Origin of the sequence: Halovivax limisalsi, from assembly GCF_023093535.1 — an archaeon.
Classification (GTDB): domain Archaea; phylum Halobacteriota; class Halobacteria; order Halobacteriales; family Natrialbaceae; genus Halovivax; species Halovivax limisalsi.
The window spans coordinates 1,201,986-1,315,035 of the sequence record NZ_CP095757.1 but is presented as its reverse complement, the minus strand read 5'-3'; the positions used below and the strand labels follow the sequence as shown (position 1 = coordinate 1,315,035).

Genomic DNA, 113,050 nt, shown 5'->3' with positions numbered 1-113,050 from the left:
GCGTGCCGATTCGGTTATTGATGGTTTCATCGAACAACTCGCCGGGCCCGTCATGCTCCGCGAGGAGAGAACTCGGTCCCGCCACAGGAGACACAGCCGCTCCGGCCGCCGATCGGTTTTGACCGTTGTTCGGCAGGTCGACAGCCGCGTAGACCGCCCCGCACTCCTCGCACGTCGCGACGACGCGTCCTTCGTTTGCTATCTCCCTTGAGCTTCCAACGTGCGGAAATGAATAGATAAAGAGTGCAACAGGGGCACGAGCCCCCGCGATCCCGTCGGAACAACAGCGTGGACGCCGAAAACGGTCACGGAGGACGGAGTAGGCGCCGAGGAGTCGCCCGTTCGAGCGGCCGACGAGGATAAATACGAGCCTCGCCTCGACGGTGCTATGGGCTGGGGCCGATACGACGAGTCACTCCACCAGGAGGACGTCGGTGACGAATCCGACGCGGACGATATCGTGGACGTACACGAGAACGACCACGCGGGCACCGTCAGTGACGAGACCGAGAGTTCGACCGACGAGCTGCTCGGCCAGTTGCAGCGCATCAAAGAGACCGGGGAATCCGAATAGTCCGACCCTCAAATCGAGCGCGAATCGCGGTCGGCAGCCCGGCGAAACCGCTCGCTTTGTCGCGATCACCACGGGGGCGCGTGACACATCGTCGACGCACGTCGTCGAGTACTCCCTCAGCGGGTGGTCACCGGGTGAGCCGTCGGTGGGCCGCGATCGTGGCGATCACGCCGGCGAGGAGCCCGGCCGGGAGGCCCACCAGTGCGGACGGCCAGATGTGCGGGTCGAGTGCGGCCGTCACGGCCACGGCGACGGTTGCGAACGCCACGATTCCAACGCTGATAGCCCCGGCGACGTCGAGCAACCGTGGGCGAGACCGTCGCGCCATTCGATGTCCCATACGAGTCGGTGGCGGCGGACGCAGATACCGGTCCGCGTGACTCTTTCGTCGCGGGAATACGCCCACAGTTTATCAGCGGGCGCTGGGCGCACAGCCAGCGCGAATCCAAACACGTCGCCTGTGGGCGTGGACGAGACCGGACGAACGCTCCAGACGCTCGCGAGCGACCCCGCCGACGATCGCGAGGTCGGCGAGCCGGGGTGATCGCCACCCGACGGGGTCGAAGCGGGCGCCCCGTACGCCGACGGCTCACGCGGATTCCGTGACGTTCACGTCGATATCGGATCGCTCGGCCGCCAGGCGGTACGTCGGCACCGTCCGGTACTCCACGTCGACGACGCCCGTCCGTCGCAACCGCTTCAGGCCGGCACGCACGTCCTCGACGTCCGGATCGAAGTCCGTCTCCGCGCGGACGCGCTGGAGGATCGCGACCACGCTCGCCGATCGCTCGTCGGGTCCGGGGACGACCGAAAGGATCGCCGACTGCAACTCGTCGACGCTGATCTTCGAGGGGATCGATCCGCCCTCGGGGTCGCTCTCGACGCCCGGCTCGACGTCGACCAGGTCCGCCGCCTCCGGGGTGGCCCTGATGAGGCTGTCGTCGTCGCGGAAGTAGTACTCGGACAGTTCCGACTCGAGGTACTGGTGGACGTCGCTGCCGCTGTCGAGTTCCCACCGGTCCTGGAGCTCGCTGTTCTTCGTCGGTTGGAGCTCCACCACGTCCGCGAGTCGATCCAGCGCCTCCTCGGAGAGGGTCATCGTCACCCGTTACGCCGATTCCCCACTTCTACATTGCGAACTTTTTGCGGTTCGGGTGCGCGAAGCGCACCGCTCACCGCAAAAACTTCGATGAAAAAAAGGCCGGCTCAACGGGCTCCGCCCGTTTCGCCGGTGAACCTCGCTCGCGACGCTCGCTCGGATACGGCCGACATGGGAGCCCGGTCACCGTTCCACACTAGGCTCAGCCGTCTATATCGACCGACCTGTCCCCGTCGTCGAGCGTCTCCTCGACCTGCGTGGCGACGAGGACCGCGCCGAGCGCCGCCAGTCCGGCGGCGAAGGCGAACGGGACGACGAAGCCGAGCCCGACGAGGAAGCCCGAGACCAGGGGGCCGATGGCGATGCCGAAGCCGAAGGCCATCGTGAGCACCGACAGCGTCGTCCCGGATTCGCCCTCGGGCGCGAGGTCGCCGGCGAGCGCGAGCCCCGGGGCGAAGACCATCGCGCCAGCGATCCCCTGGCCCAGTCGGGCGAGGAGCATCGCACCGGAGGTGGTGACGACGCCCTGGGCGAGCGTCGCGGGGACGAGCAGGACCATCCCCCAGAGGATGAACGGCCGACGGCCGACCCGATCGCTCGCGCTCCCGATCGGCGTCTGGAGGACGATCTGGGCGAGGACGAACGCCGAGAACTGCAGGCCGAACCAGGTCGAGCCCTGGCCGAGGCGAGCGTTGACCTCGTTCTGGATCGGCGCGAAGACGGCGATCCCGATCGTCATGAACAGCGTCGCCAGGCCGAGCGTGATGACGGGGTTCAGCAGGTGCTCGCCCCGGGGATCGCGCCATCGGATCGACGGCGAGCCGCCCGCCGCGGCCCGGGTGCGTTCCGGGTCGGTGATGAGGACGCCCACCATCGCGAAACTCACCAGCGCCGCCGCGGTGGCGATCAGGAACGTAAGTTCGAACCCCGAGAGCACCAGCCCCGCGTCGCCGAGCGAAACGTCGTACGGACCGGCCGAGACGATCGCGCCGGCCACGACGGGGCCAGCCCCGAACCCGACCAGCCGGAAGGTGTTGTAGACGCCCATGCTCCCGCCGCGCCGGCCGGTCGCGGCGAGTTCGTTCACCAGCGCGACCGACGTCGGGACGATGAACGCCACGCTGACGCCCTGCAACGCTCGGATACCGACGAGGGCGACGTAGGAATCGGCGAACAGGTAACTGAAATTCGTCGCCGCCAGCCCGCCCAGCCCCACCAGAATGTAGCGCTTTCTCGCCCCGTGGCGATCGGAGAGCCGGCCGGAAAACGGCTGTGCGAGACTGTTGAGCAGGCCGTACAGCGAGAGGATGATCCCGATGATCATCGCCGGCGCGAGGCCGTACGTCGCCCCGGTGACGACGTCGCTCGCGACGTACAGCGGGATCACGATCACCAGAAACGAGTTCCCGACCCCGTCGGCGAGTCGCGCGAACGCCAGGGCGAACACCCGCGGATCGACGTCGAACATCGACCGAACGCCCTGCCGGACCGACCGTCGCATTCACCGACGCTTCGAAGCCCACCGCCATGATGGTTCTGAAGGCGACGATGCGTCGTTCCGGCGACCGGACTGCCCGCCTGACTGTCCACCTCGATACGAATTCCGTTCTTGGCGCTGGCGCGCGGAGCGGTACGCATGGTCACGATCCAGCTGAACGAATTGACGGACCGACTGGAGACCCTCTCGTACCCCGCGTCGAAGCGGCGCGTCTCGGACGAGATCGGCGAGACGACGCTGCAACTGGCCGACGGCGAGACGACGATCGACGAGACGCTCGAGCTGGTCGGCACGGACCGATTCGACAGCGAGAACGAACTCGAGTCGGAGCTCCTCGGCTCGCTCCCGCGCTCCGCCGTCGGCGAACCGTACCAGTCCGAAGGCGAGGGCTAACCCACCGCGGTGAGCGGACCCGCCGCCGACCGTCGCCGGCGGCCAAACACGCCGCTTAAGTCACTCGCCGGGCCAGGTACTCGCAAGGATGGAGTTTTGCGACGACTGCGGCTCGATGATGAAAGCCGACGACGGCCTGTGGGTCTGTGGCAACTGCGACTACACGAAACCAAAAGGCGACACCGACGCCTACGTGGTCACCGACGACCAGGAGGCGAGCGAAGTCATCGAATCCTCCGACGAGACGTCGCTGCCCGAAACGGACGAACGGTGCCCCGAGTGCGGCAACGACCGCGCCCGCTGGTACCTCCAGCAGATCCGCTCGGCCGACGAATCCGAGACCCGATTCTTCATCTGCACCGAGTGCGAGCACAAGTGGCGCGAGGACGACCACTAACGAACTTTTTCTGCGTCGGGTTCGCACTACGCGCGAACCACTCCTTGAAAAACTTCGATGAAAAAGGGCCGCGAGCGCGGCCGCGCTCGCGGTGAAACGGCGCGCGAAGCGCGCCGTATGCAACCGACCACACCGAATGGTTGCACGGCTATAGAAAGCCGTCGAGCCGTCGGTATCGACCAGAACCGTAGAACACCGAAGCGAGGGAATATTGCGTCGATTCTCTCCAATCGAGGGAATTCGTTCCGTAACGGTCGAGACGTCAGTCGTTGCGCGCGATCGTGAGATAGCCCGTGTGCCCGACCGGGGCGGTCGAGGGCCGCGAGCCGCGGTCGTCGAAGTCCATCTCGCGCTGGATGGTCTCGCGGGTCCGAACGTCGGCGAGACCGGCCTCGGTAGCCGCCTTGACTACCTCGCGGGTCGTCTCGACGAAGGGGCTGTAGACGGCGAGGAAGCCGCCCTCCACGAGGAGGTCGGGAGCGCGTTCGACGATCGTCGGGGCGTCGCCGGTGTCGAGCGTGAGAACGTCGAAGGGGTCGGCGTCGGCGACGGCGTCGAGTTCCGCGGTCAGGTCGCCCGTCCTGACGTCGACCGAGTCGGAGACGTCGCCCAGTTCCATGTTCTCGCGGGCGACGTCGGCGAAGTCGGGGTCGCGCTCGTAGGTACAGACCGACGCGCCGACGCGGGCCATCGCGGCCGCGAGGACGCCCGTCCCGGTGCCCGCGTCGAGGACGCGATCGCCGGTGCAGACGCCCGTCTCGCCGATGATCAGGCCGACGTCGCGCGGGACCATCGGGGCGCCCGTCCGCTCGAAGTGATGAAAGAGGTCGGGACCGCGAAGGCGTCGGACGCGGAACTCGGTGCCGAGGTGCGTCTCGATCGTCTGGCCCGGTTCGACGTCCGCGGGGACCTCGAGCACGCCGAGGTCGGTGCCGAACTCCTCGCCCGGTTCGACGAGGTACTCGCGGTCCTCGTAGACGACGAGGACCGTCACGACCGGCTCACTCCAGCCGGGCGACGGCCGCCGCCAGGTCGCCGTCGGTCGCTTCCAGCGCCTCGCGCGCCGCGTCTTCGCCGGCGCCGGTCCGCGTCGCGACGAGTTCGACGTCCTCCTCGTCGAAGCCGCCGGCGCTCGCGCCGCCCGCTTCGTCGCCGCCGGCGCCGCGCTCGCGCTCGTTCGGCGAGCCGATGACCTGGTAGGTCTCCTGGCCGCGGGCGTCCATCTTGGTGACGTCCGGCGACTCGAAGACGAGTTCGCGGTCGGCCGTCCGGATGATCACCTCCTCGGCATCGAGTTCGTCCATGTCGATGCCCATCTGGTCCATCATCTGTTCCATCTTCCGCGGGTCGAGTCCGCCGCCTCCCCCGAACATACTCGTTGGGTTGCCACGCGCGGGCAAAAGGCTGACGACAGCGATCGAGTCCCTGACCGACGATCGGACCGAATCCTCGACCGCCGGGCGATCGCCTCCCCGCGGCGGTCGACCGCGCGACGGGTCAGGCGTCGGCCGCGCCGACGCTCTCGCGCACCTTCACCGCCATCCCCGTCTCGAAGTCGCGGACGGATTCGGCGTCGAGTTCCGCCCGCCCGACGGCCAGCAGCGTGTCGTCCTCGTGTGCGACGACGACTTCGTCGCCCGTCCGGATCGCCGGATCGACGTCGCAGACGAACTTCGCGAAGACGTTCTTGCCGTCGCGGACGAACGGTTCGCTCTCGTCGTCGACGATCACGCGCGCCCGCGGCGCGTCGAACGTCGATGCGAGTCGTCGCCCGCCCTCGATGCCGAGCGTGAAGCGGCCGTCGGTGCCGTAGGAAACCACGCGGTCGCCGTCGACGTGGACCTGCTGGGGGCGCCCGCTGCCGGTTCGCGTGATCGTCCGCGATTCGCCCGGCGCGAAGAGGGCGCGTCCGGCGCCCGCGCCGAACTGGTAGTCGGCGACGACGCCGAGCGAGTCCACCGCAGTGGCGTCACTCATCGTTGCTCCCTTCGTCGTCAGTTCCGAAAGTCTATCGACTCGTCCGTTCACATTTTGCCACCGGCCGGTGGATCGAGCCGAATCGATGAGGTTATTGCCGGTCTCGACGTACGACCGGTAGTCAATGGACGAGACACAGGTAGGGCTCGGGGTCCTCCTCCTGGGGGCGGCGTGGCTACTGGTCCTCGGCCGCTCTCAGCCGATCTCGGAAGCCGTCCTCTACGGACTGTCGGGACTCGCGATCGCGCTCACCGTCGGCGCCGTCGCGATCGCCGCGATCCGGAATCGAGAGTCACACGTCGCCTGACTCGGCCGGCACGAACACTTCGGTAGCCGTGAGCGGGGCGGACGGCTGCCGTATCGACGTTCGGGAGCGTGCCGCTATCGTCGAGCGTGTGCTGGCACCCGGGACCGGCGCCTCAGAGGAGGAATCGGTCGCTATCCGTCTCGAGATCGAGAAAGCTGTCCGCGGCGTCGACCAACTCCTCCGCGGTCGAGGACTCGAAGGCCATCACCTCCGGCCGGACGCCCTCGTGCCTGAGGTGCGAACACAGCCGCGAGAAGTCGCCGTCGCCGGTACAGAGGACCATAGTGTCGACGTGATTGGCCAGGGTGACGGCGTCGAGGCTCATCCCGACGTCCCAGTCGGCCTTCTTCGAGCCGTCGGGAAACCGCTTGATGTCCTTGATCCGCGTCTCGAACCCGATGTCGACGAGGGCCTCGAAGAAGCTCTCCTCTTCCGGTGAGTCCGCCCGGATGACGTAAGCGATCGCGCGCGTGAGCTGTCGGTCGGCGACGGCGGCTTCGAGCAGTGCGGCGTAATCGATGTTGCGACTGTGGAGACTCTGGGCGGTGTGATAGAGATTCTGCGCGTCGACCAGCACGGCGACCCGCTGGCCGGGGTGCGAGACCGTCATACCCTAGGGTTTTCGGGTGACGGTAAAGGCGTTGCGACGCAGCGACCCCGGGCGGGCCCGCCGCGGGCGTCGACGATCCCGTTGCGACGCGAGCGGTGACCGGCGGCGGCACTCGCGGACGTCACGGTGCGGCGATGGACTCGACCCGCAGGATTCGGACACGCGGGCGAACGCGATACGAACACCCTCGGCGGACCGATCGTCGCTCGACGGGCCTCAGCTTCGGAGCTTCGCGATGCGCTTTTCGGTCGGTGGGTGCGTCGAGAAGATCGACTGCAGCAGGCTGCGATCGGCGTTGAAGATACACAGCGCGGCGACCGTGTCGTTGGTCTGCTGTTCGCGACCCTCGGCGCCGGCGGAGATCTTCTCGAGCGCACGGGCCAGCGGGTCGCCGCTGCCGATCACCTGGCGGGCGTCTTCGTCGGCGGCGTACTCGCGGTACCGGGAGATGGCCATGACGAAGATCATCACCAGCAGGTTCGCGATCTGGGAGGCGACCATCGCGAGGATCCAGGAGCCCATGTTTCGCTCGCCGCCGAAGAGGACGGCGAAGTAGGCGACGTAGCCGACCATCATCCCGATCGACTGGCCGACGACCATGGTGATGACGTCGCGGTTTTTGATGTGGGCGAGTTCGTGCGCGATCACGCCCTCGAGCTCGTCGTCGTCCAGGATCGCCATGAGTTCGTCCGAGACGACCACGACGCCCGCGCCCTTGCGCCCGACGGCGAAGGCGTTGGGGACGCCCATCTGCTGGCGCATGAGCCGGGGCTCCGGGACGCCCATGTCGCGTGCCAGCGACTCCGTCATGCGGTGGACGTGCTGGTACTTGCGGTTCTCCGGCATGTCCTCTGCGCCCCTGGTCGCCATCCACTTGCCGAGTTTGTACTGGATCGGCGGGACGATCAAGACGCCGGCGAGCAGGACCGGCAGCAGTCCGATGCCCGTCATCGCCGAGATGAACGTGGCGGCCAGGAGGTAGAATCCGAACAGGATCGCGCCGACGACCACCATTCGAATCTTCAGGCCGAAGTCTGTCATGGGTGCGAATAGGTCAGCGAACGGCATAAGTTACGCGATTCGGTGTGTGATCAAATGCCACGCAGAAGAACGGGGCGTCACAAATCACGGGGCGGAACGAAGTAGGTGGCAGACGTGCGCGACCGTCGTCAGCAGCAGCTGCACTCGGTCCGTCTTCAGGATCCCGTTGCGGGGAGATCCAGCGGATTCGAGGATCGAATCCCGCCGGCGGCCAGCGAGACGAACCTACCGGGAGTCGACCGTCCGAACGGTCTGGCGCTCGACGGACGCGCCGGTTTCGAGCAGCGTTTCGAGGGCCGATTGCATCCGTCGGAACGCGGCCGTCGGCCGGACTCGCTCCCGATCGCGGTCGAACCGCACCAGTCCCGCGGCGGCGAGGCGCGGAAGGTGATTGTGAACGAGCGAGACGGTCGCTGACCGAAGTGCACCCGCCGAAACGGTCGCTTCCGACGGTGGCGTATCGGCGTCGCCGGCGAGCGACCCGTCGAACGACGCCGGTGAAACCGCGTCGTCCCGGCGAACGAGTTCGGCCGCGAGCGGCTCGACCCTGAGGTCGTCGCCCGTCGCACAGAGCGCCGACAGGACGACGCGACGGTCGGGGTGGGCGAGTACCTCGAACAGGTCGGTGGTGCGGACCGAGGACGGTTCGGCGGCCGTCCCGTCCGCGCGAGCGTCGCCGTCCGACCGACTGGGGGTCCGGGGGTGGCCGGTATCGTGATCGGTCATCGCTAAGGAATTGGACCGTGGCGGGAAGCCCGTCGTGCGGTGAGTTCGAGGCCATTTAAGTGGCCGCGGAAGTTCCCACGGGCGAACGATGTTCGTGACAGGGCCACGGCACGAATCGCCGGAGAGCATCGCGCTCCGTGAGCGGCGCGCGTGCGAACGGCGCGCGACAGCCCGGGCCGATCGCGTCGAACGGGGCTCACGCGGCACGCAGTCGGCGGGTTCGAGCGATCCGTCGGACGCGAAACGGGACGTCGGCCATCACGTCGAGCCGCGATCGATGCCGGCGGTGGCGATCGTGTTACTCGTCAGCGCCTTCGTCGCTCTGCGCAGTCGCTCGGAGACGGAGTTGGTCGAGATGTCAAGCGCCGCGGCGAGGTCGTCGATCTGGGCCTCCCGCGGGACGTCGAAGTAGCCCAGTTCGAGCGCGGTTTCGAGGACTTCGCGCTGGGCCGGCGTCAACCCGTACACCCGGTCGAGAGCGGCCGATGCCTCGGAGAGGCGGCGGAGTTCGACGTCGAGATCGTGGTCGTCGGCGTAGGCCTGGAAGTCGGCCAGGGCCTCTCGCGCGGTGAATTTGAGGGTCAGTTCCCAGGCGGCCGCCGTCGCGCTCGCCGTTTTGAGCACGCCGTGGCGATCGATGATCGCGTCGACGAAGGCCGTCACCCGCTCGCCCCAGTGAATCGTCGCGTAGGCGGTCTCGTCGGCGACGTCGATCAGCGAAACCGACTCGACTGCTGGGTCGGCCCGCATCGTCTCGGCGGCCGCGACGGGATCAGGCGCCACCAGCCAGACGGCCGGCATCACCCACTCGCGACTGTGACTCGCCAGGCGCTCGACCTCGATCGACGCGGTCGGATGCGCAGCGAACAGTCCCGCGAGCGCGAACGACTCCGCCGGGACCGATACCGTGGCGATTACGCTCATACGGATCCTCCCACGCCGAACCGGGTAATACGGCGGGACCCGAGCCGCCTGAACGGCCCGCTCGGTTACTCCGCATCCGACGGGGTCGTGATCGCGATCGTGTTCGTCGTCAGCGCCGCGGTCGCGCGACGCAGGCGCTCGGAGACCGCGTTCGTCGAGACGCCGAGCGCGCCCGCGAGGTCGTCGATCTGGGCCTCCCGCGGAACGGCGAAGTAACCCAGTTCGAGGGCCGTCAGGAGGGTTTCGCGCTGGTTCGTCGTCAGCCCGTACTCGCGGTCGATCGGGACGGACGCGTTCGTAACCCGTCGCATCGTGTACGAGTAGCCCCACTCCTCGAAGTGCGTCTGGAAGTCGGCGAGGGCGGATCGCTCGACGAACTTCAGCGTGAAGTACCAGATCGCGTCGGCCGCTCGGGCCTCCTGGATCAACCCCTGTCCGTCGATGATCGCGTCGACGAATCGCGTGACGGTCTCGCTCCAGACCACCGCGACGTAACTAACGTCCTCCTCCCCGTCGATCAGGTCGAGGTCGGCGACGGCGGAATCGCTCCCCAGGGTCGACTCGACCGCCGCGGATTCGAGCCCGCTGACCCAGACGAACGGCATCACCCACTCGCGGCTGTGACTCGCCAGGCGATCGACCTCGAGGACGAGGTCGGGTGCGGTCTCGAACGCGTCCGCGAACGCGAACTCGCTCGCCGGTATCGTAAACTCGATCGTCACGCTCATACCGGGAGAGACGGGCCGCGCAGCGATAACGGGGTCGGGCGGGTTTTTGTCGCTGGGCGGTGGAGGATCGGGCAATGGCGTCGGCGGTCGACCGACTCCGGGATCCGGCCCACACCGGCGCGAACCGGTGTCTCCCCTGTACCGCGGTGAACATCGGGCTCGCGGCCGTGGCCGCCCTCGCCGTGGCCACGGTCTCGGTCCCGCTGGCACTCCTTGGGTTCGCCCTCGCGATCGCGACGATCGCGCTTCGGGGGTATCTCGTTCCGGGGACCCCGCAGCTCACCGCGCGCTACCTGCCGGATCGCGTACTGGCGTGGGTCCACGACGCGGACGGATCGGGGCCGTCAGCGGCAGGAACCCCGCAGGCCGGAGCGAGCGCCGTCGACTCGCCCGAGTCCGACCGCGACGCTCGCGTCGACGGCACCACGTTCCTCGTCGGTGCGGGGGTCCTGACGACCGAGTCGCGGGATCAGGAGTCACGGCCCGGTGAACGGGGTGCGCCGGACGAGGAGGGTGAGGCGGGCTCGAAGGGGACGGCCCGCAAGCTGACGGGCGAATTTCGCGCTCGCGTCGCGCGGGAACTCGATCGCCTCCCGCGTGCGGACACACTCTCGGGGGCGGACGGCGGGAGCGAGGGCATCGGGTCGCGCCGACGCCGCCCGCTCGCCGACCTGTTCGACGCGGCGCCGGGCGACGTGGCCCCGGCGGATCGGCCCTATCCGGCCGTCCGCGTCGGCCACCGGGTTCGGGGCTGGCCGTCACCGGCCGCGCTCCGGTCGGACCTGGCGAGTCACGCGGTCCTCGACGCGCGGACCGATCGCTGGCGGGAGATCCCCGTCGACCAGCGCGTCGAACTGCTCGAGACGATCCGGTCGCACTTCGAGCGCTGTCCGGACTGCGACGGGGCGATCACGGTCGACGAGACGCCGGTCGAGTCCTGCTGCGTCGATTCGACGGTCGCGACCCACCGGTGTTCGTCGTGTGGCGCCCGGCTCCTCGAGTTCGACCCCGACAGGGCGGACGTCGATACCGACCGCCCCAGCGGGCTGAAGTGAGCGTCGCGATCCCCCGCGACGCAGTCGACGTCGACCGCGGGACGCGTTTGGGCGGAGTCCCCGTCCGCGATCGGTCCGCCGACCCATCCGCGGCGGAGTCGCCAGCCGACGCCGCCGCTCAACGATTCTCCAGTGCGGCCCCGATCGCGACGCCGAGGCCTATCCCGACGGCGAGTCCGACCGCCAGCTGGTCCGTCGCCACGCCGATCGAGACGCCGAGCGCCGATCCGATCGCGATGCCCAGGGCCAGGTACTCGCCCTCGCCGTCGGAATCGTCGGTCCGATCCGTCATGCGGAGACGTTCGCTCGCGCCGATATAAAGACGGTGTCGAGTACCGAACCGACCCCGACGGTGGGTGGACGCCGGGGGCCGGCGAGACCGGGATGGACGGTTCCGTTCTGCGACCCGGGACACGCCGAGAGCGGGCCTACCGGTCGGCCTCGATCTCGAACTCCGCGGGGCTGGCCGCGTCGCCGCCGACGGACGCGGAGACGACGTCCGGATCCGGCCCGTCGGGATCGTACGAGAGTCGCAGAAGCAGGTTGACGGGGGTCATCGCGTCGCCGCAGGCCCGACTCTCCGGGGCGGTGCGTTCGACGGCGAACTCGACCTGGGTCAGGCCGTTCCCGCCCACGCGCGGGTCCGCGCCGAGTTGCAATTCGTAACACGTCTGGGGGCCCCAGGCCTGGACGAACAGCAGCCGTTCGCCGTCGTCGAACGCCGTCTCCTCGACGAACGTGGCGACCGCGTCCGGCGTGTCCTCACCGTCGGGTTCGAAGTAGCTGGTCGCGACGTCGCGACTGGCGACGAAGACCCCCCAGGGATCCATGTCGCTCTCGCGCTCGGCGTCGGGGACCGTCGCCTCCTCGCAGACCGCGAACGACTCGAGGACGGGAACGCCATCTTCCTCGGATCCGGCCGGCGATCCCTGCGGGTCGCCGGAGTGACCGGGGTCCGTGCCGTTCGCGTCCGTCTCGTTGGGGGAGGTCGAGTTCCCGTCAGCGGGGTCGGAGTCGCCGAAGGTACCGAGACAGCCCGCGACCGCCGCGGTCAGGGCCGTTCCGGCACCGGCGAGCACGTTTCGTCGATTCATGGTCGGCTACGTTCGGCTACGACCGTCCGCGATAAACCCCTTCGGCAAGCTCAAAGGACCCTTTCAGTTGATCGGGGGAGCGCCGCGGTGGATCCGCGGGGAACAGAAGTGAATCGGGAGAGCCCTGCGGTTCCAGACGCGCCCGAACCGGCGCGAGCGGATGGTTCGACGGGAGCCAGCCAACCGGTTCGATTCCGGACACGTTCGTCGGCTATTTGTCGGTGGGCACGAAAGGGCCGGTCGAATGCAGGGCGACTCGCCTCGACCCGATCGCCGGACGCGTCGACGGGTGCTCGCGGCGGGGGCCGGCGCCGTTTGCGGCGGCCTGGCCGGGTGCACCCGGGCGAGCGAGTGGCTCGTCGATCGCGTGGTCGGCGACGTCAACGTGTTCAACACGACCGGGGCCCGCGTTACGGGCGCACTCACGCTCGTGGATCCGGCGGGCGAGACGGTGCTCGACGAATCGCTCGCTCTGCCGGCCGACGACGGTGGCGAGTCAGACCCAGCGGCGATCTACGAGGAGACACTGACCGATCCGGGATCGTACGACCTCGCGGTCTCGTTCGGGTCGGCCGACGGAACCGAGAGCGGCTCGGTCGAGACCGCGATCGAGGTCCGCGACCCTGCGACCGAGCACGTGGTGGTCTTCCTGGGCGAGCGCTTTACGGATACGCCGGTCACGGTCAGGGTGGTCGAGGACTTCGCCGAACTCGAGTCGACGATCGAGGGGTGAGCGTGGACCGGCGACCGCGGTCAGGACGCGGGCACGGCGTCACGACAGGCGCGGACGCCAGCGTCTCGGCGCGGCGAGACAGGCAGCAGGCCGGTTGACGGCGGACGGGTCAGGAGTTTCGGACGTGGCGGTCGGGGACCGACGCGGCGTCCGGATCGTAGAGCCAGTAAAACGCCGGCACGTACGCGAGCCAGGCGAGGACGTACCCGACGCCGATCGCGACGATACCCGTATCGATCGCCTGGATCGCCCCGTCGACGAGGCCGATCGCGAGTACGAGCCCGACGAGGACGGGGACCGGCGGCTCGTCGAGCCAGTCGTAGACGACGCCGACGAGCGAGCCGACGACGTAACAGAGTCCGTAGCGGGCGAGGACGGCGCCGGCCGCGTAGAGCCAGAAGTAAAGCGCCGCGGTGCGACCGGGGTCGAGTCCGAGGAGGCTCGGGCCGACGCCGAGCAGTTCCACCATCGTCAGCAAGCGGCCGACGAACGCCTCGCGCACGGCGAGCAGGCTCGCGACGGCGAGGATCGCCGTCAGGAGTCCCACGACGCGACCCGCTTTGACGCCGGTGCGGGCCGGATCGACGCGTTCGATCGAGACGTCACTCATCGGATCGTCGGAGACGCCTCGCCGGACGGTTCGGCGCGGCTCACCGCAGGGTGACGGCCGTGCCGTACGCGATGACCTCCGAGCTCCCGCCGGCGATCTCCGAGGTCTCGATGCGAACGTTGACGATCGCGTCGGCGCCCATTTTCTCGGCGTCGTCGGTCATCCGGGCGATCGCCTCGTCGCGGGCGTCGGTCAGGAGTTCGGAGTAGGCTTTGAGTTCGCCGCCGGTGATGTTGCGGATGCTCTGGGTGATGTCGCGCCCGACGTTGCGCGCCTTGACCGTGTTGCCACGAGCGATGCCGAGCGCCTCGTCGATCTCTTCGTCCGGAATCGTCTCGGTGGTAACGACGTCCATGTGCGACCGTCGCTGCCGCGTACAGTTCAACCTTTCTATACTTGTCCAGCCGCTCGACCGCGTCGCACCCTGAGAGATCGGTCGGCGACGGGCGATCAGCGACCGACACCCCTCACCCCCGTACGCTCGTGGTTTTACGGCATTTCCCGTGTGAGTTGATGACATGGGCGAAACCTCGGGTCGGCGATCGGACGGCGAACGGGCGACTGACGGGCGGCGATTTCCCGCGATCGTCGACTGGATTCTGGGCGGGTTGATCGTCCTCGCCGGGTTGTTCGCGGTCGCAGGCGGGATCGCGCTGGCCGCGTTCGTCGATCGTGCGGCCATCGTCGACGGCGTCGAATCGGGGGAGGTGACGGTGATGCTGGGGACGGAGGAGCTCTCGCCGGCCGACTCGGTCGCGGTGACCGAGGCCGTGGTTCGGTGGACGGAACTCGGACTCGTCGTCACCGGCGCTGCACTCGTCGTCGCCGGCGTGGCGTTCGTCGTGCTGCGGCGGCGCGCTCACAACCGGGCGACGGGAGCGGATCCAGCGGATTCCGACGCCACGGCGGCCGTCATCGGCGCGGTCGCGACCGCCCTGTTCTCCTTTGCGGCTCCGGTGGCACCGGTGATCGGCGGCGCGGTCGCCGGTCACCTGGTACACGACGACTCCGGCCGGTCGATCGGCGTCGGCGCCCTCGCCGGCCTCCTCCCGGCGCTCGCGATCGCGATTCCGTCGGGATTCGTCCTGGCGGGCCTCGTCGACGGCTTGCTCGCCGTCGGCGAAGGCGGCTGGGCCTCGCTGCTCGCCGTCGTGCTGGTGCTGACGGTGCTGTTCGTGGCCGTGGTGAGCGCCGCCCTGGGCGCCGTCGGCGGCTACGTCGGCGGTCGACTGGCGGCGTGACATCGCTCTCCGGTCGACGCCGTGTGAACGCCGCCCGACCCGATCGACCGCAGCGCGACGGCGTGCGGAGATGTTCGGCCCGGCCTATTCCCCGCCGTGAGTCGAACGGTGGAGCGATGCTCGAATCAGGAGACGTTGCGCCGACGTTCGACGCGACGCGCGGCACGAGCGAGCACGAATCGTTCGCCCTCGAGGACCGACTCGGTGACGGGCCGGTCGTCCTGGCGTTCTTCCCGGGCGCGTTCACGCCTCCGTGCACGAACGAGATGGTCGCCCTGCAAGAGCGCCTGGCCGACTTCCGCGGCGCCGGAGCGACCGTCCTCGGGGTCAGCGCCGACTCGCCGTTCTGCCAGGGCGCGTTCCGCGAGGAGCACGGGATCGAGTTCGACCTCGTCAGCGACACGGCCGGCGAGGCCATCCGGGCGTACGGCCTCGAAATCGACATCGCTGACCTCGGCCTCCACGGCGTCGCGAACCGGGCGGTGTTCGTCCTGGAGGGTGACGGAACGGTCGCCTACACCTGGGTCGCCGACGACCCGACGACCGAACCGCCCTACGAGGACGTCCTCGAGGCGGTCAGGGGCGCGTAGGACCACCGGCGAAAACACCACGGCGGGCGGAAGAAACCAGTCGTCCGCGAACCCTCCTTCTACAGCGCCGACGGCCGCGTCCGAACGGCGAACAGCGACCGGTACCAGACCCCGACCGGGGCGTTCGAGGCCAGTGACCGCCTCGTCGGAGGCGAACCGATTCGGGAGGAGGGGTTTCACGGCCGCGCTCGGATGGGAGGCCATGGAAGCCGATACGCGCGCACCCGGGAGGACGGATCGGCCGGCCGCGATCGACTCGGTCGGGCGGCGCGAGGCGCGATACCTCTACGCCATCGCGGACGAATCGACGGGGCGAGACGGCCGGGTCACGACCGGCGACCTCCGGGCCGCGGTCGGGGTGACGCCGGCCAGCGCGTCACAGATGCTGTCGAAGCTGGGCGAGCGCGGCCTCCTCGACCGCGAGAAGTACCGGGGCGTCCGGCTGACCGAGCGGGGCGAGGCCGTCGCCGCGCGGGTCGCGTGGCGCGTCTGCGTCGTCTCGTCGTACTTCGAGTCGGCGCTCGAGGACGACCTCGACGACGAGCGGACCTTCGACCTCGCGGTCGCGCTGCCGCCCGCGGGACTCGATACCCTCCGCGACCGGGTCGAGACGGATTGTCCCGGCGTCTGTCCGGAGGCCGATACGGACGGCGGCGAGGCGTGTCCGGCCTGTTGAGGGCCCGTCCCCGGACCGATCATGATGCCCCGGCCCACTGCGTCGCCCGCGAGGGTGTCAGACCAGTCGAGCGGAGCGCGAGGCGAATATCTCCGGGAGTAGCCGTATCCCGGGTGAGAGCGAACCCGGAGACATGTCACGCTTCCCGTCTCCCTTCGGCGGCGGTTCCGACGGCCTGTTCGACCCCTTCGACGCGTTCGTCGCCGACCACGTCCCCTCGCCCGGTCCCTTCCTCGCGGAGCACGACGTCCTGTCCGGGATGGACCACGTCGCGTTCCACCGGGTGACCAGGGACGTCTTCGAGGCCCGCAAGGTCTACGACATGACGTTCAACTACAACCTGGCGGAGCTGAACCTCGACACCCGCCACGAGAACGCGGGCTATCGCTACGCGGTCGAACGGCCCGACGCAGCGGACGCCGTCGAGCGCGATCGGACGATCGACGGCGACGGCGTCGAACGCGTCCTCCGCGCGGAGTTCACCCCGACGACGCCGTTCTGCCCGCAGACCCACACCCTCACCATCGGCTCGTTCAGGGCCTGGAACGCGCTTTCCGACCGCCACGAGTACGACCTCGTGCGGGTCCGACCGGCGCCGATGCACCACCAGAGCGAGGCGATCCGCGACCAGCTCGAAGAACTCGAGGAGACGTACCTCGAGACCGGCGACGTGACGGCGGAGCCCGAAGACAGCGCCCCCGTCGGCTCGAACCCGATGGAGCGGGCCAGGGAGTCCGAACGGCCGAGCCGCGGATCGCCCGACGCCCCGTTCTGATCGGTACAGTCGGACGGTCGAACGAAACCCGACCGTCGGCGACATCCGTCGGAGGGACCGTTTTGTGACGCCCCGCCGCACGAAGATGTGCGGGTACAGGTTTCTACCCGCGCCGTCCCACCGTTAAGCCGGTGATACGCGAATGATCGTCGTCTCGAACCGCGTGCAGGTTCCGGCCGACCGCGTCGACGCGTTCGTCGATCGACTACGGACGAATCACGGCATCGAAGAGCGAGCCGGGTTTCGCGAGTTGCGGCTCCTCGCACCCGTCGACGCCGAGGGGTACGTCACCCAGACGGTCTGGGAGTCGCGCGAAGCGTACGAATCCTGGCGCGACAGCGTCGACTTCGATCGCGCCCACGGCGACGCGGACGCCGAGAGCGCGTTCGAGGCGCCCAACGAGGTCGAGATTCACGAGGTCGTCGCGGAGCGCGGGCCGGCCGAGCCCGCAAACGCGTCGACCGACGGCTGAGACGACTGCGAGGCGAGTCGAGCATCACGGTCGACTGCGAGGCGAGCGACACGAGGCCGGAACGGACGAGTGGGAACCAGGACCGGCCGGCGGTTCCAGGTCGCCGGTTCGGGCCACGCCACGACGTCGACGCCCGGGTCGACTCACCCCACGATCTCGACGCCCGTCACGTCGAACCTGGCGCCGCCGTCCTCGCTCTCGCCGACCTCGACCGACCAGCCGTGGGCCTCGGCGACTCGCGTCACGATTCCCAGGCCGAAGCCGGTGCCGTCGTCGGCCGTCGTGTAGCCGGTCTCGAAGATCGTCGCTCGCTCGTCGGGCGGGATGCCCGGTCCGTCGTCGGCGACGTAGAAGCCGCCCGGGCGAGCGCCGACGGTCACCGTGACGTCCGGACCGCCGTGGACGACCGCGTTCGCGAGCAAGTTCTCGAGGAGCTGTCGAAGCCGTCTCCGGTCCGCCATGACCGCGCGCTCGCTCTCGCGGCGCAGCGTCGCCGCCGCCGCGTCGATCGTGCGCCAGCACTGCAGGGCGAGGTGATCGAGGACGACCGGTTCGCGGTCGCCGATCGACTCCCCCTGCCGGGAGAGCGTCAGCAGATCGTCCACCAAGGCGTCCATGTGGTCGAGCGCCTCGGTCGCCTGCTCGAGGGCGTCGGCGCGGTCCGCCGACGCCGAAATGCGATCGAGGTGGCCGCGAGCCACCTGGAGCGGGTTCCGGAGGTCGTGAGAGACGACCGACGCGAACTCCTCGAGGCGCTCGTTGCGGTCGGCCAGCTCCCGCTCGCGCGCGGCCAGTTCCGCGGTCCGATCGACGGCGTCGAACGCCGCCTCGATCGAGCCGGCGAGGATCTCCCCGAGAACGACGTCCTCGTCGTCGAACGCGCGGGGCGTCTCCGAGGCGGCGATGAGCACGCCGTGGTCGCCGAGCGGCAGGATGACCTCGCTCTCGATCGGCGTCTCGGGGTTGGCCGCGTCCGGATCGGCGCTGACGTCGCCGGTGGCGTAGGGCTCGCCCGACGCGTAGACGCGCCAGGCGATGCTCTCGCCCGCTTCGAGCGTCGGCGGGTCCGCGAGGATGCTCGCACCCGGGTCGGTCTGGGCCACCGGGACGAGGCCGTCGGCCGCCTCGTCGTACCGGTGAATCGCCGTCGCCGCCAGCCCCACCACCTCCTGTGCGGCCCTGACGCCGCGATCGGCGACGGCCTGCTCCGTCTCGGCGCCCATCAACTCCTGGGACGTCTCGTTGAGCGCCCGCAGCGTTCGCTCGCGCTCGCGGTGCGAGGAGATGTCGCGGCCGACCCCGACGATCGCGGCGGGGTCGCCGCCATCGGTGACCAGGTCGCCGGTGAGTTCGTACGGCACGCACTCGCCGTCTGCGGTCCGTATCTCGGTCTCGATCACCTCGCTGCCGGTCGAACGAACCGTCTCGATCGCCGTCCGAACGCGATCGCGCTCGGTCGGCGGGAACAGTTCGACGGCCGACATCGCATCGAGTTCCGCGGGCGCATACCCGGTCGCGTCGGGCAGGCGGTCGTTGTACCACGATAGCGTCCCGTCGGGGTCGAGGACGTAGACGATGTCGGGCAGGAGGTCGAGCGCGCGATCGAGCAGGAGTCGCTCCTCGACCGCGGCCCCCTCGGCGCGGCGGGCGTCGACGTCCCGGACGGTGCAGACGAGCGTGTCGTCGGCGGTCACCGCGAGGTCGTGATCCTCGACGAACGTCGAACCGTCGGCCCGGAGGCCGGTCGTGTAGCCGCTCCAGCGCCCCGTCTCGTAGACCGTCGGCAGGATCTCCTCGCGAACCCGCGAGGCGTCCTCGGGCCGGTAGAGGCGCTCCCAGGACTCGCCGACGAGCTCGTCCGGCTCGTAGCCGTAGAGGCGGGCGTAGGCCTCGTTGACGTACCGAAATCGGCCGTCCGCGTCGAGGATGCTGATCCCCTCCGCGGCGGTCTCGATCGCGGTGAGGTGACGCTCGCGCTCGCGTTCGGCCCGGCGACGGTCGATCGCGTTCTCGACGCTGGAGCGGAGCGTGCGGGCGCCTTCGGCGGTCCCGCGTTTCGGTACGTAATCGTCGACGCCCGCGGAGATGGCCTCGCTCGCCACCGCCTCCGAGCCGTCGGCCGCGACGAGGACGACCGGTAGCCCCGGCTCGATAGCGCGCACGCGTTCGAGCAGCTCGATGCCGGTCACCCCCGGCAGATCGTACTCGGTGACGACGCAGTCGACGCCGTCCGGATCGGCCCGAACCGCGTCGACGGCCGCCTCCGGGTCGGCCGGTCGTTCGACGTGCAGGTCGTCGGTTTCGGCCAGCGCATCGGTGAGCGCCGAGGCGGCGCCGACGTACAGTACCGAGCAGCTCGCGTCCGCTCGCGACGCCGCGTCCGGCGCGATCCCCGCGTCGTCGTGCATATCGTCGGGGCGAGAGCGCCGAGTTGAAAACCTTGCGGTTTGCCCTCATCAATCAGTACCAATACGGGAAGCTGACGGCCGCTACCGCCCGGTAACGGCCTCGACCGTCCGCGATTGCGAGGGGTTACGGGACCCGGTCGGCGCGGGCGGTCGAACCGACGGGACCGCCGGATGGGGTGCCCCCGACGGCGCGGGAACCGACCGGCGAGGTGCTCACCGCTCGACGCCGAGTTCGTCGAGCAGGGTCTCGGCCGCGGCGCGGGAGGACTCCGGGCCGCGGCCGGTGACGAGGTCGCCGTCGACCTGGACGGAGGTCTCGGCGTCGAGTTCGGCGTCCCACTCCGCCCCGACCGCGCGGACCTCGTCCTCGACCCAGTAGGGTAACTTTCGGCCGTCGGGCAGCAGGTCGCGCTCGTCGACGATCCCTTCCTCCCAGGCGTTCGGAAACCCCGTGACGGTCCGGCCCGCGGCGAGGAACGCGCCGTCTTCGTCGCGGGTGAACGCCAGCAGGCCGACGGCGTGACAGACGACGAGGGCGGTGCCGTCCTCGCCCTCGACGGCCGTCCGCAGGAGATCGCGGGCGTGGTGGTCGTGCGTGATGTCCCACTCGGTGCCGTGCCCGCCCGGGAAGAACACCGCGTCGTAGTCGTCGGCGTCCGCGTCGGCCAGCGGAACGGGATCGTTCAATCGGTCGTCGTGCTTTGCGACGTCGCGGACGCGCTCGGCCAGGTCCTCCCCGACCTCGTCCGGGTCGACCGATCGCTCGTCGACCTTCGGCTGCCCGCCGGTCGGCGTGGCGACCGCGATTTCGACGCCCGCGTCCGAGAGTGCGGTGAGCGGTTCGACGCACTCCTCTCCCCAGTAGCCGTGCTCGCTGACGACGAACAGTGCTGACGGCATGTCGAGGGTCGTACACCGACCGCGTGGATATAGCCGCGGGGTGAAGCCGCGAGGGATCGCCGTGTACGTCGGGACTCGGCCCGCTCACTCGGTTCTGCTCGCTCCGACCCTCTCGCTCGGGCCGCCTCACTGGGACCGGCGCGCGATCCCGAGAACGATCAGCGCGGCCCCGAGGAGGCCGGCGTTCTTGAGGAAGTTGAGCCGTTCCTGCTGGGCCTGCTCGGGGTCGTCGAGAGTCCAGAAGTCGTGCATCATCGGCGTGACGCCGAGGAAGAAGGCGACGACCGCTGTCGCGGCGGCGCGCGGCGAGCGCCACAGCGCGATTCCGACGGCCCCCGTCAGGAGCAAAAGGTGCGCGTAGACGTTCGCCAGCCAGGGCACCGGGACGCCCTTCGCGTCGGCGTACTCGGCTCGCGCGTCCGCGTTTCGGAGGCCGTCGACCGCCATCGTCCCGAGGACGCCGCCGTAGAGCAGGCGGCCGAGTCGGACGGCCGGCGATTTCTCGATCCGGTCCGGCTCCGGCTGCTCGTCGGTATCTTCGAGGAGATTCGAGACTTGCGGTCGATTGGTGATCGACTGCTGGCGAGTGGTGGGACGCATGTGACTGGCCACATCCGAGAGGGACTTAGTGGCGGTTGGCGATCGGGCGTACCGTCTCCGAACCTGACGGGTCGTGCGTGGTCGGTATCGGGAGGCAACGATCGTGCGGACCGGGCGAACCGAACGCGGTCGGTTCGGTTTCGGCCGGGTGAGTCGAGCACGTGCGACGGACGAATCGGTGGAGAGACCGGGGGATATCGTCGCTGCAATCGGTTACTCCGCGAGGATCGGGATCACCCAGAATCCCTCACTCGTCCTCGAGCGCCGCATAAATGTCCGCGTTTCGGCGGCCATCGAGCTTCCCCATCTCCAGGGCGATTTCGCGACGTTCCGCGTCGCTCTCGGCCGACCGGTACCGTTCGTAGAGTTGCCGAACGGCTTCGTCGATCGGCGTCGCGGAATCGGTGCTCGAGGCCATTTCGTATCGGGGTTCGCGGCGCTCAGGTTTAGCCGTTACGGCGGGCACAGGCTCGGACGTAGATTACCGCCGTTTCCGTGTCCACGGCGGACTCGTCCGTCGCAAATCGATGTAACAGTGCGCGCATTTCGTCACCGTACTCGAACGTGTATCCGTTCATCAGGTAGAAAACGACGACAGTCCGTAATGCCGTTCGTTTGTTTCCGTCTACGAACGGGTGATCGGCAACGAGCAGTCGCATCAGGTGAATAGCCTTTTCGTGGATGGTCCCCGGTCTCTTACCGAAGAACCCTTCGGAAACGTACTGGAGCGCGGATTCGATCGCTTCCACCGATCGAACGCCCGGTTCCGTTTCGTCCCCTTCCTCGACGATCTGCTCGTGGATATCGAGAACGAGGTCGGCGGACGGATAGTCGAGATCGGCGGTCACTGTCCGGCGCTTCTCACCCGATGCGCAAATTAGTTCCGTAGTGGACGGTCCCTTGCAGCCCCGCACCAGTCGAGTGATGACCGAGTTTGCCGTCGGATCGCCTGATCGCGTCCGTTTCCTCGAGGAAAGTCACGATCGCGACCGAAGCGCGCCCTCGTACCGCCCCCGTCTCCGGCGGCCAGTGCCCGAACGCCCTCCGGCCCGGGGAGCAGCGGCGTCCGCCGCTCGCCGTTCGTCTCGAGGGCCGCCAGCAGTTCGGACGCGATATCGCCGACGCCGGGACGCGTCGATACGGGTCGGGAAACGGGCGGATGTTTTAGTGCTGGCGCGGTGCACCCTGCACGGTGGCCCACGACGACGCGGGACCCGGCGGCCGACGGAACGCCGTCCTCGGCTGGGCGCTGACCGGGGCGATCGGGCTGGCAGCCGTCGCGAGTGTTCGATCTGGCGCGCTCCTCTGGGGCGGGTTCGCGATCGTTCTCGGTGCGGTGGCATCGACGCCGGCCGTGATCCGGCGCGACTGGACCGCGATGGCCCCGTGGCCCCTCCTCGCCACCGCCGCGATCGCCGTCGGCGCGCGGGCGATCGAGCTCTACCCCGACGTCGCGGGCTTTCTCGCCATCGCGGCGCTCGCGCTCGTGCTCGTCGTCGAACTCGACGCGTTCACGCCGGTCGAACTCGGGCCGCGCTTCGCCGTGGTCTTCGGCGTCCTGACGACGCTGGCGATCGAGTCGCTCTGGATCGTCGCGCAGTACTACTCGGACGGCTGGTTCGGAACCGATTTCCTGCGGACGCAGTCCGAACTCCAGCGGGATATCGCGACCGTCACCGTCGTAGGATTCCTCGCGGGCGGCCTCTTCTACTGGTACTTCACGCGGGGCGAGGCCGCCGGCTCCGCCTATCAATCGACGCGAACGAACGATGACTCTCGGTGACCGACTCGGACTGACGGACGCCCAGGAGCGCACCGTCGCGCGAGCGCTGCAGTTGCTCCTCGCGGTCCTGTTCGTCGTCGGCGTCGCGACGTTGAACGCGGAGCTGGCCGTCTCGGCCGGCCTGGCCCTCTGCGTCACGCTCCTTCCGGCACTCCTGCGCCGGGAGTACGGCTACTCGATGGACGCCGGCCTCGTCTGCTGGATCGCCGTCGCCATGGTCCTGCACACCGCGGGTGCGCTGACCCTCTACGAGTGGTTCCAGTGGTACGACGAAGTGACCCACACCGTCTCCGCGACGCTCGTCGCCGGGATCGGCTACGCCGCCTTTCGGGCCCTGGAACTGCACTCCGACGAGATCGACGTGCCGCCGACGTTTCGAGCGGCGTTCATCGTCGTGTTCGTCCTCGCGGCCGGGCTCCTCTGGGAGGTCCTCGAGTTCACGTTCGGCGGCCTCGTCACCGTCTACGGGATCGACGACATCGTCACCGACCTCGTCTTCAACGCCGTCGGCGCGGCGATCGTCGCGATCTGGGGGACCGGCTACGTCACCGACCTCGTCGGGTTCTTCCGGGGTCGGCTGCGGTCGCGCGACGGCTGATCTCGTCGACGATCGGCGACCGGTCGGCGGAACGGATCGGGTCGACTCGAGACCGGCTACGGACTCCGTACGCGGCTCACAGGACAGTCGTACACGTTCCTATTGCAAGCTTACGGCTTACCCCGCTGGCTGTGGGAGCGAGTGACCGGAGGGGCGATGATATGACTGACGAGACGACGAAGACGACCCGCGGAGCGACAGACGATTCGAGACGCACCGGCACGCAAACCGGCGATTCGCGCCGTTCGTTCGTGAAGAAGGGGGCGCTCGCGTCGACCGCCCTCGCCCTCGGCGCGTCCGGAACCGCGGCGGCACAGGACGACGATGACGACGACCTGATCCTGGACGACAACTGGGAGGGGCTCATCCACATCACCAACTTCTACCCCGACGCCAGGTTCACGTTCGTCTCGGGCGTCGTCGAGTGGGTACCGAACTACGGCGACGTCACCGACAGCTGGTTCGAGGACTACAACACCCACCAGATCCGGTGGCTCAACACCGGCGAGGTCGTCCCGCTGTTCGTCGCCCACGACGCCGAGATCGGCGAGTACGACGAAGACCTCGGCTACGTCTCCGACACCGGCGACGACCAGAACCAGCCGCAGCTGTACCAGATGAGCCGGGACTGGAGCCCCTTCGGCGACAACCAGGAGTTCATCGCCATCCAGGCCAGTCCCGTCGAAGAAGAGGAGGAAGACTCCATCCTCGAGCACGAAGACTGGTGGCAGACGGACGGCAACGGCGGCGGGAACGGCAACGGCGCTGGAACCGAAAACGGCAACGAAACCACCACCGGGAACGTAACCGGAAACGGCAACGAGACAACCACCGGGAACGTAACCGGAAACGGTAACGAAACCACCACCGGGAACGAAACCGGGTAGTGGACGAAACCGGCTCGTAAACGAGCGCGGACCGGGACGACCGACGGTCCAACGACGCGGGCAGGCGGTGGAGAAACCGGTCGACGGTGAAAAACCGCCCCGGGCGAGTGGCCGGACGGCGTCGCCGACCGAGCTAGGTACCCCGTAGGCCGCTTTCAGAGCCTTCGTTCGCCGCTTCGACTGCAAGCTTACGCCTTACCCGGCTGGCCGTGGGAGCGGGGAACCGGAGTGACTATTATATGACGGACAACTCGATCAGCGCGACCAACGGAGCGGGGGACGATTCACGAAGCACCGCCGCGCGTACTGGCGATTCGCGCCGCTCGTTGAAGAAGGGCGCACTCGCATCGGCCGCCCTCGCCGTCGGCGCGTCGGGAACCGCGGCGGCGCAGGACGACGGCGACGGGCTCCTGGACGACGATTGGGACGCCCTCATCCACATCACCAACTTCAACCCGGACGCAAGATTCGCGTTCGTCTCGGGCGTCGTCGACTGGAAGCCGAACTACGGCGCCGTCACCGACAGCTGGTTCGCGGACTACAACACCCACCAGATCCGGTGGCTCAACACCGGCGAAGTCGTCCCGCTGTTCGTCGCCCACGACACCGAGATCGGCGAGTACGACGAAGATATCGGCTTCGTCCCCGACACCGACGATGGGAACCAGCCGCAACTCTTCCAGATGAACAAGGACTGGAGCCCCTTCGGCGACAACCAGGAGTTCATCGCCGTCGAGGGCACTCCGGTCGAAGAGGAGGACGAGGACTCGATACTCGAGCACGAAGACTGGTGGCAGACGAACGGAAACGGCGGCGGGAACGAGAACGGAGGCGGTAACGGGGGCGGCAACGAAACTGGAACCGGGAACGAAACCGGGTAGCGGACGAACAGCGGACGAGTAGCGGACGCGGGTAGCAGGCAGCGATCATCCGGCGAAGGCCGTCCGCTCGAAGGAGTCGCTTCAATTTTCGATGGACGATCGGCCGTTCGACGAGCGTGCAACCGAGCCGTTCGATCGAGATCTGAACCGTTCGGTGGGCCAGGTTACACTGACTTACGCTGACAGTAGGCGGTAGTTTCGAGAATCCGCCCAAAATGGCGTATAGCTTACGATCAACCGCATACTTGTTCTATTCGTCGAATTAGAGGTAGATATAAGTCACTGTGCTACGCACTGAGGGGTGGAAGCGATCGGCTCCAGAAGACCAGGGGGCAGGTACGTGAAATGTCCCGGGTGGTGGAGCACCCGAGACGATTGCTTCCCAAACCCGAGAGGGTTCCAGAAGCATGACCCGATACAGTTCACATCGACATAAGCGTCCCGGGAGCAACGTGTACACGAACGGCCGTCAAGCGGCTTCAGACGGCGGAATTAGCGATGAGCCTGAGCAGTCGGACGGCGACGAAGAGGCAGACAACCCCACACCCGGCGCGGACGATTCTGACGACGATTGCGATCCCGATCCGCCAGCGACGGGCGGGGACGTTGCGGGAGATGACGACGAGGTTCCGGCGTGGAAGGAGTCCGGGTATCCGCGGAGGCCCGAATGGGCGCCCGACTGTCCCGGCTGTGGTGGTCCAGTTATCGGTATCGCGATCTCCGGGCCGGGAGTGGGTCAGGTGACGCCCTGTGGGTGTAATGTGGCTCCGTCTGCTGTTGATAGTCTCTGACACAAGGACGGATGCTGGAGGCCATGTATCGAGGCCTCATTGAAAGTGTTTTGAGAAATACGGGGTTCGGGCCGCGTAACCGCTGCGAACATGGAGAAAGCCCCTGGCACTCTCGAGTCGGTGCGGTCGCTCACGGTTCGCTCCGCTCCCCGTTCGCGGATCCGAGGCCTCCCTGCGGTCGGCCTCGCTCTCGCTGCGCTCCTCGTCGCTATCGCTCCTGCGGTGCTTGCTTCCCGCGCCTTCCCCGAGAGTGCCAGCCCCTTTCATTCCCACCCGCGTGGATTGGTCGGCCGGTTTCCCCAACGTAACGTGAAAACGGCTCGTGTGGTACAATGTCCATCAATCTTGATCGATTTAGATCGGCTGGCAGATCAAACACGTTCCCGAAGCGCCCAGACGTCGGCCGTCGGATCCAGTTTGTTCGGCTCCTTCCCGCGGTCGGTCACGATTCCGGCGTGATAGAGCATCGCCTTCAACTGAAACACCGTCGGCGAGTGAAAGACGTTCCCGTCGGCTAATTCGTCGACCTGCAGCTCACCGTCCTCGTCCAGCACGCGACTTCGCACGTCATCGTCGCCTTTGATGAACAGCTCGATGGTGAACGTCGGGTGGTGCTCGTGGAGGTGTGAAACCAGTTCGACGAGTGTCGGTCGCGATATCCCGATCTCGTAGAGTTCCTGTAACTCCGAAACCAGCAGCGTCGTCGCCCTGTAATCGTAGACGATCCGACGGGCGAGTTGCCCCCAGAGCGGTTCGGCGTCGATAAATCGTTTCCGGCTCCCTTGCCAGTTCTCGAACTCCCGAAGGGCTTTCTCGACCGTGCCGTAATTCGACTTCGCGAATCGAACGACCTCCTGTCCGAGCGTGGTAAGTTCGGGGCGGCCGCGTCGCTCGTGTACGAGTCCGAGAAACTTCGCCCCTTGCTTCGAGCCGTCGACTTCGCCCACGACGTAGTTCTCCTGTAGCGTCGCCGTCTCGCCGTCGGCGTAGCACGATAGCGCGTATCCGAGGTAGTTCTTCGGATGGTTCAGCGAGAACGATTTGTCGGCCACACCCTGCGCGCTGGCCTGGAAGCGGATCGCCTTCGCCTCCGTGGTGGTTCGATTACCCACGACCCGCGGACGCTCCATCGGCGTGACGTCTCCCGACTCCGTCACGCCGAGCACGCCGACGTTCAGTTCTCTGGCGAGCGTCCGATCCGTTTTCGTGATGATGGCCGCCGGAGCGGCGAGGTAGGCCGCGTTCGCCTCCGCGAGGCGAGCGTAGGCCTGCGTGATCCCCGTCTCGGTGTCGACGTCGCCGCCGGCGTAGCCCTTCGCCTCGATTACGATCAACGGGGGTTCGTCCCCGAATCGATCCACGGCGAGAAAGTCGTTCTCCAGCTTGCGGACGCCGACCAGATCCGGGTAGCCGTTGCCGACGCGGACGTGATTGAACGGGGAGAGTAACTCGCGCGTCTCCGGGTCGACGGGGTGACCGGAGAGCCACTCATCCATCGCGAATTGGGTGTCCACGACGGCGTAGGCCGGATCCGGATCGTCCTCGGGAAAGAGCGCCCGCTTGGTTTGGGCGAGGACGTCCGGCTCGGAAAGCGAACCCGTCGAGGTACTCATAGGCGGACATCGAAGTCGGACGACAAGTAGGTTTGCACTCGATTCTGGTGAAAACGCCGTGAACAGCAGCGGGAATCCCCACGAACGCGGTTTCATCACCACTGTTTCTGGCCCAGATGTCGATATGATCTAATTTACCTCGGTTGGTTGGCCGTCTAGTTTTACATTGTGGAGAGTTTTGGTCCGCTGACTCACGATGGGGCGACGTGACGATCTCGATCGACTGTATCACCTGCTAGATCGGTTCGACGAACGCGTCGGCGGCGCGAAAACGCTCGACGACTGTACCGGCTACACGGACTGGCCGGAGCGCGGGATATACGTGTTCTTCGCGGCCGACGAATCCCGCGAGGGTTCCGACCAGCCGCGGATCACCCGAATCGGAACGCACGCGGTATCCTCGGGAAGTGGAACCACGCTCTGGAATCGCCTCAGAACGCACCGCGGCGCCAACAGGGGCACCTACGAAGGTGGCGGCAACCACCGCGGATCCGTCTTCCGCAAACGGGTCGGCGAAGCCCTCCTCGCCAGAGCCGATCTCGAAGATGACTATCCCGAGTGGGGAGTCGGCTCGAGCGCCGGTAGGGACCGCCGCCTTTCCGAACTCGATCACGAGGTCCGCGTCAGCGAGTACATCAGGAACCTTCCGTTCCTCTGGATCGACGTCGACGACGAACCGGGACCGGACAGCGAACGCGCGTACCTCGAATCGAACCTGATCGCGCTCGTCAGTAATTATGGGGCCGAACCGATCGATCCGAGAGCGAGCGACTGGCTCGGCAGGCACTGCCCCTCGGAAGCGATTCGGAAGTCGGGCCTCTGGAACGTCAACCACGTCGACGAGGAGTTCGATCCGAACTTCCTCACCCGGCTCGAAACCCGTATCGAGGAAACTGAACCGGTGGACTAACCGGAGCCGACAGTCCACGGGGCTACTCCACGCCGATCAACCGCTGGGTGAGACTGAAAGGGGCTTGCGGTCTCGAGGTGCGAAACGACGCAAGTGACGCGGGAAGCGAAGCCCCGCTACTCTGAGACTCCCGTCTCAGAAACCGCAAGGAACGAGCGAAGTAGTGACTGAGGATCGCAGCTAGTTCAGCCCTCGAGACCGCCAAGGGTTTTCTCCGCCTGCGTCGTCCACCCCACCCATCCATAATATACAAGTGCTCTCTCGATAATATCCCCTATGCCGCTCGAATCGATCCCACAATACAGTCTCCCGCCCCAATCCCTCGACGCAACCCCCCGAACCCTCCACATCGGCTGCGATTCCCCGATCCGAATCAGCGCGGGCCACCGCATACTCCACCACGAGGGCAAGTGCTCGCGTCCGCACGGGCACAACTACGAAATCACGGCCGAAATCACCGGCCACCTCACCGAGGAGGGCTGGATCGTCGACAAAGGAGATATTACTGGAATAATCTCCGAGTGGGATCACCGGTTCCTCGTCGAGGAGGACGACCCCCTCGTCGACGCCTTCGAGGCGTCCGGCGACGCGGACGCGCTCGTCGTCCTCCCGCACCCGCCCACGGCGGAGGTCATGAGCGTCCTGCTCGAAGACCGCCTCGAGTCCGAACTCCCCGATACGGTTACAGAAATCTCCGTCCAGGTGCGCGAGACGGGCGAACTCTGCGCGGGAGGGATCTGATGCCGGTCGAATTGACGCCATCCGAATCCACGGAATCGGATACCCGCGCTCGGTCCGAGTCCCTCCCGATCAACGAGCTGTTCTACTCCCTCCAGGGCGAGGGGCGACTGGCGGGCGTCCCCTCGGTCTTCGTCCGGACCAGCGGCTGTAACCTGCGCTGCTGGTTCTGCGACTCCTATCACACCTCGTGGGAGCCGACGGGCGACTGGCGGTCCGTCGACGCTATCCTCGAGGACATCGCGTCCCACGACGCGGATCACGTCGTCCTGACGGGTGGCGAGCCGCTGCTCCACGACGCGGCGGTCCCACTCCTCGAGCGCCTCGACGACTGCGGCTATCACGTCACCGTCGAGACCAACGGGACGATCTACCGCGATGCGCCGATCGACCTGGCGAGCGTCAGCCCGAAACTCGCGAGCAGCACGCCGACGCCCGACCGTCCGCCCGCCGGCACCGACGATGCGGAGCGCGACGACGACGCGGATCCGGACGCCGTCGAACCGTGGACCGACCGCCACGAAGAGAGGCGAATCAATCTCGAGGCCCTCGCCGACCTTATCGACTCCTACGACGCGCAGCTGAAGTTCGTCGTCACCGGCGAGGCCGACCTCCCCGAGATCACCGCCCTCCTCGATCGGCTGCGTTCGCGAACCGACACCCCCATTCCGAATAGCGACGTCCTCCTGATGCCCGAGGGCACGACCCGAGAGCAACTCGACGAGCGGCGAAACGCGGTCGCCGAACTCGCGATGGACCGGGGTTTCCGGTACACGCCGCGCTTGCACGTCGACCTCTGGGACGACGCCGCGGGGCGATGACGATGGCGGGATCCAGTACTCCCACCGACCGTGATGCCGCCGATTCACCCTCCAGGTCGGCCGTCGTCCTCGCCTCCGGCGGGATGGACAGCGCCACCGCCGCCTACGAGGCCCGCGACCGCGGCTACGACCTGCACTTCCTGCACACGTCCTACGGCCAGCGCACCGAGTCGAAAGAGTACGAGTGCGCCCGCGCGCAGGCGGACGAACTCGACGCGACGTTCCACCGCGTCGAGACGGACCACCTCGCCCGGATCGGCGGGTCGAGCCTCATCGAAGGGACGGGAGCGGGTCCCGACGCGACCGATGCGGGGGACGTGCCCGACGCGAGCGATACCGGTGACGCCGTGCCCTCGACCTACGTCCCGTTCCGCAACGCCAACCTCCTCTCGATGGCGGTCGCCTACGCCGAAGCCACCGACTGCGATGAGGTGTTCGTCGGCGCCCACTCGGAAGACCACGGCGGCTATCCGGACTGCCGCCCCGAGTTCTTCGCGGCCTTCCAGCGCGTCGTCGAGGCGGGCACGGCCGACGACACCGAGATCGCGATCGAAGCGCCGTTCGTCGAGGCCAGCAAGACCGACATCGCGACCCGCGGCCTCGACCTCGGCGTCCCCTACGAACGGACCTGGAGTTGTTATCGCGACGAGTCACCTGCCTGCGGAACGTGCGATTCGTGCGCTCGACGGCTCGAAGCCTTCCAGCGAGTCGGCGAACGCGATCCGATTTCGTATCGGGAGCGCCCCGAATACGCGTGAGCGATCTCGACAATAACGTACCGAACGTATATAACGCCCCTCACGCTACTTTCAGTGTACCCATGTCCATCGATCGAGAGACGTTCGAGCGATCGGACGAGGCGGAACTGGCGGACGTCTCCGCGACCGAGCAGGTCCTTGGCTTTCTGGCGGTGAACGACGACCGCGCGTTCAAGGCGAGCGAAATCGCGGCGCGTACGGAACTCGACGACGGGACGGTGAGTACCAGCCTCACGCGACTCAAGCGTCGAGAGCTGGTCGAACACAAGGGAACCTACTGGGCGATCACGAGCGACGACGATCGCCTCGCCCGCTACGACGGCTACGAGCGCGCCACCGCCCTGTTCAACGACCAGCTCGGCCCGGAGGACCGATCTGAGTGGGCCGAGCACGCGCCCGACGAACCGCACCCGAGTCTCGAGGTTGAGGACCGTGACCGATAACGCGCCCATCTACGAACCCGGGGACGTGGTCTACGGCGTCGATCCGTACAAGCGTGCGGATGCAGCGAGACCGTGGCTCGTGATTTCGAACCACACGGGAGACCGTTCCACGGAGAGCAGTACGTCGTCCTCGCGCTCACGACGAGAACGTGGGTCGACGACCTGATCGATATCGAGCCCGATGCGTGGCGCCAGGGAGGAACGCCGAGGCAAAGCCGCATCGCCCCGTGGAGCGTGCAATCGATCGACGCTGGTGACATCGACTACTGGCAAGGGCGGATTACACCAGCACTCGTCGACGAGGCCATCGACGGACTCGTCGCATCGCTTCGATAACAACTGAAACCGGACTACGCTCCGAAGTACCGTCAGAACCGAGTGCTGTCTCAACGATGTACGGCCAAGGCTCACCTGAAGCTGCTACCGCGATAACGAACCCGCATGCGGAACGTGCGACTCATCCACCCGACGGCTCGAAGCCTTTCAGCGAGTCGGCGAGCGCGATCCGATTCCGTACCGGGAGCGTCCACGATACGAGTGACTGATACCCTTCGGACTGCGGTCCAGAGAGGCTACCGCCTCTCGTCGGAGCGAGAATCCCTAGTCAGTCCGAGTCGAGACGATATCTTCCATCCGCGTGAGGAACGCCTCCACGTCGGTGAGTAATTGGGCGGGATCGACGGGCGGGGTCCCGACACCGTAGTCGGCCTGCTGGCGATAATCGTACAACTCGCCGAGCAATCGCCCGTCCGCTCGCGTTGCATCGCCGTTCAGAACTAATTCCTGTCCGAACGCTTGCCGAACGTGGCCGTGGGAGGTTGGCGTCGTCCGTTCGCAAACAACGCTGCCTGTGCGGCATGAAATGCGGCGTATTACAGACGGTTCACGACGCCGGCGTCGGTTCCATCGCCGGTCTCGAGGATCCGAGGGTCGGCGAGCGCGTCGCGTGCCATCGCCAGTTCGGCACCCGGATCGGCGTCGTTACCCATACAACGTTTGTCCGGTCCGGGTTACCGTCCGGACGAACGGACGATTCCGATCGCAGTCGAGTTCCGACTGCGTCCGGACGACAAGCGAGATGACGACGCCGTATTCGAGTTCGATCTCGTACGCGTGATCGCGAATCGCGTCCGTTACGCGTGAGTTGTCCGTCTCGTCCGATAGCACGACGAGTAAATCGACATCCGAGTCGGCGCCTCGTTCCTCGCCCCGGGCGACGCTCCCGAAGAGGTGGATCGCTTCGATCTCCTCGTCGAAGCGTTCACGCGTCGCCTGCACAAAGGCCTCAGCAGCCCGCCTGTGTGCCGATTCGGCTGGCGAGTCCATACGTATCAGTTCGTTCCTACCGACATAAAGCCTCGCGACGAGGCCGCAACCGCGTCGAACAGCTCCAGCGACCCGAGCGAATCGGCTTCGTCGAGTTGGACGAGCGGGGCGATATCGGCCACGACCAATTCAGCCATTTCGATCCCGGTCGCGTCGCCCCCTGGCGACGTCCTCCTCGACGGCCGATTTGGCCCGTTCGACCTCGACGACGGTATCACGTCCAAGCGCTTCGATCGCCGCTGGTCGAGACATCGAGCCGTCCAGATATCGCTCGATAACGAGGTCGCGCCAGAGCGATTCGACGCCGGATTCGACGGCCTGCTGGATGATCTCCGATTCGCCGACATCGCGCTCTCTGGCCAACTTTCGGATACGCTCCGTCATCGCTGCGGCCATATCGGTATATTTCGGTCACCTCACTATACAAACTGACCGTCGATCCGTCCACGACCGACGCCGCGGACGGGCCATCGCGTCGCCGTAACGGCACCACTACTGATACGCGTCGCGCCCGGACGGGTTCCCATGTCGATCACCGGGCTCGAACTCCTCGTCGTGCTGGTCGTCCTCGCGTTCGCGTTCGGCGCCTACCAGATCATCCGGACCGTGCGACCGTTCATCGTCAACGCGGTGATCGGCCTGCTCGTCATCTTGGCGCTCTCGTGGTTCGGCTACGGCGTCGAGATCACGCCGCTGGTCGTGCTGGTCGTCGCCATCGGCGGGGTCCCCGGCGCCGTCCTCGTCGTCCTGCTCGCCTACGCCGGCCTCGTCTTCGAACCCGGAACCGTCGCGCAGCTCGTGATCGTATCGTAGGCCGTGATCGTCCCGTAGGGCACCGACTGGCGAGGACGGATACTGATCCCGACGGGCGGCGGCGCGACGTGAACGGACCGTGCGGTGGCGGCCCTACCCCATCCGATCGACGACCTCGCCCGCCACGTGTTCACCGAAGGGGAGCGACGACGTCAGCCCCGGCGAGACGGCGTTCAGGACGTGCGTCGAGCGCGGGCCGTGGGCGACCATCGGGTCGGCGACGAGATCGCCGTCCCGACTGACCAGCTGGGCGCGGATCCCCGCGTAGCTCTTGCGGAAGTCGTCGGCCTCAGCGGCGGGCAGCAACCGATTCGCGGCGGCGACGAAGGCCGCCTTGCGGTAGGACTTTCGCAGTTCGGCGAGCCCGACGCCGAGCATCTTTCGCGAGGCGAACAGCTTCCAGACGCCCGGGAAGCCGAGCGTCTCGGCCAGTTCCCGGAGGTCGAACTGGGTGTTGCGGTAGGCCTCCCGGCCGAACGCCGGGACCGCGTTCGGGCCGACGATGACCGAGCCGTCGGTCCGGCGGGTGTAGTGGACGCCGAGGAACGGCAATTCGGGATCCGGCGTCGGGTAGAGCATCGATCGCACGAGGTCGCGTTTCGCGGGGACGAGCTCGTAGTACTCCCCGCGGAAGGGGACGACCCGGTAGCCCTCGCCGACGCCCAGCTGGTGGGCCAGTTTGTCGGCGTACAGCCCGGCCGCGTTGACGAGGTACGAACACCGGATCGGGCCGATCGAGGTCTCGAGGTGGTGGGTTTCGCCGCGCTGACGGACGTCCCGGACCTCGGCGTCGGTGAAGACGTCGACGCCGGCGTCGGCCGCGTCCGCGGCGAGCGCGTAGACGTACTGCTGGGAATCGACCGACGCAGCGGCCGGGCAGTACAGTGCCGCCTCGCCGGCGGCGTGGGGCTCGTACTCGGCGATCGCCCCGGGGCTCTCGAGGAGTTCCGTTGGAACGCCGTTCTCCGTCGCCTGGGCCCGAATCGTTTCGAGACGCGCGCGTTCTCGCTCGTCCGTCGCGAGTACGAGCACGCCGAGTTCGTCGAGCGGAACGCCGGTTCGCTCGCAGTAGTCTTTCATCCGGCGGGTACCCTCGGTGGCGAACCTGGCTTTCAGCGACCCCGGCGGGTAGTTGAAGCCCGGGTGGAGCACGCCGGAGTTGCGCCCGCTCTGGTGGGCGGCGAGGTGGTGTTCCTTCTCGACGATGCAGACGTCGAGGCTCGTCTCTGCGGCCAGGTGGTAGCCGATCGAACAGCCGATGCAGCCACCGCCGACGATCCCGACGTCGTACGTCGTCATGACCGAGGCATCCGCGGGGTGGATAAAGAACGTTGTGACGGCGACGGCGAAGGCGATGGTGAGCCTCCGCTCCCTGACCGTCCGATTGTTCGGGCGCGCACCCGCTCACAAACCCGGCCCGGTGGGTGTCGAGGGGCGTACGACAGTGATCGAGTCCATTCGAGACGGACGAGCGAGCGTCACACAACCGAGCGGTCGGATGCGGACGATTGAGCCGGATGGTATCGTCGAAGCCAGCGATCGTGGCCGGACGGTCGGTGAGGAAGGCCTATCCCGCTCGCCCTGTTCAGTTCGGTCAATGGCCGCAGGCGACCGTGACGGGGACCGCGTGCCGCCGGAGGATCGCGTCTACTACGTCATCAGCGACCTCCACATCGGCGGCGACGAGCAGCTCGAGGAGGTCGAGTTCATCGACGAGCTGATCGCGTTCCTCGAACGCATCGAGCGGGCCGACGAGCCGATCGAACTCGTCATCAACGGGGACGCGTTCGGGCTCTGGGAGTTCACCGACACCCGCGGCGTCGAGAAGTTCGATCGGCTCGAAGCCACCTACCCCGACCTCTTCGCGCAGTTGCGCGCGACCGGCGAGACCGCGCCGATCACGCTCGTCCCCGGCAATCACGACCACGAACTGGCGGCCCACGACGAGTACGTCGATCGCTTCGCCGCGTACAACGTCGACGTCGTCCAGGAGCCCTCGATCACCCGCTCCGTCGGCGAGGCGGCGATCCACTTCGAACACGGCCACCAGCGCGATCCGAACAACCGCATCGAAGACTGGGGCAACCCGCACGCCTCGCCGCTGGGCTATCACTACAACACCCGCGTCGTCAGCCGCGCCGGCGCCCTCTCGGATCGCGGCCGGTTCAACTGGCTCAAGGACGTCCAGGCGGTGACCCCCACGGAGTGGCTCCCGCTGTGGATCCTCTCGAAGTACGTCTACCGGGAGATGAACCCGGTGCTTCGCTACGCCATCGTGCCGTTTCTCCTGCTGTTCAACGTCAGCGCGCTCCTGGCGATCCTCGTCGGCCTCGACCGCCTCGGCGTCGAATCGCTGCCGATCGAGGCGGCCCGGGCCTTCCTCGGAAACTTCGGCATGGCCGGCTCGGCGGCCTACGCATTTCTGGCCGCGAATATCGCGGCCGCCGGCCTGCTGCTGTTGCTCGCGGTGCCGCTCTATCTGGTCCAGTACGACGTCAAACGGACGATCGATCGCTTCGGCGTCTTCGACGCCGACCTCACCGTCGACGCCGAGAAACCGTACGAGGCGGCCGCTCGGGAGATCTTCGACGAACGGCCGGAGACGGCCGTCTTCTGTTACGGCCACACGCACCGGCCTTCGCTCCGGCGCGTCGGCGACGGCCTGCTGGTCAACACCGGAACGTGGCTCAAGCGGCTCCACCGCCTCGACGGCGTCACCGGGCTCCTGCCGCCGGTGTTCTACCCGACGTACCAGCTGGCCGCGGTGCGCATCGCCGCCGAGGCCGGCGGGATCGCCGTCTCCTTCGAGGCCATCGAGAAACCGACGCCCGCCCCCGAAGAGCTCACGCTGACCGAGCGGCTGCTCACGATCGGGCGGAAACCCGACCCGACCCTCCCGGACCGGCGCGTGCTCGCGCTCGACCGACAGCGCGAGCCGACGCCGACCCCGGCCCGGGAACCGTGACTCGCGATCGCCGTGACACGGCCGTCGCGGCGCGCACGACGACGGCCGAATGCCGCGCCCGACCGCCGCTCGGGACGGTCAGCGCGCTCGACCGTCCGACGAAACGACTAATTGGTTCGGCCCGAGAGTGCTCCGGGAATGCTGGGCCCGCTATCGACGGAATCCGCGCTCGACCCGCAACGGTACGTATCGATGGTCGTCGAGGCGGCCATTACGGCCGCGTTGTTCGTCGTCTCGTTTCTCGTCCTGTACGGCGTCGGTAAACTGTTCGTCAGGCGCTTCGTCCGCGAGGGGCTCCGCCGGCGGGGTTACGAGCCGGCGATCGTGAACACGGCCGTCCGGGTGAGCGTCATCGTGACGCTCGTCGTGGCGATCGCGCTGGCGGCGACGGTCGCCGGGTTCGGCGTCGTGCTCTCGTCGTTCGCGGTCCTCGGCGGCGCGCTCGCGCTCGCCGTCGGCTTTGCGACCCAGGACCTCATCGCCAACTTCGTCGCCGGGATCTTCATCTTACAGGACAAGCCGTTCCGGATCGGCGACTGGATCAAGTGGGACGACGAGAGCGGCCGCGTCCGTGACATCCAGTTGCGCGTCACCAAGGTCGAGACGTTCGACAACGAGGTAGTTACGGTCCCCAACAGCGATCTCGCGAACGCGGCGGTCACCAACCCCGTCGCGAACGAGACGGTGCGCGTCACTTACGGCTTCGGCATCGGTTACGACGACGACATCGACCACGCGCGCGAGGTCATCCTCGACGAGGCGTCGAAGATCGACGCCACGCTCGACGAACCGGCTCCGAGCGCGCCGGTCGTCGAGCTCGGCGACTCGGCGGTCGTCCTCTCGGGACGCCTCTGGATCGACCCCTCGAGGTCCGGCTACAAGCCCACCCAGTTTACCTTCGTCGAGGCCGTCAAGAAACGCTTCGACGCCGAGGGCATCGACATGCCGTATCACAACACGACGCTCTCGGGCGACGTGACGGTCCGCGACGCCGAAGCGTAACGGTTGCCGAGCGCTCGTCGCGACGCGCCGACGGTCTTCGCCGGGCCGTGCAGTCGGCGTTGCGGGGCTCACTCCGGACCCGGCACCGTCAACACCGGCACGATCGAGTGTTCGAGGATGTCCTCCGCGACGCTGTGATCGAGGACGCGATCGAGGCCCGTCCGATTCTCGGTCCCCACGACGATCAGGTCGAACTCGTACTGGGCCATGTGGTCGCGGATCTCCTCGGCCGGCGGCCCCTCCCGGACCGTCGTGGTACACTCCAGTCCGGCACCGGCGGCCGCCTCCTCGACGACGTCGACGGCCGCCCGCGCTTCGTCCTCGAGATCCGCCCGCAGCTGGTCGCGCTGGCTCGTCCCCGTGCTCTCGACGACGGAGAGGCCGTGAACCGTCGCGCCGAACTCGCTCGCGAGGGAGACGGCGTGGTCGACGGCTCGCCGAGAGGTCTCGCTGTCGTCGGTCGGGACCAGGACGTGATCGTACATACGCCCACAAAGGAGTGAGTCCCGGGAATACACCGAGCCTGCACTGGCAACGTCGGTGAACGCGGGCATCGAGGCAAGCGGCGGGCGAGAGGACCGAGCACGGAACGGTTCGATCGGGGCGAGAGAGAGACGCAAGTGGACCGGACCGCGAGCGAAACGGTGTGGTCGAACCGGCGGCTCGAGTCGCGATCGAACTGCAGCGGCGAGCGATCGGGGTGGCGACGAGCGATCGGTGCGGTTTATTGGACGGCCGACGAACGGTGGCGCATGAGCGACGACGAGCCGACAGTCCCGATACTCTGTGAAGCGTGCGACACGGAATCGCGGGTCGCCCTTCCGGACGTCGCCGACGCGGTAACGCGCCACAACGAACACCACCACGACGGCGAGTCGATCGCCGAAGTCGATCCCGCCCTGAAAGACGAGCTCGCGGACCTCGTCGTCGAGGATCTCGGCCTCCTCGAAGACGAGTAGTCCGCTCGGGCCGCGCCGGTGACGATCCCTCGTCGACCGCAGTGACGGCGGGGCCTCCCAGGGCGACGCGAGGCGCCTCCCGGTGCGACGGTGCGGTGCTTACCCCGGCGGCCGGACGTCGTCGATCGAGCGGATCGTCAGGTCGTACGATTGGGGTATCGAGGCGAGGTCGACCCGGATGACGAGCACGTCGAGCTTCGCGTCGCGCGCGGCGAGGCGCTCCATGCCAGCTCGCTGGTTGCGCTCGAAGCTGGTCGAGCCGTGTTTCACCTCGGCGACGTAGCGTTTCAGCGTGGATCCGTCGACGCTCTCCCCGTCGGTCCGCTCGCGGACGGTAAACGCCACGTCGGGGTGCCAGCCGCCGTCGACCTCCGGGTCGAGCCCGCCCACGCGATCCGGATCGTCCTCGACGGCGACGCGGATGTCGACCGGCGCGAGGCCGAGATCCCGGGCGGCGTAGGCGACGATCGGCGGCGGATCGAATCGGTAGGCCGAAAAGAGCGCTTCCGCGAGCGCGCCCACCTGCTGGGCGCGGGTGCCGAACGTCCAGCCGGCCGCCGGATCCCCGCGATCGTCGGGACCCGGTCGGGGCTCTCTGACCGACACCAGGTAGGCGTCGACGTCGGCCGGATCGTTCGGCGCGGGCTGTTGCAGCCGGAGCCCCGGCCCCTCGACCGCGTGGACGAGTTTCGAGACGGCGTCGGCCCGGCTCTCGTACTCGAGGACGTCGCCGGCGCGCTCGCGAAGCGTCTCGATCTCCGGGGCGGCCTCGCAGGCCGATCGCTTCAGCGCCACGCGAAACGGCGAGGCGTCGGGGATTCGACCGGTCTCCTCGATCCGGTAGGGTTCGCCCGGCCACTGGTCCTCCCAGCTCATCGTGGAATCCAGCGTGGGCCATCACCATGAGTGTCCCGCTCGACGACGGGACTGCCGAACGCTGCGTCGGTGCGCGGTCACCGGGCACCACGAGCGGAGATTCGATCGCAGGAGTGGCGAGCGGATTCAGTCGTCGCCGTCGATGATCTCGCCGCCGTCGGCCGTCGCGTCGGACGTCTCGACGGAGACCGTCAGGACGCCGTTGTTGTAGACGGCCTCGTGATCCTCGCCGAACGTCCAGTCGGCCGTCGGCGTCCGGAACGCTCGTTCGTCGACGCCCTCGTCCGCGTCGATGTGGACCTCGAGTCGCTCCTCGCCGACGAGCACCGTCAGGTCCTCGCGGTGGGCCGGCGAGACGTCGAGGACGACGTCGACGCGGTCGGTCGCCGAGTCGTAGTAGTACTGCGTCGGGCGATCGCGCTGGGCGGGCGAAACGGTTGACACGCGTGGCACTCACGAGCGCGTGACCATGACTGCTGGCCTGTACGTGTGAAGGTGGACCCGAGTCTGGGTGCCGACCCGCTCGGATTCCTACCCGTAGTACCGCCGGTACTTCCCGACGCGCGGATCGTCGGGGGCGCCGTCGGCGCGGAGTTCGCCGTCCAGCAGGATCGTCACGCGGTCGTACAGTCCCTCGAAGGCCGCGGCGTTGTGCGAGGAGACCACGATCGTCCGGTCGTCGTCGGCGTAGTCGGCGAAGAAGTCGAGGATCTTGCGCCTGGAGAACTCGTCGACGTCGGCCAGCGGTTCGTCGAGCAGGAGGACCGACGGTCGCGAGAGCAGCGCCAGCGCGAGATCGAGCTTCTTGCGAAAGCCGCCGGAGACGTCGCCGGCGCGGCGGTGGACCGCGGGCTCGAGGCGGAGTTCGGCACAGAGGGTCTCCACCCACGACCGGGGTTCGGGATCGTCGTCGAGCGAGCGAAAGACCGCCAGGTTCTCGCGGACCGTGAGTTCGGGGTAAAAGCGCGGTTCCTGGAAGCTGTAGCCGACCGCCGCGGGGCGGTCGATGCGGCCGCTCGTCGGGTTCGAGAGCCCGGCGATCAGGCGAAAGAGCGTCGTCTTGCCCGATCCGTTTGGTCCGATCAGACCGTGAATCCCGGGTTCGGTCGACAGCGTCACGTCCGCGAGCGCCACCGTCGTCCCGTAGCGCTTTGTCACACCCTCGAGGACGATCGCGTCCCCGTCGGCGGCGTCGGCGGTCGCCTCGATCGGGTCGTCCGCTTCGAATCCCGGCGGTTTCGGTCCGGCACGCTCGCGGTCGCCGATCCGGCGATCGGATTCGCGTGCCGAGTCGCGATCGTCGATCGGGGGGTCGGGATCAGCGGGCCCGTCCGCGGTGGAATCGTTCGACATCGATTAGCGCCTCCGTTTGTAGACCGCGATCGAACCGGCCAGGGCGACGAGGCCGACGACCGCCGCACCCACCAGGAACGCCAGGTAGTCGGCGTAGAGGGCGGCCGGCGCGTCGCGCAACATGCCGCTCCGGGTCGTGATCGTCGCGTAATGGGTCGGCAGCGAGCGGGAGATCGCCTTACGCGTCGACGAGAAAAACCCGACGGGGTAGACCAGACTCGACAGCCCCGCGAGCGCGAAGACGAATCCGACGTCAACGAACAGCGCCGACCGGCGCATGCCCATCGCGAAGAGAACCGCCAGCCCGACGCTGCCCAGAAACAGGAAGGTCAGGAACACGCTCGCGAGCGACAGCGGCGACAGGACCGCCATGTCGAAGCCCATCCAGCGGCCGACGAGCCCGACGGTGAGCGTCGGGACGACCGCCAGCGCGCCGTAGAACAGCAGCTTGCTGGCGATCACGGTCTCGAGCCGCGAGGTCGTCTGGAGCCGGTCGAGCACCAGCCGCTCGTTGCGAAGCTGGTACGGCAGGAACACCATCGCGTAGACGAAGACGAAGAGCACGAGCGCGGCCGCCATCATGTACTCCGTCAGGACGCGCTGCTCGTTGAGTCGCTCGTGGTGGACCTCGACGTCGGCGGCCAGCTGGCCGTCGAGATTCGAGTTCATGATCGAGACCGAGACGTTCGCCGGCTCGGCAAAGGGGACGATCGTCCGATCGGAGACGACCGTGAAGTTCGCCGACTCGCCTTCGACGACGAGGTCGGGCGGCACCTCGATCAGCAGGTACACCTCCTCGCGCTGGAGCGCCTCGCGCGCGGCCGCCGGCGAGTCGTACGTCACCGGCGACGCGAAGTATCGAACGCCCAGGCTCGCCGCGTCGAGTTCGTCGTCGGTCGTCTCCGCGCTCGCCGGGGCGACGCCGACCGGGATGTCCTCCGGGATCGTCTGCTGATAGACGCCGGTGACGCCCGAGAGCATCGCCGGAATCAGGAGTAACAGGACGACGAACAGCCCGAGATTGCGACGGACGGAAAGCGCCTCTTTCCGCAGGAGCGTCAGCAGGTCCACGTGCGCTTAGATCGACTCGAGGTCGGCGAGTTCGTCGATGGGACTCTCCCAGGTCACGACGACCGTGTCGCCGTCCGCACTGATCGAGAGCTTCTCGATGAGCTGTTGTTGCTGGGACGGCGCGTTGGCCGCCGCCTCCTCGAGCGCGAGGCTGGCCGCGCCCTCGGCGTTGTCCGCGGTGTCCGCGTTCGAGAAGTGGACGTGGGCTTCGAAGCCGGCCGTCCCGTCGTCGGTGTAGAACGTTCCCGCGACGGCGGTCATGTCCTCCATGAACGCGGAGGAGCTGCCCTGGCCAGCCATGCCACCGATTCCCATGCCCTGGTCGAAGGCCTCGCCTTCGGTCGTCATCGCAAAGCGGACGTGGCCCTCCGGAGCGTCCTCGAACGCGTCGAGCATCGGACCGGACAGCGCGGCGGCGTCGCCGTACGTGACGTCGAGCGACGACTTGACCGCCGCGGACGTCCCGATCATGAGCTGGCCGTCTTCGTGTTCGGCGACGTAGGTCGGCGAACTGGTCTGGGTGTCGTCAGCGGGGGCCCACAGTACCGATTCACCCTGATACTCGGTGCGTTCGAGCGTGACGTCTTCTTCCGTCTCGATCGACTCGACGAGCGTCTCCGCGTCCCAACTGGAATCGAGGAGGATACCCATCTCTCCCTGCCCGGAAACGGACGGAGCGGTGGACATCGACGGCATGAAGATGGTCGCGCCATCGACTCCGTCGGGATCGAGACCGGTCTGGTTTTCGAACGCTGCGAGGCCCTCCTCCATGCTATCGACCCCCTCGGGGTCAGACTGGGCCATCAGATCGCGAACGTCCTGATCGTTCACCACGCTCGCGTCGACGTGCATGACCATCTCCGCGGAATCGGGGACCTTCTCCATCTGCGCCTGGCTACTGCCCTCGTCGTCCGAGAGGATGCCCACGCAACCCGCCGTCAGCGCCAGTGCAGCCACGAGTACGGCCGCAAGGACGAGACGGCTCGGGACGGGCATACCGAACCATCGTCGTGACGTCTCTTGACTCATCGTTTCACTAAACCGACCGGTATCTCTTAAGCGTTTGGAAAATTCAACAGCCTCGACCGGTCGTATCAGCGGCCGATTGCGGACCGTCGGTGATTCGAGCCGGTCGTCCGCGTCCGCAGCCGACACGGCGCGACGCGACGTCGCCACCGAGTCGCGTCGTTATCGGCCCTCGAACGCCGGCTCGCGGTCCTCGAGGAACGCGGCCATCCCCTCCGACGAGTCGGCGGTGTGGTAGGCCTCGAGCTGGGCGCGGGCCTCGGCTTCGAGCTGTTCTTCGAGGGTGTTCGAGGACGCGCGACGCACCAGGCGACGGATCGACGAAATGGCCCGCGTCGGCCCGTTCGCCAGGTCCGTCACGCGGTCGTCGACCACCGCGTCGAGGTCCGTCGTCGTCTCCGTCACGAGGCCGAGGTCGGCCGCCTCCGGCGCATCCAGGATCCGCCCGGAGGCCAGCAGTTCGAACGCGGTCTGGGTGTCGACGAGTCGGGGGAGTAACCACGTCGCGCCGGTGTCGGCCGTCAGCCCGATCCGAACGAACGAGAAGCCGATTCGCGCGTCCGCGTCGGCGTAGACCAGGTCGCAGGCGACGGCGAGCGAAGCGCCGGCGCCGACGGCCGGTCCGTCGAGTCGCGCGACGACGGGGACCGAGCAGGTGGCGATCTCGCGGACGGCCGCGTGGAAGCTGCGATCGATCAGGTCCGCCGTCGGTTCGCCCTCGACGGACGTGACGTCGATGCCGGCACAGAAGGCGTCGCCCTCGCCCGTCAGGACGGCCGCACGCACCGAGTCGTCGGCATCGATCTCGCGGAACGCGTCCGCGAGCGCCTGCGCGTCCTCGCGGGAGATGGCGTTTCGTCGCTCCGGGTTCGAGATGACGACCGTCGCGATCGGGTCCTCCTCGTGGTGCTCGACGCGAATGGTGCCCATACACGCCGAGACAGACGGCCCGGCCATAACGCTGTTCGTTAGCGGACGCCGGCGGGTGGACGCAAATCCGTCGAGCGTCGCGGCCGTCGGCCCGGAACGCGGTGGACCGACGCGAGATCGGTACCCGGTTCCAGCGAGCCGGGTCCGAGCGCAAGAGGGATAACCGCGAGCGACCGAAGCGACGACAATGAGCGCGATCGCGGCGGTCGCCGACGGGACGGGCGGGACGCTGCTGCAGGCCGGCCCCACCGCGACGATCACCGAGAACGCGGACCTGGCGGTCTTCCTCGTGATCGGGCTGCTCGCGGGGGCCCACTGCCTGGGCATGTGCGGGCCGCTGGTGACCGCCTACGGCGACCGGATGTCGGCCGCGAAATCGGGTCGCCGGCAGGACGACCTCTCGCTCTTCGAGGTGCGCCAGCACCTGCTGTTCAACCTGGGTCGGGCGACGAGTTACGCCCTCGTCGGCGCGCTGGCCGCCCTGCTCGGCGCCCTCGCGTTCGCCTCGACGGACGCGACGATCGCCATGGGCGACCGCGTGCGCGGCGTCGTCGGCGTCCTCGTCGGCGTCGCGATCCTGGCCAGCGGCCTCTACTACGTGCGCGGGCAGGCGGGCGTCCCGGGTCACGACCTCCCGCTGATCGGGACGGTCTTCGCGCGCGTCTCCGGCGCCCTGACGAGCCGGATCGACCGCCTCGCCGCCGGCCCCGGGATCGTCCTCCTCGGCGGCCTGCACGGCTTCCTGCCGTGTCCGATCATCTATCCAGCCTACCTCTACGCCTTCGCCCTCGGCGACCCGCTTCGCGGCGGCCTCTCGCTGTTCGTCCTCGGACTCGGGACGATCCCGACGCTCTTCGTCTACGGCACCCTCCTGAGTTCGATCGGCTCGCGCACTCGGGTCAGACTCCACCGCGCGCTCGGCGCGGCGTTTCTCGTCCTCGGCTACGTCCCCCTCCAGCACGGCCTGATGAGCTTCGGCATCCACCTTCCCCACGTCCCGCTGCCGTTCTACCAGCCGCTGTGAGGGGAAGCCGTGTTCGAAGCGGTCGTCACGGCGGCCGGAGCGCGGGACCGCGACCGAACGACCGCCACCTCACCGCGACCGAAACCAGGAGTAGCCGACGATCGCGGACGCCGTCGCGCCGACCGCGAGCGCGGCGACGAGCGGGTTCATCGCGCCGACGAGCGCGGCCGGGATCGCGATCGCGTTGTAGCCCGCGGCGAGGACCAGATTGCCGCGTCGGCGCGTCCGGTCGCGCTCGGCCAGGGCGAACGCGCGTTCGACGCCGGCGAGGTCGTCGCGGGCCAGCGCCAGGTCCGCGGCGTCGGCCGCGAGCGCCGTGCCGCCGCCGAGCGAGACGCCGAGGTCCGCGGCGGCGAGCGCGGGCGCGTCGTTCGTGCCGTCGCCCACCATCGCGACCCGGCCCTCGCGACCCAGTCGGCGGATCGTCTCCGTCTTGGCCGCGGGGGAGACGCCGGCGAAGACGCGCGCGACACCGTCGTGCGCCGCGAGGAACGCGGTCCCCGACTCGTCGTCGCCGGTGAGCACGATCACCTCGCGGTCGCCGAGCGCGTCGACGGTTTCCGTCCATCCCTCCCGCTCGCGGTCGCCGACGACGACCAGTCCCGCGGCGCGACCGTCGCGGCCGACGACGACCGGCAATCGACCGGCCTCGCGCGCCGTCTCCACGCTCGCCTCGATCGACTCGGGCACCGACCAGCCCTGCGAGGCGAACAATCGGGGGTGGCCGACCAGGACCGACTCGCCGTCGACGACGCCGCCGACGCCCGTGGGGTGGGTTTCGAAGTCCTCGACCCGCGGGGCGTCGTCCGCCGCGACGCGTCCGCCGTCCGTGCGGGATCGCCCGTCGGACGCGCCCCTGCTGTCGGCGTCCCCGGCCTCCGGATCCTCGCCGGCCCCGCCCCGCCCGAACGCGTCGACGATCGCCGCGCCGGCGGGGTGGGCGGCCCGGCGTTCGAGCGCTGCAGCGGCTTCGAGCGCGTCGGTCGGCCCCTCCGCGTCGTGGACAACCATCTCGCCGGTCGTCAGCGTCCCCGTCTTGTCGAAGACGACGGTGTCGACGGCGCGCAGGCGCTCGAAGACCGTCTCGTCGAAGACGACGATGCCCGCGTCTGCGGCCTCGCGAATCGTCGAGGCGACGGAGATCGGCGTCGCGAACGCGAGCGCCCAGGGCGTCGCGACCACGACGGCGAGCGAGAGCCACCTGAGCGCCGTCGTCGCGTCGCCACCGAGGACGAGCGCGGCCGCGCCGGCGAGGGCGGCGACGGCGACGACGGCCGGGAGGAGCCGGGCGGCGAGCGAATCGGCCGCGACGGCCGCCCCGTGTCGGGCGCTCTGGAGGTCCCAGACCGTCCGCGTCAGGCGCTCGAAGCGGCTGGTCGTCGACTCGCCGACGTCGACGACGGCGGCGCCGCTCGTGACCGCCGAACCGCCGATCACCGCGTCGCCGGCGCGCTTGACCCGGGGGAGCGACTCGCCCGTGACGACGGCCTCCTCGACGGTGCACTCGCCCTCGGCGAGCGTGCCGTCGACCGGGATCCGCTCGCCCCGGCGGACGAGGATGCGATCGCCGGGATCGAGCGCGTCGGTCGAGACGACGGCCGTCGACCCGTCGTCGCCGTAGCGCCTGGCGTGCGAGACCGAAGAGCGCGTGAGGTCGCTCAGGTGGGCGAAGGCGTCGCGCTTGACGCCCGCCTCCCAGTAGATCGCGCCCATGACCAGCGCCGCGACCAGGATCGGAAAGTCGAAGTAGAGGTCGTAGCGCCCGTCGAAGATCGCGATCGTGCTGTAGCCGATCGCCGCGAGGATCGGCAGCGTCGCGAGCAGGTGGGCGTTGGGCTTCCGGAGGCGGATCGCGACGACGGCCCCGCGGAGCAGCGGCGCTCCGGTCAGGACGACGACGGCGCCGGTCAGGGCGAGGAAGAACGCGAGCCCGTTGGTGTTCAGTTCCGGCGCCGCGTCGGCGAAGAGCGAGATCGGCCCCCAGGTGACGAAGTCGGCGAGGTACGTCGGGTAAAACAGCGTCAGGTAGGGTAACAGCAGGAACGATCCGAAGACGACCCCCACGACGTAGCGCACCTCGAGCATGTCCTCGTGGCGACGGCCGCGCAGCCCGCTCCGCTCCCGGTCCCGGTAGGATCGCCCGGTCGCGTCCGCCGGCGCGACGCGCCCGGTGTCGGTATCGCGGTTCGAGGGGCCGGTCTCGACAGCGCCGTCCGACGGGCCGCCGGTCGACGAATCGGCTGCGCGTGAATGGCCGGCGCCGGCGGGGGTGCGAGCCGGGTCGCTCCCCGCCGGGATCCGGTTCGCCTGCGACGGCCTCCCGGCTCGCCCGCCCGTCGCCTCCCCGTCCTCGCCGCGCTGGTATGCGGTGTAGCCCAGCCGGGTGAGGCGATCCGCGAGGGCGTCGGCGTCGATCCGCTCGGGGTCGCACTCGACGCGGACGGTCTCGGTGACGTAGCTGGCGCTGGCGTCGACGACCGCGTCGTGACTCGTCGCGACGGCTTCGAGGTAGTCCTCGCAGTGGGGCGAGTGCATCCCGTCGACGCGAAGGTAGGTCAGTTCGCGGCTCGACGCCGGTTCGGATCCGGTCGGGGCACCGCCGTCCCCGTCCGTCGAACCGTCGGTCGGCGTCTCGGTCCCGCCGATCGAATCCGAAGGGGCCGATTTCGGCGATCGACCGCAGTCGGCCGGCAGTCGTTCGTCGAGGCGGCTGCAGCCGGGCGAACAGAAGCGGTCGCCTTCGCGGTCGCCTGCGCCGGCGGTCTCGCCAGTCCCGGACTCGATCGGTCGGCCGCAGTACGCGCACGACGGGTCCGGCGTGTCCCCTTCCACGGCGGGCGCTACGGCCTCGGTCGGGATAACGCTGGCCGATTCGACTCGGCGTCGGGCGGCGCCTGCCCGCTCGCAGAACGGGATGCCTACCCCCGACGCTCGACGCATCGCGGGCCGCGTATCGTCGGCCGAACCCCGTCTGCGCTGGTGTTCGGCGGCGAGCCCGCCCGATCGATTCGATTCGGGAGTAGGCGGCCCCTCACGGCGGTCAGGCCGAGCGAACGCGCCGGCGCCGTGCGCGAATCGGTCCCGCGACGCCGACCGCGCAGGCGGCTCGATTCCGTACCGATCGCATACTCCCGTCCGGCCTCGCGGTGGGCCGACCGGCCCGCGGAGAAAGACGTCCGTTACTATCGGCCCGGTTGCCGGATCAATAGAACGGTAACACAGCATGTACGATGGCCAGACTGTCGGCGTCGTGATTCCCGCGTACAACGAAGCGGGATTCGTCGGGCGGGTGATCGAGACCCTGCCCGAGATCGTCGATCGGGCGTACGTCGTCGACGACTGCTCGACCGACGACACCTGGTCCGAGATCGAGGCCGCGGCCGCCGCGGTCAACGATCGGTCGGCGGCGAGCGGAACCCCCCGCCCGTTCCCCGCCGCGGTCGGGGGGACGTCGCTCGGGACGCGGGGAGCATCCGACGGCGACGGGAGTTCGGACGGGGAGATCAGCTGTGCCGAGCTCGTCGCACCCTCGTCGAACCCCGCTCTCCACACGGACGGCGGGCGCGTCCGCGCCGACGACGAACAGGGTTCGCAGACGGAGTCACCGCTGTCCCGGACCGACCAGCGCCGAACGGACGGAGCGTCATCCGACCAGCGGGCGGACGCGGCGATCGACGGCGATCGGAACGAAACGCCGGACGACGAGCGAGCGGACGGTCCCTTTCACCCGCGCGTCGTCGCGGTCCGCCACGAGCGAAATCGGGGCGTCGGCGGCGCGGTCAAGTCCGGGTATCGGCTCGCGCGGGTCGACGACGTCGACGTCGTCGGGGTGATGAACGGCGACGGACAGATGGACCCGGCCATCTTCGAGCGGATCGTCGAACCGGTGGCCGCCGGGCGCGCGGGCTACGCCAAGGGGGATCGCCTCTCGAACCCCGACCACCGCGCGCCGATGCCGCGCTGGCGCCTGTTCGGCAACGCCGTCCTGACGCTCCTGACGAAGTGCGTCAGCGGCTACTGGGGGATGAACGACCCGCAGAACGGCTACACGGCGATCTCGAGCGAGGCGCTCGCGTCGATCGACGTCGACCGGCTCTACGACGGATACGGCTTCTGCAACGACGTGCTGGTCCACCTGAACGTCGCCAATGTCCGCATCGAAGACGTCCCGATGGCGGCCAAGTACGGCGACGAGCAGAGTCACATCAGCCTCGCGAGCTTCGTCCCGACGCTCTCGTGGCTGCTCGCGAAACGGGCGAGCTGGCGCTACGCGAACCAGTACGTCCTCGGCGGGCCGCACCCGCTCGCGGCCGTCATCGGCCTCGGCGTGCTGGCGAGCATCATCGGGATCGCTGGACTCGGCGTCGAAGTCGCGACCGGCGGTCCGGGCATCGACGGCCTCGTGACGGCCGCGTCGTTCCTCGCGATCGGCGCCCTCTGTCTCGCCCTCCTCGTCGCGGGGGATCGCCTCGTCAGCGACCCGCTCGGCCCCGACGGGCCGCGCGCGCTCGGAGGGGAGCAATCGTGAGCCGATCGAGCGGCGACGAGGAGTCCTCGACGGCGGACGGCCAGGAAGCGCCGTCAAGCGATCGATCGATGAACGGCGAGGGAGCGACGAGGGCAGATCGCTCGATGGGTGGCGAGGGAGCGACGAGGACCGAGCGGCCGGCGAGCGCGGACGAGCGGCCGCACGTGCTCACCGTGGTCGGGGCGCGACCGCAGTTCGTCAAGGCGGCCGCCGTCTCCCGGGCGTTCGCGGGGCGGTTCAGGGAAACGGTGGTCCACACCGGCCAGCACTACGACGAGGAACTGTCGGCGATCTTCTTCGACGAGCTCGGCCTGGCGGACCCCGACCACGACCTCGGCGTCGGGTCGGGGACGCACGCGACCCAGACCGCCGACGTCGCTGTCGAGGTCGAGCGGGTGATCGACGACGTCGAGCCCGACGCCGTCCTCGTCTACGGCGATACGAACTCGACGCTGGCGGCCGCGATCGCGGCGTCGAAGCGGCCGCCGACGCTGGTCCACGTCGAGGCGGGCCTGCGGTCCGGCGACCGGTCGATGCCCGAGGAGATCAACCGCGTCGCGACGGACCACCTCTCGGACGTCCTCTACGCCCCGAGCGAGGCGGCCGTCGCGACGCTCGAACGCGAGGGCATCACCGAGACCGTCGCCGCGCCAGGCGACGTCATGTACGACACGCTCCTTGCCGTCCACGACCGCCTGTCGTCGGGACTGATCGACCCCGCCGACGAGCTCGCCGGACCGTCGGGCCCGATCGATCCGCGCGAGTTACCCGATTCGTTCGTCCTCGCGACCGTCCACCGCGCGGCCAACACCGACGATCCGGACCGTCTGGAATCGATCGTCGACGGGCTCGCGGCCGTGGACCGACCGGTCGTCCTGCCCGCGCACCCGCGAACGGTGGAGGCCCTCGAACGCGACGGAGCGTTCGAACGCGCGGCGGACGCCCTCGAGCTGGTCGACCCGGTCGGCTACCGGACGTTCCTCTGGCTGCTGGAGCGGGCCGACTGCGTCGCGACCGACTCGGGCGGCGTCCAGAAGGAGGCGTTCTACCTCGATACGCCCTGCGTGACCCTCCGCGAGACGACCGAGTGGGACGAGACCGTCGAGGCGGGCTGGAACGAACTCGTCGGCGCGGACGCGGCCGCGATCGCGACCGCGGTCGACGCCGCGTCGACGCCGCCCGAGAAGCCCGCCCTCTACGGCGACGGCGTGGCCGCCGAACGCATCGCGGACGACCTCGAGCGGCGGCTGGGACCGACGGATGAGTGACCGCGAACGAGCCGTGGACGGACTTCCGAGTCAGACCGGCGGTGAGCCGGGCGATGCCGTCACCCTCGACCTGTCTCTCCCGCCCGAGGCCCGCCGGGATCGGTCGGCGGTGCCGGAGAACGCCTCGTTCGCCCTCTGTCTCACCCACGACGTCGACCGGCCGTACAAGGGGATTCGGTCGCTGTACTACGGGCTGACCGAACGCTCGACGTACCACCTCCGAACGGCCGTCTCCGGGGAGAACCCCTACTGGCAGTTCGAGGAGATCGCCGAACTCGAGGACGAGCTGGGGGTTCGGTCGGCCTTCTACTTCCTCAACGAGCAGCACCTGCTGGCCGAGCGGCCGGTGCGCGACTGGCTCTGGCCGACCAGCTGGGTCCAGCACGTCGGCCGGTACGACCCGACGAGCCCGCCGATCAGCGACGTCGTCGAGCGCCTCGCCGCGGGCGGCTGGGAGGTCGGCCTCCACGGCTCCTTCCACTCGCCCGACGATCGCGAGCGCCTCCGCGAGGAGGTCGACGCGCTCCGAACCGTGCTGGCGAGGGTCGGGACGCCGGAGACGGAGGCGGAGTCGACGGAGACGCCGAAGGGACCGACAGGCGCGCCGACCGTCACCGGCGGCCGGCAACACTACCTCCGGCTGTCGATTCCCGACACCTGGCGCCACCACCGGGCGATCGGGCTGCGCTACGACGCCAGCCTCGGCTCCGGGACCCGCTGTGGCTTCCACCACGGCTACCACCCGATCCGCCCGTTCGGCGACGACTTCCGGGTCTTCCCGCTGACGATCATGGAACAGGCGCTGCCCGATCCGGCCGACGACCCCGACGGGGCGCGAGCCCGCTGCGAGGCGCTCCTGCGCGAGGCGGCGCGAAACGAGGCGGTGATGACCGTCCTCTGGCACCCGCGCTACTTCAACGAGCGCGAGTTCCCCGGCTACCGGTCGCTCTACCGGTGGCTCGTCCGCCGAGCGCAGGAACTGGACGCCTGGGTCGGGCCGCCGCGCGACCTGCTCGAGACCAGGGCGATCGAACAGACCGCCGAGAGCCCGCAGGCGGTTTCGGCGGCGCGAAATCCCGTCCGAACCGACTGATCCGCGCGGCCGATGGGCCGTCCGGACGCCGTGACCCCGTCCCCGGCCCCGAATCTCGGGCGACGGAACCCGCCACCGATCGAGACGGACCGCGAGCGTTCCGTCGCTTCGAATCGGCACCGTCTCCAGGATCGCGTTCGCCCAGCGGCCGCGCACCGTCCGCGGTCGAGCGCCGGTCCGAACGAGATCCACGGTTCGAGCGGAATCGGTGTCGCGACGTCCGAGCCGACCGTTCACTCCGATCGAGTGAGTTCCACGGTTCGATCGGGTTCGCTCACTTCGTTGGAATCGCCGGCCTCGTAGGGGCGCAGGCCGTCGACGGCCGAGGCGTCGCCCAGCGCGGTCGCGACGTCGACGATGACGTCCGTCAGGGCACACCGGTCCGCGAGGAACGCGTCGCGCCGGCGTCGCCACGTGGCGTCGGTCCCCTCCGTCGCGAGGAGGGTTTCGGCGCGGTCGATCGCCGCGTCGACCGTCGCCTCGTTGTATATCAGTCCGTGGCGCTCCAGTTCGCGGAAGTTACCCATGTCGTCCTCGCCGACGAAGGAGTTCGAGCGGACGGCGGGCGTCCCGATGAGGGCGGCTTCGGTCACCATCGTCTGCGTGTCGGCGACCAGGAGGTCCGCCTCGGCGAGCGCGTCGTGCAGGAGCGCGGGGTGGACCGAGAACGGCCGGGCCGGGAGCCCCTCGTAGACCATGTCGCCGCCTTCGTCCGAGACGAGGACGGTGGCGTGCGCGGCGAGGCGCTCGATCAACTCGCGGCGGCGGTCGGGGGTGAATCCGCCGCGGCCGACGTCGTGGTGGGAGCCGAAGGCGTTGAGCCGGACGATGACGAACGGTTCCTCGGGCGCCAGGTCCAGCCGCTCCCGGACGTCCGCCCGGGCGTCGCTCGCCGGCGAGAATTCGTCGGGATGCAGATAGGCGCACTCCTTCAGTCCGGAGAACACGTGGTGGTCGTCGCAGAGTTTCGTCCCGAAGGTATCCGGCGTCAGGACGCTGCGGGCGAAGGGCGTCGAGATCGCGTGATCGAGGCCGGTCACCTCGGAGTCGATGAGCAGCGTCACGGGCGTCCGGAGGAGCGCCCCCGTGTGGGCGGCGTAGGCGCCCATGCCGAAGATGTGATCCGGATCGAACCGCCTGGCCCGACGGATGGCACGGACGTAGTGGGCTGGCAGCCTGGCGAGCAACGACCACTTCGACGTGTCGCAGTAGCCGTACACCTCGTGGGGCAGGTCGTACCACTCGAGGAGGTCGACCGTGCAGCCGTAATCGCGTCCCAGAACGAGGACGTCGTGTCCGGCGGCCCGGAGTCGAGACACGGCGTTCCGGTAGAGGTGGACGTGCGCCGGCGTGTTCGTGAATATCAGATACCGCATTCGATGGCGACGAGGGGCTCGAACGCCGTTGTTACAGTGAGCGTAGGGACGATCCCTGCGATCGCGGGCGGCGCCGGTTCGGCGTCACGGCCGCCTACCGAATCGGTACCGAGCGGCTTCCCCGGCGAAACGGGCCGGAAGCGCCAGCGTAACGGGGTCGCGCCACCCGAGTGGCGGCGGTGACCGCTCGGCGACGCGGTCAGGCGACGGCGTCGACGATGCGCTCGACGTCGAGGAGGCCGCTCGCCGTCGCGAGCACCGCCCAGACGGCCACCCCGACCCCGACGACCCCCGCGAGCGTGAGGAGGTCGGTGATGTACGGCGAGAGGAAGACGACGAAGCCGCCCATCACCAGCGAGATCGCGCTCGCGCCGGCCGCGACCCGTGAGAGGCGACGCCAGCCGACCGCGAGTTCGCGGTGCATGATGACCACGTTGGACAGCGAGTAGGCGCCGTAGGTGACGACCGTCGCGAGCGCGGCGCCGGCGACGCCCATCGTCGGGATGAGCAGGACGTTCAGCCCGAAGTTAGCCGCCGAGGTGATCCCCTTCACGACCGCGCGCTGGCGGGCCCGGCCGAGGTAGTCGAGCGCCTGGGTCGTGACGCTGTTGATCGCCTTGAACAGGACGAACAGGCTGAGCAGCTGGAGCACCGGGATCGCTGGCGCGTACGCGTCGCCGAAGACGAGCAGGATCGCGGGTTCGGCGACGACCGCCAGCCCGACGACCGCGGGGACGTAACAGAGCAGGACGTACTCGACCGACAGCTCGTACAGGCCCGCCGCGCGGTCGGTGGCGTCGTTGGCCTTCTCCTCGCCGTAGACCGGCGAGAGGGCGAAGCCGACGGAGCCGGCCGGCGCCTCGACGAACTCGGAGATCTGCTTGCCGAGGGTGTAGAAGCCGACGGCGGCGGGGTTCAGGAAGAACCCGACGAGGATGATGTCGACGCGCCGGTCGATGACGTTCGCGCTCCGCGAGGCCGTCAGCGGCACGCTGTACTCGAGGATTCGTCGGCGCAGTCCGGCTTCCGGCCGCTCGGCTCGGTCGTGCCCGCGATAGAAGCGAAGGTAGAGTAGTACGAGGCCGACCGCCGCCGACAGGACCGACGCGACGACGTAGCCGAGCAGCGCGCCGGCGACGCCCCAGCCGAGCGCGACGAACCCGACGACGAGGGCGATCCGGCCGACGTTGTCGACGATCGAGACGACGGCGCTGTAGTCGACGCGGGAAAAGCCCTGGAACAGCGTGACGTGATAGACCTTGATCGACTGGAACGCGAGGAACGCCGCGCCGAGGACGAGCAAGCCCGCGAGCGCGGGTTCGTCGAGAACGTCGGCGAAGAGGGACCGACCCAGTAGCAACGCCGCGCAGACGATCGCGACGAGGGCGACGCGGTAGCGCAGCGACGAGGCGACGATGTGGGGCACCTGCGAGGCGTCCGTCTCCTTGTACTCGGAGACGTACCGGGCCGCCGAGCGGGCGATGCCCAGGTCGGCGAAGAGCCGGGCGATGCCGACGATCGAGACGACCAGAAACAGGCGGCCGTACTCGTCGGGAGCGAGGAGGGTACCGGCCAGCAGGACGACGAGCAGTCCGTTCGTCGTGATGTGTACGACTCGGGAGACGAACGACACCGTGATGCCCCGAAGGACGTCGGCCGAGAGAGCCGTCATTCGTGGGGTGTTGGTGTGGAGGCCGTCGTATTGCGACCGTCCGCCGGAACCATCGTTCCGAGACGACCATCGTTCGGGCCGTCACTGGGGAGCGTGGCCGATGGCGACGGGCCGCCACGGCTCGGTTGACCGGGATCGCGCCGTCGGTGCTGGCCGCTTCGGGGACAGTGGTGGCGACGAATCATCTACTGTCGGAGAGAGGAGTCGCCGATCGCTTTGTTAGGGAGGCAGTGAACGGCGGCGGAACGCTGTGGCCGGCCCGCCGCGGTCTCCGTACCGGGAGCGATCGGACACCGTCGAACCGTCGGTAGCCGGGGGAACAACCGCGTCACGTTCCGCTCGCATCCGACGCGTCGTAGCCCGCGCGTACCGAGGAACTCGCGGCAGCCGGCGGTCCTGAACGGAACTCCGTGGCGGACCGATCTCGCCCGACGGCGATGGTATCGTGACCGTACTGATGCCGTGTGGTGGCAGACGCCGGCGCACTGACGCCGTCTTCCCCGCCAGCGGGGCTCGCGGCTTCGACGGCGCCCGCCGGCGAACGTCACCGACGACCGCCGGCGATCGTCAGTTCGTCCATCGCGTCGAAGAGGATCCGCACGCGGCGCACCTGCTCCTCGGAGCGGGTGGTGACCGCGCTGACCGACTCGTGCTCGTAATCGATCGCGAGCTGGTGTAAGTACGCCGTCGGCAGGTAGACCTCGAAGGTCCGGGACGGCAAGCCGACCGCGTCGCAGTACGTTCGAACGAGGTCGCGTGCGCGCCGGGCGTACTCGTTGTCCCCGCACAGGATCGTCCGGACGCGCTCCTCGAAATCGCGCTCGATCCAGGCGGCCGTGTTCAAGAGCAGGTAGCCGGCGTCGACGACCGGCGACGCGGCCCGGGCGCCGTACTCCCAGTCGATGACGGAGGTAACCGCGCCGTCCTCGTAGTAGATGTTCCCGGCCATGAAATCGCCGTGGACGGGCGTCAGGCGCGTCTCGAGTGTCTCGTCGATCGCCGGCGGTTCGACGTCCGCCGGCTCCAGGCGCAGGTCCTCCCGGACGGCCGCCGGCGATCGGCGGATCGGATCGCCGGCGGTCGACCGGTGGAAGTCGGCCAGCCACTCGAGGCCGATCCGGAGCACGCGCTCGAACGAGTCCGCGTTCCGGTCGACAGCCGACTCGAGCGGCCGTCCGGCGACCGGATCGACCCGCCTCGCGGACCCGAACGCGGTGTCGAGGGTCGTCCCGGCCGGGATCGACGCGGCGATCGGCGCCGGCGTCGCGCGCAACGTCGACGTGATGCGGTGTTCACGCTCCGTGAACGGCGCGTGGTCGGCGCTGTTGGGTATCTTGTAGATCTCGTCGACGCCGTCGGACCCGAAGTCGAGGACCACCGAGCGCGTCCGCCCCGCGACGACGAGCGGGTTCGAGAACGCGTACGCCGGCGGTTTCGGCTCGTTCGAGCACGCGAGGAGGTAGGACGGATAACATCGCTTCAGGAGGCCGGTCCGCGAGAGGAGGCCCATCGCGGTCTCGACGCACCGACCGGCGACGCCGGCGTCACGAGCGTACGACTCGAAGATGGCGGGGATCGCGTCCCGACACGTGACGTCGAACGCGTACAGCGGACGGGAGACGCTCGGTACCAGCGCGTAGGCGGTCACGTCGTCGAAGCCCAGCGACCGCAGCAGCGATCGGTAGCCGCCGGCGGTTCCGGGCCGCAGGTCGCCGCCGGCAGCCGATCGGTCGCCCTCGAGGCCGAGCAGGTCGGTGAGGCCGGCGGTACGCGTCCACCCGTCGGCGACGACGAGCAACGAGCCGTCCGCGGCGAGGTACTCCGTCAGTCGGTCGAGCGTCGAACGGACGTCCGCGCCGCCGGAGAGGTCGGCGACGATCGTGTCGAACGATCCCGTCCGGAAGGGCAGTCGGTCGACGGTCGTGTGCACCGGGAGGACGCGGTCCGCGCCGTCGAAATCGTCCCGCGCGGCGGCGACCCGCAGGTTCGCCAGCGAGGGATCGACCGCGTACACCGACTCGGCCCGGTCGGCCAGCACCATCGATCGGCGGCCGAAGCCCGCGTGCAGATCGAGGCACCGGCCGCCGACGTGCTCGGCGACGAGGGGCTGCCACAGTTCGCGGCGCACGTCGAAGACGTCGGCGAGAAACGCCGCCCGACGCTCGTCGTCCGCGTCGACCTCGCGGGCCGCTCGTCGAACCGACCCGTCCGCGACCGACCGCGCGAACGCCTCGACGTCGCGCTCGCCGAGCCACCGGGGTGGATCGTCGGCGTCCGGTCGGAAGGAGACGACGCCGTCGTGCTCGAGGGTGCCGGTCTCGCAGTCTCGACACCGCAGGTCGCCCGGCCCGAGCCGCGTCGAGCAGTCGGGACAGACCAGGGTGCCGGCGAGGTCCGGACGGTCGGTGGTGTGGTGGAGCTGTTGGCTCATGGTGCGGGTCGAAATCGGGCGACGGGGCATCGGGCGGGCCGACCGACGGACCGTCGACCAGCGAAGCCGGCGGCCCGTCGATCCGCGCAACTGCTGAAGCGTCGGCGGGCTACGTCGACCCCTCGATCGCCACGGCCGCTGGCGCATCGGTCGGCGCGGTCGACACGACGTCGACCCCTCGCTCCGCGTCCGTTCCCGCAGCGCGAACGCCGCTCCGTCGGTCCCATACCGTTGTAGACCGATCAAAACCCGTGACGTTGGTTAATTACCGACTACGAAGCGGCCCTGACGGTCGTCGTTCGGTTTGCATACCGTCGCCGTCCACGCTCGGAGCGTGCGTGGGTCCGCGCGAGCGGCCCTCTCGGTGATCGACCGGCGGTACGCCCTCGTTTCTCAGCGCGCGGCGGCCCCGCCTCGCCGACACACGACGGTTCAGCACCCGATACAGTCGGGTCGAACCGACCGTAGTTCCCTCCGATACGTCTCGTCGTTTCGTCTACGCGAGCTCGATCACGTAAATACGTAACTCATGTGAACGTGAACGTTCAGGGAGGGGACCGCACACCTATCGGGTGCAATGACTGAGAAGACGGAGAGACGGTCACGAAATCCGTTACTCGACCGACGATCCTACATGAAGGCGGCCAGCGGCGTGGCGGGCCTCGCCGCGTTCAGCTCCGCCGCGTCGGCGTCCGAATCCACTGCGGACGACACCACCGCTGACGGCGCCGACGCGACCGGCCTTCCCCAGGTCGAGGCGTTCGACGAACCGTTCGACGACCTCACCGCGTTCAGCGGCGACGTGAGCGCGTTCGAGATCGTCACCGCGGGGGGTGAGGACGCGTGAGCCGCCAGTACGACGGCGCGGTCGACTACGATCGATCCGACGACCCGGCGGACGTCTACGATATCGTCTCGCGCAGTCGGTATCACTCGCTCTCGTCGAGCGAGCCGACGCAGGAGGGCGCGTCGGCGTACCGCATCGACATCCCTCGCGGGACCGTCAACGTCGGGAACGCGTGGGCGTCCGTGGCGAACGATCGGTACGGGCTGGAGCCCAACGAGCACGGCCGCGTCGACGAACTCTGGCAGGAGTTCTGGCTCTACATCCCGGAGGACTTCGTCCTCGACGGCACGGACCACCGGTTCTGGGTGAGCGCGATCAGCTACTCCTCGGGAAGCGGTCACTCCGGCGGCGGCCAGCCCGACGGGACCAACGGCTGGTCCGTTCGCCTGCAGCTCGCGAATCGGGGCGAGCCGGGGTTCAACCTCGTCGAGTACACGTACAACATGGATGAGAGGATCTACGACATCCACGACGCCCCGATCGACCACGGCTGGAACCACTTCGAGACGCACGTCAAGTGTAACACCTACGAAAACGGGCAGGCGAACGCCGACGGCCTGAGCGAGTGCTGGGTCGACGGCGAACTCGTCTACTCGAACGACGGCATCCGCTTCACGACGGACCCCGCAAACGAGATCGAGTACGGCGGCGTCGCCGGCTACTACGGCGGTGGCGGGGCGCCCCAGGACGTCTCCCTCGTCTACGACGCCCACAAACTCGACGCGGATCCCAACGAGGAGACTGCGACGAGCCAGCCGTCGGTGCCGTTCGACTCGGCGCTCGCCGCGTCGGCCGAGTCCGCGGCCGACCGGATCCTCGTCCACGACTCCCACGAGATGGCGGCGGGCAACCGGTACGAGGCGACGGTCGCGTTCGACTCGACCGAGGAGGCCGACATGGGACTGCTGTTCGGCGCCCAGTCGGCGGGCGGCTTCGACTCGTACACGGGTTACCTCGCGCTCTGCGACCTGGACGACGGCGAGATCCGCCTCGACCGGTGGACCGACGGGAGCCTGGCCACCTCGGAGGCGGCGAGCGCGTCGATCCCGGCGGGCGAGCAGCTGACGCTGGGGATCGACTGGCGATCGACGGACGCCTCGGAGACGCGCTTCAGCATCCGTGACGATGGCGGAACGGAGCTCGCCGTCGTCAGCACGTCCGACACGACCCACGATCGTGGCCGGATGGGGATCTATCGATACCACGCCGACCGAAAGTGGTACCTCGACGAGTTCGGCCAGGTCGGCGTCGACGACGGGTCGGACGACGGATCCGAGGAGGAATCGGGTGGCGGCTCGGACGACGGCGAATCGCCGGGGGTCGACCACCTCGTGGCGTTCGTGACCGAGCCCGGCTCCAGCCTCTGCGCGCACGAGTTCCTGGCAGAGGGTGCCGTCGCGTTCGCCGAGGCGCCGTACGACAGTCCGTCGGGTCGCGCCATCGAAGGCGGGACCTACACCGCCGAGGACTTCGTCGAGGAACGAGACGGCGTCTGGCACGCCGGCGGCGTCACCGGCAACGGCTACGGCGACGCCTACCGCGTCGAGGGCCCGATCACCGACGTCACCGTCGAACAGCCGGACGGGATGTGGATCGAACTCGACGGTCAGCGCGTCACCGGAGCCGAACTGATCGAACGCACCGGCGGCGCCGACGACGAGGGCAGGTCCGACGACGGGAACGAGTCGGACGACGGCTCCGAGGACGCGGAGCCGACGTCTCACACGCTCGAAGTGGCCGGCCAGTTCGCCTACCGCGTCGAGGTCTCCGGCGAGATCCAGCCCGCGGAGGCCCACGCGAAGTGGCTCACCGAGGGCGAGGCGTACGGGGACGACTGGGCGGAGTGGTGGCTCTCGGGCTCCGACGAGGCCTACACCGTCTGGGAGTTCACCGGCGAGATCACCACTCTCGACGTCTCCGACCACGACGGCGTCACGGAGATCCGCACGCTCGCGGTCGACGGCGAACCGATCGAGGAGGTCTGAGTCGGTATCGGCCCATCGTTCGACGGAGTCGGGGAGCCGCCCAAGCGGCTCCCTGCCGGATTAGCACCGATCGGACGAGTGGAGGCGAGCGGCCCTGCCGACGGGTAATATACCATTAACACCTGAAGGTCAACCGGTTAGCGTTGTCCGCCGGTCCGGATAGACGAATGAGCGATACTGACTCGACGACGAGACGGTCACGCGGACGCGACACGACACGACGATCGTATCTCCTCGGCGCCGGCTCGATCCTCGGCTCGCTCGGGATCCTCGCCGGTGCCAGTGGACGCGGCGCCGCCGCTTCGAAGTACGAGACGATCGCGGTCGGTGCCGGCGAGACGTTCACCGAGCGGATCGGATCGGGCGAGACGTGGGAGAACGTCCTCCTCGACATCTCGGCCGACGGCGCGACCTACGATATCCAGGCCGACGGCGCGGACTGGACGATCCGAAACATCGGCGTAACGGGACATTACGAGGGCGGGCACACCGAACCCTTCCGCGCTCGCGTCACCGATCCGAACGGAACGGGAACCATCGAGAACGTCTGTCTCGACGTGACCGTCGGCGATCCGAAGGCGACCGGCCTCTACGTCTACTGGAATCACGCCGGCCACATCGACATCGACCGGTTCAACGTCCAGAACTGGACCGACAACGGCGTCTACGCGTCCGGTCCCGGCAACCCCGGCGAGCACCCGATTCCCGGCGCCGGCGGATCGGTCGCGATCCGCAACGCCTACGCGAAGAACAACGACCGCGCGAACTTCCGACTGGGCACGCGCGGCTCGCGCCTCGAGAACTGCTGTGCGACCGGCGGCTCCCACCGCGGCCACTGGCAGTTCTACGAGCACGCCGAGATCGTCGACTGCGACATCCAGAGCGACGGTTCGGACCTCGCCCTGGGCGACGCCGTCTGGGCGAAGTCCAACCGCGCCTCGCTGACGATGCGAAACTCGCGGTGGGGGAGCGAGGCCGGCCACGGCGGAGCGAGTACCGCGAACATCGACGGAACCTCGCAGGGTGCGCCCCGGGATCGGATCCCCGAGGGCTGTCCGACCAGCGCCGAGCAAGCGGCGAGCGGCGCCGGATCCGGCGGAGCGGACGAGGACAGCGAGCCACGCCGACTCGAGGTGGCGGGGCAGTTCGCCTACCGCGTCGAGGTCTCCGGCGAGATCCAGCCCGCGGAAGCCCACGCGGAGTGGCTCGCCGAGGGCGACGCCTACGGCGAGGACTGGGCGGAGTGGTGGCTCTCCGGGTCGGACGAGGCGTACACCGTCTGGACGTTCACGGGCGAGATAACCAGTCTCGACGTGCGCGACCACGACGGCGCGACGGAGGTTCGTACGCTCGCCGTCGACGGCGAACCGATCGAGGAGGTCTAGTCGGCCCCGTACGGCGCCGTCGACGGCGAGTCGGTCGCGGCGTACCGAACCGCGCTTCGGACGGGCGAGCGGGCGACCGACGGCTGCCCGCCCGAGGGTCAACTGCCGGGTAACCCGCCGCTTCGCCGGGGCCAGCCGTCGATTACCGCCCGCATCCGCGGTTCGCACGCGATACTGCCCGCGGATTCGGTCGCGGGATCGCGTAGCACCGGCTGGCGCTATCCGGGGCGTAATATACGGTTAACAGTTGAACAGCAGGGGATTACCCTGGCAGGGTCTCCGCAACTGTTGATGAGTGAGCCACAGACGGCTGCACACGCTTCGGACGAGACGACCACCAGTCGACGCGGCTACCTCTTCGGCGTCGGCGCGGCGCTGAGCTCGGTCGGCCTGCTGAACGCCGCGGGCGGGGCGGCCGCCGCCGACGGCGACGTCGAGACGATTACGGTCGGTGCGGGCGAAACGTTCACCAAGAACGTCGGGTCGGGCGAGACGTGGGAGAACGTGCTCCTCGACATCTCGGCCGACGGCGCGACCTACGAGATCCAGGCCGACGGCGCGGACTGGACGATCCGGAACATCGGGGTCACGGGCCACTTCGAGGGCGGACACACGGAGCCGTTCCGCGCTCGCGTCACCGACCCCGAGGGGACTGGAACCATCGAGAACGTCTCCCTCGACGTGACCGTCGGCGATCCGAAGGCGACCGGCATCTACGTCTACTGGGACCACGCGGGCCACCTGGATATCGACCGGCTCAACGTCCAGAATTGGACGGACAACGGCGTCTACGCATCCGGACCGGGCAATTCGGACGCCCACTCGATCCCCGGCGCCGGCGGGACCGTCGCGATCCGAAACTCCTACGCGAAGAACAACGGACGCGCGAACTTCCGCCTGGGCACCGACGGCTCAAAGCTCGAAAACTGCTGTGCGGCGGGCGGCCCGGACCGCGGCCTCTGGCAGTTCTACGAGGAAGGGGAGGTCGTCGACTCCGACCTCGGCGGGCACAGCTCCGACATCGCCCTGGGCGACGCCGTCTGGGAGAAGTCCAATCACGCGGCCGTCGCGTGTACCGACACGTGCTGGGAGACCGCGACCGCCCACGGCGGCGCGGATACGGCGAACATCGACGAGAGCGCCGGAGATGACCCCGTCGACCGCGTCCCCGAGGGGTGCCCGAAAAGCGCCGACGACGCGGTCGCGAACGACTGAGTACGCGCCGCTCCGGTTCCGCGATCGCCGACCGACCGGTGACGAATTCGTGCGCTCGCGGACGGCGGTGCGTCGAGCGACGGAGGCGGGACCGCCTCGGATCAGCGACCTCGGACGGCAGCCGACACCGCCGATGACGAGTCGGACCGGCGACGCTCGACTGTCGGGCCGTCTGTCTACGCTTCCGGCGCCCCGCCGGAGAGGTAATAGACGGTTACCTCGCCGCTCGACTGAATCCGATCGACGCCGGGCTGGGTCGGGATCGACTCGAGCTGGGCCGCCGTGTACCGTAGCTCACGGTAGACCTCGACCTCGCGCTCGTAATCCGCGTCCCTGACGACGAGGTACCGATCCGACTCCAGGTCGGCGAACCCGGACTCGATCTCCTCGCCGCTGACGCCCCGGTAGCCGGAGGTCCGATCGAGCGGCGCGTAGTAGGCGTCGGCGTACCGATTCGGGCCGCTTCTGATCCCGACGAAGCCGACGTCCTCGTCGGCGGCGTCGAACGCGTTCGCGTGGGCGGTCATCGACTGTTCGGTGACGTGGGCCGTCGGGCTGTAGATGTAGGGGGAGGCGAAGACGCCGGCCAACGACGCCGCGAGGAGGACCGCGAACGCGACGCTGACGGCGACGTGGGCGACGCCGCGAGCGGGGGCGACGGAGATCGACTCCATCGACGCGGCCAGCGCCAGCGCCCCCAGGACGGTGATGAAGAGCATCATGAACCCGAAGACGCGGAAGTACATCATTCCGGACGAGCCGAAGAAGTAGAGGAAGAAGAGGACGGACAGGCCCGCCAGCCCCGCGGTGAGGTAGGCGATGGTAGCCCGGGTCTGGTGGCGCCGGCGGAGGGCGACGCCGAGGAGGGTCCCCAGGATCAGGAGTCCGCTCAGGAGCCCGAATACGACGTTCGGACCGAGGAGTTTCAGGACCACGAGGGCGAGGCTCCCGCCGACCGCGCTCAGCGAGTCGGCCTGCGCGCCGACCGAGTCCCCGGCCGCGTCGTTCGCCCCGAGGAGGAACTCGATCGTGCTCTCGACGTGGAACTGGACCACCGACTGGATGAGTTCGTGATTCGCGCTCCAGACGAGGAAGGCGGCGACCAGGACGAGCGTCAACCCGTACAGCGGCGCGTGGGATGCGATCGTCGGGGGTCGTTCGTACCGACGGGCGACCCACTGGAGCGCGCAGGTCGTGCCCAGCACGACGAGTACGTGGGCCGCGTGCTGTGGATGATAGAGGACTAGCGCGACGAGTAACAGCGCGGCGAGGAGCCAGTACGTCCGGCCGGACGAGCCGACGGCCCCGCGGCGGGCGTAGGCGAAGAGGACGAAGACCACCGCCGTCGAGAACAGGATCGCCTGCGACATCGCGTGCGGCGAGAGGAACGTGCTGAGCGTCGTGATCGGCAACAGGCAAAACGCCGAGAACGCCCCGAAGACCGCGCTGTAGCGGCTCTCGAAGAAGAGCGACGTCGTCAGCGTGACGAAGCAGAAGAAGATCGCGCACAGGGCGACGATCACCAGCAACATCGCGTGGGCGAGGTCGATCCCGAGCGTCCGGCCGACGAAGATCGTCGAGGTGTGCAGCCCCGGATACCGCAGGTCCGCGGGATGGTACGCCCCCGCGGCGATCCCGCGCGCCCAGCCGAGGTGGGTGTGCCCGTCGCCGCCCGAGAGGAACCAGTAGCCGCGCAACACGGGCAGCGCCACGACCGCGAGCGTCGCACCGCCGCCGAGGACCAGCGCGAACCGCCGTGTCACGCGCGACCGGGTTACCAGCGCGACGACGAGCGAGAGCCCGAGCGCCGCCGCGAGCAGGGCCCACACCGCGACCGGCGTCGCCGCGTAGAGCGAGCGTTCGTAGCCGGTCGCTGGCGAGCCGTGCGCGCCGGCGAGCGCGCCGGTCAACGCGAGAAAGCCGACGGCGAGCAGCGCTCGCTCGCCGGTACTCGCCGTCGGCGTGGGAGGTCCAGACATTCGTCGTCCGACGAATACCGCCGCGCCGTCGTTGTAATGGCGCCGGTGGAGCAGCGTAATCAGTGATTACCGGGCGTGATCGGCGTCCACGGCGATGGCCCGGCGGCCGTCCGCTCGGCCCGTCCGACGCCGTTCGGACCGCAGTTCGTCCGATCGATCCGCTCGTCGACCGCTCGATTCAGCGCCGCAGACGGATCACGACCAGCGCGAGCGCACCGACGGCGGTCGCCGCGCCGACGACACCGAGCCAGCGGGCGTCGAACGGTTCGTCGGTCGCCGGTTCGGCCGCCTCGAACTCGGTCGCCACCTCGCCCGCGGCGACGCCGGTCACGCCCGCCGTCTCTGCGGTGACCGTCGTCTCGACGGTCGCCGTCTCGCCCGCCTCGAGCGTCAGCGTCCGCTCGTCGACGGTCGTCCCGTTCACGACGAACGGGACGGTCACGGTCTCCGACCGCTCGCCGTCGTTACGCACGGTCGCCTCGATCGTCACGTCGTCGCCGACCGTCACCGGCGACGTGAGAGTGACGTCGGTCACGGCCGAACAGCCCGCCGACCGCACGACGATCGATTCGCCCGGGTCGAGCGACGTTCGGTCCGGGTCGCGTTCCTCGCCCGAGAGGACCTGCCAGTCCGTTATCTGCCCGTCGTACCCGTCATCGGTGTACCGGAAATCCGCCGCCTCGTTGAACGCGGGCGCGATCGTCACCGCGAACTCGTCGCCGAGCCCGGAAAACGCCGCGCCGTCGGTCCGACCCTCGGACCAGACCCACGTGATGCGACTCGCGTCGCCGTCGTGGGCGAATTCGTCGTCCCGGCCGTCGTAGTCGTCGTCCTCGACGGCCCACTCGCCGTCGGCCGGCAGGTCTTCGAACCCCATGGTGATCGAGCCGCCGGCCGTCTCGCCGTCGAGGCGATCGTGGATCAGGACGAGGCTCAGCCCGTCGGCTCCCTCGTACAGGAAGAGGGAGCTGGTGTCGTCGGCCTGGAGATGGGTGGTACCGTAGGAGCTGTACGCGTAGGCCGACGGCTCGGTCTCGGGCGTGCGATAGTCGTAGAACGCCTCCACCGTCTCGGAGCCGTCGCCGAGCGCTTCGATCGGAGCGCAGCGGTCCCCCTGGACGACGGCGTAGCCTCGCGATTCGACCGCGGCGCTCGATGCCCGTTCGTCGCGGTCGTCCTGGGCGCCGGCGCCGAGACCGACCGGCGGGCCGGCGATCAGCGCGAGGAGGAGAATCGTCGTCGCGAGGAGCGCGAGCGCCGTGCGTCGACGATACGGGGCGATCGACGAGGTGCGATGGATCTGCCGCCGGGCTCGGCGGGGAACGGGTCCGAACATGTGACTGTTGGTCGGATCGATAGGCACGCGGGGAATAGTTATCCCGCCCGTTCGAGGGGGTAGCGAGCCGGTACTTTTCGTGGTAACGGTGGTGGGACGGGACAGTAGACGCCCACGAATGATCGATGTGACGCGACTCTCCGACGACGACCAGTGGAACACGTACGTCGACAGATCGGACCAGACGACGGCCTTTCACCGGCACGAGTTCCTCGAGGCCATCGCCGACGCGACGGAGACGCGGCTCTCGCTGCTCGTCGGGAAGAACGGCGAGCACCCGATCGGCATCTTGCCAGTCTTCGAGGCGACGAAGGGGCCGCTCAGGCTGGTGGTCTCCCCGCCGCCCCACGCCGGCATTCCGCACCTGGGACCGGCGATGATGCTCGACCCGAACATCAAGTACCGGAAGGCCACCCTCCGGACGAAGGAGTTCCTCGAGGCCTGCACCGAGTGGATCGACGACGAGTGCGATCCCCACTACGTCCGGATCGTCACGAACCCGCGCTACGACGAGGTTCGGCCGTTCAGGTGGGACGGCTTCGAGGTCACGCCGCGATTCACCTACGAACTGGACATCGACCGGGCGGAGTCCGAACTGCTCAGTTCGTTCTCGCGGGACGCCCGGACCTCGATCCGGGACGACTACGATCCCGCCCTCGAGGTCGCGGACGGCGGCGAAGTCGTCCGCGCCGACGCAGTGGACGGGGAATCGGGGCGGGCGGGTGGGGCCGGTCGAGACGGGGCCGGCGAGCGATCGGGCCGGGCGAACGAAGCCGAACGGGACCCCGAGTACGCGATCGAGCGCGGCGGCGAGGCGGCGGTCGAACGGCTCGCCGCCCAGCTCGAGCGCCGATTCGCCGAACAGGGCGAGTCGTTCCCGCTCTCGGCGGCGTTCCTGACGCGGATCTACCGCGATCTCCCCGACGAGACGGTGACCGCCTACGAGCTGACCGTCGACGGCCGGCCCGTCTCCGGCCGGCTCTCGCTGACCTTCGACGACCGGCTCACGTTCTGGCAGGGCGTGCCGAAACCGGCCCGGTCCGTCGACCTGCCGATCAACGACCTGCTGAACTGGCACTCCATCCGCGAGGCGCGCGCCGCGGGCTGTTCGGTCGCCGAACTCTCGGGCGCCAACGTCGAGCGCCTCTGGGACTACAAGGCGAAGTTCAACCCGTCGCTCGCGACGTACTACACCGTCGAGCGAACCGCGACCGGCGTGGGGCCGCTGCTGTCGCTGTACAAGCGGTGGCGGGCGTGAGGGCCCTCCCGGCGATCGCGTCGCGAACGGCGGCCCGACGGCGGACACGATAGTCACACCCCCATGCGCGTCCTCCAGCTCACGACGAACGCGGACGCGACGTACGTGACGAACCAGATCGAGGCGCTCGCCTCACTGGGCGTCGAGAGCGACGTCCTCGAGGTGCCCCGATCGGGATCGGACGGGCGATCCGCCGCGGACTACGTCCGGTTCTGTCCGACCGTTCGCGCCCGTGACTTCTCGGCCTACGACCTGGTGCACGCGAACTTCGGGCTGACGATCCCGGCGGCCCTGTCCCAGCGTCGCGTCCCGGTCGTGACGAGCCTGGTCGGCACCGACCTGATGGGGCGGTACGGCCCGCTGACGAAGGGGTTCGTCCGGTTCTGTGACGACGTCATCGTCGTCAATCCGTCCATGGCCGACCGGCTCTCGCGGGACGTACACGTCATCCCGCACGGGATCGACCTCGAACAGTTTCGCCCGATCGAGACCGACCACGCGCGGGCGGTCGTCGACTGGCCGAGCGAGGGCTACCACGTGCTCTTCCCGTACCACCCGAGTCGATCGGTGAAGAACTACCCGCTGGCCGAACGCGTCGTCGCGACGACCGACGACCGCGTGGCGGGCGACGTCGAGTTACACACCATCTCGGGCGTCGACTACGACCTGATCCCCTACTACATGAACGCCGCCGACGCGCTCGTGCTGACTTCTCACCGCGAGGGATCGCCGAGCACCGTCAAGGAAGCCCTCGCCTGTAACACGCCGGTCGTCGCGACGCCCGTCGGCGACGTCCCCGAGCGTCTCGCCGGCGTCGAGCCCGGCGGCGTCGCCGACTCCGTCGACGCGCTCGCCGCGACGCTCCGCGAGACCCTGGCCGCGACCGAGCCGCCGAACGGCCGCGACGCCGTCCGATCGCTCGGCCTCGAGCGGATGGGCGAGCGCATCCTGTCCGTCTACCGGCGCGTCGTCGAGTGAGCCGAGACGACAGTCGGCAGTAGTGATCGCGAGTTCCGTCCCAGCGAGCCGTTCCGATTCGAGAGCTCTTGCACCCTGATCGCGAGCGGTCCGGGCGCCGGCCGGGATCGGTCGGCCCGGTTCGGAATCGCCGATACGAGTTCGGCGATCGCTATCACCCTGCGGAGCGACAGTTCGATCCCGCGATCGACACCGAGCGCCATAATATCGACGCCGCACCGGCGACGCCCGCCGAATTCGGAGACTCGATGCCACGCCGACGATCGTCCAGGTGCCGGACGTCGATGGCACCAGTGGGTGCCGCCGAGGTCGACGCGAGAGACGGCATCGTTCCGGTCGAATCGACGCCGATAGGATCCAAAAGTCTCGTTCGTGCGCGCGAACCCGCGAATACAGACCTACCCGCGTCGTCGGACGAATCCGGCGGCGGCGATGAGCGCGACGAGCGCCACACCGACGCCGAAGCCGGGCATATCGTCGCCCTCGGGCTCCTGAGCGTGAATGGTCACCGACTCCGCCCCGACGGACGCCGCGTATCGCTTCGCTTCGTCGAGGACGACCGAGGTGGTGAGCGTCTCGGAGCCGTTGGCCGCGACGGTTACCTCTTCTTCCTCGATAACCTCACCGTCGACGGCGATGGGGACCGTCACCGTCTCCTCGCGAGCGCCGTTATTGGTGATCGTCGCCTCGACGTCGACCGGCTCGCCGACCGTCGCCGTCTGGTTCGCGCTGACGGACGTGGTCTCGACGCAGCTTCCGGTCCGGATAGTGACGGGTTCGTTCATATTGAGCGACGTGCGGTTCGGATCGTGATCCTCGCCCGAGAGGAGCTGCCAGTCGGTGATCTGGCCCGGCCCGTCGCGGTAGTCGGCCAGATCGTTGAAGTAGGGCGTGATTTCGACCGCGAACGGGCCCTCGAGGCCGTTGAACGCGCCGCCGTCGGTCCGCCCCTCGGCCCAGACCGAGGTGATTCGACTCGACGTCTCCGCGTGGTCCCACGTCGATTCGGAGCCGTCGTAGTTGTCGTCCTCGACGACCCACTCGCCGTCTTCGGGCAGGTTCTTGAAGAGCAGCGTCGCCGCGCCGCCTTCGGTGTCACCCTCGTAACGGTCGTGGACGAACACCAGACTGAGCCCGTCGCTCCCCTCGTGGAGGAAGAGGAGACTGGTGTCGTCCTCCTGGAGATGGGTCGTGCCGTGGGAGCTGTACGTGTAGGACGAGGGATCGGTCCCGGGGTTGCGATAGTCGTAGTACTCTTCGACCGTGCGGTGGCCGTCGCCGAGCGGATCGATTTGCACGCATCGATCGCCCTGCACCGCCACGTAGCGGTCGGTGTCGCCGTTGTACTCTGAGATGGCCAGTCCGTCGCCGTCCTGCGCGAGCGCGCCACCCGCCGCACCGAACGCGAGGGCCGTCACGACCATCAGCGCGAGGAGGGAGACGGTCGCGACGGTACCGGCCGTTCGTCTGTTGGAGATCATACCGTGCCCGCGATACCACCGTCTTCGGAAGATTTGTTATGCCGCGACTGTCCGCTCGGTACGGTGATTCTACGTGCCGCGAAAGCCCCGGACGGCACCGAGATAGCGCCGCGCCGCTGGCGAAATTGCCCGCAGCAACCGCCAGCGTCGACGATCGGCCGTCTCGTCACGAGTTCGGAGGTCCCGGCCCGCAGGAGACCGCCGGTCAGGTCCGTCGGAGCCCGAGTCGCTGCATCGTCGGAAGACTCCAGCCGAACGTGACCGCCGCCAGGCGCGTCCCGACGGTCACGATCGCGCACGCGGCGGCCGCAGCGGGCCCGGCGGCGCCCGCGCTCGTCGCGACCCAGTAGGCGCTCCCGCCGAGCACCGCGCAGCTGGCGTAGAAGTCCTCGAAGAGGATGAACGGCGAGCGATCGAGCAGCACGTCCGCCACGGCGCCGCCGCCCGCCGCGTTGATCGTCGCGACGGCGACGACGCCGACCGCCGGGAGGCTCGCCCCGGTCGCGACGATCGCGCCGGTCGTCGCGAACGCGGCGAGGCCGATCGCGTCCGCGACGAGCGTGATCGGGTGGGTCTCGGGAGCCCGGAGGACGGCGCTCAACGCGATCGCGAGGCCGACGCCGCACAGGCCCAGCCCGATCTCGATCGGCGATTGCAGCGCGAGCGGGACCCGGTTCACGAGGAGGTCGCGCGTCGTCCCGCCGGCGAAGGCCATCGCCAGTCCGACGACGGCGATGCCGAACAGGTCGAACTCCTCGCGGATGGCCTTCGCCGAACCGACCAGGGCGAACGCGACGAGCCCGATCGTGTTCATCACGGCGAACGGGTCGCCGAACAGGACGGCGCCGAGCCCTCGAGTCACTGTTCGTACGTCCGTGGCGAAACGGTTTGAGCCCTGCGTTTGCAGGTGGTGAGATGGGATTCGACAGTAACAGGACAACAAGCGAGTCCCCTCTTCGGTGAACTTCGACCGAAACACGATACGCCTCTCAATGTCATTAACGCTTTGGGTGGGGAGATATCGCGATGAGAATGACCGATGTTGTGACGGTATTCGTGGAACGGTGATGAATTATAACTGATCGGTCTATCGTGAAATGCAGTACGTTATCCGATTCGTGTTTTCAATACCCCAACACGGACTGCCAGACGTTATCTGGGTCTGAAACAGTAAAGCGAAAGATTCGAAATACATAATAGATCGAGAGGAAAAATTTCCGAAGGGGAACCCGGACCGATCGTCATATTTCGCGAAGTGAATATCGATCTTCAAATCGACGCTTCGGCCGGCATCCGCTCGAACAGGTCCTTGTGGCCCTGCTCCGATTCCAGCGTCAGGCTCGCCCGCGTTTGATCGACGTCGGCTGGTCCCTGTAGCGCGCCGGGATCCCATCCCCGTTCAGGAGCATGAACACGAAAAGCCCGTGGAGCGACCCATTCACCCCGTGATCTCGCGGAGTGAACCGCCGGCGAATTCGAACGAGAGGTGGCGAGGGAAGCGAGGTGACGGCGCAGTTACGAATTCGACGAGGCCGAGTGGACCCGCGAGATCCGACGTGGAGAGAGGCGATACCAGTTCTGAACGCATCGCGCTGGTACGCGGCCTGTCCAAGTCCACGGCACGAGTAACGTGACCGACCAGACACCGAATCGTTAGCCGAGCCAGTTCTCGCCCCACTCGTCGACCGCGTCGAAGACGGGACAGAGCGCGCTTCCCTTCTCGGTCAGTGCGTAGTAACTCGCGACCGGCGATTCGAGCTCCTTGCGATTCTCGACGAACCCGTCCGCCTCCAGATCGTCGAGCACGCGCGAGAGGGTGTAGGAGCTCGCGCCCGTCGATCGTTTGAGTTCGTTAAAGCGCTTCTCGCCGTCTCGCAGGTCGTTGAGGACGATGAGTTTCCACTTCGACCCGATCTCCTCGATCGACTCGACGACGGTGCAGACGTCCTCGTTCAGCCGTTCGACCTCGGTGTCGTCGGCCGTCTCAGGCTCCTCGGTCGTCTCACGCTCCTCGGTCGTCTCGGCCGTCGGCGGTTGGGTCGTCATTACCTACTCATACGCTTGTTGCCTGAGGTATATACGGGTTTGGTTCCAAATCAAGTCTACGATGAAACCACACTCATCGATCGACGCGACGAATCGAAACGACCGCCCCGGCCAGAACGAGGCGGTGTCGCGATGACGATCGAGACCGTCGCAGACGGCATCCCGTTCCTGGTGGGTCGGATCAGCTTCGGCGTCGTGCTCGCCCTGATGGGGCTGAATCACTTCACGGGGCTCGGCGGGATGAGCGGCTACGCCGCGGCCAAGGGCGTCCCGGCGCCGCGCCTCGCCGTGGCGGCCTCCGGCGTCGCCCTCGCGGGCGGCGGCCTCTCCATCGCGTTCGGGATCTACCCGCTCGTCGGCGCCGCCGTGCTCGCGCTGTTCTTCCTCGCGGTGACGCCGGTCATGCACGACTTCTGGACGGTCGAGGATCCCGAACGGCGCCAGTCCGAGCTGACCGATTTCATGAAAAACGTCACGCTCTTCGGGGCCGCGCTCGTATTCCTGGCCGTCGCCGACACCGCCTGGCCCTACGCGCTCGGCGTCGGGCTCTGACCCCATGACACGGACACCACCGACCGCGCTGCCGCCGGAGACCCGGATCGGCCGAACCGCCCTCGCCGTGGCCGACCGCGAGGAGATGACCGCGTTCTACCGGGACGTCGTCGGCCTCGACGTGCTCGACCGCGCCGACGACAGCGCCACGCTCGGCACCGCGAACGCACCGCTGCTCGTCCTCGACGCCACCGACGCGCCCGACCGCCGCCCCGAGACCGCCGGGCTCTTTCACACCGCCTTCCGCGTTCCGACGCGGGCCGCGCTGGGCGACGCTCTCGGTCGCCTCCGGGCCGACCGGCACCTGAGCGGTGCCTCTGACCACGGCGTCAGCGAGGCGCTGTACACGACCGATCCCGAAGGCAACGGCGTCGAGATCTACCGCGACTTCCCGCGCGAGGCGTGGCCCCGCACCGACGACGGCCGGGTCGGCATCTACACGAAGCCCCTCGATCTCGACCCGATCGTCGCCGCGAGCACGGGGGAGGCGGGCGCACCCCCCGAGACGGACGTCGGCCACGTGCACCTCGAGGTGACCTCGCTGGAGCGGTTCAGGGAGTTCTACGTGGACCTCCTCGGCTTCGAGGTCCAGACGGACCTGCCGGCCGCGCTGTTCGTCTCCGCCGGCGGCTACCATCACCACCTCGGCGCGAACACGTGGAACGGGCGCACGGAGCCGGCCGGCGAGCGCGGCCTCGCCTGGTTCGAGGTCGTGCTGCCGGATGGGGAGTCCCTCGACGCGCTTCGTGAGCGGATCGCGGAGAGCGAGTACGAGGAGACTGACTCGGACGCCGGCTTCGCCGTCTCCGGACCGGACGAGATCGAAGCGCGGTTTCGGACCGAGGCGTAGGGCCAGGGCGAATCGTAGCGTGTACCGAATACGCCTCGTAACCACGATTGAGTTACCGGAGATTACTCTTTTGTAATACCCCGACGTAATACGTAGTAGTATGACCACGACAGTCTCCGCAAAGATTCCCGACGAGTTGAAGCGGGATCTCGAAGATGAGGACATCAACGTGAGCGAGGTAGTCCGAAATGCGCTCGAGGAAGAGTTGCGCGAGCGGCGACGCGAACGGCTCCGCACGGACGTCAACGCGCTTCGAAACGAAGTCGGAGAGGGCGTCGAAACGGACGCGATCGTCTCGGCTGTCAGAGAGACGCGAGCAGAACGATAACGAATGTCGGCTTCATATTTGTTCGATGCGAGTTCGGTTGTCGAGGTCATTCTCGGAAACGGTGATGCAGAAGTCGAAATCGACGTATCGTTTGACGAATGCTGGTTAGACCTAACGCGGTACGAGGCGGCGAATGCGATCTGGAAGATCGGACTCGCTCGGGACGAATTGTCCGATTCGACGGTTTCCGACGCGATCGATATCCTCGATCGGTTGGAAGACGAGATGAACGAGATGCGGACGACTGGATCGACGACGATGGACATCGCTCGGGAAACTGGTCTGACATTTTACGACGCGTCCTATCTCGCCGTTGCGCGACGAGCGGACCTCACGTTGGTCACCGAGAATGGCGCCCTCCGGGGTGCGGCTGGGGACATCGACGTATCGGCCGGGGGACTCCGGACGGTCGGGTGAACCACCCTCCAGGACCGACTGGTCGGGACGCAGCAGTACCGCGTGTCGAAGACGGAGGACGTGTTCCGCGAGCGGGAGATAGTGCAGGGGTGACGCAAACGGAGCCGGGGCCACGCTCACGAACGTGTCGGTGCCCCGGCACTTGGGATCGAGCGCGTGATACGACGGAACCGTACCGCGGTTCGATTCCGGTATTACAACGCCCAGTCGACGAGCCACGCGATCACGCCGATGGACAGGAGCAAGATTCCGAGCGCCGAGGTTGCCGGCTCGGGGAACAGGAAGAGAACGACGCCGGCGACGATCAGCAGCGTGATCAGGCCCTCGTCCCAGAGGCTTCCGTCGGCGTCCTCGTCGGCATTCTCGTACGCCGCTTCCTCGGAATACGCCTCCCCCTTTCTGCGAACGGGCAACGGCACGCCCCACGCGCCGCCCCACCCCCACGACGGGTAGAAGGGCAGCCAGCCGCGGTTCTCGTCTTCCGCGTACGGATCGTCGCCGTAGCGATCGTCAGCCTCGCGGTACGACTCGTCGCCGAGTTCGTCACGACGGGAGGTCACACCCGACCGAAGCGGTGCCGGCCGATTCGGACTTGGGGCTGCGGCTGCAAGGGTGCTTTTTCCCGACGACGCGCTCACGTTCCGCCTCGGACGTCCGTCGAGTGGCGGATTTCGCGGACGAGAAGCAACAAATCGTGTCCCCATCTCGTGTGAGACACCTCCTACGCATTCACCCGGGGTCGACGAACCTGCGAGCGATACGACCGACTCGCTGGCGGTGCGGTAGAAACCCCCAACGGTCTCGATCGAACCGCTCGAGATCACGTCTTGCGGTGCGTTCCCCCAGTGAGACAGACACCTCGAATCACCCCCCGATCGTCCATACCGGTTCGAGTCGCTCCGCGATCGAGCCGCCCGACTGCTCGACCTCCGCGAACGCGAGCAACCCGAGCGCCGCGACGCAGTCGCCGCAGACGTGTTTCTCCACGTCTCGATAGCGATCCGCGTGCGCGCCTTCGTGGACCGCGACCAGCCGAACGCTGTGTGCGTCCGTGAGTTCCTGCCCGCAGCGCTCGCAGGCGCGACCCGGCGACGGTCGATCGTACTCGTAGCGTCCCATCAGACGACCCCCAATGAAAGGTGGGTACCGTCACCGCTCAGTTTCGAATCCGAATCCAGAACGGGACGGAGCATTGGCTGGCGATACCGCAGGCGTGCGAGACCTTTTTGTCTCGGAGGTTGGTAGCGTAACATGGCTGCTGAAAACCGTACTGGGTTTTCGGAAGCCACGTCTCGGGTGTTGGCCCACCCGGGACATTCTATCGCGCATGCCCCCGCGTCGAAGTGGAGCGTGCCTTCCGTTCAATCAGTCGTCACGACCAGTTATATAACTATCGGAGATGTCTGAATCGAACGGCGACAGGGCTGGCGAGGAGGCTTCGGTATTCGACGACCGATCGATTCACCGAGTCGTTGCCGGTGGAGCGGGCCGGCGTTCGAGGGGCTTCATACTGGCAATTTCACTGTGCCGGAAATCCGCGACAGTTCGACACGGCTACAGCTGAAAGCGCCCGCTGCGGTTTTCTGTAACTCGGTTCCTCACATCTACCACATACAATAGTCTCCCACGCAATATGCCATTTGGTATCATGGCGCCATCCCATCACGAAAACGGTGAACGGGTGAGCGAGCGATGGAACGCCGTTTTCGAAGCGCTCTCGTCGGAGCCGCGCCGTCAACTGATCGTCTCGCTGTTGGATGCCGAAGCGAACGAACCGGTCCCCTTACCCGAAAGTGCCGTCATGTCCAACGTTCCGCCCGACCCGGAGACGCTTCGCCTGGAATTACACCACGTCCACCTGCCAATGTTAGCGGAGCTGGGATTCATCACCTGGGAAACGGACCCGCTCGTCGCCGCCCGTGGTCCACAGTTCGATGAAGTAGCGGTGGTTTTCGAAGCCTTCCACGAGGTAGCGTCCAGTATTCCCGAGTCATTGGTCGTTGGCTGTCGACGACTCGAAGAAGAGATGGAGACCAGCGCCGATCTCTGCTAGCCGACTCGTGCGGGAGTCCGCAGAGAGCGAATGTCGAGCCGACGATCCCGCAGACTACCGTGGGCGTCGCCTCCCGGTCGTCGTCATCGGTTCCCCAGCCTTACTCGTCGCCGTCGCCGTCAGCCTCACCATCATCGTCCCCGAAGAAGTCGTCGAAGAACCCCCCATCGTCGTCCTCGTCGCCGTCCTCACCGGCATCGTCCGCTTCCTCGTCGGCATCGTCGCCGTCCTCCCCGTCATCGCCACCCGACTCCTCCGGCGGACCGTCACCGGAATCGTCCGGCGGACCCTCGCCCTCGCCGGGGCCCTCACTATCGTCAGGTTCGCCGTCCTCGCCGTCCGGTTCGGCCCCCTCGTCGGCTGCATCGTCCTCGCCATCGGTTTCCGCGCCGTCGCCACCGGCGTCAGTCCCCGCCACGCCGCCGACGTCGACCCAGAGGTGCGTGTAGCGGTAGGCGTTCTCGACCGTCGGCTCCGCGGGGACGTCGTCGGCGGGGTACAGCAGGAAGACCAATCGGACCCGGCCCGACTCGACGGTCGGCGAGACCGTCAGGTCGCCGTAGCCTGTCGTGCCGTCGTCGAGTTCGTAGGCGACGCGGTCCAGCGTCGTGTGATCGACGACCGAGCCGTTCGCGTACGTCTCCTGGCGGACGAGCACGGTGTAGGAGGTATCCTGGTCCTCCTGGTTTTCGACGGCGACGGTCACCGGGACCGAGGCGCCCGATTCGATCGCGTCCGGAAAGCCGCCCGCGACGTACTCGCCCGATTCGTCCGTCGTGAGCAACTGCATATCGGTGTAGGTTTCGCCGTCCTGCGGGGCCAGCAGGGCGTAGCCGCCGGTCGCGAGGGCGAGGACGACCGCGCCGACGAGGGCGAGGTTGGCGAGCGTGAACGCGGGCGAACCGACGAGCATCGCTCGCGTGTCCGGGACACTCCCTGCGACGTCGAGTCGGTACCGATCCGACGGCGCCACACGGTACCGGCGAATCGCCGCGAGCGCCGTCCCCCCGAGGACGAACGCGACGAGCGAGGCGACCACCGACGCCGCGGCGAAGGTGTCGACGGTGGCGACGACGAATGCGATCATGGGCAGCAGGGCCAGGCTCGTCCCGAACGAGAGGGCCAGGCGCTCGATCGTCGACGGCGGACCGTCGCGAACCGACTCGAGGGCGCCCGGCGGAGCGATCCGTCGGTTCGCGGACCCAGATCCGCCGGCGGCACCCGCCCCGCCGTGCCCATCGGTGGCGCCGCTCGATCGCGGGAACAGCGCCGCGACGACGGCGTAGCCGGGCGCCAGGAACACCAGCGGGAGGCCGACCAGCGCCCGGATCGGCGGCGATGCGGGGTTCCAGACGAGCAGCACGGCCGCGGCGAGGGCGGCGACGCTCGCCAGCGCCGCGAGGTCGATCGCCACCTCCGCGAAGCGACTCTCGCCGGTATCGTACGCGTTCGACTGCGAGAACGACGGCTTCATCCCTTATCGGGGCCACGGCCGGTCGGCGGTTTGTTACGACTCGACTACCGATCGATCCCCCGGTCGCGACGGGTCAGACCGCGGGTGAGTGCGGCCGGACGCATCCGCGCCCGAGGCGACCGAACGCCGCGGGAACGGACCGCCTACTCGCGACCGCCCGACGACGACCCCCGAGGGCACGCGGGACGCGAACCGCGTCCGACGGCCGCTCGGGGGCACTGACGGCTGTCCGACGCCGATCGCCCGACGCTGGCGCCCGGCCAGCGATCGCTCGCTTCGCCCATCGCCCTCGCAGCGCCACTGGTCGGACCGCACCGGGGCGATAAGCGCGCGATTACAAAACGAATTCACCGCCATCACTGACCTATGCGCACTCGACCGCCATCCGACCGACCAGCCGCGTCGGCGACGACGGAGCCGCCGATCCGTCGACTGTCAGCCGACCGCGATACTCGCGCCTTCGAACCATGGTGAGCGTCAGCCTCGCGACCGACGACGAGCTCGACGCGTGGAACCGCATCGTCGCCCGGTCCCCCCAGGTAACGTATTTTCACGAGTACGAGGCCCTCGAGGTCCTCGCCGAGCACGCTGGCGCACGGCTGTACCCGCTGATCGGCTACAAGGGTCGGGAACCCGTCGGCGTCTTCCCCCTCTTCACGCTCCGCAAGGGGCCCGTGACGGCGGCGTTCTCGCCGCCGCCCCACCTGCGGGTCCCCGCGCTCGGCCCCGCGTTCACCAACCTCGACAAGCTCAAACAGCGAAAGCGCGAGAAGCGTCGCGAGCGCTTCCTCGAGGGCTGTTTCGAGTGGCTCGACGAGGAGCGCTCGCCCCGGTACGTCCACGTCCGGACCGCACCCGGCTTCCCCGACGCGCGGCCGTTCGTCTGGCAGGACTACGACGTCTCGCCGATCTACACCTACCACGTCGACGTCACGCCCGACCCCGACGACCTCCTCGATCGATTCTCGAGCGACGCCAGACGAAACGTGACGAACACGCCCGAAGACGCTTACACCGTGGAGGAAGGCGGCCGCGAAGCGATCGACGACATCGTCGAGCAGGTCGCCGCCCGCTACGCCGCCCAGGGCGTCTCGTTCGACGTCCCCGCCGCATTCGTCCGCGATCTCTACGACCGCGTCGAGGGCGGCGCGATCCGTCCGTACGTCCTGCGCGTCGACGACGAATTCGTCGGCGGCATCCTCGCCGTCGAGTACGGCGACACCGTCGGCCGGTGGATGGGCGGCGTCCGAACCGACCGCGATATCGACGTCCCGACGAACGACCTCCTCGACTGGACCATCATGCGCGAAGCCCACGAGCGCGGCCTCGAAACCTACGACCTCGTCGGGGCCGAAACCCAGCGCATCAACCGCTACAAGGCGAAGTTCAACCCCGCCCTCGAGACCTACCACGAGATCGAACGCGGCAGCTGGGGCATGCAAACCCTCGCGCACCTCTACAACACAGTTAAGTAAACCGAACTTTTTCGGGTCGATCGGGACCTCCGGTCCCGCTGACCATGCGAACGGGCGCTGCGCGCCCGTGAGCAGAGGGGGTTCGCGCTCCGCGCGAACCCGACGAAGAAAAAGTTCGGTGCTGACGATCAAGATTGCTCTGTAACCGATCAATCGGTGTTAGTGGTCTGGGGAGCGGCCTGATCGGCATTCTCGTGGTGTCCGATACCGGTCAATCCCGTCGTTCTCTCTCGCCGAGCGGCCACACTAGGAACGCTCGTCGATTCGACCCGAGCGGTGAGCGTGAACGAAAATGTCGATCCCTCATTGGAATCTGAATCGACCCAGATCGATCCGCCGTGGCGTTCGACGATCCGTTTGCACAGGGCCAGCCCGATTCCAGAGCCGGCGTGATCCTCGATCGAGTGGAGCCGCTGGAAGATATCGAAAATACGGTCGGAATCGTCGATGTCGATCCCGATTCCCTCGTCTCGAACTGAAACCGTCCACTCGTCCTCGCCCTGTGCTGCCGAGACGTGGATCTGTGGCGGGTCGTCGCCGCTGTACTCGATCGCGTTGCTCAGCAGATTCTGGAACAGCTGGTGGAGCTGTCTGTCGTCGCCTTCGATCGTGGGTAGCGGCTCTCGCGTGACCGTCGCGTCGCTCTCTTCGATCTTGAACGTGAGGTCGGCGAGAACGTCGTCGAGAACGGCGTCCAGATCGACGTCATCGAACGAGTCACCTTGCGTGTCGACCTGTGAATATTCGAGAAGGCCATCGATCACGTCACTCATCCGCTCGGCGCCGTCGACAGCGAAATCGATGAACTCCTGGCAATCCTCGGAGAAATCGTCCCCGTACCGACGCTCGGCGAGTTCCAGGTAGCGCGTCACCATCCGGAGCGGTTCCTGTAAGTCGTGTGAGGCCGCGTACGCGAACTGCTCCAACCGTTCGTTGGAGTCCTGTAGTTGGCCGACCGCCTCTTCGAGTCGCTGTTCGGTTCGTTGTAGCGTGTCGTTTCGCTCCTCGAGCGTTTTGGCGTGGGTGAGCGCCTGCGCGTTGTTTACGCCGATCCCCAGCCCCGCGATCGAGCCGATCGACAACAGGACTGCCTGGGTTCCAAACGTGAAATTGACCTCGACGCCGGGATGGAGGACGCGCAACCCGAGGACGATCCCCATGACGACGACCCCACCACAGGTCCACGTCACGATCCGCGGATAGAACCCGGGTTTGATAGACGACGTCGGTAACCAGAGCCCGATATACAGCATCACGACTCCCGGCGCGCTAAGCAGGATCAAATCGAGCCCAGCTTCTACCGGACCGCCGCTGCTAGTCAGCTCGTTGATCGATCTGCCGATCGCTGCGACGACGAGCAGGAGACCGACCGCAGGAATAACCCGGCGCCAGACGCTCAGACCGTCCAGTGAGGATTCGGTAGGAGTACTGCCCATTACGCGTACAAAATCCCCCGTCCGGATCAGTGCCGCTTTTGTATTCCCAACGCGCTTTTAAGTTGCCTACCGGGTCTGCGGTTCGACATCGGAGAGCGTACTCCCGAGGATGTGCTTTACTCCGCGCCGGAGTCGAGAGGCGACGGCCTGCTGTGAGATGCCCAACTCACCCCCGAGGTCCGCCATCGTTACGTCACGCGGTGAGTTGAAGTATCCCCGATCGTAGGCGAGCACCAACGCCTCCTGCTGGGCCTCGGTCAACGCCGCCTCGGTGGCCGTCTCGATAGGCGTGAGCGCGTGCAACTCGGTCAACGTGATGGTGATATCTAACTCCCGACAGCGTGACTGAAAGGCCGCGATGTCGCTTCGAGCGTCCCCGCGGATCTCGAACGTCCACTGCTGATCCGTGCCGGTGGCTCTGATGAGTGCGATTTTCGTCTCCGTCAACGTCGTGAGGACGTCGTCGTGATCCAGCGCCCACTCCACGCGGAGCAGATATTCGTCCGCGACGGAATCGACGAGTTCGATGCGATTGACGCCCGGGTGCTCCCGAAACGTGCCCTCGATATCGGCGACTGACGTTCCCCGAACCCAGAAGTACGGGATCACGACGTCGCGGGCGGGGATGATCCGTTCCAGTTCGACCGTCACGTCCGGGAGCTGTTCGAACACCGTCCCCAGGGGGAACTGGTCGGACGGAACCGTGAAGGTAGCCTCAGTAGCCATCGTCAGAGCTGTCGCGTCTCGGGCGTAAATACTCGTCACGGGAGTGTGCTACGGGGTCACGAGTGGGTAGTCGGCGAATACCCCGTCGAAGCGTTCTCATAACCAAGGCCAAATCGGTGGCCCTCCAGCACAATGACAGGAAGTGCTGGGCTCCGGACCCTGCTGGTGGGGATCGACGCGGCCTGCGAGCGCGTGCTGGACCCGCTGTTCGCAGACGACGAATTGCCGACGCTCTCGAGGCTGTTCGGGCGCGGGGCGAGCGGGCCGCTGGAATCGCAGGTGCCGCCGTGGACGGCGAGCGCGTGGCCGTCGCTGTACACCGGGATGAATCCCGGCAAGCACGGCGTCTACAGCTTCCTCTCCTTCGAGGGCTACGACTGGGACGTCGTCAACGCCACGGACGTGCGCGAGCGAACGCTCTGGGAGTTGCTGGATCGACACGGGAAGACGAGCGTGGTGGTGAACGCGCCGGTGACGCACCCGCCGCGGGCGTTCGACGGCGCGCTCATCCCCGGGTACACGGCGCCGGAGGATCCCGACAGTCACCCGTCGGGCGTGCTCGACGAGGTGCGCGCGGAGCTCGGCGACTATCGGGTCTACCCGACCGACGACTCCACGGGGGCGTACTGCGACGCCATCCGCTCGCGCGGCGAGGCGTTCCGGTACCTGGCTCGCCGGTTCGAGCCCGAGTTCGGCTTCCTCCAGTTCCAGGTGACCGACACGATCTTCCACCGCCGGCCCGAGGACGACGCGGCGATTCGGTCGATCTACCGCGAGGTGGATCGCCAGGTGGGCGACGCGATCGACGAGTGCGATCCGGACGTGGTCGTCGTGGCGAGCGATCACGGAATGGGGCCCTACGAGGGCCGCGAGTTCCGGGTCAACACATTCCTCGAGGAACTGGGGCTCGTCGAGACGACCCGCGGCGGGCGCGGCATGCCGACCTGGTCGCAGGCCAGAGAGAACGGGTTCAAAGCCGGTTCGGCGCGGAAACCGACCGCGGGCGAGCCCGACGTCCTCACGAGGTCGATGGCCGCGCTGGCCGCGGTCGGGTTGACCAGTCAGCGGATCGAGGCCGCCCTCGAACGGGTGGGTCTGGCCGACGCGGTGGCCGAGCGCGTGCCGGATTCGGTCGCGAGCGCCGCCAGCGAGCAGGTGGATTTCCCCGCCTCGGCGGCGTACGTGCGCTCGCGGATCGAACTCGGCATCCGAATCAACCTGCAGGGCCGCGAACCGAACGGCGCGGTGCCGCCGTCGGCCTACGACGACGTCCGCCGGTCACTGATGAACGAACTCCGGGCGCTGACGACGCCCGACGGCGACGCGGTGTTCGAGACCGTCGCGCCGCGCGAGGCGTTCTTCCACGGCCCGGAGACAGACCGTGCAGTGGACGTCGTCACCATCCCGGCTGACTACGAGCACTTCCTCTCGGCGACCCTTCGCCCGGAGCTGTTCGGCGAGCCCGCCGAACCGTGGAACCACAAGCCGGCGGGGATCGTCGCGGTCGCCGGCGACGACGTCGACGCCCGGGCGGGCATCGGCGCCGCCCACCTCTGCGACGTCGCCCCGACGGTCCTCGCGACGCTCGGCGTCCCCGCCGACGATCGCATGGACGGCACCGTCCTGCCCTGCGTCCACCCGATCGCGACGACGTCGTATCCCCGACTCGAGATGGAGACCGGGTCCGATGTCGAGACGGCCGACGACCGGGTGGAGGAGCGGCTGGCGGATCTCGGCTACATCGAGTGAGGGCGCGGCCGAGGACGGCATTCGGTCGTCGCCCCGTCGCCGGCGACTCGCGGACGAAGTCGTCCATTCAGTCGGGACGCACTATCGCTGTCTTCCACGCAGTCGACGGCGACGCGGTATCGCCGTCCTCTCGTACAGTCAGTGATCCGACGGGGCGAAGAATCCGTGTAGTCGCCAGCCCCGCCCGGTCGGTCCACCGTAGTCGGTCGACCGACCGGTTCCGGCCGCCGCGTCGGCCGTTTCGTGAACCCTACGCGTCGGTTGCCGGCCCCTACGCCTCACTTTCCGGCCCCTACGCGTCGGTTGTCGCCCGCTACGCATCGCTTGTCGATCCCTTACTTCGGGCTGTCGAGCGCCTACCAGTCGGTACGCGGTACATGGCAAAATTCCGCACGTCCATCGGTTCGGACTGGTTCGACAACCATGACGTCAGGAAACGATACGGATCGGAATCGGTACCCCAGAGCGGTCGGCCTCGCCGTCGCCGGCGCGCTCGTCGGCACACTGCTACTCGCGATCGTCGGGGCGCCCGGCGCGCTGGCCCAGGCGGACGAGAACGTTTCGGAACCCGCCGCCGAGATACCGGTACCCGAACCGGGTGACCCGTACTTCGAGGCGGAGGACCCGGACGGCGAGTGGATCAGTTATCGCAACCCGCGCGACGAGTATCGGAACCCGTACCTCGGCGATGGGTCGGGCAAGCTCTGCGTGACGCTGCTCAACGAGGCGGGCGAGCCGATCACCGGCCGGACCATCCCGGAGACGCGCGTGACGATGCCGACCGGCGAGACGATCGAGTGGCACACCCGGGCCGATCCCTTCGTCGTCGAGTACCCGCTGACCGAGCACTACGACCGGCCGTTCGACTCGGACCAGTTCGGCGCGGCCGACGACCTCCCCCAGGGCGACGGCTACCTCGACAGTCACTGCATCGAGTTCCACGGGCCCACCGAGACCGCGACGATCTCCTACGGTAACGTGACGATCGCGGGCGAACACGCCGATCGGGTCGAACTCGTCGGCTTCGTCCAGCAGGCCAACGAGGCCTGGGAGACCGACGTCGACCCGATCGAGGCTGCCGTCCCGTACGAGGAGGTCGGGAGCTTCACCTACGAGCCTGGCGGCTCGCACGGCCAGGCGGTCGCCGTCCTCCAGTTGCAGCCGCCCCGCGACGATGACGGGGATGAAGCGAACGACGGCCCGGGAGGCGGCACCGAGTCGGACGGCGACGAGTCGACTGACGGATCGGACGGCGACGGGCGCACGGCGGACGACCCGGCGACGAGCGATCCGGACGGTGTCGACGAAACCGACGGTAACGGAACCGGAGACGACGAGAACGGATCGACGGTCGTCCGCAACGAGGGTGCCGAACGCGACGAGGACGCCTCCGACGAGTTGTCGGGCTTCGGCCCGCTCGCGGCGGTGCTCGCGCTATCGATCGGCGGGTTCTTCCTCCACCGTCGACGCTGAGCGCGACCGTCCGGCGAGCCGCGAGAACCGCGCAAGGATTTTCCCCCTGCTCCATCAGTCTCAGAGCGAACGCTGCGCTGGCCGGAGCGAGGGAGCCGCGACGTCGATCCAGGCAGCCGTGACGACCATGCAACGCGATCGCGACTTTCGGCGCACGCGCAGGCCGTTTTCGAGTGGCCACCTCGAGGGCCCGTTCCGCGAGTCGCCGGCCTGGACCGACCTCGACGACGCGAGCCAGCGAGCGGCCGTCGACGCCGTCCGGGAGATCTGGGAGCGAGAGCGGGCGACCGCCGCCGACCGGTCGGCGAGGGAGCTCGAAGCGACGTTCGTTCGACCGATCCTCCGCGCCCTCGAGCGGCACCTCGGCGAGCCGGTCGACGGGAGGGGAGACGACGGGGTCGATCCGGGTGGGACGAGCGAGGGCGGCCCCGATCGAACGGCCGCGACGGAGTGGACCGACGATTCGTCGGCGAGCGCGTCGACGGTTCGGCGGTTTGCGCCGACGCGAACCGTCCGAACGTCGGAGGGCGATGACGACCGAGGGGGTGAGTACGCACACACTGCCGGCGACGGATCGGACGGCGGGAAAGAATCGATCGGCGACGCGGTCGCCCTGCTCGACGTCAGGGTGTGGGACCGGCCGCTCGACGCCGTCGGGGAGTCCGCACCGAATTCCGACGAGTCGTCCGCGACGGACGCCGGCGTCCCGAGTTACCAGGTTCACGCGGCGCTCCAGGCCGCACCGGTTCGCTGGGCGATCTGTACGAACGGCCGGACGTGGCGCCTCTACGACGCGTCGTCCAGTCACCGGCTCGACGCACCCTACGAGATCGACCTGCCGGCGCTCCTCCGGTCGGGAACGCTCGAAGACTGGCGGTACTTCACGCAGCTCTTCGGGCCGACGGCCGTCGAGCCCGACGACGAGGGACGCTGTTTGCTCGATACCGTCGCCGCCGAGAGCGAGACGTACCTCGAGTCGATGGAAGCGGACCTCCAGCGAAACGCCCGTCGGGCCGTCGAAGCGCTCGCGAACGGGTTCCGACGCGGTCGGGAGGACGCACACTCTCGCTCACCGACGGCACGCGCGGACGCACCCGATCCGACCGGCGGTCCAGCCCCCGACGACCGCCTTCTTCAGGCCTCGATCCGCGTCCTCGTTCGGCTGCTCGTTCTGGGGACCGCGTCGCGTCGCGAAATCGTATCGGTCGAGACCGGTCCGACGGATCGAAGCGACGCGCACGTTCTCGATCGACTCCGCCGAGTTGCCGTCGATAACGGCGGCGATGACGACGGACGCCACCACCGGTCGAGCGGTGCGTGCTGGGACAGGCTGACGACGCTGTTCGATTCGCTGGCGGACGCGACCGGACGGTCGGTCGACGATCGAGCGGCCCCCGGAGCACGATCCGATGACGGCCGGGACGGGGTCGGATCTCGCAGGCGCGAGGACCGGGTCGAGCAATTCCTCGCGAACGCACACCTGGGCGACGCCACTCTCGGTCGCGTCCTCGACCTGCTCAGCTATCGCGACGGGAACGCGGACGGCGACGCCCGTCGATTCGCGTACGACGACCTCGACGGGCGCTCGCTTGGCCGTCAGTACGAGGCACTGCTCGAGTTCGAGCTGGCGGTCGCGACGGAGCCGCTTCGGCGATCCGACGGCGAGTGGGTTCCGCAGGCTGACGCGGAGGGTCCGGCTGGGGCGACCGACGAGCGGCAGCAACCGTCCGGCGGGTCCAGCGACTCTGACGCGAACGTGCCGACGGACGCGGCCGGCGACGCGAGCGAGCGAACCGGGGAGCCCGCGGTCGTCGAAGCGGGCGCGATGTACCTGCGCCGCGAATCGGACGAGCGGGCGGTGACCGGGTCGTTCTACACGCCACAGTGGGTCGTCGACGGCGTCGTCGACGACGCGCTGGGCCAGCTCGTCGAGGCCATTCGGACGGGCGACCGCGGCGGCGCGGCGTCGACCCGCGGTCGCGACGATGGGATCCCGTTCCTCGATCGGCTCCGGGAGCGTCGCGTCCTCGACCCGGCGATGGGGACCGGGCACTTCCTCCTCGGGGCGCTCGATCGGGTGACGCTGGCCGCGGTCCGCGCCGCGGATCGAGCGGCGACGGCAGACGACGCATCGCCGCTCGATCGATCTCCAGACGTCGACCGAATGCGACGGATCGTCGCGGCAAACTGCCTCTACGGCGTCGACACGGACCCGGTGGCCGTCGAACTCGCCCGCGCGTCGCTGTGGCTTCGAGCGGGACCCGAGCGCGACGAGCTTCGAGCGGGGACCGACGACGACGCTCTCACACGCCTGGGCGAGCACCTCCGGACCGGCAACGCGCTGCTCGGGTGCGCGGGCGATCCGATCGAGGCGATCGCGAGCGAAGCGACCGAGGGAGACGATGAGGTGGCCGACGGCCGGACCCCGAATCGATCCGACCGACTACGGACCGTCCTCGACGCCCGGACGGCCGTCGCCTGCGGATTCGAGGACGTCCCGGCGGACGCGCCAGAGCGATTGGCGAACGCGCTCTCGTCCGACGACGCGTGGGAGCGGGCGTGCGACGCCGAGTGGGTCGACGACGTCGACCGACTGGCGAGCGAGCACGCGTTCTTCCACTGGCACCTGGCGTTTCCGGCGGTCTTCGCACGACGCGAACCGCCGGCCGAACGCGGAATCGAAGGGACGGGCGGCCCAGCGAACCGCCGAGACGACGAAGGGGGAGCTCGGTTCGAGCGAGACGGGGGCGAGACAGGAACTCGATCGGACGCGGCGACCGGGTTCGACGCCGTCGTCGGCAATCCGCCGTGGGTGATCACCGGCGAGGAGCCGGTCCGTGCGTCCGTCGAGTCGACCTACCGGTACCAGTCCGGCCAGCCCGACCTCTATCGCTGTTTCGTCGAACGGTCGGTCGACCTGGCGCGCGAGACGGTGTCGCTGGTGACGCCCCAGTCCTGGCTCTCGATGCCGGCGGCGAGCGAGCTCAGGCGGGCCACCGTCGGAACGGGGATGCTGCGTCGCGTGAGCCTCCTCCCGCGATCGACCTTCCCGGCGGTTGGAGCGAACGCGACGACGTTCGTCCTCGACGTCGCGGGCGGACACGAGCGGATCGAGGTCTTCGAGCGCCGCCCGGACGGGGCTCCGATCCGCATTCGCGACGTGGCCGTCGAGTCGATCGCGGCCGAGAACTACCGCCTGGAACTGCGGGCGAGCGAGCGCGAGCGCGCCCTCGTCTCGCGACTCGAAGCCGACGCGACGCCGCTCGGCGACCTCGTCGACCGGACCGTCGGCTACCAGCTCTACCACGCGGACCTGCACGACCCGGACGTCATCGAGGCCGAAGCCCACCACGCGAGCGAGGCGGTCAGCGACGGCCACGTCCCGGAGATTCGCGCGTCGTCGCTCTCGCCCTACCACGTCGATCCGACGCCCGACGGCTACGTCGACCGCGAGGCCGAGTTCTTCCGCCTGCCGCCGGCTCGGTTCCGGGACGGCGACCGCGTCCTGGTCCGGGAGGTCACCGGCGACGACGGCATCACCGCTGCGCGGGTGCGACGGGAGGCGCTGGTTCCGAAATCGATCATCACGATCGTGCCGACCGACGACCGCCTCGACGCCGGAACGCTCACCGCGCTGTTGAACAGTCGACTCCTCTCGTTCGTCCACCTCGTCTCCGGCGAGAAGGGCAGCCAGCAGCTCTTTCCGCGCCTCTCGCTGTCCTCGCTGGATCGATTGCCGATCCGCCTGCCGCCCGCGGACCCGGACTGGACGGACCTGATCGACGAGACGGTGACCGGGGCCGAGGCGGAAGTGGGGAACGAGGCGGTGGCCGGAAGCGAGGCGGAAGTGGGAGACGAGACGGACGCGCAGGCGATCCGCACGGCGTACGACCGTGCGGCGGATGGGGCGGCGTTTTGCTCCTGGCTCGCCGACGATATCTCGCGCCTGTCCGAGCGCCGGGCGGCGCTCGAGACCGACCTCGACGCCTACCTCGACTCGTACCGCTGGGGGCCGTCGCTCGGCGACCTGCCGGGCTGCGATCCGATTCCGGGCGCGGCCGAGAGCGTGCTCGCGGAGACGACCGCGACGCGACGGAAGCTCCGGCTCGCGGCGGCGGTCGAGATTCGCGAGGACGACGGCGCCATCGTCATCGCAGTGCGAGCCCGCTACAAGCCAGCGGGCGCGTCCGAGCGTGACGCGGACGACCCGACGAGCGAGACCGACGACCAAACGTTCGAGACCGACACTCACGGCTACGTGACGACCGACGCGATCCCGGCGTTCAGGATCGACGGCCCCGGGCCGGAGGTCCGACCGGTCCTCTCGGCGTTCGTGCCGTACGCCGTCTCGCGCGCGGACGGCTTCGCGGACGTCCGGACGAACGCGACGAAGACGATCTCGCTCCTCGACCGGCTCGCGGCCCTCAGGCTCCCGAAACCCGACGACATCGCGGACGACCTCGCCCGCTACGCAGCGACGGTCGAACGGGCGCGAGCGCTCGACGAGGCGATCGAGGCGCGGCGCGAACTCGTCGACGAACTCGTCTTCGAGCTGTACGACTGCACCGAGGCGGAGCGTCGACTCGTCCGCGAGCGGCTCTAGCGGTCGGATCCGAACGCGCAAGCCCTGCTGGCACCCCAAATATTACCCGAAACGGACATATCCGACTAACTGTATATGACGAAGGTTCTCAAGGCGAGCGGCTTCCTCGGACTGACCGTCATGATGGCCGTCGGCATGCACCAGCTCGCGATCGTCGCCGGTGGGGACGCCGTCCCGGCGTGGATGATGGGCGGACACGCCCACCTCGGCGTCATCTCGATCCTCGCGATCGTGATGGGCTTTGCCGTCCCCGCACTCGGCGTGACGGGCACCCTCCGGACCGCGGTGACGGGCCTGTTCGTCGCCGGTCAGTGGGGCATCCCCGGCGTCGTCTGGCTCGGCGAAGGCTTCGGCCTGACGTTCCTCATGCCGACCGGCTTCCTCTGGGGCGCCGCGCTCATCCTCTCGATGCTGATCATGCTCTACGCGACAGTGACGGGCGACGATGACGCGAGCGGCGCCGACTCCGGGCTCGGCGCACCCGCGGACGACTAGGTCGAACGCGGCCGATCGAGAGGGCGTCGTGTACGGGACAATCCTCGAGTCGCGTCGATCACGAGACGCGATCGTCGAGGAAGGATTCGACGACATCGACGACCCGGCGCGGTGATCGCGCCGGACCGCCGTGGCCGAGGCCGTCGAACTCGACGAAGCGACTGTTGGGCAGTGCGTCGTGGACGCTCCGGGCACTTTCGCGAAGGAAGTCCGGCCCGGCCGTCCCGGTCAGCACCAGTACCGGCGCGTCGACGTCCAGCCGATCGGGGAGCCGATACCGTTCGACGGCGCGATTCATCCTGGTCACCTCCTCGGCGAGGTCGACGCAGTCGGGCCAGACCGGCCACTCGGCCAGCCACGCGTCGAGGTCGTCGATCCCGTCCGGGTGGAGGACCAGCTCGACGTAGCGCTGGATCGCCTCGCGACGACGGCCGTCCTCGAGCAGTCGCTCCATCTGGGCGGCGAGATCGGCCTCGGTCCGGAAGGGCTCGGGGAGGATCGCAGGTTCGTACGCGACGACCGCGTCCACCGTCGCCGCCCGCGCGGCTTCGATGGCCGCGAGCGCGCCGTAAGAGTGTCCGAACAAGATCGGCTCGCCGTCGACCGTGTCGACGAGTTCGCGGACGTACCGAACCTCGCGGTCGAGGACGTCCTCCGGCCCCGTCTCCGCCGGGTCGTCGAGGCACGTCCCGAAGCCCGGCCGCTGCGGGACGATCGTGGCGTAGTTCTCCAGCTCGGGACGGACTGGCGTCCAGTACTCCGGGGGCGCCATGCCGCCGTGAAGCAGGCAAAGCGGCTGACCCGTTCCGTCTCGGTCGTAGGTGAACTGCGTTCCGTCTGTATCGTGATTCGGCTGCATGCACTCTCCGTTCGGCTGTCCGGACGGTAGACCCGTCTCTCAGTGATGCGGCCCTTTATGGCGGCGCCGGTCGCGTCGGTGGGTACCTGGAAGCGTCGATCACGCACGACGGGGTAAACACACGCTCCGCCGATCGGCGCAGTCGGCCGGGTGATTCCGTCACCCCCTTGGGAGCGTGCGCGGACGACGACGTATGGGATTGGTAGCGGAATTCGACATCGAGTGTCCCGCGTTACCGCTCGCGGGTGCCGCGTCGGCCGTCCCCGAGGCGACGATCGTCCTCGACCTCCAGTACAACCACGGCGATCGGCCGCCGTTCGTCGTCACCGTGACGGACGGCTCCCGGCGCGCGTTCGAGCGGGCGCTGACAGCGGCCGACGACGTCGCGGGGTGGACGCTGATCGGCGAAGCCGGGACCGCCCGCCGGTACCGCGCTCGACCCGCCTACAGCTTCGCCGGTCAGCTCGGCGACGCCGTCGACGACCTCGAGGGGCTCACCGACCTCGCGACCGAGGACGCCATCATCGAACGAATCGAAGTGTTACCCGAGGGCTGGCGACAGACGGGCTGGTTCCTCGACCGGACGACGTTCGACGCGTTCGCCTCGTTCTGGCAGGACAACGCCGGCTTCCGGCTCCGCCGGCTCACCCGCGACGGCGACGCCGAACCGCCGGGCGACGGCCTCACGGACGAGCAACGCGAAGCGCTCCGGATCGCCTACGAACGCGGCTACTTCGAGATCCCCCGCCGGACCTCGCTCGAGGGGCTCGCCGACGAGCTGGGAATCACCGCCTCGTCGGTCTCCGAACGGCTCCGTCGGGCCCAGACGCAGCTCGTCCAGGAGACCGTGGCGCCCGCGTGGCCGCCACTCGCCACCTGAAGCAGGTGGCCAGCTGGGGAGTCAGACCTGCGACGGCCGAGCGGTGATCCCGACGATTGGCCGTTCCGTCGCGCGCTCGACCTCGATCTCGTCGGTCGCTCGATTTCGACCGCGGTGGCCGCTCGCCCCGGTCACTCACTCGATCTCGACCGGACGGCGGACGACCAGGACGCTCAGGTCCGAAAACGGCGTCCCGTCGCGGCCGTCACCACCGGCGTGGGTGGCCAGTTCGGCCAGCGTGAACCGGTGAATCGCCTCGTCGTCGTGCGTCAGTTTCTCGCACACCAGCGCGTCGAGTGCCGGATCCGCCCCCTCGTCGAGCAGGAAGTCGGCGATATCGCCGGGCATCCAGTCGAACGGTCGCGGCAGCACCAGGAGGTGTCGCTCGCCCACGGCCCTGGCGAGGCGCGCCAGGTCGCCTTCGAGGTCGCCGCGCTTGTGGAGCGTGACGAACTCGCTGTCCTCCATCGGCGTCCGGGCGCGGCTGGCGGCGACCTGGAGCGACGAGATGCCGGGAATCACCCGGATCGGTCGCGCGGGCGCGGCCGCCTCGACGGCCCGCTGGACCCGGCCGATAAACTGGTACCCGGAGTGGTTCGGATCGCCCATCAGGACGGCGGTCCCCGCCACGCCGTCGGCGACCCGGTCGGCGAACGCCGCGAGCGTCTCCCCCTCGTCGTCGTACCCGCAGGTGAGCAGCTCGGTACCCGGCGGCGCCAGCTCGGCGACGTACGCGACGACGGAGTCGAAGCCGACGACGACGTCGGCGTCGCGGATTGCGCGCTCGCCGCGCGGCGTGAGGTAGTCGGGATTTCCGGGCCCGATCCCGACCGCGTAGACCGGGTCACCGTTCGCGCCGTCGGTGGCCCCAGCGCCGTCCGCGTCGCCGCTCGTTCCACCCTCCCTCACACCCGCGTCGCCGACGGTTCGTTCCGCCGACGCCGCGGCGATCGTCGCCGGATCGGGGGCCAGGTCGTCGCTCATCGGCTCGCGATCCCGTCGATATCGATCGCGCCGTCGCGGACGTCCGAGGCGACGTGGATCAGTTCGTTCGTCAGCGCCGCGGCGAGCCCGCTTCCGCCCCGCCGCCCGACGTGGGTGATCGCGGGGACGTCGTGCTCGCGGCTCACCTCGCGGATCCGCTCGCGGCTCTCCTCGGCCTTGACGAACCCGACCGGGTGCGCCAGGACGACCGCCGGTCGCGTTCCGTTCTCGATGCAATCCGCGAGGGCGAACGCCGCGGTCGGCGCGTTGCCGATCGTGACGATCGCGTCCTCGAACCGACCGTCCTTGTCGAGTTCGAGCATCGCCGCGGCGGTTCGTGTCATGCCCGTCTTCTCGGCGAGTTCCGTCCCGTGGCCGATCGCCTTCGAAACCTCGCAGTCGTGTCCCCGTCCGGTCACGCCGGCTTTCACCATCGTGATGTCCGTGACGATGGGGGCCTCGTCGAGGACGGCCCGCGCGCCCGCCCGGACCGGAGCGTCCTCGTCCGCGCCCACGCCGTCCGCGCCGGTGAACTCGATCAGGTGCTGGAACTCGATGTCGCCCATCGAGTGGACCGACTTCTGTCGAATCCGGTCGGCCAGCGTCTCGTCCGGGACGAACTGGCGAACGATGTCCATGCTCGTCTCGGCGATCTCCATCGCGTTCTCCGTCGTCGCGCCGAGGTCGGCGTACGCCTCGTCGGGGTCACCCGCCGTCTCGGCGGTCGACTCGTCCACCCCGTCCGTCTCGGCGGTCGATCCGCCCGCCCTGTCCGTCTCGGCTGTCGATCCGCCCGCCCCGTCGGCCGCTGGCGTCGGCTCGCCCTCAGTCATCGGTCGACACCTCCGGATCGGCGGCCTCGGCGGTCGTCCGCGCCTCCAGATCGCCCTCCACGGAGAGGTTCAGATCGCGCAACCGATCGCGAGTCTCGTCGTCGGCGTCCCAGAGGTCGCGCTCGATCGCCTCCAGGAGGGTGTCGGTGATCGACTCGAGCGCCCACGGGTTCACCTCCCGCAGCCAGTCCTGTCGGTCCGCGTCGAAGGCGTAGGCCTCGGCGACGGCCTCCCAGAGCGCGTCGCTGACGACGCCGGTGGTGGCGTCCCAGCCGAGCGTCACGTCGACCGTCGTCGAGAGGTCGCCCGCGCCCTTGTAGCCGTGGTCCTCCATGGAGTCGAGCCAGTCGGGGTTGAGCACGCGTGCGCGCATCGCCTTCCGGACCTTCTCCTCGTTGGTGTAGACGTCCACGTTATCCGGATCCGACGAGTCGCCAACGTAGGAGGCCGGTTCAGTCCCCGAAATTTCGCTCACCGCGGAGATGAAGCCGCCGTGGAAGGCGTACCAGTCGGAGGAGTCGAACTCGTCTTGCTCCATCGTATCTTCGATCTTGACCGTCGCGTCGACGCTCGAGAGGCGCCGTTCGAAGGCGTCGTGGGCGCCGGAGACCCGACCGCGCGAGCCCATCGCGTAGCCGCCCCACTGGACGTAGACCTCGGCGAGGTCCGCGCGGTCGTCCCAGTTGCCCTCGTCGACGGCCTTGTTCGTCCCCGCGCCGTAGCCGCCGGGCTTCGTCGTGAAGACGCGATGTTTGGCGGCCTCGCGGGCGTCGGCCGCGTCGAGATTCTCGCCATCCGCACCTTCGCGCTGTTCCTCGACCGCCTCGCGCAGTTCCGCAGCCTCCTCTTCGACGTGTTTCTTGACGTAGTTCCGCTCGTGGGGTTCGTCGCGGTCGACGACGGCGTCGACGGCGTCGTGGATGACGCCCGCCGCGGCGGGGAAGGCGTCGCGGAACAGGCCCGAGACGCGGGTCGTCACGTCGATTCTGGGACGGTCTAGCTCGTCGAGCGGGATCGGCTCGACGTCGTCGATTCGCCCGGCGTCGGTCCACTGTGGCTCGACCCCCATCATGGCCAGTACCTGCGCGATGGTCTCCCCGCGGGTGCGGACGGTCGGGGTGCCCCAGGCGACCACGCCGATCTCCTCGGGATACTCGCCGCGCTCGTCCCGGTGACGTTCGAGCACGCCCTCGGCAACTTCACGACCGACCTTCCAGGCCGGTTTGGCGGGCACCTTCCGCGGATCAAGCGTGTAGAAGTTCCGCGCCGTCGGGAGCAGGTCGACGCCGCCGCGGGTCGGCGCGCCCGAGCCGCCGGGCGGGACGTACTCGCCCGCGAGCGCGTCCGCCGTTCTCGGGATCTCGTCCTCGGACGCCTTCACGCGGGGCCGGGCCTCCTCGCAGATGTACGCGAGGACTTCGCGCAGATCGTCGTGGGCGCCCGATTTCGCTCGGGCATCGCCGATCGGCTCGAGGTCGACGACGAGCAGGTTGGTGTTCACTTCGTCCCCCGGAGCCGCGTCGCGTTCGGACTCGGGCACGTCGAAGTCGTGGTCGGCGAGCGTCTCGATCAGGTCGACGCTGGTCTCGTAGACCTCGTCCGCGGCTTCGGCGTAGGTCATCCCGAGGGTCTCCTCGTACGCGCCCGGCGAGTCGAGCATCGTCTCGTAGTCGACGCCGAGGACGCCCGCCACGCTCTCGCGCAGGCTTGGCGCGCCGGGGTTCTCGAGCCGGGTGAGCGCGACGAGGTACTCGACCAGCCGCTCTCCCGCGGGCGGTTCGCCCATCGTGTGCAGTCCCATCCGGATCTGGGTGGTCTTGACGTCGGTGAGGTACGCGTGGATGCGCCCGACGAGTTCTTCGATCTCGACCCGGTCGCCAGCCACGTCGCCCTCGGCGAGCGTCGAGCCGGCCTCGGCCGGTCCGCGAACGTCGGCCTGTTCGTCTATCGTCCCCTCGATACCCAATTCGACCGCGAGGTCCAGTTCCGCCACTTGCTCCCGAATCAGCGTCTCGAGGTGCTCGCCGTCGTCCGCGCGGGCGTCCTCCATCCCGGCCTCGCGGTACTGATTCGCGAGTTCCTCGAGTTCGGCGAGGTCGTCGTACGTGCCGGCCGATCGCATGACGGGCGTGAGGTAATCGACGATCGCGGCGTAGGAGCGGCGCTTGGCCTGGGTCCCCTCGCCGGGGTTGTTGACGATGTAGGGGTAGACGTTCGGCAGGTCGGCGATGAGGGCGTCGGGCGCGCTCGCGGCGTCGAGGCCGACGGTCTTGCCGGGGAGCCACTCGAGGCTGCCGTGAGTGCCCAGGTGGACGACCGCGTCGGCGTCGAACTCCTCGCGCAGCCAGGCGTAGAAGGCGTAGTAGTCGTGGGGCGGCTGGAGGTCCGAGTCGTGGTAGACTTTCGAGGGATCCATGCCGAACCCGCGCGGGGGCTGGACCGTCACGAGGACGTTCCCGCACTCGACGCCAGGGATCGCGAACGGCCGCTCCGGCGGGTCGCCCCACTCCTCGAGGACGTGCTCGCGGAAGTCCGCGTCGGCTGCCTCGAACCACTCGGCGTAGCGTTCGGGAGAGACGGTGTCGACGCTCAGCCGACGGACGTCCTCGGGCGCGACCCAGCGGTCGTCGAGGGTGAGCTGGGCGGTCAGCGAATCGATCAGTTCCCGCCCGTCCGCGGGGCGATCCCCGACGTCGTAGCCGCGGGCGTCGAGTTCCGCGAGGAGGTTGCTCGCGCTCGCGGGCGTGTCGAGGCCGAAGGCGGTGCCGATGCCGTCGTCGCTCGGCGGGTAGTTGTGCAACACGACGGCGACCCGCTTCGCGTCGTTGGGCGTGTGGCGAAGCTGCGCCCAGTTGACCGCGAGGCTCGCGACGTGGTCGATCCGATCCTCGATCGGGAAGTGCTGCTTCGGAGCGGTGCCGATCCCGGCCGCGTCCTCGGTGCGTTCTTTCCCGCTTATGGGGTGGGTGATCACGGCGCCGTCGAACTCCGGCAGCGCGACCGAGAGCGCGAGTTCGAAGCCCATCACGCCGGTGTCGCTGTTGGCGTAGCGCGAGCGCGAGCGCATCGTCGTGATCGCCTGCAGGACGGGGACGCCGAGTTCGCGGAGGAAGATCTCCTCGGTCCCGCCCTCGTCGCTCGCCGATCGGCCGCGCTCGCTCATCCCGAGCGAGAACATGAAGGAACTCACCACGGCGTCGACGACCGGCCCGTCCGCATCGCTGAACCAGTTGCGGGCAACCCACTCGGCGTTCTCCTGGCCCGCCTCGTCGGTCGCCGGGTTGCAAAAGGCCGGCAGGACGTTCACGCCCCACGCTTCGAGCGCCCGGACGAGCGCGTCGACGTAGCGCGTGTTGGCGTGGGTCCAGTGGGACTCGTAGAACCAGACGCCGACGGTCGGCCGGTCCGGGTCGTGCGTCTCGCGCAGCGCCTCGTACCCGATTCCCGGGTGGTCGGGGTGGTAGACGCCCTCCGTCGGCAGTTCGACCGGCGCCTGGGCGTTCAGGTCCGCTCCCGCGTACTCGTTCGCGAGGAATCGACAGCAGTGCTCGACGTTGACCGTGCCGCCCTTCTCGAGGTAGTCGTAGACGGTCTCGCGGTGGTCCGTCCTCACGGTGGTGTCCTCGATGGCGAAGGCGTCACCCGTCGACTTGACGAGCAGCGGGACTCGCTCGTCGGCGAGTTCGCCGACCGCGTAGTCGTAGCCGGGCATGCTCTCTTCGGCCCCGTGGAGCCAGAAGACCGCCGCCGTCGCCCCGCGCACCTCGTCGACGAACGCCTCGACGTCGGCCTCGTCTTCGAGGTCCGACGCCGAGCGCACGACGAGGTCGACGTCGTCCCCGAGCCGCTCGGCCGCACGCTGGATCGCCCCGAGTTCGTTCTCCGTCGCCGTGTAGATCCCGATCCGTGCAGACATGTTGTAAACTGCTATTGGATTAGCTAAAGTGTATTTGTAATACCCCGCGACAAAAAGGTATCGAAGGGGAACGGACGCCCGGCGGCGTGCGACCGCGCGAGCGGGTCCGGTCGTCGCGCCAACCCAATCGGCGGACAGCTCCCACCGGCGGTTCGGTTGCGCGGGTCGCTACCGAACTCGACCGTCGCGAGCGCCTAGCAGCAACCCGTCACCTCGACGCACGGGAGCCCGCCGGTGGATTCGACCCAGCAGACCTCCATCCTCCCGCCGCCGCGATCGTTGCAGGGAAAGTTCGGGTAACACGTACACCCCGGGCACGAACTCGAGGTCCCGGCGGACACTCGTTCGGGAGCCTGGCCCGGCGCATACAGTAGCGTATCGTCGCCCTCCTCCGGTTCAAGCGTGGCGTACGAGAGGTCGCGTTCGGGCTGGACGTAGAGTGTCAGGACGCCCCCGTCGGTCGGTGTCTTCGTCGCGAGCAGGCTCCGTTCACCGACGGCGTCGTCGATGTACAGGCCGAACGTGCCCCGACCCGCTCGCCCGCCGCGGACGGCCGCGACGTCCGTGTCGAGGGCGGATGCGGACGCGGCGTCGATCAACCCTGCGTCGAACAGCTCCGTCAGTAACTGCCCGGCAACCGCCTCGTAGATCCGTTCGACGTCGAGACGCTCGACGGGCAGCGGTCGAACACTGCCCCGCGTCGCAGGGGCCGCGGCGCTCGATGCGCTGGCCGCCCCGAGGGCCGTCGCGGCCGTTCCCGTCGCGCCGAGCCGTTTCAGCACCGATCGCCTGTCGATTGCTGTGTTGTTTCGCGACATCCAGTTCCGATTGTCAATAGATATCATATATTAGTATTTTGGTCGGGGAGGGCGTGGCGTTCGGTCCGAATCCGACCGACATGCCCCGAACAACGGGCGCGGGGTTCCGCTTCGATGGCCGCGGCCCGAGCCGTCCGCGCTGTCCCGCACGACGGTCGCGATCCGAGCCGACCACGGGGTCGTGCATCGCGGCTCGCAGCGTCGGGTCAGCACTTTCATAAACCCGTGTTGTATTACCGAAAATATGGTTTCATATTCCGCCGATCGGGACGCGTCTGCGACCACCCCGTTCCCGGCGATCGTCGGGCAGGCGGAGCTGAAACGGGCGTTGCAGGCCGTCGCGGTGAACGACGCGCTCGACGGGCTGCTCGTCCGGGGCGAGAAGGGAACCGCGAAGTCGACGGCCGTCCGCGGGCTGGTCGAGTGTCTGCCGGCCCAGCGCGCGGTCGCGGACTGCCCCTACGGCTGTCCGCCCGACGAGCCCGGACGCCAGTGTGCGGACTGTCGGTCGCGCGACGTCGGCGACCTGCCGGTCGAGCAGCGCACGGTTCCCCTGGTGACGCTCCCGCTCGGCGCGACCCGCGAGCGCGTCGTCGGCACCCTCTCCATTTCCGACGCCCTCGACGGCGAGACGGGGTTCGATCCCGGCCTCCTCGCTCGCGCGAATCGGGGTTTCCTCTACGTGGACGAGGTCAACCTCCTCGACGATCACCTGGTCGACGTCCTGCTCGACGCGGCCGCGAGCGGCCGCAACCGCGTCGAACGCGACGGGGTGAGCGTCGCGCACCCCGCCGACTTCACCCTCGTCGGGACGATGAACCCCGAGGAGGGCGAGTTGCGCCCGCAACTCCGGGATCGCTTCGCGCTCCAGGCCACCGTCGTCGGCTGTCGCGACGTCGCCGATCGCGTCGAGATCGTCGACCGCGCACTCGATCGCGACGCCGACCCGACCGCGTTCGCGCGGGCCTACGAGGACGAGACGGCCGCCGTCGAGGCGCGGATCCGGGAGGCTCGCCAGCGCCTGCCCGAGGTCGACCTTCCCGCCGAGTGGACCCGCGACATCGCCGAACTCTGCCTCGACGCGGACGTCGACGGGCACCGTGGTGACATCGCGATCGCCCGCACCGCCCGGACGCTCGCGGCCCTCGACGGGCGCCGACGAGTGATCGAGCCGGACCTGAAAGCGGGCGCGCGCCTCGCGCTGCCCCACCGGCTGCAGAGTCGACCCTTCGACGACGCGCCAGACCTCGAGGACGTCCTCGACGAGCACTTCGACGACCGGGGTGGCGATGGCGATCGCCGCGATGGCGGAGAGCAACCCGAGCGCGACGCCGAGGAAGATCGGAGTGAACGCGACGACGGCGAGGGGACCAGTGACGGTGGCGGGGACGATCGGAGCGACCGCGACGGTGGCGACGGATCGGCCGACGAGGATGGAACCGAACGCGGCGGCAGAGAGGCGAAGAGCGGCGGCGGTCGCCGCGGGGGTGAATCGGGATCCGACCCCGCCGACGAGACCGCAGATAGATCGGCCGGATCGGATCGCGAACCATCGGCCGACCGGGACGATCGGCACGACGAAGGGACGGCTTCCGGCGACGATGACACAGCACCCGCGACGCCGCTGGTCCCCGGGCAGCGTCGGGCCGGGATCGGCGAGGCCGACCGTCCGCCCGTCGAGGCCGTCGACGCGGACTCGGACGTGTCGGGAGGCGGGGTCAGCGCCCGCACGAACCCGTCGGTAACGGGGCGCGGCGCACGAGTGCGAACGAAGCACCCGTCGGACGGCGAGTCGGTCGACGCGGCGGCGTCGATCCGGGCGGCCGCGACGGAGGGACGCACGGCCCTCGACGTCGACGACCTTCGCACCACCGTGCGTCGCGCGAGCGCCGGGACGCTCCTCGTCTTCGTCGTCGACGCCAGCGCCTCGATGCGCGCGGCGATGGAGGCGGCGAAGGGGACGGTCATGTCGCTGCTCCGGGACGCGTACGAGCGCCGCGACGAGGTGGCGTTCGTCGCCGTCGCGGGCGAGTCGGCCGACGTCGTCCTCGCGCCGACCGACAGCGTGACGCTCGCGGCCCGGCACCTGAAGGAACTCCCGACCGGCGATCGAACGCCGCTGCCGTCCGGCCTCGACGCGGCGGTCCGCCTGGTCGAGCGGGCCGACGCCCCGGCGAGCCGCGTGGTCGTCGTCAGCGACGGCCGGGCGAACGTCGCCGACGGCAGTCCGACGGCCGCGACCCGCGAGGCCTCGAGCCGGCTGGCGAGGACCGAGGCCGACGTGCTCGTCGTCGACGCGAGCGATGGCCGCGATCGGACCGGCCTGCTCGACGTGCTCGCGGACGAAACAGACGCCCGGCGCATCCCGCTGTCGGCGCTCTCGGTCGAGCGGGTCGTCGACCCCCCACCGGGTCGTCGCGAGCGAGACGACGGAGCCGGACCGAGCTGAGCGCCCCACGTTGCGGGAGGGCCGATTTGACGGGCGCAGCGGGATCGTCGCTCGCCCAAATTCGGTACTGGTTTATTCGAGTTGAAAAAACAGTAGCGGAAATGGCAGGCGGGAGTCCTCGGTCACCGGTTTCGATCGAACGGGAGGGCCCGACCGTCCGCGTCGGGGACGATATCGAAGGCGCCGAGGTGACGATCGAGCTCGATCGGGAGCCCGCGCTCGAGCCCGCGCTCTCGGACGTCTTCCTCTTTCCCGTCGACGAGGCGGTCTCGGTCACCGTCTCGCAGTTGCGCTTGCGGGAAACGTTCGGGCAGACGATCTGGGACGAGGACGGCAACCAGGTCGGCGTCATCGCGGACGGGCTCGCCGACCTGCCGCGCGGGACCTACCACGCCTCGATCACCGGGGCCGTGAAGCTCCACCTCCGGATCGAGGACGCGGCGGTCACGGCGGAGGAGTACCTCGAGGGCGCGGGCCGGTCGATCGTCGAATTGCGATTCGACGAGGAGACGCGGGTTGCCATCGGCGCGCGCTCGCTGCGGTCGCACCCGACGGGGACGATCACGGTCCCCGACGACCCGGAGGCGCTCCTCGAAGCCCTCCCGTACCTCGCCTCGTCGATCAAGGAGTTCACCTGCGAGCGGTCCTGGCCGACGATCAGACAGCACCCGCCGGCGATCGAGCGGGGCGATCGGCTGGACGTGCCGGCGGACCTCCGGGCGCCGGAGACGGGGATCGAGATTCACATTCCGGCGACCTACGGGCACTGCTACCGGGTAGCGCCGCTCGCCTTCTACCTCGGAGCGGACCTTCGCGCGGGTGACGCGCCAGAGCTCGTCCTCGAGAACGGCCACGTCGAACCGCTCGAGACGAAGCGAGCGAGCCTGTCGGAGCGCGTGGCCGACCTGCTCGGACGGTGTCTGCTGCTCGATTCGCTGGTACGCGAGGCCGGCTACCAGCCGATGGCGAGCGCCGAGTACGACCAGCTCGCGGGGGAACTCCCGTTCTACCCGCCGAACCTGTACGACCTGTCGCCGGCCGACCAGTTGCTGGAGTACCTCGAGGTGCCGGGCGACGTGCTCGCGCCGTTTCGTGCGCGCTGGCCGAAGCGAGCCGTCCTGCGCCCCGATCCCGCCGACGTGTCGGTGCTGCCGCCGCTGTTACACGAACTCGCCCGCATCGATGTCGCCCGGTCGCCGTCGGCCGTTCCGCCGACGACCCCGTCGGGAACGGACGGGGGCAACGCCCCCGGAGACGAGGGGCTGCCGATCGAGACCGGGCGGACCGACGACGGTTCGGCGGGCGAAGCGACGCCGGTCGACGAACGGGGCGGTGGCGGGCGGCGTCGGCCGAACGCGCTCCTGACGGCCCACACGTTCTCGGCGCGGGTTCCCGGAACCTGCCGACTGCGTCCGGAGGCGATGGAGCGAGCGCGAACCGTCGAACGACCGCCCCCGGAGCGCGCGCGGCTCACGCTCGCGACGGCCGATCCGGGGCGGGCGGCGGCCTTCCGCCGGTTCGCCGATCGCAACCATCACGATACCGACGTGGTAGTGCTCGAGGGACCGTCGGCGTCGACGCTCCGGGACGCGTTCGTCGCCGACGGAACCGCCCTGTACATCGACCTGCCGGCGACCGCTGACGGGATCCGCTGTCCCGACCGCACGCTCGCGTTCGAAGCGGTCTCGGACGTCGGCGCGCCGGTCGTCTGGCTCGCCGGCGCCGCGCCAGAGACCGATGGCGAGGCGCTGATCGACGCGGGTGCGATCGCCGTGGCGCTCACCTCCGACGCGCCGGATCGGACGACCGTCTGGGGCGTACTCGCGCAGCTGCTCGAAGGCTTCTCGGTCGCCGACGCCGTGTACACCGCCTGCGTCGACCGCGAGGTCGACGTCCGATTCGACGGCGAGGCGTCCGTGACGGTCGTTCGCCGCGTGAGCAAGTCCCCCGTCGTGTTCGACGTCACCGCGGCCGGACCGGACCGCTACGACTTCACCGTCTGCTGTTACCCGACCGACGTCGTCAGGCAGGGCGCGGCGGTCAAGCCGCTCGGCACGGAGGGCGTCGTCGGTCGCGTCATCGAGGAGTGTAACCACGACGGCTACTGGCTGGTCGGCGCGGACGCCGACCAGCCGCTGCCGATCACCAGGGCGGAGGTCGCCTCGCTCGTCGAACACGACGGATTTACCGTCCGGCTCGACGGCCGCCTGTGTTCGACCGTCGACGACGAGGCGCTCCAGTCGCTGGGAGTCGCTCGCGGGACCGGCCGGGACTGACCGCCGCGAGCGACCTATCGGGCGCGTGTGATGACCACGGTCGCAGCGTCCGACCCGCAAGTGGGACCCACGTCGGGGCGTGGCGGGCGCCGACGGCCGCTCGTGGTCTGATCCGACGCGAGTCCGGTTACTTCGAGAGGACGACGTTGTCCAGGTAGCTCCTGTCGTCGCCCGAGCGATACTCGCCGCGGATGCGCACCGTCTCGAGGTTCGCGAGAACCTCGCGAAATCGCGCTTCGGTGGCGTACGGGTCGTCGCTCGTCAGGTCGATCCACCCGGCGTCGGCCGACAGCGGCGCTTCGAACGTAGCCCACTCGATGCCCGGCTCGTCGACACCGCGGAACTCGTAGACGAGTTTCGTCTCGCCGCTGGCGAGCAGGACGTCGCCGCCCTCCGTCGGGTGCGGGTCGAACTGCCAGTCGATCTCGTCCTGTTTGCAGTCGAACGAGAGCGTTCCGCCGTAGAAGGCCTCGCGGTCGCCCAGAAACTTAAACGGCGCCTGGTAGTACCAGGTGACGCCACCCCGAGCTCCCTCATCGCTGATGTGGCCGCCGGGATTGCCACCGGATTCGAGGTAGATCGGGTGGTCGCTCCCCCCGTTCTGCGAAATGAGCCAGCCGTCGGCGTCCGCGTCGAACGTGCTCGCTATCCGGTCGGGATTAGCGCGGCCAGGGTCGATGTCGTCGGTCCGAATCGTCGTCGAGAACTGCTCGGTTCCGTCCGCGGCGTAGATGCCGACGGTCAGCGTCTCGCCCGACTCGTCGACGTCGATCGTTCCGAAGTTGGTGTACTCGCCCTTCGCGAAGAACTCCGTGGGGTTCAGCGGCGGATAGAGGTCGTCGGGCGTGCCGGCGGGCGCCCCGAGCGGCCCGGCGATGGCCTCGACGAACTCGAAGGCGCCGTCGTCGTCCGGATCGTACGCGCCGACGACCGACTTGTGGACGTCGCCGGCGACGACAACCAGGTTGGATATCTCGTCCGTCTGAACGTGTTCGATGATCTCGAGCAGTTCCCCCTCGTAGCCGGTCTTGTCGGCCGGCGTCGCCCACGAGTCGGACGGATAGCCGAGCGGGGCGGGCGAGGCCAGGATCTTCCACGTCGCGTCGGACTCGGCGAGCGCGTTCGTCAGCCAGGTGCGCTGGGCCTCGCCGAGCAGCGTTTTCGCGTCGAGATCGACGTTCGGATCCCGGTACTGCCGGGTGTCGATCACGAACAGTTCGACGTGTTTCCCCCATCGGAAGGAGTCGTAGAATCGGTTCGATTCGCCGGGCGCGGCCTCGTCGTCTCGATCGAGCGGCCAGTACTCGCGAAAGGCTCGCCGACCCTCCGGCATCAGGGGTTCGATCGGGCCCGCGAAGTTGTTGATCACCTCGTGATCGTCCCACACCGTGTAGACGGACGTCGAGGCGAGCAGTTCTCGGAGGTAGGTTCGGTCGGCGACGTCCGCAGGCGGGTCCCGCATCTCCTTGTACTTCGCGCGGTAGACGTCGAGCGCCTCGTCCACCGGGGTGTTTTCCGTAATCTTCCCCGCGGGCGTTCGTGCATCGGCGTAGATCGTATCGCCGTGATAGAGGAAGAAATCCGGCTCGCGTTCCGCGATGGTTCGCAGGCCGGGAAACGGCGGTTCGACGGGGTCGTCGCCGTAGCCCCACGTATCGCCGCTCCAGGCGAAGCTGACCGGTGCAGCGTCGTCCGGTGCCGGCGCCGTGGTGAACGTCCCGGTTTCGATAGCTTGTGGCAGCGCCCCGGCGATCGCGTCCGGGGAATCGCGCTTCGCGATCCGGCTCAACGCCTCGCCGTCGACGGCTTCGCTCGCCCGGAACCCGGGAGTCGGTTCCGTCGCCCACACGAAGTACCGGTAGTTCGTCCCCGAGGAGAGCCGGTCGAGTCGGAGGTGGCCGGTGAAGTCGGTGGTCGCGTCGACCGAGGTTCGGCCGTGGACGGTGTCACTCTCGCCATCAGTTGGCACGGAGGCGGCGTGAATCGTCGCCTCCTCCGCCGTGCGCGCCCACAGGACGGCCGTCCTGGCCGTCACGTCGCCGCTGGCGACGCCGTGGGTCAAGGGGACCAGCGCCCCAAACGCAGCCTCGCGGGAAGTGTCACTCTCGTCCGGGTTCCCCGCCGCAGCGCCGACCAGAGCGCTCGAGGTTGCCGTCACGCCGATCGCCTGCAAGAACTGTCGCCGGTTGTCAGTGGCCGATTCGATCGGATCGCTCGCGTCGGTATCTGTCATGACTGCAGCGAATCGTGGACGGCCTACTACGAAGGAAATTTATAATTGTCTTATATTGAAATAATTCTTCGGCGGACAGGTATGTATCCGACAGTAGTGCTACGGGATCGGTACCAGCAATCGGTTCCGACGGACGCGGTCCGGATTGGGCCTCCGGCACAAAGCGTGTGAGGGGTCGGGCGGCTCGCAGTCGGGCAGGAGCTACCGAGCGTTCGGATAGACCCACAGCGCGTACTCGCCCCGTACCTGCTCGTCGTCGTGATACGCGACGGGTTCTTCGATCGCGGCGACCGTCTCGCCCGAGACCGCCGCCGCGGTCGGGACGCCGTCGACGCGCCGCACGTCTCCGTCGCCCGCCGCCAGGTCGAACGTGCGAACGGCGTGTCGATCGGGGTCGCGGACGCGGAAATTCCCCGCACACGGGACGACGATCGCGTCGCCCTCCGTCGCGAGTTCGTGGACGAAGCCCTCGAGTTCGCCCTCCCACAGCGGCGACCCGTCCGCGTCGACCGCGGTGATCGCGTGTTCGTTCGGGTGTCGCGCCTCTGTTTCGCGGCCCTCGCGTGCGTACGTGTTTCCGGTGACGAACGCGACCCGCCCGTCGTTCGCGTGGACGTGGTTCGGGTAGGCGTAGAGCGTCTCGTCCCCGATCTCGGTCGGGATGGCCAGATCGACGCGCCAGCGTTCGCGACCGCCGGGACCGAGCAAGTAGCCGCGCTTGTCGCCGTGACTGGCGACCGCGACTCGATCGCCGTCGATGGCGACGTCACCGACGCGACGGTCGCCTTCGGTCCCCGGGTCCCAGTCCCAGCGGCGGTCGCCGGTGTCGGCGTCGAGGACGACGAGTCCGGTGTCGTGGTCGCCCATGCAGCGGTTGTACGCCACCGCCAGCCGCTCGCCGGCGTCGTCCAGGTCGAGTGCGATCGGCGAGGCGTCGGTCTCGTACCGCCAGCGAGCCGCGCCGTCGCGGTCGAACGCGTCGACGACGCTCCACCAGCGCCGGCGGTCCCCGTCTCGCTCGTACCGTCGGGCGGCGGCGTAGACGCGCCCGCTCGTCGATTCGACCGTCGCGTCGACGACGTACGGCAGTTCGAAGAGCCGATCGGGGGTTGACCCGTCCCGGTCCGACGCGCCCAGGTCGCCGGCGGTGTCGACGGTCCAGCGTCGGTCGCCGGTTGCGGGATCGAGCCCGGCGAGCCGACCCGATACGCCGCGCCCGCCGACGACGAGCGTCCCGCCGCCGGCGGCGAGCGTGACTGGATGCTCCGACCACTCGACCGACCACCGCGGGTCGAGCGTCTCCCGATCGCGTGCGGTGACGGTTCCGTCCCAGGTCCCCGCGACGACGAGGTCGTCCACGAGGCAGACGGCCGATCGGGTCCACATGTGCCGGCTCCGGGCCGGTTCGATCTCCCCGAGGACGGTGCGCCTGACGGCGCCCGGCCGGTCGTCGACCGGCGTGCTGGCGTCCGACATCGTCACTCCTCGACCGGGAAGAGTTCGTGCAGCGTGTGGTGAGCCTCGCCCAGTCCGTCGACGATGCCGGCGCCCTGGTCGCGCAGTCGTCCGATCGCCCGTTCGGCGTTTCGCACCTCGAGCAACCGGCCGCGCGTGTAGTCGTACTCCTGGTCGGTCGGGTCCAGTTCGGCGACTTCCGCCTCGAGGTCGACCAGCGCCGCATCGAGGTGGCGCTCGATCTCGGTGAGGCTCTCGGCTTCGACGAGCCCCTCGATCGGCCCCTCCTTGTGTCCCGCTAGTTCCGCCTCCGCGTGTTCGCGGGCGTCCTCGTCCCCGACGCCGAGGACGGTCATCAGTCCGAGTCGCAGCGCTTCGATTTCGTGGCAGCTCATGTATGATATCCGTAGTTTGGGTGGTGATTTCGCGTGCTCGGTCGGCTAGCTGTGCTACAGCGTCGCATCGACGAGGTCGCTCACGATGCGATCTCCGTCGACGTGGTCGGAAACGATCCTGTCCGCGTCGGTGGGTTCGACGCCGCCGTACCAGACGCCGTCGGGGTAGACCGCGACCATCGGCCCGTCGCCGCAGCGTCCCAGACAGGACGACCGCGTGACGCGGGCGTCGCAGTCCTCGGTATCCCGGATCGCCTGTCGCAGGCGCTCCAGAACGGCCGGCGACCCCATCTCGGCGCAGGTCCGGTTCGTACACACCGCGAGGTGTTTGTCAGGTGCGTCGTGAGAATGGGGTTCGTCGTCGACGTCGTCGCGGTCGGCGTGGGCTTCCTGGTGGGTCAGCGCCCGGAGCATGGCGCGAGCGCCGCCGACGTCCTCCTCGTAGCCCGCCAGGTCGACCTTGTACTTGCAGGTGTCGCAGGACATCGAGACGCTCTCGGTGCGAGCCGCCTGCCACCGATCGGCGAAGACGTCCAGGAGTCGCGAGTCCGTTCCGAGCGGCTCACCGGCCAGCGCGTCGACGTAGGGATAGTCGTCGTCGAACTCCGCGGTCCAGTCGCGGATGCGCTGGGTGAGCACGCCGTCGCCCAGCATGTACGGCAGCACGACGACGGCGTCGGGCCGAAACTTCGAGAGGTCGTGTAACGTCTCGTCGAGGGTCGGCTCCGTGACCCCGATGAACGTCGGTTCGACCCGGTCGAACGCGCGCCCCTCGTACAGCAACCGGGCCAGCTTGTGCACGTCGGCGTTGGCGTCCGGGTCGCTTGAGCCCCTGGCGCAGAGCGCGACGGCGACCTCGTCCGCCTCGCGGTCGACCCCGAGGTCGCGCTCGACGGCCGCGGCGCGGTCGTCGAGCAGAGCCAGGATCGCCGGGTGAACGCCGAGGTGGCGCCCGTTCGCGATCTCGACGGCGTGGGCCGACCGGGCCCGCTCGATCGCCAGCGGGACGTCGGTCTTGACGTGTCCGGCGGCGAACAACGAGCAGTGGACGACGACGATCCGGCTCGTAACCGCCGCCAGTTCGGCGAACGCTTCTTCGAGCGACGGCTCGGCGAGTTCGATGAACGCCGCGTCGACGGGGATCCCGAGTCGGGCTTCGAGGCCGGCGGCCAGTTCGCGGACCTGCTCGTTCGACGCCTCGCGACGGGAGCCGTGGCCGACGAGCAGGACGGCCTCGTCCTCGAAATCGGGGGCGGATACGGATGCGGAGTCGTCGGGCGCGTGCATCGATCGAGTCAGTCCTCCGCCCCGCCGTACGCCGACGCCTGCTCGAGGCTGGACTCGAGCTTGCGGCGTCGACTCGGCGCGAACAGTCCGGTTTCCTCGCAGTTCTCGTAGCACCAGGTCCCGAACGCGGGCGCAGCTTCGTCGTCGATGCCGAACCAGTAGCCCCCGGACGACGTTTCGGAGAGCGCTCCGACCGGGGCGTCGACGGGACAGTCGGCGAGCAGCTCGCGAACGAGGTCGAGTAGCTCGCGATCGTCGTGGACGAACGAGATCCCGACGGTACCGCTCGAGGACTTGAAGCAGACCGTGCCGCAGCCCTCGAGCAGTCCGCGGAGCAGTTCGCGGTCGTACTCGGTGAAGGCGCCGAAGCGGTAGGTACCGCGGCCGTCGACGGGCAGTCCGAGCCTGCTGTCGCGACCGAGGAGGGTCGACGCCGCGTCGTCTCCGTCCCCGTTCGCGCCGATCGAGAGCGTGTACTCGTCCTCGGTCCGGGTGATCGACGTGTCGTGGGCGTACTCGCGAGTCGTCCGCTCGTGGGCGACGTCGCCGCCTGCGATCGCCGCGAGTACCCGTGCGGACTCCTCGTCGTTCGTGACGACCTCGATGCCGTCAGCCGTTACGTCGCCGCTGCCGGCGACGTGCCCCCAGAAGTACGCCGTCGCGGGGTGGCCCGCGAGCGGGTCCGCCGGGACGTCGATATCGGTCGCGGGTTCGGTCTCACTCATTCGCCCACCTCCCGGACGACGATGGCGTCCGTCGGGCAGGCCGCCGCGGCCTGCCGTGCTTCGTCGATGCGGTCGTCGTCGAACGTCGCGACGACGCGGTCGTCGGTGTCCGCGACCTCGCCCTCGCAGTCGTAGACCGGATCCGCGCCGGGATCGATCGTCGCGAGCCCGTCCGTTCCCTCCACGAACCGCGGGTCGCGGGTCAGGCAGGCGAAGATCCCGTCGCAGGCCTCTTTCTCGATGGTGACTTCGTATCGCGCCATCGTCAGTACTCGTACTTCGTCTCGTAGCCCCGCGGGCGAACCATCCGGTCGTCCCAGACGTAGGTGTCCTCGGTGCCGACGACGATCGTCGTCGTCATGTCGACGATCTCGCGCTCGCCGAAGTCCTCGAGCTCGCCGAGTTCGGTGATCAGAACCGCCTCGTCCTCGCGACCGGCGCCGTGGACGATCCCGACGGGCGTGTCCGCGTCGCGGTGGGTGAGCAGGATTTCGCAGGCCTTCTCGAAGTTCTCGCGACGCTTGCGGCTCCACGGGTTGTAGATCGTGATCGTAAAACTCTCGCTCGCGACCGCGTGCAGTCGCGACTCGATCTCCGGCATCGGGACGAGGTGATCCGACAGCGAGATCGAGACGGTGTCGTTCACCAGCGGCGCGCCGAGTCGAGCAGCACAGGACTGCGCGGCGGGGACGCCGGGCACCACGTCGAAGTCGACCATCGAGGCCGTCGCACCTTTCGACTCGAGGATCTCCAGGGCCAGGCCCGCGAGCGCGTAGACGTTGGGGTCGCCGCTGCCGACGATCGCGACGTCGTTGCCCGCCAGCGTCCGGTCGATCGCCTCCTCGGTGCGCGACACTTCACCGCACATCGGCGTGTCGTAGATCTCGTCGGCCTGCTCGGTGATCTCGTCGGGAAGGAGCTCGATGTAGGTCGTATAGCCGACGATGTGATCGGCGTCGAGCAGCGCCGTCTTCGCCCGCTCGGTCATCCCCTCCGGCTGTCCGGGGCCGAGGCCGACGGCGGTCAACTGCCCCGGGTCGGCGTCGAAGTCGTCGACGGTCGCGCCGACCTCCTTTTCGTTGCTGCCCGAGTCGTCGGAATTCGAGGCGCCGCAGCGACTCGAAGACGAGGAAGCGGGGCTCGAGGAAGCACCGCACTTCGACTCGCTCGAGTCGCCGCCGCTGTCGCCGCTCGAGCCGCCGCAGTTGGAAGTCGATTCGGCGTCTGCGTCTGCGTTGGTATCCGTACTCATGGGTTCGTGGCTGTCAGTTTCAGAAGTCCTCGACGTCGCGCCCGCCGCGCGGGGTGACGAGGTACGTTCGGTCGTCGTTGCGCCAGGTCTCGGTCTCGTGGGTGCCGATGATCAGCGAGGTACCCATCCCCGAGACCTTGTCGTCGTGGGCGGCGGCCTCGCCGAGGGTCGTAACGTGTTGGCTCTCGCCGTTCCGGCCGGCGTCCGCGCGGCCCGCGTCGTTGACGATGGCAACGTAAGCGTCGTCCGTCCGTTCTTCGCGAACGATCTCGACCGCCTTTTCGTAGTTTCGCCAGCAGTTGTAGAGCACGATCACGAAGTCGCTGATCGCCGCCGCCCGCAGCTTCTCCTCGATCTCGTCCCAGCCGCGCCACTTGTCCGACAGCGACACGGTACAGAAGTCGTTGCACAGCGGCGCGCCGACGGTGGCCGCGCCGCCCAGCGCCGCGGTCAGGCCGGGGACGATCTCGATCGGCACGTCCGTCGCGTCCTCGTCCTCGGCCATCTTGAAGACGAGGTCGGACTTGCCGTAGACCGACGGATCGCCGCCGGAGACGTGAGCGACGTCTTTGCCCTCGCGGACGTGATCGAACGCCGCGCGCGTGAGTTCGACCTGCCGACCCATCGTCGAGCGGACGATCTCCTGTTCGAAACCGTCCTCGCGGGTGGCGATCCCGTCTTCGTCGACGGCGTCCTCCGGGGGAAGGGTTCCGTCCTCGCGGAGGAACGCCTGGTAGAGATCGGAGGCGATGACGACGTCGGCCGACTCGATGACCGCCTTTGCCCGTTTGGTCATGTGGTCGGGGAGGCCCGGGCCGATACCGACGACGTAGAGGGTGCCGTGGTCGTCGGGGGTGCCGCCGGCCGCCGCATCGGCCGATTCGGCGTCCGAACTCATCGACCGATCGCCACCGTAACCTCGTTCTCGTAGCTGATCTTCTCGAGGACCAGTTCCTGTTCCGCACCGCCCGCGATCGCGGAGGCCTCGGAGACGCCGGGCCAGCCGATCAACTCCTTCGATTTCGAGGGGGTCGGCCCCTCGTGTTCGAGTAGCGTCTCCTTGTCGAAGGCGACGACGCCCAGATCGAACTCCCGGGCGGCCTCGAGCAGTCCTTCCTCGTCTTCCTTCCGAGTCGCGGTGCCGACGAACTCGACGTCGTCGACGTCGTAGTCGGTTTGCTCGAGGGCCTCTTCCCAGGCTGCGAGGAAGGCCCCTTTGCTCGCGCCGGAGACGCTGCCCGTTCCGAGGACGATGCCGTCGTCCTTGTTGCGCTTGAGCACCGTCACGTCGTCGCCGACGAGGACCGCCTTCGGGCCGTCGAGTCGGGCGACGGGGCCGAGTTCGTCGTCGAGGACGGCGAGGTTCGTCTTGACCGTCGAGTCGCCGTTGACGACGTGGGCGTCCATCGCCTTCGCCTTCGACTCGACGCCCTGCTTGCCGGCGGCCTCGCTCGCGGTCGTCATCGCCGGGACGGCGCCCATCGTCGCCAGGTCCTGTGCGACCTGGTTCGCGCCGTGGTGCCCGCCCGTGATCGGAATGGCCCACGTCAGTTCCTCGTCGACGACGCAGATCGCGGGATCGTCCCACTTGTCGTCGAGCAGGTGGGCGGTCTTGCGCATCGCGATCCCCGAGGCCATCAACCCGACGAAGCAGTCGTACTCGCCCCAGTGCTCCGCGAAGACGTCGCCGTGGTACTCGATGACGTCGATCGTTTCGTAGCGATCGCCGAGCTCCGCTTCGATCTCTTCGGCGGTGTCCAGCTTCCGTTCGAAGGAGATGATTGCGATCTCCTCGGCGACCTCCCCGTCCGAATCCGGCGTGGAACAGTGTCCGCCGTCCGAGTCCGATTCCGAATCCTCGTTCGCGCTGTCAGCGTTGTCCGTACTCATGGTCAGTCGTCCTCCGCGTGCGTTTCGGTCGCTTGCGCGTCCGGTTCCTTCGCCCGTGCGTCCGTCTCGTTCCCCTCGCTCGAATCGGGGCCACGATTCGCCCAATCGCCGTAGAGGTACGATCGCTCGTACCCGGCGCCGGTCACGGCGTCGCCGATGACGACCAGCGCCGACGCCCGGTACCCCGCGTCCTCCACCTTGTCCGCGATGTCGTCGATGGAGCCGACGATGACGTCCTCGTCCGGCCAGGAGGCGTGGTAGATCACCGCAACGGGCGTCTCGGGATCGCGGCCGTCCTCGAGCAGCCGATCCATCGTCTCCCGGACGGCGTGGGTCCCGAGGTAGATGCAGGTCGTCACGTCGCCCATCCCGACGAACTCGGAGATGTGGTCCTCCTCCGGGCTCAGGGTCTTGCCCTGCGGCCGGGTGAAGGCGACGTGATTCGCAACCTCGTTGAGCGTCAGTTGGGTTCGCAGCGTCGCGCTGGCCGCGAAGGCCGAGGTGACCCCGGGGACGAAGTAGGTCGGGACGCCCTCGTGTTCCAGGGCGTCCATCTGTTCCAGGGCCGCGCCGTAGATCGCGGGATCGCCGCTGTGGAGTCGAACCACGTTCCGGCCCGCCTCGTAGGCGTCCCGCATCAGCGGGATCAGTTCCTCGAGGTCCTTGCCGACCGAGTTCACCAGCTCGGCGTGGCCGCAGTACTCGTCCAACAGCTCGCTGTTGACCAGCGACCCCGCGTGGACGACGAGGTCGGCGTCCGCGAGCAGCTCCGTCCCGGCGACAGTCAACAAGCGCGGGTCGCCGGGTCCGGCGCCGACGAACGGGATCCCCTCCTGCTCGTCGCCGGCGCTGTGGGCGTGGACGCGGTCATCGAGGTCCCCGCCTCGACCGTCGCTCGCCGCGTCGATCGCCGTCTGTGGGTCCGACGCCGGGTCGTCGCTCACGGAAACCCACCCCACTGCCGATGCCAGTCGTCGAACCCGCTGTCACAGCCCTCGGCCCGTTCGTAATCGACCAGTCCGTCGACGGACGGGGGACGACGCTCGGACCCATCGTCCCCGGTCTCCGCTGCAGTCGACCGCGAGGACGCCGCCTCGAAGTCGGCCGTCGCCGGTTCGATCTCGAGGTCCGCGCGCTCGGCGTACGCGAGGGTGTAGTAGTCGCGCTCGGCGATCGCTTCCGGATCGTCGGTGACGATCGTTTCGCCCTGTTCCATGAACAGCCGGCGCCCGTAGCGGACGTCGTAGCCGGCGTCGACGAGTCCCTCGTGCGTCGCGGGTGCGTCGGTGACCT

Annotated in this window: 107 protein-coding genes and 2 pseudogenes (1 of these 109 running past the window's edge); 48 read left to right on the top strand and 61 right to left on the bottom strand. The window is 68.6% G+C overall.

From position 1 onward, the window contains the following. Positions 1–388 precede the first annotated feature (388 nt). Positions 389–574, top strand: coding sequence for a DUF5786 family protein (locus MXA07_RS05865; protein WP_247731114.1), 186 nt, complete (start codon positions 389–391; stop codon positions 572–574). A gap of 127 nt (positions 575–701) precedes the next feature. Here MXA07_RS05865 and MXA07_RS05860 read toward each other — a convergent pair whose 3' ends face one another. From MXA07_RS05860 to MXA07_RS05850, 3 genes are all read right to left on the bottom strand, one after another. After that, positions 702–902: a DUF8147 domain-containing protein gene (locus MXA07_RS05860; protein ID WP_247731113.1), complete on the bottom strand. Its 201-nt coding sequence runs from the start codon at positions 900–902 to the stop codon at positions 702–704. 261 nt (positions 903–1,163) lie between these two features. Then, the gene (locus MXA07_RS05855; RefSeq protein WP_247731112.1) at positions 1,164–1,673 is read right to left on the bottom strand and encodes a DUF5797 family protein; all 510 of its coding nucleotides are present in this window, start codon (positions 1,671–1,673) and stop codon (positions 1,164–1,166) included. A gap of 202 nt (positions 1,674–1,875) precedes the next feature. Further along, positions 1,876–3,174 (bottom strand): MFS transporter, encoded by a 1,299-nt coding sequence (locus MXA07_RS05850; protein WP_247731111.1) that lies wholly within the window; start codon positions 3,172–3,174, stop codon positions 1,876–1,878. 135 nt (positions 3,175–3,309) lie between these two features. Here MXA07_RS05850 and MXA07_RS05845 point away from each other — a divergent pair, with 135 nt between their 5' ends. Next, a complete protein-coding gene (locus tag MXA07_RS05845; RefSeq protein ID WP_247731110.1) occupies positions 3,310–3,564 on the top strand; it encodes a DUF5789 family protein in 255 nt (84 codons plus the stop codon). Positions 3,565–3,652: 88 nt separating this feature from the next. After that, on the top strand, positions 3,653–3,961 hold the full coding sequence (locus MXA07_RS05840) for a transcription factor S (protein ID WP_247731109.1): 309 nt from the start codon (positions 3,653–3,655) through the stop codon (positions 3,959–3,961). Between the two features lie 262 nt (positions 3,962–4,223). Here the strand turns inward: MXA07_RS05840 and MXA07_RS05835 are convergent, their stop codons facing one another. The 3 genes from MXA07_RS05835 to MXA07_RS05825 all read right to left on the bottom strand — a co-directional run bounded on the left by MXA07_RS05835 (position 4,224) and on the right by MXA07_RS05825 (position 5,938). Further along, entirely contained in the window at positions 4,224–4,955 is a 732-nt protein-coding gene (locus tag MXA07_RS05835) for a 50S ribosomal protein L11 methyltransferase (RefSeq protein WP_247731108.1), read from the bottom strand. Positions 4,956–4,962: 7 nt separating this feature from the next. Beyond that, positions 4,963–5,334: a nascent polypeptide-associated complex protein gene (locus tag MXA07_RS05830; protein WP_247731107.1), complete on the bottom strand. Its 372-nt coding sequence runs from the start codon at positions 5,332–5,334 to the stop codon at positions 4,963–4,965. 124 nt (positions 5,335–5,458) lie between these two features. Further along, positions 5,459–5,938, bottom strand: coding sequence for a PUA domain-containing protein (locus tag MXA07_RS05825; protein ID WP_247731106.1), 480 nt, complete (start codon positions 5,936–5,938; stop codon positions 5,459–5,461). 124 nt (positions 5,939–6,062) lie between these two features. Here MXA07_RS05825 and MXA07_RS05820 point away from each other — a divergent pair, with 124 nt between their 5' ends. Continuing rightward, positions 6,063–6,245 carry a hypothetical protein gene (locus MXA07_RS05820; protein ID WP_247731105.1) on the top strand — a complete coding sequence of 61 codons (183 nt, stop codon included), beginning with the start codon at positions 6,063–6,065 and terminating at the stop codon, positions 6,243–6,245. A 112-nt stretch (positions 6,246–6,357) separates the two neighbouring features. Here the strand turns inward: MXA07_RS05820 and MXA07_RS05815 are convergent, their stop codons facing one another. From MXA07_RS05815 to MXA07_RS05795, 5 genes are all read right to left on the bottom strand, one after another. Next, on the bottom strand, positions 6,358–6,855 hold the full coding sequence (locus MXA07_RS05815; RefSeq protein ID WP_247731104.1) for a LabA-like NYN domain-containing protein: 498 nt from the start codon (positions 6,853–6,855) through the stop codon (positions 6,358–6,360). A 216-nt stretch (positions 6,856–7,071) separates the two neighbouring features. Further along, positions 7,072–7,896 carry a M48 family metallopeptidase gene (locus MXA07_RS05810; protein WP_247731103.1) on the bottom strand — a complete coding sequence of 275 codons (825 nt, stop codon included), beginning with the start codon at positions 7,894–7,896 and terminating at the stop codon, positions 7,072–7,074. A gap of 225 nt (positions 7,897–8,121) precedes the next feature. Beyond that, entirely contained in the window at positions 8,122–8,622 is a 501-nt protein-coding gene (locus MXA07_RS05805; RefSeq protein WP_247731102.1) for a DUF7344 domain-containing protein, read from the bottom strand. Positions 8,623–8,880: 258 nt separating this feature from the next. Next, positions 8,881–9,546, bottom strand: a complete 666-nt coding sequence (locus MXA07_RS05800; RefSeq protein ID WP_247731101.1) for a helix-turn-helix domain-containing protein — start codon at positions 9,544–9,546, stop codon at positions 8,881–8,883. Positions 9,547–9,611: 65 nt separating this feature from the next. Then, entirely contained in the window at positions 9,612–10,274 is a 663-nt protein-coding gene (locus tag MXA07_RS05795; protein WP_247731100.1) for a helix-turn-helix domain-containing protein, read from the bottom strand. A 74-nt stretch (positions 10,275–10,348) separates the two neighbouring features. On the opposite strand from MXA07_RS05795, the gene MXA07_RS05790 reads away from it, so the two are divergent. Beyond that, on the top strand, positions 10,349–11,329 hold the full coding sequence (locus MXA07_RS05790) for a DUF8054 domain-containing protein (RefSeq protein ID WP_247731099.1): 981 nt from the start codon (positions 10,349–10,351) through the stop codon (positions 11,327–11,329). A 118-nt stretch (positions 11,330–11,447) separates the two neighbouring features. Here MXA07_RS05790 and MXA07_RS05785 read toward each other — a convergent pair whose 3' ends face one another. Both MXA07_RS05785 and MXA07_RS05780 read right to left on the bottom strand, forming a co-directional pair. Beyond that, positions 11,448–11,621, bottom strand: coding sequence for a glycine zipper domain-containing protein (locus MXA07_RS05785; protein WP_247731098.1), 174 nt, complete (start codon positions 11,619–11,621; stop codon positions 11,448–11,450). 136 nt (positions 11,622–11,757) lie between these two features. Next, entirely contained in the window at positions 11,758–12,423 is a 666-nt protein-coding gene (locus tag MXA07_RS05780; protein WP_247731097.1) for a hypothetical protein, read from the bottom strand. A gap of 244 nt (positions 12,424–12,667) precedes the next feature. Here MXA07_RS05780 and MXA07_RS05775 point away from each other — a divergent pair, with 244 nt between their 5' ends. Beyond that, positions 12,668–13,156, top strand: a complete 489-nt coding sequence (locus tag MXA07_RS05775; protein ID WP_247731096.1) for a hypothetical protein — start codon at positions 12,668–12,670, stop codon at positions 13,154–13,156. Between the two features lie 109 nt (positions 13,157–13,265). Here the strand turns inward: MXA07_RS05775 and MXA07_RS05770 are convergent, their stop codons facing one another. Next, positions 13,266–13,766 carry a hypothetical protein gene (locus MXA07_RS05770; RefSeq protein ID WP_247731095.1) on the bottom strand — a complete coding sequence of 167 codons (501 nt, stop codon included), beginning with the start codon at positions 13,764–13,766 and terminating at the stop codon, positions 13,266–13,268. A gap of 40 nt (positions 13,767–13,806) precedes the next feature. Then, on the bottom strand, positions 13,807–14,121 hold the full coding sequence (locus tag MXA07_RS05765) for a YbjQ family protein (protein ID WP_247731094.1): 315 nt from the start codon (positions 14,119–14,121) through the stop codon (positions 13,807–13,809). 163 nt (positions 14,122–14,284) lie between these two features. Between MXA07_RS05765 and MXA07_RS05760 the strand changes: the two genes are divergently transcribed. The 5 genes from MXA07_RS05760 to MXA07_RS05740 all read left to right on the top strand — a co-directional run bounded on the left by MXA07_RS05760 (position 14,285) and on the right by MXA07_RS05740 (position 17,520). After that, the gene (locus tag MXA07_RS05760; protein WP_247731093.1) at positions 14,285–15,007 is read left to right on the top strand and encodes a DUF5518 domain-containing protein; all 723 of its coding nucleotides are present in this window, start codon (positions 14,285–14,287) and stop codon (positions 15,005–15,007) included. Positions 15,008–15,123: 116 nt separating this feature from the next. Further along, positions 15,124–15,597 (top strand): redoxin domain-containing protein, encoded by a 474-nt coding sequence (locus tag MXA07_RS05755; protein ID WP_247731092.1) that lies wholly within the window; start codon positions 15,124–15,126, stop codon positions 15,595–15,597. A gap of 202 nt (positions 15,598–15,799) precedes the next feature. Next, positions 15,800–16,273 carry a metal-dependent transcriptional regulator gene (locus MXA07_RS05750; protein ID WP_247731091.1) on the top strand — a complete coding sequence of 158 codons (474 nt, stop codon included), beginning with the start codon at positions 15,800–15,802 and terminating at the stop codon, positions 16,271–16,273. 133 nt (positions 16,274–16,406) lie between these two features. Continuing rightward, on the top strand, positions 16,407–17,048 hold the full coding sequence (locus MXA07_RS05745; RefSeq protein WP_247731090.1) for a DUF7998 family protein: 642 nt from the start codon (positions 16,407–16,409) through the stop codon (positions 17,046–17,048). 142 nt (positions 17,049–17,190) lie between these two features. Beyond that, on the top strand, positions 17,191–17,520 hold the full coding sequence (locus MXA07_RS05740; RefSeq protein WP_247731089.1) for an antibiotic biosynthesis monooxygenase family protein: 330 nt from the start codon (positions 17,191–17,193) through the stop codon (positions 17,518–17,520). A gap of 143 nt (positions 17,521–17,663) precedes the next feature. Here the strand turns inward: MXA07_RS05740 and MXA07_RS05735 are convergent, their stop codons facing one another. The 5 genes from MXA07_RS05735 to MXA07_RS05715 all read right to left on the bottom strand — a co-directional run bounded on the left by MXA07_RS05735 (position 17,664) and on the right by MXA07_RS05715 (position 22,276). Next, the gene (locus tag MXA07_RS05735) at positions 17,664–19,928 is read right to left on the bottom strand and encodes a PAS domain S-box protein (protein WP_247731088.1); all 2,265 of its coding nucleotides are present in this window, start codon (positions 19,926–19,928) and stop codon (positions 17,664–17,666) included. A gap of 213 nt (positions 19,929–20,141) precedes the next feature. Next, complete coding sequence (locus MXA07_RS05730) at positions 20,142–20,828, bottom strand: type 1 glutamine amidotransferase domain-containing protein (protein ID WP_247731087.1); 687 nt, start codon at positions 20,826–20,828, stop codon at positions 20,142–20,144. Between the two features lie 126 nt (positions 20,829–20,954). Then, positions 20,955–21,428, bottom strand: a complete 474-nt coding sequence (locus MXA07_RS05725) for a DoxX family protein (RefSeq protein WP_247731086.1) — start codon at positions 21,426–21,428, stop codon at positions 20,955–20,957. A 247-nt stretch (positions 21,429–21,675) separates the two neighbouring features. Continuing rightward, positions 21,676–21,846, bottom strand: a complete 171-nt coding sequence (locus MXA07_RS05720; protein WP_247731085.1) for a hypothetical protein — start codon at positions 21,844–21,846, stop codon at positions 21,676–21,678. Between the two features lie 28 nt (positions 21,847–21,874). Continuing rightward, positions 21,875–22,276: a type II toxin-antitoxin system death-on-curing family toxin gene (locus tag MXA07_RS05715; protein WP_247731084.1), complete on the bottom strand. Its 402-nt coding sequence runs from the start codon at positions 22,274–22,276 to the stop codon at positions 21,875–21,877. A gap of 344 nt (positions 22,277–22,620) precedes the next feature. On the opposite strand from MXA07_RS05715, the gene MXA07_RS05710 reads away from it, so the two are divergent. From MXA07_RS05710 to MXA07_RS05695, 4 genes are all read left to right on the top strand, one after another. Continuing rightward, a complete protein-coding gene (locus MXA07_RS05710) occupies positions 22,621–23,211 on the top strand; it encodes a hypothetical protein (protein ID WP_247731083.1) in 591 nt (196 codons plus the stop codon). Then, complete coding sequence (locus MXA07_RS05705; RefSeq protein WP_247731082.1) at positions 23,198–23,809, top strand: DUF2238 domain-containing protein; 612 nt, start codon at positions 23,198–23,200, stop codon at positions 23,807–23,809. The genes MXA07_RS05710 and MXA07_RS05705 overlap by 14 nt, the downstream gene beginning before the upstream one ends. Before the next feature lie 161 nt (positions 23,810–23,970). Continuing rightward, positions 23,971–24,696: a hypothetical protein gene (locus tag MXA07_RS05700; RefSeq protein WP_247731081.1), complete on the top strand. Its 726-nt coding sequence runs from the start codon at positions 23,971–23,973 to the stop codon at positions 24,694–24,696. Positions 24,697–24,935: 239 nt separating this feature from the next. Continuing rightward, on the top strand, positions 24,936–25,577 hold the full coding sequence (locus tag MXA07_RS05695; RefSeq protein WP_247731080.1) for a hypothetical protein: 642 nt from the start codon (positions 24,936–24,938) through the stop codon (positions 25,575–25,577). 1,162 nt (positions 25,578–26,739) lie between these two features. Here MXA07_RS05695 and MXA07_RS05690 read toward each other — a convergent pair. Further along, complete coding sequence (locus MXA07_RS05690) at positions 26,740–27,981, bottom strand: hypothetical protein (protein ID WP_247731079.1); 1,242 nt, start codon at positions 27,979–27,981, stop codon at positions 26,740–26,742. 196 nt (positions 27,982–28,177) lie between these two features. Between MXA07_RS05690 and MXA07_RS05685 the strand changes: the two genes are divergently transcribed. The 7 genes and pseudogenes from MXA07_RS05685 to MXA07_RS05660 all read left to right on the top strand — a co-directional run. Further along, positions 28,178–28,891, top strand: coding sequence for a GIY-YIG domain-containing protein (locus MXA07_RS05685; RefSeq protein ID WP_247731078.1), 714 nt, complete (start codon positions 28,178–28,180; stop codon positions 28,889–28,891). Positions 28,892–29,167: 276 nt separating this feature from the next. Then, positions 29,168–29,632, top strand: coding sequence for a 6-pyruvoyl trahydropterin synthase family protein (locus MXA07_RS05680; protein ID WP_247731077.1), 465 nt, complete (start codon positions 29,168–29,170; stop codon positions 29,630–29,632). Continuing rightward, complete coding sequence (locus MXA07_RS05675; protein ID WP_247731076.1) at positions 29,632–30,450, top strand: 7-carboxy-7-deazaguanine synthase QueE; 819 nt, start codon at positions 29,632–29,634, stop codon at positions 30,448–30,450. The genes MXA07_RS05680 and MXA07_RS05675 overlap by 1 nt, the downstream gene beginning before the upstream one ends. A gap of 2 nt (positions 30,451–30,452) precedes the next feature. Continuing rightward, positions 30,453–31,208, top strand: coding sequence for a 7-cyano-7-deazaguanine synthase QueC (gene queC / locus MXA07_RS05670; RefSeq protein WP_247731075.1), 756 nt, complete (start codon positions 30,453–30,455; stop codon positions 31,206–31,208). A 62-nt stretch (positions 31,209–31,270) separates the two neighbouring features. Then, positions 31,271–31,651 carry a MarR family transcriptional regulator gene (locus tag MXA07_RS05665; RefSeq protein ID WP_247731074.1) on the top strand — a complete coding sequence of 127 codons (381 nt, stop codon included), beginning with the start codon at positions 31,271–31,273 and terminating at the stop codon, positions 31,649–31,651. Continuing rightward, positions 31,641–31,987 (top strand): annotated as a pseudogene (locus MXA07_RS18275) (type II toxin-antitoxin system PemK/MazF family toxin). Before MXA07_RS05665 ends, MXA07_RS18275 begins: the two are co-directional and overlap by 11 nt. Positions 31,988–32,066: 79 nt before the next feature. Continuing rightward, positions 32,067–32,192, top strand: a pseudogene (locus MXA07_RS05660) (7-cyano-7-deazaguanine synthase QueC); the annotation flags it as partial. 440 nt (positions 32,193–32,632) lie between these two features. Here the strand turns inward: MXA07_RS05660 and MXA07_RS05655 are convergent. After that, positions 32,633–32,977, bottom strand: coding sequence for a nucleotidyltransferase domain-containing protein (locus tag MXA07_RS05655; RefSeq protein ID WP_247731073.1), 345 nt, complete (start codon positions 32,975–32,977; stop codon positions 32,633–32,635). A 129-nt stretch (positions 32,978–33,106) separates the two neighbouring features. Continuing rightward, entirely contained in the window at positions 33,107–33,373 is a 267-nt protein-coding gene (locus MXA07_RS05650; protein ID WP_247731072.1) for a hypothetical protein, read from the bottom strand. A gap of 129 nt (positions 33,374–33,502) precedes the next feature. Between MXA07_RS05650 and MXA07_RS05645 the strand changes: the two genes are divergently transcribed. Further along, positions 33,503–33,790 carry a pro-sigmaK processing inhibitor BofA family protein gene (locus tag MXA07_RS05645; RefSeq protein ID WP_247731071.1) on the top strand — a complete coding sequence of 96 codons (288 nt, stop codon included), beginning with the start codon at positions 33,503–33,505 and terminating at the stop codon, positions 33,788–33,790. 93 nt (positions 33,791–33,883) lie between these two features. Here MXA07_RS05645 and lhgO read toward each other — a convergent pair whose 3' ends face one another. Further along, positions 33,884–35,089, bottom strand: coding sequence for an L-2-hydroxyglutarate oxidase (gene lhgO / locus MXA07_RS05640; protein WP_247731070.1), 1,206 nt, complete (start codon positions 35,087–35,089; stop codon positions 33,884–33,886). A gap of 298 nt (positions 35,090–35,387) precedes the next feature. Between lhgO and MXA07_RS05635 the strand changes: the two genes are divergently transcribed. Together MXA07_RS05635 and MXA07_RS05630 are read left to right on the top strand one after the other, a co-directional pair. Further along, entirely contained in the window at positions 35,388–36,755 is a 1,368-nt protein-coding gene (locus MXA07_RS05635) for a metallophosphoesterase (protein WP_247731069.1), read from the top strand. A gap of 138 nt (positions 36,756–36,893) precedes the next feature. Next, positions 36,894–37,757, top strand: a complete 864-nt coding sequence (locus MXA07_RS05630) for a mechanosensitive ion channel family protein (protein ID WP_247731068.1) — start codon at positions 36,894–36,896, stop codon at positions 37,755–37,757. A 68-nt stretch (positions 37,758–37,825) separates the two neighbouring features. On the opposite strand, the gene MXA07_RS05625 is transcribed toward MXA07_RS05630, so the two are convergent. Continuing rightward, the gene (locus MXA07_RS05625) at positions 37,826–38,242 is read right to left on the bottom strand and encodes a universal stress protein (protein WP_247731067.1); all 417 of its coding nucleotides are present in this window, start codon (positions 38,240–38,242) and stop codon (positions 37,826–37,828) included. A gap of 267 nt (positions 38,243–38,509) precedes the next feature. On the opposite strand from MXA07_RS05625, the gene MXA07_RS05620 reads away from it, so the two are divergent. Beyond that, the gene (locus MXA07_RS05620; RefSeq protein ID WP_247731066.1) at positions 38,510–38,716 is read left to right on the top strand and encodes a DUF8149 family protein; all 207 of its coding nucleotides are present in this window, start codon (positions 38,510–38,512) and stop codon (positions 38,714–38,716) included. A gap of 99 nt (positions 38,717–38,815) precedes the next feature. On the opposite strand, the gene MXA07_RS05615 is transcribed toward MXA07_RS05620, so the two are convergent. The 6 genes from MXA07_RS05615 to MXA07_RS05590 form a co-directional block, all read right to left on the bottom strand. Continuing rightward, the gene (locus tag MXA07_RS05615) at positions 38,816–39,592 is read right to left on the bottom strand and encodes a DUF8081 domain-containing protein (protein ID WP_247731065.1); all 777 of its coding nucleotides are present in this window, start codon (positions 39,590–39,592) and stop codon (positions 38,816–38,818) included. A gap of 126 nt (positions 39,593–39,718) precedes the next feature. After that, a complete protein-coding gene (locus MXA07_RS05610) occupies positions 39,719–40,036 on the bottom strand; it encodes an Hsp20/alpha crystallin family protein (protein ID WP_247731064.1) in 318 nt (105 codons plus the stop codon). Between the two features lie 87 nt (positions 40,037–40,123). Then, entirely contained in the window at positions 40,124–40,945 is an 822-nt protein-coding gene (locus MXA07_RS05605; protein ID WP_247731063.1) for an ATP-binding cassette domain-containing protein, read from the bottom strand. Positions 40,946–40,948: 3 nt separating this feature from the next. Beyond that, positions 40,949–42,016: an ABC transporter permease gene (locus MXA07_RS05600; protein ID WP_247731062.1), complete on the bottom strand. Its 1,068-nt coding sequence runs from the start codon at positions 42,014–42,016 to the stop codon at positions 40,949–40,951. 6 nt (positions 42,017–42,022) lie between these two features. Beyond that, a complete protein-coding gene (locus tag MXA07_RS05595; protein ID WP_247731061.1) occupies positions 42,023–43,012 on the bottom strand; it encodes a hypothetical protein in 990 nt (329 codons plus the stop codon). Between the two features lie 192 nt (positions 43,013–43,204). Further along, complete coding sequence (locus MXA07_RS05590) at positions 43,205–43,972, bottom strand: enoyl-CoA hydratase/isomerase family protein (protein WP_247731060.1); 768 nt, start codon at positions 43,970–43,972, stop codon at positions 43,205–43,207. A 187-nt stretch (positions 43,973–44,159) separates the two neighbouring features. Between MXA07_RS05590 and MXA07_RS05585 the strand changes: the two genes are divergently transcribed. Continuing rightward, on the top strand, positions 44,160–44,996 hold the full coding sequence (locus MXA07_RS05585) for a sulfite exporter TauE/SafE family protein (protein ID WP_247731059.1): 837 nt from the start codon (positions 44,160–44,162) through the stop codon (positions 44,994–44,996). 69 nt (positions 44,997–45,065) lie between these two features. Here the strand turns inward: MXA07_RS05585 and MXA07_RS05580 are convergent, their stop codons facing one another. Next, a complete protein-coding gene (locus MXA07_RS05580) occupies positions 45,066–47,828 on the bottom strand; it encodes a heavy metal translocating P-type ATPase (RefSeq protein WP_282102539.1) in 2,763 nt (920 codons plus the stop codon). 391 nt (positions 47,829–48,219) lie between these two features. On the opposite strand from MXA07_RS05580, the gene MXA07_RS05575 reads away from it, so the two are divergent. From MXA07_RS05575 to MXA07_RS05565, 3 genes are all read left to right on the top strand, one after another. After that, positions 48,220–49,524, top strand: coding sequence for a glycosyltransferase family 2 protein (locus tag MXA07_RS05575; RefSeq protein ID WP_247731058.1), 1,305 nt, complete (start codon positions 48,220–48,222; stop codon positions 49,522–49,524). Positions 49,525–49,628: 104 nt separating this feature from the next. After that, positions 49,629–50,792 (top strand): non-hydrolyzing UDP-N-acetylglucosamine 2-epimerase, encoded by a 1,164-nt coding sequence (gene wecB / locus MXA07_RS05570; protein WP_247731713.1) that lies wholly within the window; start codon positions 49,629–49,631, stop codon positions 50,790–50,792. Then, the gene (locus MXA07_RS05565; RefSeq protein WP_247731057.1) at positions 50,785–51,885 is read left to right on the top strand and encodes a polysaccharide deacetylase family protein; all 1,101 of its coding nucleotides are present in this window, start codon (positions 50,785–50,787) and stop codon (positions 51,883–51,885) included. The genes wecB and MXA07_RS05565 overlap by 8 nt, the downstream gene beginning before the upstream one ends. A 233-nt stretch (positions 51,886–52,118) precedes the next feature. On the opposite strand, the gene MXA07_RS05560 is transcribed toward MXA07_RS05565, so the two are convergent. The 3 genes from MXA07_RS05560 to MXA07_RS05550 form a co-directional block, all read right to left on the bottom strand. Beyond that, entirely contained in the window at positions 52,119–53,261 is a 1,143-nt protein-coding gene (locus tag MXA07_RS05560; RefSeq protein ID WP_247731056.1) for a hypothetical protein, read from the bottom strand. Positions 53,262–53,460: 199 nt separating this feature from the next. Further along, positions 53,461–54,933, bottom strand: a complete 1,473-nt coding sequence (locus MXA07_RS05555) for a flippase (RefSeq protein WP_247731055.1) — start codon at positions 54,931–54,933, stop codon at positions 53,461–53,463. Between the two features lie 544 nt (positions 54,934–55,477). Continuing rightward, complete coding sequence (locus tag MXA07_RS05550) at positions 55,478–57,364, bottom strand: methyltransferase domain-containing protein (protein ID WP_247731054.1); 1,887 nt, start codon at positions 57,362–57,364, stop codon at positions 55,478–55,480. A gap of 577 nt (positions 57,365–57,941) precedes the next feature. On the opposite strand from MXA07_RS05550, the gene MXA07_RS05545 reads away from it, so the two are divergent. The 4 genes from MXA07_RS05545 (at position 57,942) to MXA07_RS05530 (ending at position 62,796) form a co-directional block, all read left to right on the top strand. Beyond that, the gene (locus MXA07_RS05545) at positions 57,942–58,211 is read left to right on the top strand and encodes a hypothetical protein (RefSeq protein ID WP_247731053.1); all 270 of its coding nucleotides are present in this window, start codon (positions 57,942–57,944) and stop codon (positions 58,209–58,211) included. After that, the gene (locus tag MXA07_RS05540; RefSeq protein WP_247731052.1) at positions 58,208–60,196 is read left to right on the top strand and encodes a hypothetical protein; all 1,989 of its coding nucleotides are present in this window, start codon (positions 58,208–58,210) and stop codon (positions 60,194–60,196) included. The genes MXA07_RS05545 and MXA07_RS05540 overlap by 4 nt, the downstream gene beginning before the upstream one ends. A gap of 167 nt (positions 60,197–60,363) precedes the next feature. After that, entirely contained in the window at positions 60,364–61,581 is a 1,218-nt protein-coding gene (locus MXA07_RS05535; protein WP_247731051.1) for a hypothetical protein, read from the top strand. A 291-nt stretch (positions 61,582–61,872) separates the two neighbouring features. After that, complete coding sequence (locus MXA07_RS05530) at positions 61,873–62,796, top strand: hypothetical protein (protein WP_247731050.1); 924 nt, start codon at positions 61,873–61,875, stop codon at positions 62,794–62,796. 176 nt (positions 62,797–62,972) lie between these two features. On the opposite strand, the gene MXA07_RS05525 is transcribed toward MXA07_RS05530, so the two are convergent. Continuing rightward, the gene (locus MXA07_RS05525; RefSeq protein ID WP_247731049.1) at positions 62,973–64,775 is read right to left on the bottom strand and encodes a hypothetical protein; all 1,803 of its coding nucleotides are present in this window, start codon (positions 64,773–64,775) and stop codon (positions 62,973–62,975) included. Between the two features lie 178 nt (positions 64,776–64,953). Next, on the bottom strand, positions 64,954–66,138 hold the full coding sequence (locus tag MXA07_RS05520; RefSeq protein ID WP_247731048.1) for a CARDB domain-containing protein: 1,185 nt from the start codon (positions 66,136–66,138) through the stop codon (positions 64,954–64,956). A 91-nt stretch (positions 66,139–66,229) separates the two neighbouring features. Here MXA07_RS05520 and MXA07_RS05515 point away from each other — a divergent pair, with 91 nt between their 5' ends. Together MXA07_RS05515 and MXA07_RS05510 are read left to right on the top strand one after the other, a co-directional pair. Then, the gene (locus MXA07_RS05515; RefSeq protein WP_247731047.1) at positions 66,230–67,369 is read left to right on the top strand and encodes a GNAT family N-acetyltransferase; all 1,140 of its coding nucleotides are present in this window, start codon (positions 66,230–66,232) and stop codon (positions 67,367–67,369) included. 63 nt (positions 67,370–67,432) lie between these two features. Further along, positions 67,433–68,347: a glycosyltransferase family 4 protein gene (locus MXA07_RS05510; RefSeq protein ID WP_247731046.1), complete on the top strand. Its 915-nt coding sequence runs from the start codon at positions 67,433–67,435 to the stop codon at positions 68,345–68,347. A 398-nt stretch (positions 68,348–68,745) separates the two neighbouring features. On the opposite strand, the gene MXA07_RS05505 is transcribed toward MXA07_RS05510, so the two are convergent. The 3 genes from MXA07_RS05505 to MXA07_RS05495 form a co-directional block, all read right to left on the bottom strand. Beyond that, on the bottom strand, positions 68,746–69,828 hold the full coding sequence (locus tag MXA07_RS05505; protein WP_247731045.1) for a PGF-CTERM sorting domain-containing protein: 1,083 nt from the start codon (positions 69,826–69,828) through the stop codon (positions 68,746–68,748). Positions 69,829–70,033: 205 nt separating this feature from the next. Continuing rightward, positions 70,034–70,642: a trimeric intracellular cation channel family protein gene (locus MXA07_RS05500; protein ID WP_425492213.1), complete on the bottom strand. Its 609-nt coding sequence runs from the start codon at positions 70,640–70,642 to the stop codon at positions 70,034–70,036. Positions 70,643–71,481: 839 nt separating this feature from the next. Further along, positions 71,482–71,874 carry a winged helix-turn-helix transcriptional regulator gene (locus MXA07_RS05495; RefSeq protein ID WP_247731043.1) on the bottom strand — a complete coding sequence of 131 codons (393 nt, stop codon included), beginning with the start codon at positions 71,872–71,874 and terminating at the stop codon, positions 71,482–71,484. 132 nt (positions 71,875–72,006) lie between these two features. On the opposite strand from MXA07_RS05495, the gene MXA07_RS05490 reads away from it, so the two are divergent. The 3 genes from MXA07_RS05490 to MXA07_RS05480 all read left to right on the top strand — a co-directional run bounded on the left by MXA07_RS05490 (position 72,007) and on the right by MXA07_RS05480 (position 73,604). Beyond that, positions 72,007–72,426: a DoxX family protein gene (locus MXA07_RS05490; RefSeq protein ID WP_247731042.1), complete on the top strand. Its 420-nt coding sequence runs from the start codon at positions 72,007–72,009 to the stop codon at positions 72,424–72,426. A 4-nt stretch (positions 72,427–72,430) separates the two neighbouring features. Then, positions 72,431–73,276, top strand: coding sequence for a VOC family protein (locus MXA07_RS05485; protein WP_247731041.1), 846 nt, complete (start codon positions 72,431–72,433; stop codon positions 73,274–73,276). Positions 73,277–73,376: 100 nt separating this feature from the next. Beyond that, entirely contained in the window at positions 73,377–73,604 is a 228-nt protein-coding gene (locus MXA07_RS05480) for a hypothetical protein (RefSeq protein WP_247731040.1), read from the top strand. Between the two features lie 611 nt (positions 73,605–74,215). Here MXA07_RS05480 and MXA07_RS05475 read toward each other — a convergent pair. Both MXA07_RS05475 and MXA07_RS05470 read right to left on the bottom strand, forming a co-directional pair. Continuing rightward, positions 74,216–74,581 carry a hypothetical protein gene (locus tag MXA07_RS05475; RefSeq protein WP_247731039.1) on the bottom strand — a complete coding sequence of 122 codons (366 nt, stop codon included), beginning with the start codon at positions 74,579–74,581 and terminating at the stop codon, positions 74,216–74,218. Between the two features lie 304 nt (positions 74,582–74,885). Continuing rightward, positions 74,886–75,140 (bottom strand): hypothetical protein, encoded by a 255-nt coding sequence (locus MXA07_RS05470; RefSeq protein ID WP_247731038.1) that lies wholly within the window; start codon positions 75,138–75,140, stop codon positions 74,886–74,888. Between the two features lie 514 nt (positions 75,141–75,654). Here MXA07_RS05470 and MXA07_RS05465 point away from each other — a divergent pair. Further along, positions 75,655–76,074, top strand: coding sequence for a hypothetical protein (locus MXA07_RS05465; RefSeq protein ID WP_247731037.1), 420 nt, complete (start codon positions 75,655–75,657; stop codon positions 76,072–76,074). Positions 76,075–76,174: 100 nt separating this feature from the next. Here the strand turns inward: MXA07_RS05465 and MXA07_RS05460 are convergent, their stop codons facing one another. Further along, complete coding sequence (locus MXA07_RS05460) at positions 76,175–77,548, bottom strand: DUF1616 domain-containing protein (RefSeq protein ID WP_247731036.1); 1,374 nt, start codon at positions 77,546–77,548, stop codon at positions 76,175–76,177. Between the two features lie 467 nt (positions 77,549–78,015). On the opposite strand from MXA07_RS05460, the gene MXA07_RS05455 reads away from it, so the two are divergent. Next, on the top strand, positions 78,016–79,023 hold the full coding sequence (locus MXA07_RS05455; RefSeq protein ID WP_247731035.1) for a lipid II:glycine glycyltransferase FemX: 1,008 nt from the start codon (positions 78,016–78,018) through the stop codon (positions 79,021–79,023). Between the two features lie 149 nt (positions 79,024–79,172). Here the strand turns inward: MXA07_RS05455 and MXA07_RS05450 are convergent, their stop codons facing one another. Next, the gene (locus MXA07_RS05450; protein WP_247731034.1) at positions 79,173–80,459 is read right to left on the bottom strand and encodes an ATP-binding protein; all 1,287 of its coding nucleotides are present in this window, start codon (positions 80,457–80,459) and stop codon (positions 79,173–79,175) included. Between the two features lie 66 nt (positions 80,460–80,525). Then, on the bottom strand, positions 80,526–81,185 hold the full coding sequence (locus tag MXA07_RS05445; protein ID WP_247731033.1) for a helix-turn-helix domain-containing protein: 660 nt from the start codon (positions 81,183–81,185) through the stop codon (positions 80,526–80,528). A gap of 132 nt (positions 81,186–81,317) precedes the next feature. Here MXA07_RS05445 and MXA07_RS05440 point away from each other — a divergent pair, with 132 nt between their 5' ends. The 4 genes from MXA07_RS05440 (at position 81,318) to MXA07_RS05425 (ending at position 89,505) form a co-directional block, all read left to right on the top strand. Beyond that, positions 81,318–82,934 carry an alkaline phosphatase family protein gene (locus MXA07_RS05440; protein WP_247731032.1) on the top strand — a complete coding sequence of 539 codons (1,617 nt, stop codon included), beginning with the start codon at positions 81,318–81,320 and terminating at the stop codon, positions 82,932–82,934. Between the two features lie 423 nt (positions 82,935–83,357). Further along, entirely contained in the window at positions 83,358–84,407 is a 1,050-nt protein-coding gene (locus MXA07_RS05435; protein ID WP_247731031.1) for a PGF-CTERM sorting domain-containing protein, read from the top strand. A 127-nt stretch (positions 84,408–84,534) separates the two neighbouring features. Next, the gene (locus MXA07_RS05430) at positions 84,535–89,010 is read left to right on the top strand and encodes an Eco57I restriction-modification methylase domain-containing protein (protein ID WP_247731030.1); all 4,476 of its coding nucleotides are present in this window, start codon (positions 84,535–84,537) and stop codon (positions 89,008–89,010) included. Positions 89,011–89,085: 75 nt separating this feature from the next. Next, positions 89,086–89,505 carry a DUF8059 family membrane protein gene (locus MXA07_RS05425; RefSeq protein ID WP_247731029.1) on the top strand — a complete coding sequence of 140 codons (420 nt, stop codon included), beginning with the start codon at positions 89,086–89,088 and terminating at the stop codon, positions 89,503–89,505. Positions 89,506–89,563: 58 nt separating this feature from the next. On the opposite strand, the gene MXA07_RS05420 is transcribed toward MXA07_RS05425, so the two are convergent. After that, entirely contained in the window at positions 89,564–90,364 is an 801-nt protein-coding gene (locus MXA07_RS05420) for an alpha/beta fold hydrolase (protein ID WP_247731028.1), read from the bottom strand. 193 nt (positions 90,365–90,557) lie between these two features. Here MXA07_RS05420 and MXA07_RS05415 point away from each other — a divergent pair, with 193 nt between their 5' ends. After that, positions 90,558–91,244: a helix-turn-helix domain-containing protein gene (locus tag MXA07_RS05415; protein WP_247731027.1), complete on the top strand. Its 687-nt coding sequence runs from the start codon at positions 90,558–90,560 to the stop codon at positions 91,242–91,244. A 135-nt stretch (positions 91,245–91,379) separates the two neighbouring features. On the opposite strand, the gene MXA07_RS05410 is transcribed toward MXA07_RS05415, so the two are convergent. The 4 genes from MXA07_RS05410 to MXA07_RS05395 form a co-directional block, all read right to left on the bottom strand. Next, a complete protein-coding gene (locus MXA07_RS05410) occupies positions 91,380–92,228 on the bottom strand; it encodes a cobalt-precorrin-7 (C(5))-methyltransferase (protein WP_247731026.1) in 849 nt (282 codons plus the stop codon). Then, positions 92,225–92,887 (bottom strand): precorrin-8X methylmutase, encoded by a 663-nt coding sequence (locus MXA07_RS05405; RefSeq protein WP_247731712.1) that lies wholly within the window; start codon positions 92,885–92,887, stop codon positions 92,225–92,227. The genes MXA07_RS05410 and MXA07_RS05405 overlap by 4 nt, the downstream gene beginning before the upstream one ends. A 166-nt stretch (positions 92,888–93,053) precedes the next feature. Further along, the gene (gene cobN, locus MXA07_RS05400; RefSeq protein ID WP_282102552.1) at positions 93,054–96,992 is read right to left on the bottom strand and encodes a cobaltochelatase subunit CobN; all 3,939 of its coding nucleotides are present in this window, start codon (positions 96,990–96,992) and stop codon (positions 93,054–93,056) included. Positions 96,993–97,171: 179 nt separating this feature from the next. Beyond that, positions 97,172–97,795, bottom strand: coding sequence for a hypothetical protein (locus MXA07_RS05395; protein ID WP_247731024.1), 624 nt, complete (start codon positions 97,793–97,795; stop codon positions 97,172–97,174). Positions 97,796–98,039: 244 nt separating this feature from the next. Here MXA07_RS05395 and MXA07_RS05390 point away from each other — a divergent pair, with 244 nt between their 5' ends. Beyond that, entirely contained in the window at positions 98,040–100,244 is a 2,205-nt protein-coding gene (locus MXA07_RS05390; protein WP_247731023.1) for a VWA domain-containing protein, read from the top strand. 101 nt (positions 100,245–100,345) lie between these two features. Continuing rightward, a complete protein-coding gene (locus tag MXA07_RS05385) occupies positions 100,346–102,520 on the top strand; it encodes a hypothetical protein (RefSeq protein WP_247731022.1) in 2,175 nt (724 codons plus the stop codon). A gap of 127 nt (positions 102,521–102,647) precedes the next feature. Here the strand turns inward: MXA07_RS05385 and MXA07_RS05380 are convergent, their stop codons facing one another. The 11 genes from MXA07_RS05380 to MXA07_RS05330 form a co-directional block, all read right to left on the bottom strand. After that, positions 102,648–104,753, bottom strand: coding sequence for an alkaline phosphatase D family protein (locus MXA07_RS05380; RefSeq protein WP_247731021.1), 2,106 nt, complete (start codon positions 104,751–104,753; stop codon positions 102,648–102,650). Positions 104,754–104,954: 201 nt separating this feature from the next. Then, positions 104,955–106,229 carry an outer membrane protein assembly factor BamB family protein gene (locus tag MXA07_RS05375; RefSeq protein ID WP_247731020.1) on the bottom strand — a complete coding sequence of 425 codons (1,275 nt, stop codon included), beginning with the start codon at positions 106,227–106,229 and terminating at the stop codon, positions 104,955–104,957. A 2-nt stretch (positions 106,230–106,231) separates the two neighbouring features. Continuing rightward, complete coding sequence (locus MXA07_RS05370; RefSeq protein ID WP_247731019.1) at positions 106,232–106,603, bottom strand: DUF3209 family protein; 372 nt, start codon at positions 106,601–106,603, stop codon at positions 106,232–106,234. 54 nt (positions 106,604–106,657) lie between these two features. Further along, positions 106,658–107,890: a CbiX/SirB N-terminal domain-containing protein gene (locus MXA07_RS05365; RefSeq protein WP_247731018.1), complete on the bottom strand. Its 1,233-nt coding sequence runs from the start codon at positions 107,888–107,890 to the stop codon at positions 106,658–106,660. 8 nt (positions 107,891–107,898) lie between these two features. Further along, positions 107,899–108,615: a cobalamin biosynthesis protein gene (locus MXA07_RS05360; RefSeq protein WP_247731017.1), complete on the bottom strand. Its 717-nt coding sequence runs from the start codon at positions 108,613–108,615 to the stop codon at positions 107,899–107,901. Beyond that, complete coding sequence (locus MXA07_RS05355; RefSeq protein ID WP_247731016.1) at positions 108,612–108,878, bottom strand: ferredoxin; 267 nt, start codon at positions 108,876–108,878, stop codon at positions 108,612–108,614. The genes MXA07_RS05360 and MXA07_RS05355 overlap by 4 nt, the downstream gene beginning before the upstream one ends. A gap of 2 nt (positions 108,879–108,880) precedes the next feature. Further along, positions 108,881–109,867, bottom strand: coding sequence for a precorrin-3B C(17)-methyltransferase (cobJ, locus tag MXA07_RS05350; protein ID WP_247731015.1), 987 nt, complete (start codon positions 109,865–109,867; stop codon positions 108,881–108,883). A 19-nt stretch (positions 109,868–109,886) separates the two neighbouring features. Further along, positions 109,887–110,765, bottom strand: a complete 879-nt coding sequence (locus MXA07_RS05345; protein ID WP_247731014.1) for a precorrin-3B C(17)-methyltransferase — start codon at positions 110,763–110,765, stop codon at positions 109,887–109,889. Next, entirely contained in the window at positions 110,762–111,757 is a 996-nt protein-coding gene (cbiG, locus tag MXA07_RS05340) for a cobalt-precorrin 5A hydrolase (protein ID WP_247731013.1), read from the bottom strand. The genes MXA07_RS05345 and cbiG overlap by 4 nt, the downstream gene beginning before the upstream one ends. Before the next feature lie 2 nt (positions 111,758–111,759). Continuing rightward, positions 111,760–112,701 carry a cobalt-precorrin-4/precorrin-4 C(11)-methyltransferase gene (locus MXA07_RS05335; RefSeq protein ID WP_247731012.1) on the bottom strand — a complete coding sequence of 314 codons (942 nt, stop codon included), beginning with the start codon at positions 112,699–112,701 and terminating at the stop codon, positions 111,760–111,762. Next, positions 112,698–113,050: the end of a cobalt-factor II C(20)-methyltransferase gene (locus MXA07_RS05330; RefSeq protein ID WP_247731011.1), read on the bottom strand. It continues 481 nt past the right edge of the window; the window shows 353 of its 834 coding nt (coding positions 482–834); the start codon falls outside the window, past its right edge — the gene reads right to left on this strand; the stop codon is at positions 112,698–112,700. The genes MXA07_RS05335 and MXA07_RS05330 overlap by 4 nt, the downstream gene beginning before the upstream one ends.

Bases quoted from the DNA above. Each gene is read 5' to 3' on its own strand.
- MXA07_RS05465 (WP_247731037.1), top strand. From the start codon at position 75,655: ATGCCATTTGGTATCATGGCGCCATCCCATCACGAAAACGGTGAACGG.
- MXA07_RS05505 (WP_247731045.1), bottom strand. From the start codon at position 69,828: ATGATCTCCAACAGACGAACGGCCGGTACCGTCGCGACCGTCTCCCTC.
- MXA07_RS05525 (WP_247731049.1), bottom strand. From the start codon at position 64,775: ATGTCTGGACCTCCCACGCCGACGGCGAGTACCGGCGAGCGAGCGCTG.
- MXA07_RS05675 (WP_247731076.1), top strand. From the start codon at position 29,632: ATGCCGGTCGAATTGACGCCATCCGAATCCACGGAATCGGATACCCGC.
- MXA07_RS05545 (WP_247731053.1), top strand. From the start codon at position 57,942: ATGACTGAGAAGACGGAGAGACGGTCACGAAATCCGTTACTCGACCGA.
- MXA07_RS05615 (WP_247731065.1), bottom strand. From the start codon at position 39,592: ATGAGCTGGGAGGACCAGTGGCCGGGCGAACCCTACCGGATCGAGGAG.
- MXA07_RS05515 (WP_247731047.1), top strand. From the start codon at position 66,230: ATGATCGATGTGACGCGACTCTCCGACGACGACCAGTGGAACACGTAC.
- MXA07_RS05550 (WP_247731054.1), bottom strand. From the start codon at position 57,364: ATGAGCCAACAGCTCCACCACACCACCGACCGTCCGGACCTCGCCGGC.
- MXA07_RS05865 (WP_247731114.1), top strand. From the start codon at position 389: ATGGGCTGGGGCCGATACGACGAGTCACTCCACCAGGAGGACGTCGGT.
- MXA07_RS05700 (WP_247731081.1), top strand. From the start codon at position 23,971: ATGACTGACGAGACGACGAAGACGACCCGCGGAGCGACAGACGATTCG.
- MXA07_RS05830 (WP_247731107.1), bottom strand. From the start codon at position 5,334: ATGTTCGGGGGAGGCGGCGGACTCGACCCGCGGAAGATGGAACAGATG.
- MXA07_RS05385 (WP_247731022.1), top strand. From the start codon at position 100,346: ATGGCAGGCGGGAGTCCTCGGTCACCGGTTTCGATCGAACGGGAGGGC.
- MXA07_RS05655 (WP_247731073.1), bottom strand. From the start codon at position 32,977: ATGGACTCGCCAGCCGAATCGGCACACAGGCGGGCTGCTGAGGCCTTT.
- MXA07_RS05460 (WP_247731036.1), bottom strand. From the start codon at position 77,548: ATGAAGCCGTCGTTCTCGCAGTCGAACGCGTACGATACCGGCGAGAGT.
- MXA07_RS05690 (WP_247731079.1), bottom strand. From the start codon at position 27,981: ATGAGTACCTCGACGGGTTCGCTTTCCGAGCCGGACGTCCTCGCCCAA.
- MXA07_RS05855 (WP_247731112.1), bottom strand. From the start codon at position 1,673: ATGACCCTCTCCGAGGAGGCGCTGGATCGACTCGCGGACGTGGTGGAG.
- queC (WP_247731075.1), top strand. From the start codon at position 30,453: ATGGCGGGATCCAGTACTCCCACCGACCGTGATGCCGCCGATTCACCC.
- MXA07_RS05825 (WP_247731106.1), bottom strand. From the start codon at position 5,938: ATGAGTGACGCCACTGCGGTGGACTCGCTCGGCGTCGTCGCCGACTAC.
- MXA07_RS05590 (WP_247731060.1), bottom strand. From the start codon at position 43,972: ATGGGCACCATTCGCGTCGAGCACCACGAGGAGGACCCGATCGCGACG.
- MXA07_RS05620 (WP_247731066.1), top strand. From the start codon at position 38,510: ATGAGCGACGACGAGCCGACAGTCCCGATACTCTGTGAAGCGTGCGAC.
- MXA07_RS05585 (WP_247731059.1), top strand. From the start codon at position 44,160: ATGAGCGCGATCGCGGCGGTCGCCGACGGGACGGGCGGGACGCTGCTG.
- MXA07_RS05560 (WP_247731056.1), bottom strand. From the start codon at position 53,261: ATGCGGTATCTGATATTCACGAACACGCCGGCGCACGTCCACCTCTAC.
- MXA07_RS05850 (WP_247731111.1), bottom strand. From the start codon at position 3,174: ATGCGACGGTCGGTCCGGCAGGGCGTTCGGTCGATGTTCGACGTCGAT.
- MXA07_RS05605 (WP_247731063.1), bottom strand. From the start codon at position 40,945: ATGTCGAACGATTCCACCGCGGACGGGCCCGCTGATCCCGACCCCCCG.
- MXA07_RS05470 (WP_247731038.1), bottom strand. From the start codon at position 75,140: ATGGGACGCTACGAGTACGATCGACCGTCGCCGGGTCGCGCCTGCGAG.
- MXA07_RS05860 (WP_247731113.1), bottom strand. From the start codon at position 902: ATGGCGCGACGGTCTCGCCCACGGTTGCTCGACGTCGCCGGGGCTATC.
- MXA07_RS05440 (WP_247731032.1), top strand. From the start codon at position 81,318: ATGACAGGAAGTGCTGGGCTCCGGACCCTGCTGGTGGGGATCGACGCG.
- MXA07_RS05355 (WP_247731016.1), bottom strand. From the start codon at position 108,878: ATGGCGCGATACGAAGTCACCATCGAGAAAGAGGCCTGCGACGGGATC.
- MXA07_RS05395 (WP_247731024.1), bottom strand. From the start codon at position 97,795: ATGTCGCGAAACAACACAGCAATCGACAGGCGATCGGTGCTGAAACGG.
- lhgO (WP_247731070.1), bottom strand. From the start codon at position 35,089: ATGACGACGTACGACGTCGGGATCGTCGGCGGTGGCTGCATCGGCTGT.
- MXA07_RS05795 (WP_247731100.1), bottom strand. From the start codon at position 10,274: ATGAGCGTGACGATCGAGTTTACGATACCGGCGAGCGAGTTCGCGTTC.
- cobJ (WP_247731015.1), bottom strand. From the start codon at position 109,867: ATGAGTACGGATACCAACGCAGACGCAGACGCCGAATCGACTTCCAAC.
- MXA07_RS05575 (WP_247731058.1), top strand. From the start codon at position 48,220: ATGTACGATGGCCAGACTGTCGGCGTCGTGATTCCCGCGTACAACGAA.
- MXA07_RS05530 (WP_247731050.1), top strand. From the start codon at position 61,873: ATGAGTGAGCCACAGACGGCTGCACACGCTTCGGACGAGACGACCACC.
- MXA07_RS05755 (WP_247731092.1), top strand. From the start codon at position 15,124: ATGCTCGAATCAGGAGACGTTGCGCCGACGTTCGACGCGACGCGCGGC.
- MXA07_RS05420 (WP_247731028.1), bottom strand. From the start codon at position 90,364: ATGCAGCCGAATCACGATACAGACGGAACGCAGTTCACCTACGACCGA.
- MXA07_RS05765 (WP_247731094.1), bottom strand. From the start codon at position 14,121: ATGGACGTCGTTACCACCGAGACGATTCCGGACGAAGAGATCGACGAG.
- MXA07_RS05345 (WP_247731014.1), bottom strand. From the start codon at position 110,765: ATGAGTTCGGACGCCGAATCGGCCGATGCGGCGGCCGGCGGCACCCCC.
- MXA07_RS05790 (WP_247731099.1), top strand. From the start codon at position 10,349: ATGGCGTCGGCGGTCGACCGACTCCGGGATCCGGCCCACACCGGCGCG.
- MXA07_RS05370 (WP_247731019.1), bottom strand. From the start codon at position 106,603: ATGAGCTGCCACGAAATCGAAGCGCTGCGACTCGGACTGATGACCGTC.
- MXA07_RS05555 (WP_247731055.1), bottom strand. From the start codon at position 54,933: ATGACGGCTCTCTCGGCCGACGTCCTTCGGGGCATCACGGTGTCGTTC.
- MXA07_RS05685 (WP_247731078.1), top strand. From the start codon at position 28,178: ATGGGGCGACGTGACGATCTCGATCGACTGTATCACCTGCTAGATCGG.
- MXA07_RS05375 (WP_247731020.1), bottom strand. From the start codon at position 106,229: ATGTCGGACGCCAGCACGCCGGTCGACGACCGGCCGGGCGCCGTCAGG.
- MXA07_RS05730 (WP_247731087.1), bottom strand. From the start codon at position 20,828: ATGCCGTCAGCACTGTTCGTCGTCAGCGAGCACGGCTACTGGGGAGAG.
- MXA07_RS05410 (WP_247731026.1), bottom strand. From the start codon at position 92,228: ATGAGCGACGACCTGGCCCCCGATCCGGCGACGATCGCCGCGGCGTCG.
- MXA07_RS05495 (WP_247731043.1), bottom strand. From the start codon at position 71,874: ATGACGACCCAACCGCCGACGGCCGAGACGACCGAGGAGCGTGAGACG.
- MXA07_RS05815 (WP_247731104.1), bottom strand. From the start codon at position 6,855: ATGACGGTCTCGCACCCCGGCCAGCGGGTCGCCGTGCTGGTCGACGCG.
- MXA07_RS05725 (WP_247731086.1), bottom strand. From the start codon at position 21,428: ATGCGTCCCACCACTCGCCAGCAGTCGATCACCAATCGACCGCAAGTC.
- MXA07_RS05635 (WP_247731069.1), top strand. From the start codon at position 35,388: ATGGCCGCAGGCGACCGTGACGGGGACCGCGTGCCGCCGGAGGATCGC.
- MXA07_RS05630 (WP_247731068.1), top strand. From the start codon at position 36,894: ATGCTGGGCCCGCTATCGACGGAATCCGCGCTCGACCCGCAACGGTAC.
- MXA07_RS05365 (WP_247731018.1), bottom strand. From the start codon at position 107,890: ATGCACGCGCCCGACGACTCCGCATCCGTATCCGCCCCCGATTTCGAG.
- cbiG (WP_247731013.1), bottom strand. From the start codon at position 111,757: ATGAGTACGGACAACGCTGACAGCGCGAACGAGGATTCGGAATCGGAC.
- MXA07_RS05820 (WP_247731105.1), top strand. From the start codon at position 6,063: ATGGACGAGACACAGGTAGGGCTCGGGGTCCTCCTCCTGGGGGCGGCG.
- MXA07_RS05645 (WP_247731071.1), top strand. From the start codon at position 33,503: ATGTCGATCACCGGGCTCGAACTCCTCGTCGTGCTGGTCGTCCTCGCG.
- MXA07_RS05805 (WP_247731102.1), bottom strand. From the start codon at position 8,622: ATGACCGATCACGATACCGGCCACCCCCGGACCCCCAGTCGGTCGGAC.
- MXA07_RS05405 (WP_247731712.1), bottom strand. From the start codon at position 92,887: ATGGAGATCGCCGAGACGAGCATGGACATCGTTCGCCAGTTCGTCCCG.
- MXA07_RS05500 (WP_425492213.1), bottom strand. From the start codon at position 70,642: ATGAACACGATCGGGCTCGTCGCGTTCGCCCTGGTCGGTTCGGCGAAG.
- MXA07_RS05595 (WP_247731061.1), bottom strand. From the start codon at position 43,012: ATGCCCGTCCCGAGCCGTCTCGTCCTTGCGGCCGTACTCGTGGCTGCA.
- MXA07_RS05445 (WP_247731033.1), bottom strand. From the start codon at position 81,185: ATGGCTACTGAGGCTACCTTCACGGTTCCGTCCGACCAGTTCCCCCTG.
- MXA07_RS05840 (WP_247731109.1), top strand. From the start codon at position 3,653: ATGGAGTTTTGCGACGACTGCGGCTCGATGATGAAAGCCGACGACGGC.
- MXA07_RS05535 (WP_247731051.1), top strand. From the start codon at position 60,364: ATGAGCGATACTGACTCGACGACGAGACGGTCACGCGGACGCGACACG.
- MXA07_RS05705 (WP_247731082.1), top strand. From the start codon at position 23,198: ATGACTCTCGGTGACCGACTCGGACTGACGGACGCCCAGGAGCGCACC.
- MXA07_RS05490 (WP_247731042.1), top strand. From the start codon at position 72,007: ATGACGATCGAGACCGTCGCAGACGGCATCCCGTTCCTGGTGGGTCGG.
- MXA07_RS05695 (WP_247731080.1), top strand. From the start codon at position 24,936: ATGACGGACAACTCGATCAGCGCGACCAACGGAGCGGGGGACGATTCA.
- MXA07_RS05435 (WP_247731031.1), top strand. From the start codon at position 83,358: ATGACGTCAGGAAACGATACGGATCGGAATCGGTACCCCAGAGCGGTC.
- MXA07_RS05735 (WP_247731088.1), bottom strand. From the start codon at position 19,928: ATGCACGACGACGCGGGGATCGCGCCGGACGCGGCGTCGCGAGCGGAC.
- MXA07_RS05665 (WP_247731074.1), top strand. From the start codon at position 31,271: ATGTCCATCGATCGAGAGACGTTCGAGCGATCGGACGAGGCGGAACTG.
- MXA07_RS05775 (WP_247731096.1), top strand. From the start codon at position 12,668: ATGCAGGGCGACTCGCCTCGACCCGATCGCCGGACGCGTCGACGGGTG.
- MXA07_RS05750 (WP_247731091.1), top strand. From the start codon at position 15,800: ATGGAAGCCGATACGCGCGCACCCGGGAGGACGGATCGGCCGGCCGCG.
- MXA07_RS05770 (WP_247731095.1), bottom strand. From the start codon at position 13,766: ATGAGTGACGTCTCGATCGAACGCGTCGATCCGGCCCGCACCGGCGTC.
- MXA07_RS05480 (WP_247731040.1), top strand. From the start codon at position 73,377: ATGACCACGACAGTCTCCGCAAAGATTCCCGACGAGTTGAAGCGGGAT.
- MXA07_RS05845 (WP_247731110.1), top strand. From the start codon at position 3,310: ATGGTCACGATCCAGCTGAACGAATTGACGGACCGACTGGAGACCCTC.
- MXA07_RS05745 (WP_247731090.1), top strand. From the start codon at position 16,407: ATGTCACGCTTCCCGTCTCCCTTCGGCGGCGGTTCCGACGGCCTGTTC.
- MXA07_RS05785 (WP_247731098.1), bottom strand. From the start codon at position 11,621: ATGACGGATCGGACCGACGATTCCGACGGCGAGGGCGAGTACCTGGCC.
- MXA07_RS05565 (WP_247731057.1), top strand. From the start codon at position 50,785: ATGAGTGACCGCGAACGAGCCGTGGACGGACTTCCGAGTCAGACCGGC.
- MXA07_RS05810 (WP_247731103.1), bottom strand. From the start codon at position 7,896: ATGACAGACTTCGGCCTGAAGATTCGAATGGTGGTCGTCGGCGCGATC.
- MXA07_RS05425 (WP_247731029.1), top strand. From the start codon at position 89,086: ATGACGAAGGTTCTCAAGGCGAGCGGCTTCCTCGGACTGACCGTCATG.
- MXA07_RS05800 (WP_247731101.1), bottom strand. From the start codon at position 9,546: ATGAGCGTAATCGCCACGGTATCGGTCCCGGCGGAGTCGTTCGCGCTC.
- MXA07_RS05680 (WP_247731077.1), top strand. From the start codon at position 29,168: ATGCCGCTCGAATCGATCCCACAATACAGTCTCCCGCCCCAATCCCTC.
- MXA07_RS05485 (WP_247731041.1), top strand. From the start codon at position 72,431: ATGACACGGACACCACCGACCGCGCTGCCGCCGGAGACCCGGATCGGC.
- MXA07_RS05780 (WP_247731097.1), bottom strand. From the start codon at position 12,423: ATGAATCGACGAAACGTGCTCGCCGGTGCCGGAACGGCCCTGACCGCG.
- MXA07_RS05625 (WP_247731067.1), bottom strand. From the start codon at position 38,242: ATGTACGATCACGTCCTGGTCCCGACCGACGACAGCGAGACCTCTCGG.
- MXA07_RS05455 (WP_247731035.1), top strand. From the start codon at position 78,016: ATGGTGAGCGTCAGCCTCGCGACCGACGACGAGCTCGACGCGTGGAAC.
- MXA07_RS05360 (WP_247731017.1), bottom strand. From the start codon at position 108,615: ATGAGTGAGACCGAACCCGCGACCGATATCGACGTCCCGGCGGACCCG.
- MXA07_RS05430 (WP_247731030.1), top strand. From the start codon at position 84,535: ATGCAACGCGATCGCGACTTTCGGCGCACGCGCAGGCCGTTTTCGAGT.
- MXA07_RS05740 (WP_247731089.1), top strand. From the start codon at position 17,191: ATGATCGTCGTCTCGAACCGCGTGCAGGTTCCGGCCGACCGCGTCGAC.
- MXA07_RS05380 (WP_247731021.1), bottom strand. From the start codon at position 104,753: ATGACAGATACCGACGCGAGCGATCCGATCGAATCGGCCACTGACAAC.
- wecB (WP_247731713.1), top strand. From the start codon at position 49,629: ATGGGTGGCGAGGGAGCGACGAGGACCGAGCGGCCGGCGAGCGCGGAC.
- MXA07_RS05390 (WP_247731023.1), top strand. From the start codon at position 98,040: ATGGTTTCATATTCCGCCGATCGGGACGCGTCTGCGACCACCCCGTTC.
- MXA07_RS05760 (WP_247731093.1), top strand. From the start codon at position 14,285: ATGGGCGAAACCTCGGGTCGGCGATCGGACGGCGAACGGGCGACTGAC.
- MXA07_RS05450 (WP_247731034.1), bottom strand. From the start codon at position 80,459: ATGGGCAGTACTCCTACCGAATCCTCACTGGACGGTCTGAGCGTCTGG.
- MXA07_RS05510 (WP_247731046.1), top strand. From the start codon at position 67,433: ATGCGCGTCCTCCAGCTCACGACGAACGCGGACGCGACGTACGTGACG.
- MXA07_RS05720 (WP_247731085.1), bottom strand. From the start codon at position 21,846: ATGGCCTCGAGCACCGATTCCGCGACGCCGATCGACGAAGCCGTTCGG.
- MXA07_RS05650 (WP_247731072.1), bottom strand. From the start codon at position 33,373: ATGGCCGCAGCGATGACGGAGCGTATCCGAAAGTTGGCCAGAGAGCGC.
- MXA07_RS05415 (WP_247731027.1), top strand. From the start codon at position 90,558: ATGGGATTGGTAGCGGAATTCGACATCGAGTGTCCCGCGTTACCGCTC.